This is a genomic window from Listeria immobilis, from assembly GCF_014322845.1.
GTDB classification, from domain to species: Bacteria; Bacillota; Bacilli; order Lactobacillales; family Listeriaceae; genus Listeria; species Listeria immobilis.
Window position 1 is genome coordinate 1 of the sequence record NZ_JAASUA010000007.1, and the last position, 115,343, is coordinate 115,343.

Genomic DNA, 115,343 nt, shown 5'->3' on the forward strand with positions numbered 1-115,343 from the left:
GAACACGGTAGTTAAGCTTCTCTGCGCCAATGGTAGTTGGGGGCTTCCCCCTGCGAGAGTAGGTCGCTGCCGGGCAATAAATTATTCCACAGTAGCTCAGTTGGTAGAGCAATCGGCTGTTAACCGATCGGTCGCAGGTTCGAGTCCTGCCTGTGGAGCCATTTTTTTTATTTAAAAGACTTTTTGCTGCCGCTTTAGCTCAGTTGGTAGAGCACTTCCATGGTAAGGAAGGGGTCGTCGGTTCAAATCCGACAAGTGGCTTAATGTAAAATATTGATACTCTAAGTGTTTCGCTAGTATGCGAAGCTTTTTTATTAGCTTAAAAATAACAAAACACCTTAAATGGATCAATTATTGGTGTTCATACACTAGGTAGCTCTGCTAACTCGGGTGTTAGAATCACACCTGCATTAAAATCGTTTATTGATGGAGTAAAATAATGAAAAAAACTATCAGCGTTATTATATTATTATTATTAATTTTAACTGCTTGTTCTAATAGTGATAGCAATACGAAAAAAGAATCAGCTGTTGAAGCTAGTGGTACAATAGAAAAAGTCGAATCGGCTTCAATATTAATTAAGAACTTTAAAGATAAATTAACGGATATTAATCCAGAAGAAGGAATCGAAATTTATTTTAATGTAGTGGATAAATATTATAATGAAGAAGGAAAAAAAATAAAAATCACTGAAATGAAAAGGAATGACAAAGTAACTATTGAATTAATTGAAGGCTATGAAATACAGGAAACATCACCAGCCGAAATAGATTCAAAGTATGTTAAGAAAATTATTAAGTTAAATGATTGATATTTATTTTCTGATATGTAGCGGATAGTAAGAATAAAAAGCAAGCATAATGATATAAGTCATTTAAAAATGGCTCAATTCATTAAGCTTGTTTTTCTCATAAATTTTAGTACTTTACACTTCTTGATGAAAAGAATGTTTGTTCACAGGAGGTTACCAAGAAATGACGAAAAAGTATAATTTAATGGATGATGATATCTTAGAATATTCGAAAGTGTTAGCAGACGCATTAAAACGCAATTGGACAGTTGAAATAGTGTTTTTAACGAATAATCATCACATGCGCTACAAGTATGTAGTGACTGTTCATATTAATCACGAAAAAACGCAGGTCAACTACAACGATTCGACGAGCGCATATTTGATATTAGTATAGAAGATATTATTTCTTGTGAGGATATGACGTGAGAGTATAATCATTTCTGCGGCATAGTAAATTCTTTTCATGGCATAGTCTCTGGCATAGAGAAATTTAAAACACAGTTAATTCTAGTTAAACAAATAGACCGTAAAACCCGGCATGAAAGAACGTAAAAAATACGGACTTAAAGGCGCTCATCGTGCACCTCAGTTCTCAAGACGTTAATATCAATGCTACTTTCCTCTATATAATAGAAAATGTAGTCGACGAATATAAAAACACCTTGCACAACACCTTAACGATATAATACAATATAAAACGAGGGAACATTGGATACCACTATAAGTAAACGAAAAAGCACGAAAAGAAACAAGGAGAAACTTAGTATTAGGGCCGGGGCGTCAGTTCAAGTCCGACAAATGGCTTAAAATAATCACTGGTATTCGTTGATATACGAAGCCTTTTTTGTTGTTTTGAAAAGGAGGGAAGATGTGTGTTACCGGAAAGTGAAATAATATATTCTATTCTTGTAATGATAAAAGATAAATCAGAGCAGAATCTTAATCTAGCGATAAAAGAAAATATTATTACAACTGGAAAGTATAAAATAACGAAAAATGAGTTCCTCTACACTGTTTATTGGCTTGAAGAAAACGGTTTTTTAAGACGAAAAGACAATACCAATGGAGGAATGAGCATAAACCAAAAATATATTTTGACTACGTTAGGAAAAGAATTTATTACCTATTATCAAGTAGCTTGAATAGGTAGTATAAATAGATTATACTTTATGTATAATATGTTGATAATGAGGTGTTTTTTTGAAGGAAAAGAAGCAACGGATTATTAAGTCGGCTAAAGAAGTGTTTCAAAAGCAAGGCTATTTAAAAACTTCTGTACAAGATATAGTAGATGCTGCGGAAATTTCTAAAGGGACTTTTTATAATTATTTTACTTCTAAAGAAGAGCTAGCAATTGTGATTTTTAAGCAAGAGTATTCTGTTTTACATCAACGGTTAGAGTATACAATGGCGCTTTCGGGGGAAAGAAAAGATAATTTTACTGAATGTTTGAAGATTATTATTCGTTTTTACACGGAAAATGGAGAAATTTTAAATATTACTTTCTCTCAGGCAATGATTGATGATGATTTTAATTCTTTCTTGCAAAGCGTGCGGCTTAAGAATATGGAGTGGGTGAAAAATCAACTATTAGAGGTTTATGGAATTGAAACGGCGCCTTATATTAATGATATAACGATGTTGCTTAGTGGGATGGCGGCAATGTATGTATTTGCGAATGGTAGTAAAAATATTGATTCTGGTTTAATTGATCGTGCAATCCCTTATGTGGTTAGAAGACTAGATGCACTTGTAAAGGATATTCTTTTGAGTGGTGAAATTGTTTTTACTGATGAAGATACTGAAAATTTAGTGCCTGACCATATAATGATGCGAAAAAAACGATTAGCTAAATTAAGAGAAGCATTAGAAGAACTTAGTACGGGGATTGATAATGCGGATATTGCTGATTCTGATAAATGGCAATATAAAGAATCGATGAATGCGTTGGTTGGTGAAATAAATAATAATGAAGCGCCTAGGGATTTCATGATTCAAGGGACTTTACTTTATTTAAAGCAACATGTACCATCTGATTTAACAAAAGAAGTAAATAAATTAGAACTATGTGTGAACGGGCTTCTATAATTTTTGGACTAATAGGTCATTTTTTATTGACTTGTTGGTCTTTTTTTATTATACTTCTATATATTCATCTGGAAATTTCCACATGGGAAGGGGTATTAATTTTGAATAGTACAGCAGTAGAACGTCCTGTTGATGTTAACGGGAAATCGTATAGTAGAAGTTTATTAGTAGTAACAATGATTATTGGGGCATTTGTAGCGATATTAAATCAGACGCTTTTAGCAACTGCGCTACCAATGATTATGGAAGATTTACACATTACAGCAGCAACTGGTCAATGGTTAACAACAGCTTTCTTGCTGACAAATGGGATTATGATTCCTATAACGGCACTTTTGATTGAAAAAATTAGTTCAAAAACACTATTTATTACAGCAATGACTGTATTTACAATAGGAACAATTATTGCTTCAATGGCGGATTCTTTCCCTGTGCTTTTAACAGGCCGGATTGTTCAAGCAGCTGGTGCAGGTATTATGATGCCGCTCTTGCAAACTATTTTCTTGCTAATTTTCCCGCGTGAAAAGCGTGGAGCTGCAATGGGGCTTATGGGGTTAGTAATTGCGTTTGCTCCAGCAATTGGACCAACTTTATCTGGTTGGATTGTTGATTCATATGATTGGAGAGTTTTATTCCTTATTCTAATTCCAATCGCAGTAATTGATATTATTTTAGCCTTTTTTGGAATGAAAAAAGTAGTTAAACTAACTGATACAAAAATTGATTTTCTCTCCATTGTTTTGTCCTCTATTGGTTTTGGAGCACTTCTTTATGGATTTAGTTCAGCTGGGAATGACGGCTGGGGAGATGCAACTGTTATAACTACACTGATTGTTGGTGTTGTAGTGATTGCACTATTTGTTTGGCGCCAACTTGTAATTGAAAATCCTATGTTAGAATTACATGTTTTTAAATATCCTGTGTTCTCGCTTTCTGTTATTTTAGGTTCCATTGTAACTATGGCAATGATTGGTGCAGAAATTGTGTTGCCGCTTTATATTCAAACAATTCGCGGTGAGTCTGCATTACAATCAGGTTTACTATTACTGCCAGGCGCGATAATTATGGGGATTATGAGCCCGATTACAGGGATTATATTTGATAAAATTGGTGCGAAATGGCTGACGATTACTGGGGTTACCATTTTAACAATTGGTACAATTCCATTTATGTTCTTAACAATTGATACGCCACTTTGGTATATTATAGTATTTTATGCGGTGCGGTTCTTTGGGATTTCGATGGCGATGATGCCAGTTTCAACAGCTGGGATGAATGCTCTTCCTAATCACCTAATTAATCATGGATCGGCGGTTAATAATACTATTAGACAAATTGCTGGTTCTATTGGTACAGCAGTCCTAATTACTGTTTTAACGAACGTAACAAAAGATAATATGCCTAGCAAAATGTTAGCGGGAACTGATCCAGCTGCATTTGCACAACAAGCACAAGATGCGAGCTTAGATGGTATGCGGGCTGCCTTTATGGTTGCGGCAATCTTTTCGGCTCTTGGGATGTTCTTGAGTTTCTTCCTTAAAAATAAGAAACAAGAACCAATCGTAAAAGAATATACGAAATAAATAAAACAGGCTTAAAAATCTTCATTAGATTTTTAAGCCTGTTTTTTATACTTTTTTCAAATTTACTTGCCAACTTGTACCAGTTCCTACTGAGTATGCATCAACAAATGATCCTTGATTGATACCTAAGCCAAGATTATCCAATGAATTAACATAGATAAGCGCCTCGCCAATACGTAAATCAGCGAATGAACGGCTATATGTTACGAAATTTTTATAAACTACGCGGTCATGGTGTTTGATTAGCACTTCTATGGAATCTCCGTATTTAGCATTAAGTTGTAAAAAATCAGCACGACGAATATTTGTCCAGAGATTTCCAAAGGGTCGGTCGATAATATCAATTGTTCCAAAAGCTTGCTCATTTTCTAAATAAGAATCGCTTAGACTTAAAGAGACAATCGAATCTATTGTAGCTTCTGGTCCAATATCTTCAAATTGAATGTTTCCAGCAGCAAGTCTGGCGGCAGTATAGGCGAAGATGTCTCGACCGTGAAATGTATGAGATGCTCCTGATTTTGGTAGACGATTCTTATTTTCATCAATCAAGCGAACAGCTTTGATTGTGCCATAATGTGCGATATGAGTTAAAGTTCCATTGTCTGGTGTGATAATATAATGACCTTCTTCTGTTAATACTGCAACACTGCGGCGTTTAGAGCCAACGCCAGGATCGACAATAGAAACGAAAATGGTGTTTTGAGGCCAATAGGTTACAGTTTGTAATAATCGGTAAGAAGCTTCCCAAATATTAAATTGAGGAATTTGATGCGTTAAATCATATATTTGCAAATCAACACTCACACTATTAATCACGCCGTACATTGCGCTAACGGCACCATCGCTTATACCAAAATCCGATTGTAATACAAGTATTTGCTTGGTCATTACACATTCCTCCATTTTCAAAAATTTAGAGCAAAATAAAAACTCACCCCAGTCCAATAGCTAACTTGGATAAGGGCGAGAAAAATTCACGCGGTACCACCTTAATTTATTCTCAGTTTAAACTGAAAACCTCAGATAAGTATGTATTTATACTTAAGGCGTTTGATAACGGACGCTAAACCCGTTGTGGCTTACTTAATTTCAGCGACAAAACTCAGAGGCCATATTCGGGAATTGTTTTTTGTTCCTTTTCAGCAAGGGGAACTCTCTTTTGGAAAAAACAGAATCCGTACTTTTCTCGTCATAGCTTTGTATAAAGAATACAGAAAAGTCAGCTAAGTGTCAATAAATAATGTACTGCTTGTGATGAGAAGTGCATAGTGGCGCTATTTGAGAATGGTTATCAGCTATCGTTTTACTGTGATTTTTAGATAATAACTGTTATAATGTAATCGGATTGTAACCGCTTTCTTTATGAGGAGGTAATTTGATGAGTACAAAAGTATCTGTACGGATTAATGGTGAGCAGCTTGATGTAACAGAAGGAACACGAATTTTAGATTATTTAAATGCAGAAGGAATCGAACATCCACATATTTGTTATAGTGAACAAATAGGACCAATTCAATCTTGTGATACGTGTATGTGTGAAGTGGATGGCGAACTAATGCGAGCTTGCAGTACAAAACTTGAAGAGGGAATGGAAATTAAAACGAATTCGGAAGTGGCAACGGATGCGCAATTAGAAGCAATGGACCGGATTTTAGAGAATCATTTACTCTATTGTACAGTTTGTGATAACAATAATGGTAATTGTAAAGTACATAATACAACAGAACTGCTTGGAGTGGAAAAGCAAGAACGACCTTACCGTGAAAAAGGCTATCTAAATGATTTTTCACATCCATTTTACCGTTATGATCCAGATCAATGTATCCTTTGTGGCAGATGTGTAGAGGCTTGTCAACAAGTACAAGTAAATGAGACGCTTTCGATTGATTGGGAGCGAAAAGAGCCACGAGTAATTTGGGATGATGATAAGCCGGCTAACTTATCTTCATGTGTTTCGTGTGGACTTTGTGCAACTGTTTGTCCGTGTAATGCGCTAATGGAGAAATCGATGCTTGGACAAGCTGGTTTTATGACCGGACTGGATGAAGATATGCTTGAACCAATGATTGACATGGTGAAAAAAGTGGAACCAAATTATCAAACCGTTTTTGCAGTATCAGAAATGGAAGCGGCAATGCGAGAAACGCGGACTAAAAAAACAAAAACAGTGTGCACTTTTTGTGGAGTGGGCTGTACATTTGAAGTTTGGACGAAGGACCGTAAGATTTTAAAAGTGGAGCCAACCGGAGAAGGCCCTGTAAATAAATTTGCTACTTGTGTAAAAGGGAAATTTGGTTGGGATTTTGTTAATAGTGAGAAACGTATTACAACACCGCTAATTCGAGAAGGAAATGAATTTGTTCCAGCGAGTTGGGAGGATGCAATTGATTTAGTTGCGACAAAATTACGTGAAATTCAAGCTAAATATGGAAATGATGCACTTGGTTTTATTAGTTCTTCCAAAACAACCAATGAAGAAAATTATTTAATGCAAAAGTTGGCTAGACAGGTATTTGAAACAAATAATATCGATAATTGTTCAAGATATTGTCAGGCGCCTGCTTCAGACGGTTTGACTAGAACGGTTGGTATTGGAGCAGATTCAGGAACTGTGGAAGATATTGAGACTGCTGGCTTAGTTATAATTGTTGGCGCATCTCCAGCAGATGGACATCCCGTACTAGCAAGCAGAATAAAACGAGCACAAAAAACGCGGGGACAAAAATTAATTGTATCTGACTTACGCAAACATGAAATGGCGGAGCGCTCAGATTTATTTATTCATCCAAAACAAGGAACTGACTTTGTTTGGTTAACTGCGGTAGCTAAATATATTATTGACCAAGATTGGCATGATAAGAAATTTATGGAAAGCCGGATTAGTAATGTGGAAGATTATCTAGAATTTCTTGAACCGTATACACTTGCCTATGCTGAAAAGGAAACTGGGTTATCTATTGAGACTCTGAAGGTAGTAGCAAAAATGATTTATGAAGCTGATGGAACAGCAGTTTGTTGGGGAATGGGTGTAACGCAAAATATTGCTGGTTCGCATACTTCTTCCGCAATTGCGAATTTACTTCTTGTGACGGGGAACTTTGGTAGACACGGAGCAGGAGCATATCCGCTTAGAGGTCATAACAATGTCCAAGGTGCATGTGACATGGGTTCGTTGCCAAATGTATTACCGGGAATTCAACCACTTGGGAATGAGGAAGTTCGCGCTCGTTTTGAAGCTGCGTATGGTGTCTCAATTTCACCTGAACCTGGACTGAAAAATAACGAAATGCTCGATGCGATTGAAGCTGGAACACTCCATTCGATGTATGTTATTGGTGAGGAAATGGCTTGGGTAGATTCAAATTCAAATCATGTACAGGAAATATTAGCCAGTCTTGATTTTTTTGTAGTTCAAGATGTCTTCCTTTCCAAAACGGCACAATTTGCGGATGTTGTTTTTCCAGCCGCACCGTCACTTGAAAAAGAAGGAACTTTTACTAATACAGAGCGTCGGGTACAAAGGCTTTATGAAGTATTAGAGCCGCTTGGTGATTCGAAGCCAGATTGGTGGATTATCCAAGAGGTGGCAAAAGCGTGTGGCAGAACTGATTGGAATTATACTCATCCAAGCGAAATTATGGATGAAATTGCTAGTTTAGCACCATTTTTTGCAGGAGTTCGTTATGACCGGATGCAAGGGTTTGAAAGTCTTGTTTGGCCAGTTAGCGCTGATGGAAAAGATATGCCACTTCTTTACGAAGAACGATTTAATTTTCCAGATGGTAAGGCGCAGTTATCAACACTGCCATATATTCCGCCTATTAATTTCCCAGAAGAGTATGATTTAACACTGAATAATGGTCGTTTGCTAGAACAATTTCATGAAGGCAACTTGACAGATAAATCAAAAGGGCTGGATTATAAATTACCAGAAGTTTTTGTAGAGGTTTCGCTGGAGCTTGCTAAAGAACGTGATATTGAAAGTGGCTCTCTGGTGAGACTAAGCTCTCCGTATGGACGGATTAAGCTTCGTGCGGTCGTAACAGAACGAATGAAAGGTAATGAAGTCTATGTTCCGATGCATTCTGTTAGTAGTGAAACAGCAGTAAACTTATTAACATCGAGTGCAGGAGATGTTAGAACAAAAACCCCAGCTTATAAACAAACAAAGGTGAACTTAACTGTACTTAAGAAAAATGGAAAAAACCCACTTCCAGACCATAATCCCCGCAATCGAAAACGTTTCCCGCAAAATGGGGCAGAAGTGGAGCGTAAATGGTCAAGGGAAGATTATCAGCCAATTTCTAAAGTGAACTGTGCATGTGGTGGGAATTGTGGTTGTGGCGGAAAAGGGAGGAATCATTAATGGCAGAACCAATTTCAACAATTCGGGATACAACGAAATCACCTGAAGAGCTAGAGAAGGAACGTTTAGCACAGATGAAGGCAGATATTGTGGAAGAAAATTCTGGATTTTTAGAGATGGTGGAAACGGTCAAACTTTTGCAAGAATCAGGTGCTCTGGAAGCCTTAAATAGTGCAATTAAAGCACGTGGAGATATAACAAAAACATTTTTAAATGAATGGCGAAAAGAGCCGATGACAAATGCGATTAATAATATGATGATTTCAAGTAAACTCCTAACAGATGCAAAGCCGGAACAGACGGAGCAAATGATTGCTAATTTAAAAAATGCTGCAAAACAAGCAGAAGAAAGCGCGAAAAGGGAAGAAATTATGGGAATGCTCGCGATGATGAAAGCACTCAAAGATCCAGACGTCAACCGAGCATTACGTTATGGCATAACATTTTTAAAAGAAATCGGCCAAACTTTAAAATGAATTAAAATGCAGCGAGACTCTATTCCCAAGAGTCCGCTGTTCCTGTTTAGAAGGGAGAATGCTCATATGGAAAAGGTTTCGCTACAAAAAATTCGCAGGTTTGATTCGGGAAATTTTATGGAAATGGAATCTAGTGTTGCTACCGAATATCCGCTAACAATTTATGTTAATGACATTGAACTTGTGACAATTGTTTGCACGCCAGAATATTTAGAGGACTTAGTGGTCGGCTTTTTGACTTCGGAAGGAATTATTCGTGGTCCAAAAGATATTGCTTCGGTTGATATTATTGAATCAACTGGACATGCCAAAGTGACGGCACATTTTGTAAATGAATTCAATGCGAAGTACCGTGGTAAGCGTTATATTACTTCGTGTTGCGGCAAATCTCGAGAAAATTTTTACTTTCAATCGGATGCTTCGTTAGTTAATGTAAAATCGAATATTCTGCTTCAATTGACAACGGACGATATTTTTCAATTAATGGAAAAATTTGAAGAGAATTCTGCTACTTTTCATCAAACGGGCGGGGTTCATAATGCGGCACTCTGCACTACTTCAGAAATTATTTATAGTCGAATGGATATTGGACGTCATAATGCACTTGATAAAATATACGGACGAGCATTGCAGGATGGCATAAATATGGAGGATAAAGCAATTATTTTTAGTGGGCGCATCTCCTCAGAAATTCTCGTTAAAACTGCTAAACTTGGATGTGGAATTATTTTATCGCGCTCTGCTCCAACTGAGCTTGCAATTCAAATGGCAGAAGAATTGCAAATTACAATGGTTGGTTTTATTAGAGGAAATAGATTGAACGTATATTCTGGATTTGATCGAATCCATTAAAAAAAGCAGCCAATTAGCTTCGTTGGCTGCTTTATTAATTATTTAAAAAAGTTTTTTCGATTATTTTGGATTAGTTCTTCATTGTCTCGTAGCCAACTTTTAATATTATCTAAAATAAATAAACTACTTTTTCCTAATTCAGTTAAACTATAGTAGACTGGGAAACCATTAGATGTTTCACCGTTTTTTTGAACTATACCTGAAGCTTGCAAATTAATTAGGTTTTCATTTAACACTTTTCTAGATACGCCAGTCATTTTTCGCTCCAATTCCGCAAAATGATAAGGCCGTTCAGATAATAATATCAAAATAAAAGGCACCCATTTTCCAAGAAGTGGTAACGCTAATTCTCTAAGTCTTAAGTCATCTGGAACATGCTCATTTTGATGCACCTAAAAGTAACCTCTTTTCTATAAGGAAATAATTGACTATAATCATCATTATAACATAGACAAGGGGAATCCAACTTTATGAAAAGTCATTTTTTTAAAACATTTGAATTTGAATTTGAAACGACCAGATTACTTTGGTATACACCTTCTGGAGGCGCAGATTACGGAGAAGTAGCCGCGGTAACAGAAAAAATAAAAGATGGCAATTATGAATCGTGGTATCGAGAATGGACGAAATTCGCAAAAACGTTAGAAGAGCGAGCTAGTCATTTTCATTCCAATGAAAGTAAAGGGGATGCCTTATTTCGCTCAAGCAGATATTATCAAGCAGCAGAATTTTTTTTACCTCCTAAAGATAGTCGGAAAATAGCCGTCTATACTAAATCGGTGGACTTATTTTATCAAGGATTGGCACTAAAAAATGTTGCATATGCGGAACATAACATTGAATTTGCTACAACTAATTTAAGAACGTTATATTTTAAAACAACAAAACCGTCAAAAGGAACTTTCTATATATGTGGTGGCTTCGATGCGCTTTTGGAGGAGCTTTATTTTACCAATGTCAATGCTACGTTAGCAAATGGTTATGATGTTGTTTTATATGAAGGACCGGGGCAATCAGATGTAATTCGAAAAGCAGGTTTACCGTTTATAGCAGATTGGAATAAAGTGGTAAAAGTGGTAATGAGTTATTATAAGGAAAAAGTAGGGCTAAGTGGTGACCGAATCGGTGTTGGAATATCCCTTGGTGGTTTACTTCTTTCGAGAGCAGCTAGTTTAGATGAGACATTATTTGATAAAATTATTTTGTATAATTATTTTCCTTCTATGCTGGACTCTTTAAAAAAACCATTACCATTTTTCTTACATTCATTTTTAAAAAAGGGATTTCCGACACCTTTAGAAAAAATAGCTTCTTTTTACATTGCACATAGTCCTTTTTTAAATTGGCAAGTAGAACATGCAAAATGGGTTTTTGGTGCAAACTCATTAAATCATTTACTACAAATTTGTAGTGAATTTAATGAGGAAATTGCATATGAAAAACTGCACACGGATACATTGATGTTTGTTGCGGAGAATGAAAATTATTATAATTATCAACTTGGAGAGCATTTTTTTGAACAAATTCCAGCAAAAAATAAAAAACGGATATTATTTAATAAGGAAAACTTTTCATCGGATTTACACTGTCAAAATGGGGCTTCGTATGATGCCAATGATCAAATTTTTTTATGGTTAACATAATGAAAAATGCCTGCTAATTTTTATAAGCAGGCATTTTCTTATTTTTCAACAGGGGCAAGGAGTGCAACATCAATCGTTAAAACGCCTTATTCGGAAACTAGTGTGGTAATGTTTTTATCAGAATGAAAGTTTTCTAAAAACCAATGCACTTGTTTAATGCTTTCTGGTGTCTCATGCAAAGTTTGGTGAACAGCGGTATTTCCAGTTTGTAAATTTTCAATGTAAACTTTAGCGTTGGGCGGTACAAATAATCTAGCGGCAAGCGAACTGTTGGTTGGGACAATGCCATCTGTTGCATCGCCTTTTTCGCTTAGTTTGCCAGCAATGGAAAGCATTTCAAGATTAGAATCTAGTTTTGTTTTATTATCCAAAAAATATGTCATTTGTGTTGAATAATTTGGTAATGATTTAAAATGAAGACTGCCGGCATTATCATTAGAGTTTAAATCGTTAAAAGGAGCGCCGATTGCGATTAGTTTTCGTAAAGTTGGAACGGTTTTGTCAGTACTACTATTCATAGCAAGATAAGTGAGTGCGAGACCGCCGTTTGAATGACCAACGCCGTCCATTTGCACGAAACCATAGCGGGATTTTAAGTCGGCAACAGCGATATGCAACCATTTAGCCCATTTATCTGGAGTAGCTTGATTTTTATCGAAACCAAGCTTAATAATCGGGCGCTTAGCATCAGCCGTTAGTTCGCCTTGATAAGCTATTTGTCCATTTTCGCTAATCGACATTGTTAATTCCCCTTTTGAGCTAACAAAATCATTGGTTAAGTGGTCGGCAATTTCATCTAATGAGTGTGTATCACCACCACTACCATGAATGAGGAGAATAGGTATTTCTGCTTTTAAATCAACTTTCGGGGGCGCGGTGTCTTTGGGATCCTCGCTATTTTGGCAAGCGCTAAGAATTAAAGTGCCAATAAGCAAAATCAAGATGGTAGTAAAATATTTTTTCACTAATTATCTGCCTCCATTCCAGTTAAGTATACCAAATATCAACGTGACAATCATGTGAAACTCGTCTATAATCGAGGTACATAATAATGGATTTTTAGAAAGGTGCGAAAACAATTGACAAAGAGTAGGATAGATACAGTTATTACAGATATGGATGGAACTTTATTAGTAAAAAAAGGAGATCAAATTCATCCGCTAAATAAAGAAGTTTTAATGGATTGGCAACAAAATGGCAATAAACTCTTTTTAGCTACTGGGCGATTAGATTTAGCAATTTTACCATTTATCCATGAACTTAAAATCAAAACACCAGTTATTTCTTGTAATGGTGGGCTAGTAAGAGATTTTTCTACAGGTGAAATTTTATATAAAAGTAATATTGAACTAGACTTAATAAAAACAGTTTTAGAAACGCTTCAACCACTGGGCGTTAATTACCATATTTATACGACTGAACGAATTATTGGACCAACAAACACTGGTAAAATTGCCTTTTTCAATGAGTTAAATAAAACTTTACCAGAAGACGAACAAGTTCCAATTACTTTAACAACCGATCCATTTAGCGTGCTTCGAGATGGAGAATTTCCGCTAAAAGTATTAGTGATTGAATCAGATGAAACAAAACGGATAGCCATTAAAGCCGCTTTACAAGGATTGCCTTTATCTGTTCTTGCTTCTGCTTCCAACCTAATTGATATTATGAATGAAGGGATTGATAAAGCAAAAGGGCTGAAATATCTAGCTGAAAACGGTTATATCAATCTAGACTCTACAATAGCTTTTGGGGATAATGAAAATGATGTTGGTATGATTGAATTAGCCAAAATTGGTGTTGCGATGGAAAATGGTATTCCTCTAGCTTTAGAAAAAGCAGATAAAATCGCTAAACATCACGATATTGGTGGCTTAGGACTCTTTATGCAAGAAGAAATTTTATAAAAATGAGCGCCTTTAGACAGGATAAAATGAGTCTAAAGGTTCTTTTTTTAGAATATGGCTTGATTTAAAAATGTATATATGCTAACATGTGCATATAAAAGAAATTAGTTGTTCATAGAGAGGGAGTAATCATATGGCACATAATCATGATCATGCACATGGACACAACCATAACCATGCGCATAACGCGAATAAAAAAGCACTTTTTACTAGTTTTATTCTAATTGCTACATTTATGGTAGTGGAAGTTATTGGGGGTATTATGACCAATAGTTTAGCGCTACTTTCTGATGCAGGTCATATGCTGAGTGATGCAGTAGCACTTGGTTTAAGCCTTGCAGCATTTAAATTTGGAGAAAAAGCAGCAAATGCAAACAAAACTTATGGTTATAAGCGGTTCGAAATATTAGCTGCCTTTTTGAATGGATTAACACTTGTCGGGATTTCTGTCTTTATTTTTTACGAAGCAATTGGTCGTTTTTTTAACCCTCCACAAGTAGTTGGCCCAGGAATGATGACGATTGCTGTGATTGGTTTACTCGTTAATATTTTAGTTGCATGGATTTTAATGAAAGGTGACACCAGTGGGAATTTGAATATGCGTAGCGCGTTCTTGCACGTACTTGGTGATTTATTAGGTTCTGTTGGAGCGATTGTTGCAGCCTTACTTATAATTTTTCTTGGTTGGAATATTGCTGACCCAATAGCTAGTGTTATCGTTGCGATGCTGATTTTAATAAGTGGTTGGCGTGTGCTCAAAGACGCTGTTCATATTTTGATGGAAGGAAAACCTGCAAATGTGAATATTGAGGAAGTGAAAACCTTTTTTGAAAATCAAGACGGAGTAGAATCGGTCCATGATTTACATGTTTGGGCGATTACTTCTGACTTTAACTCATTGACGGCACATCTAACAGTAAAAGAAGATGCTGATCGGGATAAAATTTTGGCAGAAATTGAAGCGTATTTACGAGAAAATTACTCATTAGAGCATAGTACAATTCAATTAGAAGGAAGTCACACACACCATCATCACTGCAATTAATACAACTTCATGATATGATTGAGATATTAATCAGAGGAGTTGATTTAGATGGAAGAACAAGTTGATTTAGGTCATTTTTTGAAAAAAGCTTTTATCGTTATGATTGCTCTAACTTTAGTATTTATAGGGATTTTAGCAACACTTACTATCATTGGTGTAATTATTGCAATTCCACTACTTAAAAAAGGAAGTAACATGCTCCTTCAGAAAAAAGAAGGCGCAGAACATTCTCATGGTGGAAAATTAAAAATCAAATGTCCAGCTTGCCATGCTAAAATGAAGTTTAAAGATAGTGAGCTTTTAGATGAAAAATAAGTTTTAAAGCCTTCTCTAAAAAATTAGGGAAGGCTTTTTTTGTTAAATATGCATTATTTTAAAAAATTCGGGAAAAGAAAACAAGAGGTGTTGTCTGATGAAAATAGTAGGATTAGAAAAGTCATCAAGTGATTTTATAGATATGGAAGTTGCACAGCCAGTTCCTGAAAAACATGATTTATTAGTAAAGATTACTGCGATTTCTATTAACCCTGTGGATACAAAAATGCGAGCAGCTAATAATACAGATAATTTGAAAATTTTAGGCTGGGATGCAGTTGGAGAAGTGGTGGATATTGGAGCTAACGTCACTTTGTTTGAACGAGGACAAGAGGTATATTTTGCTGGAGATGTCACAAGACCAGGCACATACGCTGAATTTACATTGATTGATGAACGATTAGTTGGAATAAAGCCAAATACCTTAAAACAAGAAGAAGCTGCGGCCATGCCACTTACGACGATTACAGCATGGGAAGCATTATTTGATAGATTGGAAATTACTACAAAAGATAAAGGGAAAACAATTTTAATTATCAATGGTGCTGGCGGTGTGGGGTCAATAGCCACTCAACTAGCTGCAAATGCAGGGCTAAATGTGATAGCAACGGCTTCAAGAACAGAGACTATCAATTGGACAAAGCGTTTTGGCGCAAATGATGTAATTAATCATCGTGAGAATTTAACCAAACAGCTAAAAGAACTTGGCTTTATACAGGGCGTCGATTTTATTTTATGTCTACACAATACAAATGCACATTGGGACGATATGCAAGAAGCTATACGCCCACAAGGAAAAATTTGCTCTATTGTCGAATTAGCAGAACCTGTAAAGATGTCTCTATTAAAAGATAAAAGCGCCACATTTAGTTATGAATTTATGTTCACTCGTTCCAAATATGATACAGAAGACAAAATTAAACAGCATGAAATCTTAACAAATGCAGCACAATTGTTTGATAAGGGCATACTTAAGTCAACATTAAATAAAGTTTTATCACCAATAAATGCAGCAACTATAGAAGAAGCACATGAAATTATCTTATCTGGTCAAATGATTGGAAAATTAGTGGTGAAAGGATTTGAGTAGCAATGAGTGGAAAACAAGTATCATTATATATTGCAGTTAGCTTGGATGGTTATATTGCCGATGAAATGGGAAGTGTAGAATGGCTAGAATCAATTGATAGTGAAGGTGATGCGGGATATGAAGCCTTCTTTGATAACGTAGATACGGTTGTGATGGGACGAACGACATATCAACAAATTTTTTCACTTACAGATACTTTCCCATACAGTAAAAAAGATGTCTATGTTTTTTCTAATACAAAAGCAGGTACCAAAGATGAATATGCTGATTTTGTCACAGGGACAGTGGATACATGGCTAAATAATATTGATGGTGAAAAAATCTGGCTTGTTGGTGGGGCGAAATTAGTTAAGCAATTTTTGAAAGAAAAAGCGATTGATCGTTTTGTAATAACAATTGCTCCGATTATTCTAGGAAAAGGTATCCCTTTATTTGAAGAAGATAAAGAACATGCGCTAGAACTTGAAGGAGTCAGTCATTTTGGTCAATTTGCGCAGTTGACTTATAAAAATTTGGAGGAAAATTAAAATGAAAATTGCAGCTTTTGATATAGATGCACAAAAAGGATTTTCACCACTTTGTCCAGAAGAGCTACCTGTGCCAGAAGGTGATAAAATTGTTCCAGAACTAAACTTTATGGCAAGCCTTGCGTCTGTTCGAATAGGTAGTAAAGACGCACACCCTCAAAATGCAGTATGGGTAGTGGATTCAAAAGAAGAGATGTTAGCCACGCTTGATTATCCTAATGCAGATCTTACTTGGGTTAGGCACTGTGAACCTGGGACAAAAGGCTTTGAACTACTGGATGGTTTGCCGCAAGTGACAGATTATAATTATTTCATTTGGAAAGGGATGGAACGAGATATTCATCCATATGGAGCGTGTTATCACGATATTCTTGAACAGCTTTCAACAGGCGTTTTAGAATATTTGCGAGAAGAAAAAGTAGATTTGGTTCTTGTTGGAGGTTTAGCATTTGATTTTTGCGTGAAAACTACGGTTATACAGTTAAGTAGGGCAGGCTTTTCTGTATTAGTATATTTACCCGCGACACGTGCGTTATCTGAACAAGGTTTTGATGAAACGAGAACACAGCTAGCGAATACCCATAAAGTTCAACTTATCGAAACGAGGGAAGAACTTGTCGCCTACTGCCAATAATTTTATTGGATGAGGTGAGGGGAATGAGGAAAGTCGGATTATTTCCAAGTATGATAATTTTTTTCACAGTAGGTATTTCTGCTGTGTTATATCCGCTACTACCAGCTGAAGTGGCAGTACATTTCGGTACGGATTTCTCCCCAGATATGTTTATGCAGAAATGGTTAGGGCTAATTATGATCCCTTTTTTGATGATTATGTTTACAGGAACAGAATATTATGGCAAAGAAAAAGTGAATCAAGAGAGCTTATTGGAATTTGAATATTGTTTTAGACTCTTATTAGTACTGCTTACAATAATTCAAATGAGTATTATTCTTTACGCTTTAGGTTATGATATACCAACTGGTCGTTTTTCATTAGTTACAGCTGGAGCATTTATGTTAGTACTTGCAGCATACATTCAATACTCTAAAAAACTATTTAAATTTTTAACTATGATAGGTTTTAAGAAAATAGATGCATGGTCAAGAAACTTACTTAGAAAAATTACAACTGTTACACTAAATATAGCTGGTACAATTTGTTTTGCGCTTGCATTATTGATGCGAAATGATCCAAGTTATTTAATGTTAGCAATGTTAATGGCGATGTGTATTATTGTAGTAGGTTCGGGTGTTTATCTGAATAAGAAATGAAAGATATAACAGTTTATATTTACAATTAGTACAGTTTCGGTTTATAATGGTGGCGGAAGTTCTGCATGTAAGTTTGGCAGGGATTCCGTCATTTTTTTGCGTATATCAAAAGCGCTTACAAAAAAAGGAGGAAAAATTTTGCATAAAACAGCCAGAAAAATGTTAGCGGCACTTAGTTTGCTATGTTTACTTGTACTTACAGCTTGTCAGTCTGGCGATAATGGGGAAAAAGAAAGTGTAAAATCAGAACAGAAACCAAAAGTAGTTAATATTATGGAAACGAGTGGAATTCCAAATGCGAGTCCAACACTTGCAGATAATAGTGTGAGTTTCCGTGTAATCAATCAAATATTTGAAGGGTTATATCGCTTAGATAAAGAAGGTAAGCCGGTTCTTGCTCTTGCAGCCAGCGAACCAGAAGAGAAAAATGACGGGAAAACGCTTATTTTTAAAATTCGTAAAGATGCTAATTGGTCAAATGGCGACTCTGTGACGGCAGCTGATTTTGAATATGCGTGGAAAAAAGTAGTAGATCCAAAAACTGCGGCAGCATATGGACCTCAAATGGAAGAAATCGTTAAAAATGCAACACCAATTTTAAAGGGAGAAATGTCTCCAGATGAGCTTGGTATTAAAGCATTAGATCAAAAAACATTACAAATTGAATTAGAAAACCCAGTTCCCATTTTTAAAGAACTACTAACTACTGGAACATTTTTTCCGCAAAATCAAGCATTTGTAGAGAAGCAAGGGGACCGTTATGGAACAAATAGCGACACACTTATTTCGAATGGACCATATAAACTTAAAAACTGGAATGGAACTAATTTAACCTGGGATTATATTAAAAATCCAACTTATTGGGATGAAAAAAATGTTACAACGGAGAAAATTCATGTAAACGTCGTAAAAGATACAAATGCAGCGCTAAATTTATATAATACAGGGAAATTAGACCGTGTGGAGCTTGATGGGGAATTTGTAAAACAATATAAAAATGATAAAAACTTCCATAAAGAAGCAACTGGACGCTCTGTTTATATGAAAATGAATCAAGGGAAAGACGGAGAAAAAACGGATTTAGCAAACTTGAATTTACGTCGTGGTTTAGCAATGGCAATTAATAAAGCGGGAATGGTGGATACGTTATTAGCAAATGGCTCTAAAGCGTTAAATGGCAATGTTCCAAGTGGGATTATGTTTGATCCGGAAACGAAAGAAGATTTCCGAAAGCAAAATGGCGACTTGCTAAAATTTGATCTACAACAAGCCAGAAAAGCATGGAATCAAGGGTTAAAGGAAATTGGTAAAACAGAATTAACACTTACATTAACAAGTGGTGACACTTCCTTACAACGCAAACAAACAGAATTTATTCAAAACCAATTAGAAGAAAATTTACCTGGTTTAACGATTAAATTAAAAAACATTACTAATCAAGCAAGTTTTAAAGCAGATGTCACTCAAGATTTTGATATTTTATTAGGTGGTTGGGGTGGCGATTATCAAGACCCATTAACATATCTAAACCTATTTTTAACCAATAGTCCAGGAAATCATACGGGTTTTTCTAATCCTAAATATGATGAGCTAGTCCTTGGCGCTAAAGGAAATCTATCAACAAATCCAGAAAAAAGGTGGCAAGCATTACTTGAAGCAGAGCAAATCTTACTAAAAGAGAATGCGGTACTTATTCCACTTTATCAAGGCGGACGCGCATATTTACAAAAGAGTGATTTAAAAAATTATACAACTTATCCAATCGGCTCGGAAAACTATAAATGGATAGAGAAACATTAAGAAAAAGTGAGTTTAGGTCAAATCCTAGACTCACTTTTTTTAAGTTGAATTAAAATAAGACTTAGGATGTACCAATTTTCAGCCTGTAGCCGTTCGTTCATTCCAAGGGAGTCTTCTATAATAAACTTATCAACAAAAAAGGAAGGTAAAAGCAATGAAAAAGGGAATTTTTGGTTTATTGGCTGCACTTTTTGTCATAACGATGGTTGTAATCGAATTTTCGGCACCAATTGGCTCAGCAGCAAATACATACTACGTTACAATCAAAAGCGATGGCAAAGAAGTAACTAAGTCAAAATTCAAGGGTTACTCTTTCAACGAATCGTGTCTAGATAATAATGGAAACAGTCAAAAGGTTAACTTTATGTCTACCACACAACTCAAAAAAAACAAACAATATAAAATCGTCGTACAAGACAATGAGTTGCTCGTTCAAGCCAAGGAAATTAATAGCGTTCCACTTGCAAGTAGTAAATAATTTAAGGAAAAGAGGAAATTATCATGAATAAATTTTGGAAAATATTTTTCACAGTTATTTTAGGGATTATTGCACTTAATATTGTATTAAAGGTTATTGGTATTACATTACACTTCCTTTTCCCAATTTTAATTTTAGGTGGAATTGGATACCTGCTTTATCGTATGTGGGGGAATAACACAAAATCTTCTAACCGTAATAAAGAAGATCGTTACGACTGGTAAAATAATTAGCTAAAAAAGCTCCCTAGGCTTTTAGATAGAACCTAATTTCTTTATAGAAGTTAGGTTTTTTTGTATGCTAATTTTGTTATAATAAAGAAAAGGAAATGAGGCGATCGAAATGAAAAAGGATATAATTGCAAAAACCATTGTTATATCAATCATTACAGCGCTAGTTTTCAACATCAAGCGAAAAAAAGTAAAATAGCTACGTAAAAAACATAAATAATGATTAAATGGCTATTTTAAGCCGTTTTCAACTAAAATCATCACTAGTATGCTATAATAACAAAAAGAAAATCGTGGAGGATATAGTGATGGATATCGAACGAACTTTACTAAAACAAGAAAAATGGCGCTTTATTGATAATACAACTATTAACCCAGCTTTTGATGCAATTCAATCGTTTGCTACAGATGATACGTTATGCCGTTCAGTAGGGGCGAGGTTAGCTCCTTCAACTGTTCGTGGCTGGGTTCATGAAAAGACAGTTTCGCTTGGAATACAAGATTCTAAGTTGCCAGATATAGATAAAGGTATTGCTTTTTTACAAGAGCAAGGTTACCGAGTGGTTGTTCGCAATTCAGGTGGTTTAGCGGTAGTGCTTGATTCTGGCGTGTTAAATCTTTCAATCGTGCTTCCAGATGCTGAACGAGGAATTGCAATAGAGCGCGGCTATGAAACAATGTTCACACTTATTAAAGACATGTTTGTTGATTGTAAGGAAGTAATCGAAGCGAAGGAAATTGTCCATTCTTACTGCCCTGGAAGCTATGACCTTAGTATTCAAGGACAAAAATTTGCTGGCATCTCCCAGCGAAGGATGGCTAAAGGTGTGGCTGTTCAGATTTATTTAGCAGTAGATGGCGATCAAACTGCACGCTCCACATTAATTCGAGATTTTTATACAATTAGTGGAAAAGATAAGCAATCGAAATATACTTTTCCAGATGTCGATCCTAAAGTGATGGGAACATTATCAGATTTAATGAAAGAAAATATGGATGTAAATAGCTGTTTAGTTAGGTTATTCAATAGTTTACGGCATTATGCAGGAGAACTTGTGTCGGGAACACTTACAGCAGAAGAGCTTGATCTTTTCCCAGCATACTATGATCGGCTAATCATAAGGAATAACAAAGTACTTACCTAGAAAACACGAAAGGAGAGCGGCACATGAGTTATTTAACAGAGAAACTACTTGAAGAAAAAGTATTTAAAGACCCAGTTCATGGTTATGTCCATGTTTCTGACAGAGTGATTTGGGATTTAATTGCGACAAAAGAATTTCAACGTTTGCGACGAATTCACCAGCTAGGTACGACATCGCTCACTTTTCATGGCGCTGAACATAGCCGTTTTAATCATTCGTTAGGTGTATATGAGATTATACGGCAAATTATTGATGTCACCTTTGCAAAAGAAACTCAGTTAGATGAAGAAGAACGCCTGATTGCTTTATGTGCTGCACTTTTACATGATTTAGGTCATGGTCCATTTTCTCATGCTTTTGAAAAAGTGTTTGGAACAGACCACGAAGAGTTTACACAAGAAATTATTATTGGAAATACAGAGGTTAGCGCTGTTTTAGCACGTGTTGGGGAAGATTTTCCGTTGAAGGTAGCTGCTATCATTAAGAAAAACTATCCAAACCAAACGCTAGTAAAGTTGATTTCAAGCCAAATTGATGCGGATCGTATGGATTACTTATTACGAGATGCTTATTATACGGGTGTTAGTTATGGAAAGTTTGATATAGAGCGGATTTTACGGGTACTGCGGCCAAGTCCAGATGGTAATGGTGTGATAGTGAAATACTCTGGAATGCACGCCGTTGAGGATTATATTATGAGTCGCTATCAAATGTACCAACAAGTGTATTTCCATCCTGTAAGTCGTAGTGGGGAAGTATTGCTATGGAAAATTTTAGAACGTGCTAAAAAACTTTATTGTGCTGGGTACGAGTTTCAAGTTTCACCGATTCAAGTATTACCTTTTTTTGAAGAGGAAGTTGATTTAGAAGAATATCTTATTTTAGATGATATTGTTTTAATGTTCTATTTTTCAATTTGGCAAAAAGAAAATGATCCGATTTTAAGCGATTTATGTCAGCGTTTTTTAAATAGAAGATTGCTTAGATACCTTAACTATAATCCAAAAGAAGATGCGGAACTTTATGCGGAACTTAAGGGGTTGCTTGAAAAAGCAGATATAGATCCATCCTATTACTTAGTCATCGATTCCTCTTCTGACTTACCATATGATTACTATCTTCCAGGAGTTGGTAGTGGTAAAGATCCGATTAAGTTATTGATGGGAAACGGTGAGTTACATGAATTATCGACAGAGTCTCCGGTTGTAGAAGCGATTGGTAGAGAACGTCGAACCGATATTAAATTATATTACCCGCTAGATTTTATTGAAAGCGGTCAAGTAGACTCAGAAACAGCTGAGAGAATGATTTCTTTAATTCATGCGCATTCTCTAAAGGGCAAATAAAAGAAGCACGGTAAAACCCTGCTTCTACTACTTTTAAATATCTGATTTTCTTACGCCGCCAACACCGTAATCTGTTTTTTTCATTTCTTGTAAAATGACATGGATATTTTCTTTAGGAGCTTGTAAATTTTTGGAAACGACTTCCGTTACTTCGCTAACTAAGGCTTTCTTTTGTTCATCATTGCGTCCTTCTAAGAATTGAATAGTAACAAATGGCATGTTCTCACCTCGATAAATGTTTTTCTCATTATACCACATAAAAATTATCCATTAAATGATAAAGGAGGCGCTTATGCCTAGTTTTCTTGCTTATCCGCTTGAACTTATTCCCTATGTTTTAGTTACTTTATTAATTGCCTTTACAATCCATGAGTGGGCACATGCGTTAGTAGCGCTTGCCTTTGGTGATGATACAGCCAAAAATCAAGGGCGTTTATCTTTAAATCCACTTGTGCATATTGATTTATTTGGTTTATTAATGATTTTAATTGCTGGTTTCGGTTGGGCTAAACCAACTCCGGTCAATCGTTTTAAATTAAAGAAAAGACGTCTTGGCAGTATTTTGGTTTCACTTGCAGGTCCAATAAGTAATTTGGTGCTCGCAGTAATTGGTGTCGGTTTTTATGCTCTGTTTCTGAACTTTGATTTTTTCGCATACGGTTCAGTAGTAGAAACATTTTTAATGATTTTTGTGCAATTAAATATCGTTTTATTTGTATTTAACTTAATTCCACTTCCACCTTTGGATGGCTACCAGATACTAGTGGAATTCTTGCCAATGTCTGCTAGGGCTAAACTTGAGCCAGTGGAACGTTATGCAATGCTTATTTTCCTTGTTATTGTGCTAACACCAATTTCGGATTTCACTATTCAACCAATTTTTAACACGGTTATTCCGTTTGTTTTTAACATAATATTAACGATTTTCGGTCTAACCTCATTTTAACCTGTTGCTTTTCATGCTATTTTTAACTATAATATAATGCGTCTATTCTTCTGACCGGAAAGGGGTAAATAAGCGATATGACAGCTAATCAAATGGAACGAAAAAAAGTAACTATTCATATCACCAATGTCATCCGCCAGATGGATGCAGAAGAGAAAACGAATATGTCTGTAGCTGGTGTTTTTTACCGTGATAAAGGCAATCGCTATCTGCATTATGAGGAAAAACAATTAGCTGGCACGATTCGCACAGTTCTCAAAATTGCTGACAACGAGCTACTTTTAATGAGAAGCGGGGCTGTAAATATGCGAATGCACTTTTTCCGAGATAACAGAAGAAGTACTGCGTCTATAGATTCAGGTGCGGGTAAATTACAACTAGAGTCAGAATTAGTATCAATGGAAGAATTATATGAAAACAAGCCAGATGTTTTAAGTGAAGTCGCATTTCAATACGATTTACTAAGCCATGGCGAGTACATCGGTTCATATACTGTTTTAATGAAAATAGAGGAGGACGCAGAATGAATGTCATGCAAGAGAATCAGGTTAAATTAATCCGCCACATTAAACAAGCAGTTGTTCAAGCGGTTGGTTTAGAAGAAGCAGAAGTACCAGAAATTTTATTAGAAGTTCCCAAAGATAAAAAGCATGGAGATTATTCCACTAATATTGCAATGCAACTTGCTCGTGTAGCAAAAAAAGCACCTCGTCAAATTGCGGAAAGTATTGTGCCAGAACTAAAAAAAGATAATAAATTGATTAAAGAAGTAGAAATTGCAGGCCCAGGATTTATCAATTTTTACTTAGATAATGCTTATTTAACGGATTTAGTACCAGTTATTTTAGCTGAAGATACAGCTTACGGAAAGTCTGATTTTGGTAAAGGTGAAAAGTTCCAAATTGAATTTGTGTCTGCTAATCCTACTGGTGACTTGCATTTAGGTCATGCACGTGGAGCTGCGATTGGAGACTCACTAGCGAATATCATGACAATGGCTGGTTATAATGTTTCAAGAGAATATTATATTAATGATGCTGGAAATCAAATTAATAATTTAGTTTTATCAGCTGAAGCTCGCTATTTTGAAGCGTTAGGGTTAGAAGCGGAATTTCCAGAAGATGGTTACCGCGGTGCTGATATAATTTCACTTGGAAAAGATTTAGCAGCAAAATATGGTGATAAATATGTAAATACTAGCGAGGAAGAGCGTCGTTCAGTTTTTCGGGTGGATTCGCTAGCTTTTGAAACTGCAAAATTGCGTGCTGACTTAGAGGAGTTCCGTGTTTCATTTGATGAGTGGTTTTCAGAAACATCGCTTTATGAAGAAAACAAAGTGTTGCCAGCTCTGGAACGACTACGTGAAAATGGCTATATTTATGAGCTAGATGGTGCAACATGGTTACGTACTACTGATTTTGAGGATGACAAAGACCGTGTTTTGATTAAGTCGGACGGAAGCTATACTTATTTCTTACCAGATATTGCCTATCATTTAAACAAATTAGAGCGAGGGTTTGATGTTTTAATTGATATTTGGGGTGCGGATCATCATGGTTATATTCCACGTATGCGTGCAGCCATTGAAGCATTAGGATATTCACCAAAGCAATTAGAAGTAGAAATCATCCAATTAGTACACCTTTTTGAAGATGGCGTACAAGTTAAAATGAGTAAGCGAACTGGGAAATCAGTGACGATGCGGGACTTAATTGAAGAAGTTGGCTTAGACGCAACAAGATATTTCTTTGCAATGCGCAGTTCAGATACACATATGAACTTTGACATGAGCTTGGCAAAATCAACTTCTAATGATAATCCTGTTTATTATGTCCAATATGCGCATGCAAGAATTTCAAGCATTTTACGTTCTGGTAAGGAGCAAAACCTAGATGTGTCAAAAGATGCAGATATGCGTTTACTTCAAACCGAAGCAGAATATGATTTGCTAAAAGTATTAGGCGAATTTGCAGATGTTGTTGCAGAAGCTGCTGTAAAAAGAGCCCCTCATCGAATTGTACGTTATTTAAATGATTTAGCTAGTGCTTTCCATCGTTTTTATAATAGCAATAAAGTGCTTGATATGGACAACTTAGAAGTAACAAAAGCTAGACTAGCGCTTATTAAGACGGCTCAAATTACTCTTAGAAATGGTTTAACGCTTCTTGGTGTATCAGCGCCAGAAAAAATGTAAAACCTTAAAATTATAAGTTACTCGTTGACGTCATAACCAAAATGTACTAAAGTTAATAGAAACATAGGTAATTGAAAAAACGGGGAGAGCATATGATGAAGCGATTAATAATTTTGGCGCTGCTTTTCGTGTTTCTGTGCGTCGCAATCTATATTCTCTACGACTTTCAACTTGGATCCATCCCAATTCTTCTAATGGCCATCCTATTCTTTTACATCGGATATAAAATAGTCAAGAAGAATTGATGTAATTATGTAAATTTAGGTTGTACTTGCCAGAAATAACATGTAAAATAGTGAAGTTGGGCTGAACGAAAAAATAGCTAAATAAATTGGAATTACGATAGAAAGGGCGTGCCAGTTTTGGATTTAAAGAACTTAACGCAAGAAGAACGTAGTGAACTATCTTTAATCGATGTTGCACATTTTATTTTGGAACAGCGGAAGGAAACGATTCTTTTCCCTGAATTAGTGAAAGAGATTCAATCGTTCCTAGGTTTGAAAGATGCAGAAATAAGGGAACGTCTTGTTCAATTTTATACAGATATGAATATTGATGGTAACTTCATTTCACTTGGAAATAACACATGGGGACTTCGTGCTTGGTATCCAATGGATGCAATTGATGAAGAAGTTCAAACACAAACAACACCGAAGAAAAAACGTAAATCAGATGATGATGAAGAAGAGGAAGAAATTCTTGACGATGATGTGGACTATGATGAAGAAATCGTGGAAGAGCTTGGGGAAGAAGAAATTTCCCTTGCAGATGTCTTACTTGATGAAGACGACGATGATCACTTGCCAGACGGAATTGAAGGCGATTTGTCTACTGTAGAAGATGACTATACTGATGGGGATTATACAGAAGACCCAGAAAATAAATAATAATTTTTAGGTCAGGTAAACGCACTTTTTTAGAGTGAATGTTTATCTGATTTTTTTTATTACGTATTAGTGCGGTTGATGACGGTTTCAAAAAATAAACGCTTGACTTCTTTCGCTATCATTAGTAGTATTTTATTTGGGCTCCCTTTTATAGGGACGGATATTTATGAGATTCAGCGCTCCCTTACTTTTATAAAGTAGGCGGAGTGTTTTTTATTTTGGTTTACAAAATACTTGAAATTGTGATAAGTACGTAAAAAATATCGCAATATTGTTTTATCTGGCAATTTCCCACCCCAGCAGGAAAATCGTCAGAACCCTGCAAGTTTTTCATTTCAGGAAGGAGTAGATTTTTTAATATGACAAAGTATATTTTCGTGACAGGTGGAGTAGTTTCATCCATCGGTAAAGGAATCACAGCAGCATCACTTGGACGTTTGCTGAAAAACCGTGGACTAAGTGTAACCATTCAAAAATTTGATCCGTACATCAATGTGGACCCAGGAACAATGAGTCCTTACCAACATGGGGAAGTTTATGTAACAGATGATGGTGCGGAAACTGACTTGGACCTTGGTCATTACGAACGCTTTATTGATATTAACTTAAATAAGTATAGTAATGTAACAACTGGTAAAGTATACTCAGAAGTTATTAAAAAAGAACGCCGCGGGGACTACTTAGGTGGAACAGTACAAGTTATTCCACATATTACGAATGAATTAAAAGATCGTGTTTTTCGTGCAGCTCGCATGACTAATTCGGATATTATTATTACAGAAATTGGTGGAACTGTTGGAGATATTGAATCTTTACCTTTCCTAGAAGCAATTCGCCAAATCAAAGGAGATGTAGGTGCTGAAAACGTACTTTATATCCATACAACTTTAATCCCTTATATCAAAGCAGCTGGCGAAATGAAAACCAAACCAACACAACATAGTGTGAAAGAACTTCGTAGCCTAGGAATCCAACCAAATATTATTGTCGTTCGTACAGAGCAACCGGTTTCCCAAGAAATGAAAGATAAAATTGCGCTATTTTGTGATATTAAGGCTTCAGAGGTTATTGAATCTCGTGATGAAGAAACTCTTTATAACGTACCACTTTCCTTACAAAAACAAAAAATGGATGATATTGTCCTAGAACACTTGCATTTAGAAGCACCTCAAGCAGAAATGACAGATTGGAAAGATTTAGTACATCGTGTGAAAAACTTATCCAAAAAAGTTCGTATTGGCCTTGTTGGGAAGTATGTTTCCTTACAAGATGCCTATCTTTCTGTAGCAGAAGCACTTCGTCATGCAGGATACAATCATGATGCTGAAATCGAAATTGACTGGATTGATTCCGAAAAAGTAACGAAAGAAAATGTTGCTGAAATCTTGAAAGACGTCGATGGTATCTTAGTTCCTGGTGGATTTGGTGATAGAGCAATTGAAGGTAAAATTGCTGCAATTCAATATGCGCGCGAAAATAAAGTGCCATATTTCGGTATTTGTTTAGGAATGCAGCTGGCAACAGTTGAATTTGCTCGTAATGTTCTTGGATTTGAAGACGCACATTCTGCTGAAATCAAACCAGAAACAAAACATAACATTATTGATTTATTACCTGAACAAAAAAACATTGAAAATATGGGTGGCACACTCCGTCTTGGCTTATATCCAGCACGCATTAAGCAAGGAACGAAAACAGAAGCTGCATATGGTACTACACTTGTAGAAGAACGTCACCGCCACCGCTATGAGTTTAATAACGAATATAGAGAACAAATGGAAGAAGCTGGCATGATAGTTTCTGCAACAAGTCCAGATGGTCGTCTAGTAGAAGTTGTCGAATTAAAAGATCATCCTTGGTTTGTCGCTTGCCAATACCACCCAGAATTTATTTCTCGTCCTAATCGTCCACAAAGTTTATTTAAAGACTTTATTGGCGCAGCGCTTAATAGTAAATAAGATAAAAGCGCTTTTGATTGATAAGCTAGCGCATATAGAAAAAAGCATTACTTGCTGAATTCATGTTACTCGAATTCAATAAGTAATGCTTTTTGAATAGGAACGATAATAATTCATCCAATTGAAAAAATGGCTATTCAGATAAAAAATCTTACTGTCAAAGTAATTATGATTAAACTAGGAAGATGCAGAAAGAAACGGTGAAAAATATCATTTCTATAATCCATTTAGAACTAGTATACTTTCGGTGGAAATCTTTATGGGTTGGACAATAAAAGATTGATTAAACAAAAAAGTTTCTAAAATACAAGTAGAGCTATAATAAACTTAAAAATAGAAATGAATAAGAAGTCGCATGTTGAAATAGATGAAACGCTATACATAGAAAAGAGCATCATTCACTTTTGTGAACTTTTCAGAACTTCTCGCTTCATGTATTATCAATGAATAAAATATACTGATTCAGGAGGTTTACTAAATTAGAAATGTTAGAGCAATAGATACAAAATGTATTTATTTTAGAAAGGATAAAAGAAAAATCACCGAACTAATTAAGTTGGGACACAAAATAAGTGAAAATATCATACAATGTAGTATACAAAAAAATAGGCTATAAATCACCGATAGAATATCGATAATCCATAACCTAATAATCATTACTTTTAGTTACTATTTCATTTTAATGAGTCACTTCTATTTCAGCTTGAAACTTTTTTATCTTTAGTTATTCTCACTAAGATTAGCTGCTTTCACCCAACCGAGGTCTTTGACACGATACCAGAGTTGTCCTTCAATAGTAGCTTCACGTTGTAATGTAAGGGCTTTTCCATTGAATTTAGAAAGGGGACCACGATCAATCGCAGAATCAGCAACTGGTAATCCATAATAATGTTCGTTTTGTTTACTTGGAAGAACATAGCGTGTTCCAGTTAAAACTTTTTCCATACTAGGTGTGTAGAAAGTATCCAAAGCTTTGGAATCTACCCAACCAATTGTTTTTCCATCTACACTAAATTGATACCAAATACCACTCGCTGTTTTTGCCTCACGAAGGATACGCATATTTTTTTCTGAATAGGTAGAAAGTGGATTAACAAGCGCATAACCTGAAGTTCGATAAGGCTTTGTCCATACAGAATTATTAACTGCGGTATCCACTCGACTATAGGCAGTGATTGCTTTGTCATATTCAATACTATCATATTGATTAGCAGTTAAAGTAGAAGCTTTAGTCCAGCCCAAGTCTTTGACGCGATACCATAACTCACCTTCAATAGTGGCTTTCCGTTGGACGGTAAGAGTTTTCCCCATAAATTTAGAAAGAGGACCGCGATCAATTGCGGAGTCAGCGACAGGTAATCCGTAATAATGTTGTGTTTCTTTACCGGGAGCCACATAACGAGTCGCAGTAAAGTTGATTTCCATACTAGGAGTATAGAAAGTATCCAAAGCTTTAGAATCTACCCAACCAATTGTTTTTCCGTCTACGCTAAATTGGTACCAAATGGCGCTTGGAGTTTTTGCTTCACGAACAATTCGTAGATTTTTCCCAGAATAAGCGGAAAGGGCGCTTATTTGTGTAGCACCTTCGGTTTTCCCAGGATTATTCCAAATATAATTGTCAGATGCAGTATTTACCCGACTATAAGCAGTAATTGCTTTGTTATATTCAATTTGTTCATATTGTGTATCAGATAGATTAGCTGCTTTCACCCAACCGAGGTCTTTGACACGATACCAGAGTTGTCCTTCAATAGTAGCTTCACGTTGTAATGTAAGGGCTTTTCCATTGAATTTAGAAAGGGGACCACGATCAATCGCAGAATCAGCAACTGGTAATCCATAATAATGTTCGTTTTGTTTACTTGGAAGAACATAGCGTGTTCCAGTTAAAACTTTTTCCATACTAGGTGTGTAGAAAGTATCCAAAGCTTTGGAATCTACCCAACCAATTGTTTTTCCATCTACACTAAATTGATACCAGATACCACTCGCTGTTTTTGCCTCACGAAGGATACGCATATTTTTTTCTGAATAGGTAGAAAGTGGATTAACAAGCGCATAACCTGAAGTTCGATAAGGCTTTGTCCATACAGAATTATTAACTGCGGTATCCACTCGGCTATAGGCAGTGATTGCTTTGTCATATTCAATACTATCATATTGATTAGCAGTTAAAGTAGAAGCTTTAGTCCAGCCCAAGTCTTTGACGCGATACCATAACTCACCTTCAATAGTGGCTTTCCGTTGGACGGTAAGAGTTTTCCCCATAAATTTAGAAAGAGGACCGCGATCAATTGCGGAGTCAGCGACAGGTAATCCGTAATAATGTTGTGTTTCTTTACCGGGAGCCACATAACGAGTCGCAGTAAAGTTGATTTCCATACTAGGAGTATAGAAAGTATCCAAAGCTTTAGAATCTACCCAACCAATTGTTTTTCCGTCTACGCTAAATTGGTACCAAATGGCGCTTGGAGTTTTTGCTTCACGAACAATTCGTAGATTTTTCCCAGAATAAGTGGAAAGGGCGCTTATTTGTGTAGCACCTTCGGTTTTATTGGGCTTTGTCCAGACATAATATCCAGTTGCTGTTTCTACTCGACTATAAGCGGTAATCGGTTTCTCATACTCAATTAAGTCGTATTTTGTGGTAGTTAAGTTTGCTGCTTTCACCCAACCGAGGTCTTTGACACGATACCAGAGTTGTCCTTCAATAGTAGCTTCACGTTGTAATGTAAGGGCTTTTCCATTGAATTTAGAAAGAGGACCACGATCAATTGCAGAATCAGCAACTGGTAATCCATAATAATGTTCGTTTTGTTTACTTGGAAGAACATAGCGTGTTCCAGTTAAGACTTTTTCCATACTGGGTGTATAGAAGGTATTAAGCGCTTTGGAGTCTACCCAACCAATTGTTTTTCCATCTACACTAAATTGATACCAAAGTGCGCTAGGGGTCTTAGCTTCACGGATAATGCGTAAATTTTTACCGGTATAGGAAGAAAGTGGGTTTACTAGTCTAGCGCCTTCTGTTTTGTTTGGTCGTGTCCAGACAGAATTTCCAGTGGTGGTTTTTACGCGGCTGTAGGCAGTGATTGCTTTTTCATATTCAATTTGTTCATATGTTACTTGCATCGCTTTATACTTTTGATTTACTAAAGAAACAAAATCAGTGAAATTGTAGCCCCATTGATTGAAATAGCCGACAGGGTCTGTATGTGTCGTTCCACCAAGATAGCGAGTGACTGCATCATGTGACCAAACAGTACCTTTGCCATCTCCGTGAGCGTTATCCACAGGTAATTTATATTGATTTAAGAGATAGGCAGTATAGTATGCATAGTTATTTATAGAGCGAGCAAATTCATCAAATGTTTTCGAACGGACCAGTTCTACTTGAATAAAGCGAGCATTAGCATATTGACCGGCACCCCATACCCCATTTTGAGTGGGATGAATTTGAATGATACGGGATTTGTCCACAAATGCATGGACGAAAGCGTTGTTATAATTACTACTCATATAACTAATTTCACCTGTAATCGTGGATGAATTATTGGCAGTTTCATGTATAACAATTCCCTCTGGTTTTCCATACCCATTACGATAGTTGAATTTAGGGAATTGGCTTTTTAGTTGCTTTTCTATTGATGCAGTAGAGAACTTATTTGTTGTAATATAGGAATTAACGTTAGGATAACCTGATGTAGCACGAAGCAAAGGGACTTCCTTTAATACGGTAATAGTCTCATCTTCAAAGCCATCATGTTCCTCTGTAGCAGTTCCGTCTCTAACTCCTTTTGGAATATAAACGGATTGATCATCCGCTTTTTGTACCGTGTCAATGGAAGAAGCACTTGCTTTTTCTGCAATTGTGGTTGCGGAAACACCCACAATAGCAAGACTTGCAAATACGACCGCTGACTTTACTAATTTTTTCAAAGTTCTAATCCTCTCCTAACTACATTACTTTTTAAAAAATAATCTATACTAATTATGACAATAGGTTAAGATGGAGTCAATGGAAATTGGCAACAATGAACCTATTTGCATATAATTTGTCACAGAATAGTAATAAAATTTCTATTTCACATTGAAAAAGGAAATTCGAAAACAATAAATATGTGTTTGGTAGTGGGTAAAAAGGCCTCATTTTACTGATAAGGTTTGTTATAGTCAAACAAGTTGACATCCCTAAAGCAAAATAGGAAACTTAACTCTATAAATAGGAAAGAGGGAGCGGCAATTTGCAAAAGAGAGCGATGATAATATATAATCCGGCAGCTGGAAAGAATAAGTTTAGAAAATTACTTCCGGATGCAGAACAAATTTTAACAAATGCAGATTTTGATGTAACATTAGTTCCGTCTACAAAAGCGCCAAAGAGTACTAAAAAAATTGCTAAACAAGCGGCAGAAGAAGAGTATGATGTAGTGATAGCAGCAGGTGGAGATGGGACAGTAAATGAAGTGGTTAATGGATTAATGCAAGTGACTAATCCACCAAAACTAGGTATTTTACCAGTAGGAACGACAAATGATTACGCAAGAGCACTTAATTTTGCGAAGGATCCACTAGAAGCACTTCATATTATCGCAAAACAAGAGACTATTCGAGTAGATATTGGAAAAGCAAATGAAACCGAATTTTTTATTAATAATGCAGCAGGTGGGAAAATTACAGAAATAACTTATGCAGTGAAAGAATCAATGAAATCAAAATGGGGTAGGCTTGCATATCTTTTTAGTGGTCTTAGGATATTACCTAAACTATCGCCAGTAAATGTAGAAATTAGTTATAATGATCAATTATTTCAGGGCGAAATTTTACTGTTTTTTGTTAATAAATCAAATTCAGTTGGCGGGATGGAAACGCTTTGTCCACCAGCCCAACTAAATAGTGGTATGTTTGAACTTTTAATCCTAAAAAAAGTGTCGCCGCAGAAGTTATTTCAATTATTTACTTCAATAAAAAAAGGTACTCATTTGGAAAGCGAACATGTAATTCATGTACGTACCAATAAAGTGGAAATTAGAAGTATGGCAGACTTAAACATTAGTTATGATGGAGTCTATGGTGGAAAAGCCCCGTATACATTAGAGGTTATTCCAGAAGCCTTAGAAATATTTGCAGATAAATCAAGAATAATAAATCGTCTTAGAGGCTAAAGCGTTTTCACGATATTTTTTTCTTGTTTATATGGTAAATTCATCACAAATCTGTTATCATATACTTTGTTAGGGGAAAATAGCTGCCACTATTTTTCACGGCGGAAATTCAAATCTAGGGGAAATCAAAAATGGTTTTCCTAAATTCCTGAGGGAGGAAATTGTATTATGCCTATCGTTAACATGACAGACATGCTGAAAAAAGCATTAGCTGGGAAATATGCTGTTGGCCAATTCAACATCAACAACCTTGAATGGACACAAGCTATTTTGAAAGCTGCAGAAGCAGAAAAAGCACCAGTAATTTTAGGAGTTTCTGAAGGAGCTGCTAAATACATGGGAGGATTCAAAACAGTTGTAAAAATGACTGAAGGACTTGTAGAAGACCTGAAAATCACTGTACCTGTTGCAATTCACCTTGATCATGGTTCAAGCTTTGATTCTTGTAAAGCGGCTATCGATGCAGGATTTTCTTCTGTAATGATCGACGGCTCTCACCACCCAATCGACGAAAATATTGCAATGACTAAACAAGTTGTTGATTATGCGCATGCAAAAGGCGTATCTGTAGAAGCTGAAATTGGTACTGTTGGTGGGGATGAAGACGGAGTAACTGGTGGAATCAACTATGCTGATCCACAAGAATGCTTACGTGTTGTTAAAGAAGCTAACATTGATGCACTTGCTGCAGCATTAGGTTCTGTTCACGGTCCTTATCACGGCGAACCTGTACTTGGTTTTGACGAAATGAAAGAAATCTCTGAACTTACAGGTGCTCCACTTGTACTTCACGGTGGTTCTGGAATTCCGGAACACCAAATTAAAAAAGCAATTGAACTAGGTCACAGCAAAATCAACGTTAACACTGAATGCCAAATCGTTTGGACTGCAGCTGTTCGCGAAAAATTAGCTACTGACGATAAAGTTTATGATCCACGTAAAGTAATCGGTCCTGGTGTGGATGCGATTATCAAAACAGTTACAGAAAAAATTCAAGAGTTTGGTTCTAACGGTAAAGCGTAAAACTAAATTTATGATGATATAAAAATAACTGGCAAAATTCACTTGTTGATTTTGCCAGTTATTTTTATATGGTGATAAAGCATTTATATAGAAGGAAATTAATTATCGTTATTTTAATGAATATGTTATGATAGCAATAGCTTTTATATAGAACGGACTCAAAGTCTAAAATTCCCGATTAAAAATCATGCTACAGGCGCATGTTTTATCATACAAAATGAGTCATAATGTAATTAGCCATGTAATACGAAAGAATAGAATTATGTTATAATAATATACTAAATAATAAATGAACAAACGAGGAAGAGAGTAGGCGATAGTAATGAATATAGGGATTTTCACGGATACCTACAGTCCGCAGATTAGCGGTGTAGCTACGTCAATCATGATTATGGAAAACGAACTAAGAAAACAAGGGCACACTGTATATATTTTTACAACAACTGATCCTAACGCCGATCGAGAAAGTGAAGAGGGACGTGTTTTTCGTTTGCCTAGTATTCCTTTTGTCTTTTTTCCGGAACGTCGTGTAGCTGTAGCTGGGATGAATAAATTTATTAAATTAGTGGGACGCTTAAATTTAGATATTATTCATACGCACACTGAATTTTCTCTAGGACTTTTAGGTAAGCGCATTGCTAAAAAATATCATATTCCTTCCGTCCACACCTATCACACTATGTATGTAGATTACCTGCACTATATTGCAAAAGGGAAAATAATTACACCTTCTATGGTTGGCAAAATGACTAAATCTTTTTGTGATAGTTATGACGCAATAATCACCCCAACAGCGAAAGTAAAACACCATCTTGAAGAACAAGGGATTCATAAATTAATGTATACCATTCCAACTGGCACAGATATTTCTTCTTTTGCACCAGCAGAAAAGCAACAAATAACAGATTTAAAAAAATCACTTGGAATTGGTGTAGACGATGCGGTTATCCTTTCTTTAGGGCGAATTGCTCAGGAGAAAAATATTGATGCAATCATTAATGCGATGCCAGAAGTACTTTTGGAAGAACCGAATGCTAAATTGGTTATTATTGGTGACGGTCCTGTTCGCAAAGAGCTAGAAAAAATAGTAGAATATAAGAATTTAGAACCACATGTTATTTTTACTGGTGCAGTAGAATGGGAAAATATTAGTTTATACTATCAGTTAGGCGACCTGTTTGTAAGTGCTTCAACAACTGAAACACAAGGACTAACTTATGCGGAGGCAATGGCGGCTTCATTACCAGTAGTTGCAAAACGTGATGAAAGCATTGAGGGATTCTTAACAGACGGGGAAACTGCCTTTTTATTTGATGAAGATTATGAATTAGCAGGCTTATTAGTCCAAATTTTATCAGATAAAAATACTGCAACTCATGTAGCTACAAATGGACGAGTGAAGGTAGAATCGATTTCTGCGGATCAATTCGGTCTTAACGTGGAAGCTACATACAATGAAGTTCGTGAAATCTACCGTGCAAAGCGAAAAAATGGCTCCATTAAAGTAAAACCAACATTAATCAAAAGTAAAATAGCTTCCCAAGTATTTTCGCTTTCATCTTCTACACAAGTTCACAGAAAAGAGAGGTCTTCGCGACGTGATTAAGTTGACAATGCTATCTTCAGCGGAAAAAGTCAAGGGTCAAGGTGTAGCGTCAGCATACCGCGAACTTGTGAATTTGCTAGAAGAAAGATATACAAATGAAATTGATATGCAGATTAATAGTTTTAGAGAATCGGATATCACACATTACCATACTGTTGATTTCCGTTTTTTTCTTTCTACTTTTTTTAAGAAAAAACGCGGTGTTTGTGTTGGTTATGTCCACTTTTTACCTGAAACAATGGAAGGTAGTTTAAAATTACCTTGGATTGCACGAGTGGTTTTTTATAAATATTTAATTAGCTTTTATAAGCGGATGGATGAAATTGTTGTAGTAAATCCATCATTTATTCCTAAATTAACTGCATATAACATTCCAGAAGAAAAAATCCACTACATTCCAAATTTTGTTTCTAAAAAAACTTTTTTTCCAATTTCTCAAGCGGAAAAAAATGTTGCTCGAGAAAAATATGGAATTACAGAAGATAAATTCACGGTTATCGGAATTGGTCAGGTGCAGCATCGAAAAGGAGTGCTTGATTTTATTGAAGTAGCTAAACAACTTCCAGAAGTGCAATTTGTCTGGGCAGGTGGCTTTTCATTTGGGAAAATCACTTCTGGTTATGAAGAGCTAAAGAGAATTTATGATAATCCGCCTGACAATGTGAAATTTATTGGAATTGTGGACCGTTCAGAGATGAATGCTTGTATTAATATGGCAGATATTTTCTTTATGCCATCTTATAATGAGCTTTTTCCTATGGCGATTTTAGAAGCAATGAGTTCTAATGTCCCCATTTTACTCCGGAATTTAGATTTATATGAGGAGATTTTAGATGGTTATTATGTAAAAGAAGCCGATAATCAGGGTTTTATTCAGGCAATTCAGCGTTTAAAAACAGACGAAAATTATTATAATGAAATGCTAGAAAAGGCGAAAAAAGGTGCCGCATATTATTCAGAAGATCGACTAGCTGAGATATGGTACTCGTTTTATCAAGGGTTATACACAAAGGAGTGATGAGTAATGAGTGGAGGCATTAAAAAAAATCTTTTTAATATTGCTATTGTACTTACAATTAGTATTGGATTTATTATTTGGCAATTCAAAGATGTAGATGTCTCTACATTCTTCGCTTCTATGTTAAAAGTAAATCCTTGGTGGCTTGTTGCTGCATTTGGTGCAATGTTTTTATATTGGTTTTTGGAAGCCGTTGTTTTACAAACAGCATCGAAACCAGCGAATAAGGATCAGCGCTTTTTTTCCTCTTTTCGGATTACAATGATTGGTCAGTTTTTTAATACAATTACTCCAATGGCTACTGGTGGGCAACCAGCGCAACTTGTTATGCTAACAAAGCAAGGTATGGATGCTGGGCGTGGCAGTTCCGTCTTATTAGTAAAATTTATTATTTATCAGGCAATGGTGGTACTTAATTTTTTAGTTATTTTATTGTTTGGGATACATTATTTAATGACTGGTGTAACACAATTAAAATTTTTAGTGCTACTTGGCTTTTCTGTACATGTATTTGTTATTGCTTGTTTAATATTAGTTGGTAGAAGTCAAAAATTCACAACAAAACTAGTGCATATTTTGCTTACACCAGCCAAATTATTTATGAAAAAAGAAAAAATAACTAATTTGAGGAATATGTTAGATCAAAAAATTATTACTTTCCATGAAGAAAGTAGTCGAATTGGCAAAGACTGGAAATTAATTATCCGTTGTTGTTTATATACCACTTTACAACTGTGGATTTATTTCTCTATTCCGTTTTTTATTTTACATGCAATTGGAGTAACTGGTGTTGGATTATATATGGCTATTACTTATCACGCCTTTATTATTATGTTTGCGACTGTAATGCCAACTCCTGGTGGTGCGGGTGGTGCCGAATATACTTTTACGTTATTATTTGGAATGCTACTAGGTCCGGCCAAATTACTCATGGCACTCGTGCTGTGGCGGATAATTACTTACTATAGTTGTATCATATTTGGTGCAGGAGCTTTGTTAATTAAAGATACGACCTCTAAAAAAATCAAACCGCGAATGGAAGCACTTGCTAAAGCGCCGGCAAAAAATATTACACAATAATAGAAGCTCGGAACGATTTTGTTCCTAGCTTTTTTTAAAGAAAGAATCTTGCAAAGTAAAACAAATTAATGGATAATGATAAAGTATTATAGGCTTCAAGAAAGAAGGGTACATTTGTGACGGAAAAATTAGTTATTCGAGGTGGCAAAAAATTAGCTGGCACCTTACAAGTAGATGGGGCGAAAAATAGTGCCGTTGCGTTGATTCCAGCTGCAATTTTAGCGGAATCTGAAGTGGTTTTAGAAGGTTTACCAGATATTTCTGATGTATATACACTTTATGATATTTTAGAAGAACTTGGTGGTAAGGTTCAATTTGATGAAAAAACAGCTGTTATAGATCCAACAGATATGATTTCGATGCCATTACCAACAGGAAATGTAAAAAAATTGCGTGCTTCATATTATTTGATGGGAGCAATGCTAGGACGATTTAAAAAAGCTGTTATTGGCCTTCCGGGAGGCTGCTATCTTGGTCCGCGTCCAATTGATCAACATATTAAAGGTTTTGAAGCACTTGGCGCGAAAGTAACCAATGAACAAGGCGCTATTTATTTGCGTGCTGATGAACTTATTGGGGCACGGATATATTTAGACGTAGTGAGCGTTGGAGCTACCATTAATATTATGCTTGCAGCTGTTCGAGCAAAAGGGAAAACAGTGATTGAAAATGCGGCAAAAGAACCTGAGATTATTGATGTTGCTACGCTTTTAACTAATATGGGTGCTATTATTAAAGGGGCAGGAACGGATACAATTCGAATTACAGGTGTAGAACATCTTCATGGTTGCCATCATACAATTATCCCAGACAGAATCGAGGCGGGAACTTTTATGGTACTTGCAGCGGCTTCTGGAAAAGGAATACGAATCGAAAATGTTATCCCGGCACATTTAGAGGGTATCATTGCGAAACTGTCAGAAATGGGCATTTCAATGGATATTGAGGAAGATGCTATTTTTGTTGGTGAGGTAGAAAAAGTAAAAAAAATAGATATTAAAACATATGCTTATCCTGGTTTTCCAACGGATCTACAGCAACCGCTAACTGCACTTTTAACAAGAGCAGAAGGTAGTAGTGTAGTAACTGATACGATTTATCCAAGTCGTTTTAAACATATAGCTGAACTTGAACGTATGGGCGGGAAATTCAAACTAGAGGGTAGATCAGCTGTTGTTAGTGGCCCGGCGAAACTACAGGGCTCTAAAGTTACGGCAACAGATTTACGTGCTGGTGCGGCGCTTGTTATTGCAGGACTTTTAGCAGAAGGTCAAACGGAAATTCATGGTGTAGAACATATTGAACGTGGTTATAGTAAAATCATCGAAAAACTTACTGCAATTGGCGCTGATATTACTCGTAGCACTACTGCAGAAACAAATATTTAAAAATTAGAGACTGAACGAAACATTTCGTTTCAGTCTTCCCCCTGTTTGCCTCTCCATTACTTATTTCCAAAAAATTATTAACTTAAAAAGGTGGTACATATATGGCCAAACTGTCCATTGCTTATTTAGAAAGTTTAACAATTAAAGATATTTACTCCCTCGCAAAAGAACACAAAATTGCCTATTATAGTAAGCTTACAAAAAGAGAACTTATTTTTGCATTATTAAAATCCAATGCTGAAAAAGAAGGCTTCTTCTTTATGGAAGGTGTTTTAGAAATCATTCCAAATGAGGGTTTTGGATTTTTACGACCAATTAATTACTCTTCAAGCACAGAAGACATCTATATTTCGGCTTCTCAAATTAGACGTTTTGAACTTAGAACGGGGGATAAAGTTTCTGGGAAAGTCCGCCCACCAAAAGAAAATGAACGTTATTTTGGATTATTGCATGTTGAAGCAGTCAATGGAGAAAACCCGGAAGTTGCCAAAGAAAGAGTGCATTTTCCAGGATTAACACCACTTTATCCAGATCGACAAATTCACTTAGAAACGGGTAAAACACCTATTTCAACAAGAACAATTGATTTAATAGCGCCAATTGGTTTTGGTCAACGGGGCTTAATTGTTGCTCCACCAAAAGCAGGTAAAACGGTATTATTAAAAGAAATTGCTAATGCTATAACGACCAATCATCCGGATTCAGAGCTGATTGTACTACTGATAGATGAGCGGCCAGAAGAAGTTACAGATATAGAGCGTTCGGTAAAAGCAGATGTGGCAAGTTCAACTTTTGATGAAGTACCAGAAAATCATATTAAAGTTGCTGAACTAGTATTAGAACGTGCGATGCGTCTAGTAGAACAAAAACGTGATGTTATTATTTTAATGGATAGTATTACGAGATTAGCAAGAGCTTATAATTTAGTTATTCCTCCAAGTGGACGGACGCTTTCAGGTGGGATTGATCCAGCAGCTTTCCATCGACCAAAACGATTCTTCGGTTCAGCGCGTAATATTGAAGAAGGTGGCAGTTTGACAATCCTTGCTACAGCACTTGTTGATACAGGCTCGCGAATGGACGATGTAATTTATGAGGAATTTAAAGGGACAGGAAATATGGAATTACATTTAGATCGCCAACTTGCAGAACGTCGCGTCTTTCCGGCGATTGATATGCGTCGCTCGGGAACAAGAAAAGAAGAATTGTTACTTTCCAAAGAGCGTCTAGAACAACTTTGGAAAATTAGAAAAACAATGCCAAAACAAAGCGATGGACTTGATATTTCCGAGCGTTTCGTCCGCTATCTGAAAAAAACAGCAAATAATGAAGCGTTTTATGAATTATTGCAAGAAGAGATGTTTAAAAAATAAAATCTAACTATACTTTTTTTACTAATTTTGATACTATCATTTTTAGAGTAATGTGAGAAATATGAAAGGAGAAAGATAATGAAATTAATTACGATATCTGTCCCAGCATATAACGAGCAAGAATCAATTGTAACTTTATATGAAACTGTTGTGAGTGTTATGGACACTGTTAAAGATAAATATACCTTTGAATTGTTGTTTATTAATGATGGTAGCAAGGATAAAACACTCGAAATTGTAAAACAAATGCATGTACAAGATAAAAGAGTGGGATTTGTTGATCTGTCAAGAAATTATGGCAAGGAAATAGCTATGGCGGCAGGGTTTGATTATGCCAAGGGTGATGCAGTAATTACAATGGATGCAGATTTACAACATCCACCGGAATTAATTACTGAAATGATAGAGCTTTGGGAATTAGGTTATGAAGATGTATATGCAAGACGAAACAAACGCCCAGGAGAAAGCTGGTTAAAAAAGGCTACCTCAAAATGGTATTATAAATCTTTACAAAAAGTGACTAAAACACCTGTGCTTCCAGATACTGGAGATTTTAGATTGTTAGATAGACGATGTGTAGATGCATTAAAAAAGTTAAGAGAAACTCAGAGATACACAAAAGGGCTTTATAATTGGATTGGATTCAAAAAAGTAGAGGTAACCTTTGATGCAGCGCCAAGACATGCTGGAGAAACAAAATGGAGCTACCGTTCATTAATTAATTTGGCGTTAGAAGGAATTACTTCTTATACAACCTTACCACTCAGATTGTCCACTATTGCAGGGTTTGCAATATCATTAGGTACATTTGTTTACTTGATATATATTCTAGTTAAAACCCTAATAGTTGGGTCTGATGGAAGTGGATTCCCAACTTTAATGATAACTATTCTTTTCTTAGGCGGAATTCAGCTTATTAGTATAGGGATTATCGGAGAATACTTAGGGCGAATCTTTAATGAGGTTAAAAAGCGACCACTTTATTTTGTCGAAGAATACAACGGTAAGAAAGAAGATATTGTATGAACGAGCTAAGGAAATTACTTGATAAGATACCATGGTATACTGATGAAATTCATAGTATTTTAATGTATTTAATCATGGGAGGATTTACTACACTTATTAATATTGTAGCATTTTGGTTTTGTGAAGAGGTATTAGGTTGGGATTATCGTGTCGCAAATACAATTGCATGGATTGCGTCTGTTCTTTTTGCATATTTTTCTAATAAAAAATATGTTTTTGAGAGCTATACCCCATCATGGAAAGATAAATTAAGAGAAGCTTCTTCTTTTTTTGGTTTTCGTTTTTTAACATACATAGTAGATATTTTAGTGATGATACTTTTAATAAGCGTATTATCAGTAGATGAATTATGGGCGAAAATCTGGACAAATATCATTGTACTTGTACTTAACTATGTATTTAGTAAGTGGATAATTTTTAAAGTGAGAAATTAATCTTGCTTGTTTGTGTTAACATTGTTATAATATTTATACTGTGTGTAAAAGCACTTATTACTCTGTTTCAGATGATTCAGGGCGAAGGAGTTGAAAAGAAATGAAAACTGGAATTCATCCTGAGTACCGTCAAGTGGTATTTGTTGATACTAGTACTGATTTCAAATTTTTGTCAGGTTCTACTAAGAGCTCAAGCGAAACAATTAAATGGGAAGATGGCAACGAGTATCCGTTACTACGTGTCGAAATCTCTTCTGATTCGCATCCGTTCTATACTGGTAAACAAAAACATGCTACAGCAGACGGACGTGTGGACCGCTTCAACAAAAAATACGGTCTCAAATAAGCGAAAATGTTTTAGAGGATATCCTTCTTGGGTATCCTCTTTTTCCATTTAATTATGAATTTTTCAAGCAAAAAAACAGAATTTGTGTATAATAGAATTAAAATTATGAAGGGAGTTAGAGTAATTGGAAATCAGAATGCTAAAATATTTTCTTACTGTGGCAGAAGAACAAAACATTACTCAAGCGGCCAAAAAACTTCATATCACGCAACCAACACTTAGCAGACAAATTAGAGATTTTGAAGCCAGTTTGCAAACCGATTTATTTATAAGGAAAAATAAAAAACTGTACTTAACTGAACCAGGGTTATTTTTGAAAAAAAGAGCAGAGGAAATTATTGAGCTAGGTGAAAAGACGGAACAAGAATTTGCTAAATACCAAAATGCCCTTTTAAAAGGACAAATTTCCATTGGATGTGTAGAAGCAAATAGTTCTCATTTTTTAGCGAGAATGCTGAAAGAAATAATTGCCGATCATCCGCAAGTAACATTCAACATATATAGTGGAACAAGTAATGATATTACAGAAAGGCTGGACAAAGGGTTACTAGATGTAGCAGTTTTAATTGATCCTGTTGCAACCAATAATTATAATAAATTGGTTTTACCTGAAAAAGAACTATGGGGACTGCTAGTATCGGCGGAGGATTTATTGGCCAAGCAAGAAGATATTTCACCAAAAGAAATTATAGATTTGCCTTTAATTTGGTCTGGTCGAAAAGAAGTTCAAAAGATGCTTTGTATTTGGGGTGGTTTTGAAGAATCAGAGTTGAATATCGTTGGTAAATATAATTTGATTTTTAATGTCATTTCGTTGGTCGAGAATAAAGTTGGTGCGGCTTTTGCGATAAAAGGGGCAACTGATAACCGAAAAAACAATACAAAATTTCTCCCGCTTGCACCAAAGCATGAAACCAATTGCGTGCTTGTATGGAAGAAAGAAACCATTCTTAGTGACACGGTACTCACTTTTATTAAAAAAATAGAAAATGCTTTAAAGGCATGAAACTAAGCTTAAGAAGTATTGGACGATAGTTAAAGTAAGCTGTAACATAAACTTGTAAGGGAATCCTTTTAGTTTATGTTACAGCTTTTTTTGAGGTTGAATGGAGGAGAAAGAAAATGGCAAAATTTGAAGAAGTGAGAAATGGTGTGATTTTTCCAAGTGGAGAAAAGAATGAGGCTTTCGCGCAATTTTTTGTTGGGCAAAGCTATTTAAAAACGCTTGTAGCTGATTCTGCTATAAATGTCGGTGTCGGAAATGTCACCTTTGAGCCCGGATGCCGAAATAATTGGCATATTCACCATGATGGTTTCCAAATTTTATTAGTGACTGGTGGAGAAGGTTGGTATCAAGAAGAAGGAAAATCAGTACAATTCTTACAGGCTGGGGATGTTGTTGTGACTCACGATGGCATAAAACATTGGCACGGAGCAACTAAAGATAGCTGGTTTGAACATATTGCGATTACTGCGGGGACACCTGAGTGGTTAGAGGCCGTTTCTGATGCAGACTATTTATCATTAAAAAAATAAAGAAAGTAGGGTGTGGAAAATGAAAAAACAAACAGCGGGTAGAAATAATTTAGGTGAATTCGCTCCTCAATTTGCTGCGTTAAACGATGATGTGTTATTTGGCGAAGTATGGGCACGTGAAGTAGAATTATCGCCGAGAGATCGTAGTTTAATTACTGTTTCAAGTTTACTCACACAAGGAGTACCACAACTAGAAGCCCACTTGAAAATCGCAAAAGAAAATGGGGTAACGAAAGAAGAAATCGTAGCGTTAATTACACATCTTGCTTTCTATACTGGGTGGCCAAAAGCGTGGTCAGCTTTTAATTTAGCAAAAGAAATTTTTGATGAAGATGAGCGCTAAACAGAATTTCTTTACGATGAAGTTGCTGACGTTATTATCAGTTGCCTTAATCATTAACTCGGCACCAGCTATTTCTGCCAATATCCCTGCCATTACTCAAAGTTTTAATAATGTGAATACAGTATATATAGGGCTTTTAACAACAGTACCATCGTTATTTTTAATAGTCGGGGTCTTTTTAACTAGTATGGTTGAGAAAATGATAGGAAGGAAATACACTATTATTTTAGGGTTAGTTATAGTTGGTTTTTTTGGGACATTGCCTGCTTGGGATCAAGGTAGTTTTCTCGTACTATTTCTTTCAAGGTGTTTACTAGGTTTAGGGATTGGGTTGTTTAACCGACTGCTTATTCAAATGATTAGTAGTTTATATCAAAGTGACACCAGAAAAAAAGCCAAAGCACTGGGGTTAGAAAGTGCTTGTGAAGGCCTTGGCGGTATCATTATGACAATTGGGGTCGGACAATTAATCAAAATAAGTTGGACAAGTTCTTTTTGGGTGTATAGCTTTGCAATTGTAAGTTTGATTTTTGTTGCGATTTTCATTCCAAATCAACGAGTACAAATAACGAGCAAAGAAGAAAAAAATCAATCAAGTACAATTTCAAAGGAACGGAAAACAAGGTCAATTATTTTAGGATTTGTTTTATTTTGCATTGTGCTGCTATTTATAAATTATAATTTGCAAATTACACCACTATTAATTGAACAAGGCATAGGGGATGCTACAAATGGAAGTAATATGATTGCTGCTATTGGGGCAGGAGCATTTATTGCAGGAAATTTATTCGGTAGAACATATGCATATTTAAAAAACTGGTTACTCCCAATCGCTACTTTCACTGCTGGCCTGAGTATTTTCTTAACTAGTATTTCCACTTCTCTTGTATTCACGTTGGTTTGTTCGTTAGTTTTAGGATTTTCATTTCGTAATATTATGCCTTATTTTATGCACATACTTACTACTGGAGGCGAAAAAGTGGCTAAGTTTGGCGCAACAATAGTTTTAGTAGCATATAATCTAGGCGCAACACTTTCCCCGTATGCTTCACTGTTCATTTCTAGTTTTAGTGATAGCTCAAGTGCGGGAAGCCAAATAGTAATTATGGGAATATCATTGGGGTTTATTAGCGTTACAGCACTAATTTTCCATAAATATATGACTGTGTAAAAAAGTGTGGAGGAGGAATTTAAAATGAATATTTCAGAAGTAGCGAGTCGTCAAAATATTACCCCAACGACGTTAAGATATTATGAGCAGCGCAGGATTATCAATCAAGTCGTTAGCCTAATATACCGAGTTATTTCAATTAGGGGATGTTACTCCTTGAGAAACGGAAAAAAATTCTTGATCTTGAATATGAAAAACTCTTAGAAAACAAGCACAAATAAATGAAATAGTCTCAAAATTAGGGTTTAAAATAAAAAATTATGAAGCAAAAATAAAACAATTTAGCTAATAGATGATTGATAGACACACCTAATAGAAGTAGGGTGTCTTTTTTTGGAAGGAGCCAAAAATAAAAACTTTTCATACAAGGGTTTACTTTTCCCTGTGAAGTTGCGTATAATATCACTAATTACTTTTTTATGAGTAGGTAATAAAAAAGTTAAATTTTCTGTTTTGTTAAACAATAATAAGGAGGTTTTCAAGTGGAAGCAAAGTTACAAGTAGGTGTGTTAGGTTTTGGAACGGTAGGAAGTGGCGTTATTCATATTTTAGAAGAACATCAAGAAAAAATTAGTCAAGTAACTGGTTATCGAATTTCTGTAAAGAAAGTGCTAGTTCGCGACTTAGAGAAAAATCGCCGTTACGAAACAAAAGGTTTTGAACTAACCACCAATCCGTCTGATGTACTGGATGATCCAGAAATTGCTGTTGTTGTCGAGGTTATGGGCAGCATCACAACTGCGCGGGAATACATTTTGCAGGCCTTGAAAGCCGGAAAACATGTAGTAACTGCGAACAAAGATTTAATTGCGCTACATGGTGACGAATTAGTTGCAGTTGCACAAGCTAATAATTGTGATTTATTTTATGAAGCAAGTGTTGCTGGCGGGATTCCAATTTTACGTACTATTGTAAACAGTTTAGCAGCAGATAAAATTCAAAAAGTAATGGGCATTGTCAACGGGACAACGAATTTTATGCTAACAAAAATGACGACAGAGAAAAAGTCATATGAAGAAGTTTTAGCAGAAGCTCAAGCATTAGGTTTTGCAGAATCTGATCCGACGAATGATGTGGATGGCATTGATGCAGCGAGGAAAATGGTTATTATGACTCGTTTAGCATTTGGAATGAATGTAGATTTAGATAATGTGGAAACAAACGGCATCCGTGGAATTTCCCCTGAAGATATTGAAGTAGCTTATCAATTAGGCTACAAAATCAAGCTAGTTGGTACAGCTGAAGAAACAAATGGTATGGTCAATGTGAATGTTGGTCCAGTATTATTACCAAAAGCGCATCCTCTTGCAGGCGTAAACTATGAAAACAATGCAGTATTCGTTACAGGAGCTGCTGTTGGAGAAACTATGTTTTATGGTCCTGGAGCTGGCGAATTACCAACTGCAACGAGTGTAGTCAGTGACTTAATCACTGTTGCTAAAAATAGTCGTCTGGGTACGAATGGAAATGCCTTCAATAGTTACAAACACGAAACAAAACATACACCAAAAGAACAAGTTTTCTCTAAATATTATCTTCGTCTAACAATGGATGATAAGACAGGGACATTCTTGAAATTAACACAAATTTTTGCGGAAGCTGGCGTTGGCTTCGATAAAATTTTACAGCAACCATATAATGATTTTACAGCAACGGTTGTTATCGTTACGCATTCAACTAGCCAAGCGCAATTAGAACAAGCAATTGCTAGGGTGAAAAACGAGCCAGAAATGCAAATGCTCGCAAAATATTCCGTCGTGGAGGGGTAAAAATGTATAAAGGTTTACTTGAAAAATATAAAGAATATCTACCGGTAACTGAAAATACACCGATGATTTCACTTGCAGAAGGAAACACACCACTTATTCCGTTGCCGAATTTGTCCAAAGAGCTTGGAATCACTTTATATGGAAAATATGAAGGGTTAAATCCAACTGGTTCTTTTAAAGATCGTGGTATGGTGATGGCAGTGGCTAAGGCAAAAGAAGAAGGCGCGGAAGCAGTTATTTGTGCTTCAACAGGAAATACTTCAGCCGCGGCCGCAGCATACGCAACACGTGCTGGTTTGAAAGCATACATCGTTATCCCAGAAGGTAAAGTTGCGCTTGGTAAATTAGCGCAGGCGGTCATGTATGGTGCGGATATTATCTCTATTCAAGGTAATTTTGATGAAGCTTTAAAGTCTGTGCGTGAACTTGCTGAAACAGAAGCAGTAACACTTGTAAACTCAGTGAATCCTTATCGTTTAGAAGGTCAAAAAACAGCAGCTTTTGAAATTTGTGAACAATTAGGCTCCGCTCCGGACGTTCTTGCTATTCCAGTTGGTAATGCAGGAAATATTTCGGCATACTGGAAAGGTTTTAAAGAATGGAACGAAGCGCATAGTTCAGGTCTTCCTCGAATGCACGGTTTTGAAGCAGAGGGTGCAGCTGCAATTGTTCAAGGGAAGCCAATTGCTAATCCAGAAACGATTGCAACAGCGATTCGTATTGGAAACCCTGCTAGTTGGGAACTTGCTGAGGCAGCCCGTGATGAGTCTCATGGCTACATTCATTCGGTTACTGATGATGAAATAGTCAATGCTTATAAAAAAATCGCCGCGCAAGATGGTGTCTTTATCGAACCAGGTTCAGCCGCTTCTTTAGCTGGTGTAATTCAACATATAGCTAACGGGACAATCAAAAAAGGTGAGACAGTTGTTTGTGTGTTCACTGGAAACGGATTAAAAGATCCAGATACTGCAATGAGTGTGCATGAAATCCCTGTTTCTCATGTAGATGACATCGAAGCAATGCGTGCCCATCTTCGTTCAGGAGTGAAAGCTTAATGCGTATACGTGTCCCGGCAACTACGGCCAATCTTGGTCCCGGCTTTGATTCATGTGGTTTAGCTTTGACGCTCTATTTAACGCTAGATATTGGTGCAGCTAGGGATGATTGGTATATTGAACATAATATTGGCGGAGATATTCCTCATGATAAAACAAATGTTATTATCGAAACTGCATTAAATCTTGCTCCTGATTTGGCACCGCATTATTTAACAATGACCAGTGATATTCCACCTGCACGTGGCCTTGGTAGTAGTTCTGCCGCAGTTGTAGCAGGAATTGAATTAGCGAATACTCTAGGTGAATTGAACCTGACTAAAGAAGAGAAAGTGCGGATTGCTGCTGAAATAGAAGGACATCCAGATAATGTTGCCCCAGCAGTTTTAGGCAATTGGGTAGTCGGAGCGAAATTAGATGGAGAAGACTTTTATGTACGCCATCTATTTCCGGATTGCGCATTAATTGCATTTATTCCAAAAGCAGAACTATTAACATCTGAAAGTAGAGGCGTATTACCTGATGCCCTCCCTTTTAAAGAGGCAGTGAAAGCAAGCAGTATCGCGAATGTCATGATTGCCGCAATTTTACACAATGATATGAAATTAGCTGGTGAAATGATGGAACGAGATTTATGGCATGAAAAATACCGTAGTAAATTGGTTCCGCATTTACCACAAATTCGAGAAATTGCGAGCAAACAAGGCGCTTATGCTACTTGTTTAAGTGGAGCTGGACCAACTGTATTAGTTTTTGCTCCTAGATCTCAAGCTAATACGCTCCAAACCTCCTTACAAAATTTAAAGATGGATGCGGATGTCCTATTGCTTGAGGTAGAAGGTAGCGGCGCAGAAATTTTCCAATAAAATTAAGCTATGTCGGACTCTGGCATAGCTTTTTTATATGGCGGAAAACTATATGTCCCAATTTGCACAGCTCTATGATAAAATAGGAAAAGAGTTTAAAAAGTAAAAGGGAGCGGTCCTATGGCACAGTTATTTTTCCGTTATGGTTCCATGAATAGTGGAAAAACCATTGAAATTCTAAAAGTCGCACATAATTATGAAGAGCAAAATAAATCAGTTGTCATCTTTACTTCTGGAATTGATGACAGGGACCAAGTTGGCTTTATTTCTAGTCGAATTGGATTAAAACGTGAAGCAACACCTATTTTTAGTGATACTAATATTTATGAAATTGTTGCCGACATCACACCTAAACCAAGCTGTGTTTTGCTAGATGAATCACAGTTTTTAGAAAAAGAGCATGTATTTCAGCTAGCAAAAATTGTAGATGATTTAAATATTCCTGTCATTGCTTACGGCTTGAAAAATGATTTTCGAAATGAACTTTTTGAAGGCTCGAAGTATTTGTTGTTATATGCAGATAAATTAGAAGAAATGAAAACGATTTGCTGGTTTTGTGCCAAAAAAGCAACAATGGTACTTCGTGTTGATGATAAAGGCAAACCAGTTTATACAGGCGAACAAATTATGATTGGCGGAAATGATCATTATTATCCAGTGTGTCGTAAATGCCACGCACATCCACCAATAAAATAACTTAAAGAGGTGTTTTAAAAAAATGTATGATCGATTACAAGCGGTGGAAGACCGTTACGATGAATTAAACGAACTATTAAGCGATCCTGATGTAGTATCAGATCCGAAGCGACTACGCGATTTATCCAAAGAACAATCCGGAATTACAGCAACTGTGGAAACATATCGTGAGTATAAAAGTGTAACAGAGCAAATTGAAGAAACAAAAGAACTATTAAGTGAAAAATTAGATGATGAAATGCGAGAAATGGCAAAAGAAGAATTTGCTGAACTTCAAAAAGAGAAAGTGGATTTGGAAGAACGACTGAAACTACTTCTTGTTCCAAAAGATCCTAATGATGACAAAAATGTTATTCTAGAAATTCGCGGAGCAGCTGGTGGTGATGAAGCAGCATTATTTGCGGGTGATTTATTCCGAATGTACAGCAAATATGCTGAATCGCGCGGTTGGAAAGTAGAAATAATGGATGCTAACCCAACAGGTATTGGTGGTTACAAAGAAATTATCGCCATGATGAATGGGAATGATGCTTTTTCTCGTATGAAGTATGAAAATGGAGCTCACCGTGTGCAACGTGTGCCAGAAACCGAATCAGGCGGACGAATCCACACATCTACAGCTACTGTAGCTATTTTACCAGAAGCGGAAGAAGTAGAAATTGAATTACATGATAAAGACATTCGAACGGATACATTTGCTTCCACTGGTGCGGGGGGACAAAGCGTTAATACAACCATGTCGGCGGTGCGTTTAACCCATATTCCAACCGGGATTGTTGTTTCTATGCAAGATGAACGTTCACAGCTGAAAAATAAAGATAAAGCAATGAAAGTCTTACGCGCGCGTGTTTATGATAAATTCGAACGAGAAGCAAGAGAAGAATATGATGCTAACCGTAAATCAGCAGTTGGAACAGGAGATCGCTCGGAACGTATTCGCACATATAATTACCCACAAAATCGTGTAACAGACCACCGCATTGGTTTAACTATTCAAAAACTGGACCAAATTATGGAAGGCAAACTCGATGAAATTATAGATGCGCTTATCATGGAAGATCAAACAAGTAAGCTGGAACATTTAAATGACGCAAATTAGTCAGTTATTAAAAAATGCAGAAACAATTCTTCTCGAAAAAGGATTAGACCAAAACGCAGCTGAAATTTTACTCGAAACAAGAATGGGGCTTTCTCGCTCGGAGCTTTGGCAGGAATTTAACCGAGAGCTTGAGGCAAATCATGAAAAACAATTTCAAGAGGATTTTCAACGATATTTAGATGGAGAGCCAGTGCAATATATCTTAAAAACAGCGCCCTTCTATGGCTACGATTTTTTAGTGACAGAAGATGTACTAATTCCTCGCCCGGAAACAGAGGAATTAGTTGCTTGTGCAGAAGCCTTTTTAAAAAAGAAGCCTTTGCCAGCAGTATTAGATGTTTGTACAGGTAGTGGAATCATTGCGATTGCGTTAAAAAAAGCATTTCCTAGTATAGCGATAACTGCTGCGGATATTTCAGCTTCAGCACTTGCCATAGCGAAAAAGAATGCCCTACTATTGAATGCAGATGTATGTTTTGTGGAAACAGATTTATTAGAAGCGTTCATACAAAATGGCGAGCAATTCGACATGATTTTAGCCAATCCACCATATATTTCGGAAGCCGAAAAAGAAACAATGTCAGATTATGTGTTAAAAAACGAACCAGCACTTGCTCTTTTTGCAGAAAATGAGGGACTTGCAATCTATGAACGTTTTGTAGAGGAGCTAAAGTTTGTCTTAAAACCTTCTTTTTGGGTGGGGGTAGAAATAGGTTATACACAAGGCGAAAAAGTAAAACAGCTATTCCAAAAAAGTTATCCACAATCCACTGTTGTTATCCACAAAGATATTAATTCTAAAGATCGTTATGTAACTTGCTCAAATATACTGGTATAAAGGCGTTTCTAAAAATAGAGCGTCTTTTTTATTTTAAGTTATCCACAAAACTGTGGACAAAATGTTGTGCAAAAAATTTTTTTAATCAAATCTTAATAAAAAAAATGGCTTTTTTACTTATCTGAACGAATTATCCACAATTCACAATAAGTTATCCCCATTGACAAAGTTATTATCCACAGTTTGGGGATAACTCTTGTTTAAAATCAACCAAATACAAAAAATAAAAAACAATGCTGTAAAAATAAACAAGAAAACGTTAAAATATAGTAGAAGTTATGTAAAGGGGACTGGAATTTAATGCAAACTATCCATTGGAAAATAAACAAGCAACAATCAAATAAACCAGTTTATGAAAAAGCGGCTAAACTGCTACAAAATGGTGAGTGTGTAGCCTTTCCAACTGAAACGGTATATGGTTTAGGAGCAGATGCGACGAATCAGGCAGCGATAAAAAAAATATATATGGCAAAGGGACGTCCTTCTGATAACCCACTTATTGTCCACATTGCTAGTCGCGAGCAGATGGATATTTTTGTAGCAAGTTATCCACAAAAAGCCATGCAACTAATGGAAAATTTCTGGCCAGGCCCGTTAACAGTTATTCTCCCTTTAAAAAAAGATACCTTAGCGAGCAATGTTTCGGCCGGTTTATCCACAGTAGGAGTGCGGATGCCTGAACATCCTGTAAGTTTGGCATTAATTAAAGAAGCTGGCATCCCAGTTGCTGCCCCAAGCGCTAATCGTTCAGGTAAACCAAGTCCAACCACTGCAAGTCATGTTATAGAAGATTTAGATGGAGAAATTGCCGGAATTATTGATGGGGGCGAAACAGGAGTAGGTGTAGAATCTACTGTAATTGATTGTTCGGCAGAAATTCCTGTAATACTTCGACCAGGCGGTATTACTAAAGAGCAAATTGAGCAAATTATTGGTCCAGTCGAATTAGCGACCAATGATACAAAAGAAACAGAAAAACCAAAAGCACCAGGCATGAAATACACACATTACGCCCCTAAAGCACCAGTTTATTTAATTGAAGGTTCAAAAGAATTTTGGCAAAAGGAAATAAATAAAGCAGAAGCTGCCCATAAAAAAATAGGAATATTAGCGACCGAAGAACTTATCGAAGGATTAACTACAAATGCAATTATCCAATCAACGGGAAGTATTAGTTCAATGGCAGAAATTGCTAACCAACTTTACAAAGGACTACGAGCGTTTGATCACGTGGAAGTTGATATGATTTTTGCAGAAGTCTATCCTGAAACAGAATTAGGAGCTGCAGTAATGAATCGTTTAGAAAAAGCAGCTGGAAATCGGAGGATTAGCGAATGAATATTTTATTTGTATGCACTGGAAACACATGCAGAAGCCCTCTAGCTGAAAAAATTTTAAAGGAAATAAGACCAGATTTAGAAGTTCGTTCAGCGGGAACTCATGCAATAACTGGAGCTGCGATTTCTGAAAACTCACGAGAAATTCTTGAACAAATGAGTTTAGATACAAGCCACCAAGCTAAAAATATTGATCAAACAGATATTAACTGGGCGGATGAAATTTATGTTATGACAACAACTCATTTGCAAGAACTAAAAAATCACTTTCCAAAAGCAAAAGATAAAATCAAACTTATCTCACTGGATGAAACAGATATTCCTGATCCATATGGCGGATCTATCGAGCAGTATGAAATAACCTATTATGAGCTAAAAAGTGCAATTTCCGAACGTTTTTTATAAGTGAAGCGCTTCACTATCGGATTTTGCGTTTTTTTATTCCAAAATGCTTGCTTTTCTAGGGATTTTAAGTAATTATTAGAGTTAATACATAACAGTTCACTTAAAAAATTTATCAGAAAAGGATGGGGTCCACAGATGGTCTATTTACAAAGGCAAGATAAGGAAGTTTTTGATGCAATTAAGTTAGAACTTGGTAGACAACGTGAAAATATCGAATTAATCGCATCTGAGAATTTTGTTAGTGAGCAAGTAATGGAAGCAATGGGTTCTGTATTAACGAATAAATATGCAGAAGGCTATCCAGGAAAACGTTATTACGGCGGATGTGAATTTGTTGATATTGTGGAGGATCTAGCACGAGACCGGGCGAAAAAAATATTTGGTGCTGAATACGCTAATGTTCAACCTCACTCAGGTGCTCAAGCGAATATGGCAGTTTACCATGCTGTGCTCGAACCAGGCGATACGGTTCTTGGTATGAACCTTTCACATGGTGGTCATTTAACTCATGGTAGCCCTGTGAATTTTAGTGGTGTTTTATACAATTTTGTTGAATATGGCGTTCGTGAAGATACGAAACAAATTGATTATGACATTGTTCGTGAAGCAGCTCTAAAACATCAACCGAAAATGATTGTTGCTGGGGCAAGTGCATATCCGCGTAGCATTGATTTTGCGAAATTCCGTGAAATTGCTGATGAAGTAGGCGCGTATTTAATGGTTGATATGGCGCATATTGCTGGTCTTGTTGCAGCAGGCCTACATCAAAATCCAGTTCCTTATGCAGATTTTACAACGACCACCACACATAAAACGCTTCGTGGACCTCGTGGCGGAATGATTTTAGCCAAAGCAGAATGGGAAACAAAATTAAATAAATCCATTTTCCCAGGAATTCAAGGTGGCCCGCTAATGCACGTTATTGCAGCAAAAGCAGTTGCATTTGGCGAAGCGCTACAACCTGAATTTACGACTTATTGTGAACAAATTATTCGCAACTCGAAAAAATTAGCTGAAACTTTAGAAGCGAACAATGTTCCTGTTTTAACTGGTGGATCGGACAATCATTTATTACTAATTGATTTAAAACCACTTGGTATAACAGGAAAAGCAGCTGAAAAAGTGCTAGATGAAGTTGGTATTACTGTTAATAAAAATACAATTCCATTTGAAACAGAAAGTCCATTTGTGACTAGTGGTATTCGTGTAGGTGTTGCCGCTGTTACTACGCGAGGCTTTGATGAAGTTGCTATTGAAAAAGTTGGCGTGTTGATTTCAGAAGTGCTTCATAATTTAGAAGACGAAGAAGTTTTAGCTAGCGTAAAAGCACGTGTAATCACTTTAACAAATGAATATCCGCTTTATCCAAGTTTATAAAATAAGTAATCCGGTTTTTTCTATAAATACTAGAGAAAACCGGTTTTTTTCGTGTGGGACAAATTAATCCTTGCACTTGTGTCCTGTTCTGATACAATAAGAGAAGGAAATTTTCAATATCAAAGGAGCGAACGAATCGATGGCAAATGTACATGTTATAAATCATCCGTTAGTACAGCACAAACTAACAATTATTCGAGATAAAAATACTGGAACAAAAGCATTCCGCGAACTTGTAGATGAAGTCGCAACACTGATGGCTTATGAAATCACACGTGATATGGAATTAGAAGATACTCAAGTAGAAACACCACTACAAACAACGACAGCAAAAACACTTACGGGTAAAAAACTTGGTGTTGTGCCAATTCTTAGAGCGGGACTTGGAATGCAAGATGGTATTTTAAAACTAATCCCAGCTGCAAAAGTAGGGCATGTTGGTCTTTATCGTGATCATGATACACTTGAACCAGTAGAATATTTTGTGAAATTACCTTCTGACGTAGAAGAACGCCTTTTCATCGTTGTAGACCCAATGCTTGCAACAGGCGGATCTGCAATCATGGCAATTGACTGCTTGAAAAAACGTGGTGCTCGCAATATGAAATTTATGTGTCTAGTAGCTGCTCCTGAAGGTGTTAAAGCTCTTCAAGAAGCACACCCAGACGTAGAAATTTATGTAGCTGGCTTAGATGAGAAGCTAGACGAGAATGGTTATATCCGTCCAGGCTTAGGAGATGCTGGCGATAGATTATTTGGAACTAAATAATTAACAATCTCCTCGATTTAGCGAGATAAGGAATTTGCGAACAGTATTACTTTTAAATAAGTAGGCTGAAAAATTTTTTGTCATGCTATTTCAGAGGAGTTTTTTTATGAGGAGGATGACGTTTGGCTAAGATTAAAGTGATGAGTATTTTTGGAACAAGACCTGAAGCAATTAAGATGGCGCCGCTTGTTTTAGCATTAGAAAAAGAGCCAGAAACATTTGAATCTACAGTAGTCATTACAGCGCAGCATCGAGAAATGTTAGACCAAGTGCTTAAAATTTTCCAAATAACACCGGATATTGATTTAGACATTATGAAAAAAGGCCAGACACTTGCAGAAATTACTTCCCGTGTAATGAATGGAATTAATGAAGTCATTATTGCTGAAAACCCGGATATCGTTTTAGTTCATGGTGATACAACCACTAGTTTTGCTGCGGGTCTTGCTGCATTTTATCAACAAAAAACACTGGGACATGTGGAAGCAGGACTTAGAACATGGAATAAATATTCGCCATTTCCAGAAGAGATGAATCGAGAGCTAACAGGAGTTCTGGCGGATTTACATTTTTCCCCGACAATTCAGGCGAAAGAAAATTTGATAGCAGAAGGGAAAAATGCAGATAATATTTTTGTCACTGGAAATACAGCGATTGATGCGCTAAAAACAACAGTTCAAAAAGATTATCACCATCCAATTTTAGAAAAGTTAGGAACTAATCGTTTAATTCTAATGACTGCCCATCGCAGGGAAAATCTTGGCGAACCAATGCAAGGGATGTTTGAAGCAGTGCGAGAGATTGTAGAGAGCCGTGAAGATGTAGAGCTTGTCTACCCAATGCATTTAAACCCAGCAGTGCGAGAGAAAGCAATCAAAATTCTAGGCGGCCATGAGCGGATTCATCTAATTGAGCCGTTAGATGCGATTGATTTTCATAATTTCTTACGGAAGGCTTATCTTGTATTTACTGATTCAGGTGGGGTACAGGAAGAGGCTCCAGGGATGGGCGTGCCAGTATTAGTGTTACGTGATACGACGGAGCGGCCAGAAGGAATTGAAGCTGGAACGCTTAAACTAGTTGGGACACAAAAAGAAACACTAATAAAAGAAGCATTAGACTTACTTGATAATAAGGAACATCATGACGAAATGGCAAAAGCAGCCAATCCATATGGCGATGGAAATGCAGCTAAGCGGATTCTTGAAGCTATCAAAAGTCAATTTAACGAAACAGAAAGACCTGCCGATTTTATTAGAAAATAATCAAAGAAAACTAGGCTTAAAAAGTCTAGTTTTTCCTTTCACTAGAATGAAAGCGCCTTATTGTTACAGATATGTTACACGCTCGATTTTCGCTAGTTCTTTTATATTACATGTGATAAGATGGACAATGTTATTAATATAAGAGCCCAAAAAATAGCTTTTTGGAAGCATAGGGATAGAAAACTGCTCTCAGTATTCATTACAATCCCGCCGGCGCGAGGTTTACGCTGACTGAATTGGAATCTATACGGGCGGTAGATATCAAAATGCATCTCGCTTCTTGTGAGATTCAGCTGTTTTTTCCGTTCTTTTTCTTGGGAAAAGAACTTTCGGTCGCGAAATTTGCGAATAATCGTATCGAATTCTTTTACCAATAATGGTAGAAGTTTTTTTATTTGTGCGAGAAAGAAAGGCTTGGTTGTTTTTGTGAATTATCACACGAACAATCCGTTCATTTCCTCAATGATTACGGAGGTGTTGATTGCTGTTAAATGGACAAAAAAATTTCTGGTGGAGCAATCTAAGAAACGAATAAAATCTGAAATTAAAAAAACGCAGAAAAAGGGTGCTATTCTTTTATGAATTAGCCGTGTTGTGGTACTATTAGTATTAGATATACGCACTATTTGTGAAAGTGTATTGACTTTTCTCTTTTGGCTGTTGTATGCTAAGAACTGACACGCTGATAAGGCTTTCATGTGTGTTTGGGATTGGAGTAGATTAGGGGGAATGTGTCTAATTTCACAAACCGAACTTACTCCTTTGAGATTTCAGATTGGTTACTTGGATTAAAAATCTTTTTAAAAGAAAGGATTGCGCCCCGAATGTTAGAATCGCTAATTGGCATGTATCATCGTCATCAAAAGTATATGGTTCTTTTTATTGGAGTTTGTCTTTGCGGATGGTTTTTAACCCCTTATATACATATTTTTCTTGGACTTAAGCTGGGATTAATCGTCGGCTGGTTTAATTACTGGCTATTAATGCGAAGAACACAATCAATGACTAGAGCTTTGGCTGAAAACCGTTCATTTTATGGTATGGGAATGACAGTCAGAATGGGAAGTGTGCTATTTGCTACAATTATAGCGACGCAACTGCCGGAATATTTTCATGTTTATAGCATGGTAATCGGACTCGGGCTTGCATATGCCATTATTTTTCTAGATTTTTTTGTGTATTCCATGTACCGCAGAAAAAAGTTTTTACAAAGAGAGGGGTGAACCTAATTGGAAGAGGAATTTCCAACGATAAGCCTATTAGGAATCGACTTTAATCTATCAAATATATTGATGATTACTGTGACTTGTATCATTGTTCTCCTAATAGCCATTATCTGTACCAGGAATCTGCAACGGCGTCCTACCGGAAAGCAGAACTTCATTGAATGGGTTATGGATTTTGTCAGAGGTATTATCAATAGTAATATGGATTGGAAAACCGGTGGGAGATTCCATGTGCTAGGTATTACGCTATTGATGTTTGTCTTTGTAGCTAATATGCTAGGACTACCATTCCAAATCGCAATAAACGATGAAGTATGGTGGCGTTCACCTACAGCAGATCCAATTGTCACATTAACACTTGCGATAATGGTTCTTGGCTTGACGCATTACTATGGTATAAAAATGCGTGGCTTTAAGCATTACTTTGTTGGTACTTATTTGAGTCCAATGAAATTTTTATTCCCACTTAAATTAGTAGAGGAATTTGCTAATACATTAACGCTTGGTTTACGTCTTTACGGTAACATTTTTGCTGGTGAAGTTTTGTTAACCATTATTGCTACTCAACTTGCACATATTAATATATTTGTAGGCGTGCTTGCGATAATTCCAGCGATTGTATGGCAAGGCTTCTCGCTCTTTATTGGGGCAATTCAAGCGTACATTTTCACTATGCTGACAATGGTTTACATGTCACATAAGGTAAGTGACGAACATTAAACTAACTTTCAATTAAGTCATTTATAAAAAGTATTAAAAAAATAATTTGGGAAAAATTAGGAGGATAATTATATGTCTTTAGGTGTTATTGCAGCTGCTATTGCTGTTGGATTAGGTGCATTAGGTGCGGGTATTGGTAATGGTCTTATCGTATCAAAAACTGTCGAGGGTGTTGCGCGTCAACCAGAAGCGCGTTCTATGCTTCAATCAATCATGTTCGTTGGTGTTGCATTAGTTGAGGCCCTTCCTATCATCGCTGTTGTTATTGCGTTCATGGTTCTTAATAAATAATTAGAGAAGTTGGGGAAGTATTACCCCATTTCTTTCTGTTGAACGAATAATTTAAGCGAATGGATAGAAAGGAGTGAAACTGGCGTGTTACAACCACATTTAGTAATTGGTTCCGCATTTACGTTTGGTGATGCATTCTTTACACTTTTTGCTTTCGCGATTTTGCTAGTTTTAATCCGAATTTATGCTTGGAAACCGCTTATGGGAATTATGAAAGAGCGTGAAGAGCATATTGGTTCTGAAATTGATGCGGCTGAAGAAAACCGTGCTCAAGCAGAAAAATTACTTGCTGAACAAAAAAGTGTTTTACAACAAGCTCGTGTTGAATCTCAAACTATGATTGAGAACGCAAAACAGCTTGGTGAAAAAGAACGTGAAGAAATTGTAAAAACTGCTAGACGTGAATCAGAACGTATAAAAGAAGAAGCAAAAACTGATATTGCACGTGAAAAAGAAGATGCTATTTCTGCGCTTCGTGAACAAGTCGGTTCATTATCTGTTCTTATTGCATCGAAAGTCATCGAAAAAAATCTGGATGAAAAAGAACAATCTAACCTTATCCAAGATTATATCGAAAGGCTAGGGGATGACAAATGAGTAAAGATTTGGAAGTTGCAGGTCGCTATGCCAATGCGCTTTTTCAAGTAGCACAAGATAAAGATTTAGTAGATGTTTTTTCCGATGAATTAAAGGAATTAAAATCGGCACTAAACGAAAACAAAGATTTTGTGAAATTACTTGAAAATCCTACTTTCACGACCGAGCAAAAGAAAAATCTTGCCAGCGTTGTTTTTGACACAATAAATCCAACTTTAAAAGATTTTATTTTTCTTTTAATTGACCGTAGCAGAGAAGATTATCTTTCTGTTATTGCGGATGTATATCAAAAACGCGTAAATGACTTGCGAGGAATTGCGGATGCAGATGTTTATTCTGTTGTTCCACTTTCTGAACAAGAACTTACGGCGCTCTCGAGAGTATTTGCTGCGAAAATGAACAAAACAAAATTAAACATTCAAAATCATATTGATAAATCCTTACTTGGAGGAGTCAAAGTGGTTATTGGAACCCGTATATATGATGACAGTCTAAAAACGAAATTAAAAGACATGGAACGGCAAATTAAAGCTTAGTTCCCGTTTAACGAGGGGTGAAATTAATGAGCATTAAGGCTGAAGAGATCAGCTCAATCATAAAACAGCAGATTGAAAATTATCATTCAGAACTAAAAGTGAGTGATGTTGGTACTGTAACCTATATTGGTGATGGTATTGCGCGTGCTCATGGACTCGATAATGCAATGGCTGGTGAATTGTTAGAGTTCTCAAATGGTGTTATGGGGATGGCCCAAAACTTAGAGACTAATGATGTTGGTATCATTATTTTAGGCCCTTACACTGAAATCCGTGAAGGCGATGAAGTTCGTCGTACCGGTAAAATCATGGAAGTTCCAGTTGGTGAAGCGCTTATTGGGCGTGTAGTTAACTCATTAGGTCAACCAGTTGATGGTTTAGGTCCAATTGAAACAACTGGAACTCGTCCGATTGAAGCAGTTGCGCCAGGAGTTATGCAACGTCAATCAGTTAACGAACCATTACAAACAGGTATTAAAGCAATTGATGCGCTTGTTCCAATTGGTCGTGGTCAACGTGAATTAATTATTGGTGACCGTCAAACTGGTAAAACTTCTGTTGCGATTGATACAATTTTAAACCAAGCTGACCAAGATATGATTTGTATCTATGTCGCAATTGGTCAAAAAGAATCTACCGTTCGTAATGCTGTAGAAACTTTACGTCAGCACGGTGCACTTGATTATACAATCGTTGTTACTGCTGCTGCGTCACAACCAGCGCCACTTTTATATTTGGCTCCTTATGCTGGTGTTGCTATGGCAGAAGAATTCATGTATAACGGCAAACATGTATTAGTTGTATATGATGATTTATCTAAACAAGCAGCAGCTTATCGTGAGCTGTCTCTATTACTTCGTCGTCCTCCAGGTCGTGAAGCATATCCAGGAGATGTTTTCTACTTGCATTCTCGTTTACTTGAACGTGCAGCTAAATTAAATGATAGTTTAGGTGGCGGATCCATCACAGCTCTTCCATTTGTAGAAACACAGGCTGGAGATATTTCAGCATATATTCCTACGAATGTTATTTCTATCACTGATGGTCAAATCTTCTTGCAATCTGATTTATTCTTCTCAGGTGTACGACCAGCTATCAACGCCGGTCTTTCAGTATCTCGTGTTGGTGGATCAGCGCAAATTAAAGCAATGAAAACTGTTGCCGGAACACTTCGTCTAGATCTTGCAGCGTTTCGTGAATTAGAATCATTTTCACAATTCGGTTCTGATTTAGATGCTGCTACTCGCGCGAAATTAGAACGTGGTAAACGTACAGTAGAAGTCTTAAAACAAGATTTACACAAACCTTTGAAAGTTGAAAAACAAGTATTAATCCTTTATGCGCTTGTTCATAAGTATCTGGATGATGTGCCAGTTCATGATGTACTGCGTTTTGAGTCTGAAATGAATACATGGTTTGATCATAATCACCCAGAGCTTTTGGAAGAAATTCGTACTACGAAAAAACTTCCGGATGAAGCAAAACTTGATGAAGCATTAAAAGAATTTAAAAATACATTTGTTCCTTCTGAAGAAATATAATTTAGATGCGGAATAAATTCAAAGGTGGTGAAAATCTTTGGCATCTTTAATCGATATTAAACAACGAATAACCTCTACTCGTAAAACAAGTCAAATTACAAAAGCTATGCAGATGGTTTCAGCAGCGAAACTGGGTCGTGCAGAATCAAACGCTCGTTCCTATGGGCCGTATGTTTCTAAAATTAAAGACGTAGTGACACATGTTGCTAGCACTGGTAACAGTAGTGATCATCCGATGCTTGTATCAAGACCGGTTCATCGCACGGGGTATATCGTTCTTACTTCTGATACAGGCCTTGCAGGTTCCTATAATAGTTCTGTAATTAAAGAGGTATTTCAAGAAATTAATGAAAAACATACTTCTAGTGATGAATATGCAATAATCACTGTAGGAAGATCCGCTCGTGATTTCTTTAAAGCGCGTCAAATGAATGTCGTTTTAGAAGTCCAAGGTGTAACGGATCATCCGGTATTTGCGGAAATTAAAGATATTGCTAGCAACACAGTTCAAATGTTTGAAGATGGTGTTTATGATGAGGTTTTCATTTATTATAATCACCATATCAATTCCATTTCTAGTGAACTGAGAAAAGAGCAATTATTACCACTAACAGAATTTCATGAAAAAGGTACAGAAGCGGATGTTGATTTAACTACATACGAATTTGAACCCTCTGAACAAGAAATCCTGGAAGTGTTATTGCCGCAATATGTGGAAAGCCTAATTTTCGGAGCACTTCTGGATGCCAAAGCCGCTGAACATGCCGCTCGTATGACTGCCATGAGAAGCGCGACAGATAATGCATCCGATTTAATCAGTGACTTATCACTACAATATAATCGTGCTCGCCAAGCAGCGATCACGCAAGAAATTACCGAAATCGTCGGAGGAGCAGCCGCGCTAGAATAAAAGTCGGCGTTTCTTCATACGTCCCTATAGATGGGAAGGTAAGTGAGGAGGAATAATTGCATGTCTAAAGGACAAGTAATCCAAGTTATGGGTCCAGTTGTAGACGTTAAATTCGAAGGTGGCAACTTACCTGAAATCTACAATGCCCTAGTTATTGAATATAAATCTGATGCAGAAGAAGCACCAACTAGCCAACTTACTTTAGAAGTAGCCATTCAATTAGGTGATGATGTTGTTCGTACAATTGCAATGGCATCAACAGATGGTGTTCAAAGAGGTATGGAAGTTATTGATACTGGAAGTCCAATTACGGTTCCAGTTGGTACAGTAACGCTTGGTCGTGTATTTAATGTATTAGGAAACACTATCGATTTGGATGAGCCACTTCCAAACGATATCAAACGTAATAAAATTCACCGTGAAGCGCCAACTTTCGACCAATTAGCAACAACTACTGAAATTCTTGAAACGGGAATTAAAGTAGTAGACTTGCTTGCCCCATATTTAAAAGGTGGTAAAATTGGTTTGTTCGGTGGAGCGGGTGTTGGTAAAACCGTTTTAATCCAAGAACTTATTCATAATATCGCACAAGAACATGGTGGTATCTCTGTGTTTGCTGGTGTTGGAGAACGTACTCGTGAAGGGAACGATCTTTACTTTGAAATGAAAGACTCTGGCGTAATTGAAAAAACTGCCATGGTATTTGGTCAAATGAATGAACCACCGGGCGCTCGTATGCGTGTAGCGTTAACAGGTCTAACAATTGCTGAATATTTTCGTGATGAAGAACACCAAGACGTACTTCTATTCATTGATAATATTTTCCGCTTTACTCAAGCTGGTTCAGAGGTATCGGCGTTACTTGGTCGTATGCCATCTGCGGTAGGTTATCAACCAACTCTGGCTACCGAAATGGGGCAATTGCAAGAACGTATTACTTCTACTAATGTTGGTTCTGTTACTTCTATCCAAGCGATTTATGTGCCAGCCGATGACTATACTGACCCGGCTCCGGCTACAACATTCGCCCATTTAGATGCAACAACTAACTTAGAACGTAAATTAACTGAGCAAGGTATTTATCCTGCGGTAGATCCGCTTGCTTCTACATCACGTGCTCTTTCTCCAGATATTGTTGGTGAAGAACACTATGCAGTAGCAACCGAAGTACAACGGTTATTACAACGTTATAAAGAACTACAAGATATCATTGCAATCCTAGGTATGGATGAATTATCTGATGAAGATAAGCAATCTGTTTCTCGTGCGCGTCGTGTGCAGTTCTTCTTATCGCAGAATTTCCACGTTGCAGAACAATTTACAGGACAAAAAGGTTCTTATGTTCCTGTTAAAGAAACGGTTAAAGGCTTTAAAGACTTACTAGCCGGAAAATACGACCATATTCCAGAAGATGCTTTCCGTTCAGTTGGACGCATTGAGGATGTTCTAGAAAAAGCAAAAGACATGGGCATTGAAGTCTGATAAAAACAGGAGGAAATACGTATGGGTTCATTAAAAGTTAGTATTGTTACTCCAGACGGCCCTGTTTATGAAGGCGTTGCTCAAATGGTTATAGCTCGAACAAAAGCAGGTGAACTCGGTATTTTACCTGGCCATGTTCCACTAGTTGCTCCACTTAAAATTGACGTAGTTCGTTTAAAAGTAGAGTCTGGTGAAGAATGGGTCGCTGTTGGTGGTGGCTTTATGGAAGTAAACGGTGAAGAAGTAAATATTCTAGCGGATACTGCTGAGCGTGAGCAAGATATTGATATCAATCGTGCTGAAAAAGCCAAAGAACGCGCAGAAGCAGAACTTAGCCGAGCAAAAGAACAAAAAGTGGATGAAGTAATGGCTCGTCTTGCATTACAAAGAGCTATCAATAGAATCCATGCAAAAGAACATAATTAAATATAAAGTTACTTCCTGGTATTTAATATCAGGGAGTTTTTTTTATAAACTTATAAGTGCATTAGCTGTTTTTTCTAACCAGTATTTGTTAAAATGAGTAATAGCAAAATATGAGGAGCGAACAGAAGTGTATAATATTATTATGGAATCACCGTATATCATTATCATCTCACATTTACTATTTATAGTGATTACTTTTTGGGCATTACAAGCAATTAATTATGAAAAATTCATAAAGAAAAACCATGTAACACAAGCAAGACTACTGTTTGTTATTATCTCGATAGTACTTGGTTATACATTAAGCAGTTTCTTCTTAGATTATTTAGGAGCTTCTAAACAATTGCTTAATTTTATTGGGTAAAAAGTGGATATAGTAGCAAAAAATTAATAGAACTTTAAAACAACTTTAATATTAGGTTAAAATCAGTTGATATTTTGGGGTAATAAGTGGTAGAATTACTAAGATATGTTTAAATTAAAATTTTTATTAATAAAATTCGATAAATGATTTAGTTATTAGTAACGCGGAGGGGTTCTTTTTGGAAAAAATTATTGTACGCGGTGGAAAACAGTTAAATGGTTCTGTAAAAATGGAAGGTGCCAAAAATGCTGTCTTACCGGTAATAGCTGCTACATTACTTGCGAGTAAAGGTACTAGCGTATTAAAAAATGTACCAAATTTGTCTGATGTTTTCACGATTAATGAGGTTCTTAAATACTTAAATGCGGATGTTTCTTTTGTAAATGATGAGGTTACTGTAGATGCAACTGGAGATATCACTTCGGATGCACCTTTTGAGTATGTGCGTAAAATGCGTGCTTCTATTGTTGTAATGGGACCATTATTAGCTCGTACAGGTTCAGCTCGTGTTGCTCTACCTGGAGGATGTGCTATTGGTTCAAGACCAGTTGACTTACATTTAAAGGGCTTCGAAGCAATGGGAGCAATTGTTAAAATAGAAAATGGTTATATTGAAGCAACTGCTGAAAAATTAGTTGGTGCTAAGGTTTACTTAGATTTTCCAAGTGTAGGTGCAACACAAAATATCATGATGGCTGCTACTTTAGCAGAAGGTACAACAGTGATTGAAAATGTTGCTCGTGAACCAGAAATTGTTGACTTAGCAAACTTCCTTAATCAAATGGGAGCAAGAGTTATTGGTGCAGGAACAGAAGTAATCAGAATTGAAGGCGTGAAAGAACTAACAGCTACAGAACATTCCATTATTCCAGATCGTATTGAAGCGGGTACTTTTATGATTGCTGCTGCGATTACTGGTGGAAATGTTTTAATTGAAGATGCAGTTCCTGAACATATTAGTTCGTTGATTGCTAAATTAGAAGAAATGGGCGTTCAAATTATTGAAGAAGATAATGGTATTCGTGTTATCGGACCAGATAAGTTGAAAGCTGTGGATGTTAAAACAATGCCACACCCAGGCTTCCCGACTGACATGCAATCTCAAATGATGGTTATTCAAATGCTAAGTGAAGGCACAAGTATTATGACCGAAACTGTTTTTGAAAATCGTTTTATGCATGTTGAAGAAATGCGTAGAATGAATGCTGACATGAAAATTGAAGGACATTCTGTTATTATCTCTGGGCCAGCAAAACTACAAGGAGCAGAAGTTGCAGCAACAGATTTACGAGCAGCAGCAGCGCTTATCCTTGCAGGTCTTGTGGCAGAAGGATATACACAAGTTACAGAATTAAAATATTTGGATAGAGGCTACAATAATTTCCATGGTAAACTGCAATCTCTTGGTGCCGATGTGGAACGTGTAGATGATTCTAAAATTGATACAAAAAACTTAGCATCGTTATTTTAATAAATGAATTTTGGAAACCGTATCTTCTGGATGCGGTTTTTTTTCGTAAAAAAACCATAATGTCATAAAATATACATTCCGACATATCATAAATTATGCTATAATTCAGAATGAGATGTAAAAATAGGGATACACCACGAAAGGAGTTAAGTTATTAATGGCAAAGGATGTTGGTATCGACTTAGGTACAGCGAACGTATTAATTCATGTAAAAGGAAGAGGAATCGTTGTTAATGAACCCGCTGTCGTCGCTATAAATAATAAAACTGGTGAAGTTTTGGCTGTTGGAGCAGAGGCTCGAGATATGGTTGGTAGAACTCCAGGAGATATTACAGCAATCAAACCAATGAAAGATGGAGTTATTGCTGATTTTGATATTGTACAAGAAATGCTACGTTTCTTTATACAAAAACTCAATTTAAAAACATTTTTTTCTCGACCACGTATTTTAATTTGTTGTCCAACGAATATCACTTCTGTCGAACAAAAAGCAATTAGAGAGGTTGCTGAAAAAAGTGGTGGTAAACAAGTATTCCTAGAAGAAGAGCCTAAAGTTGCTGCTATTGGTGCAGGAATGGAAATTTTTGAGCCTTCAGGTAATATGATTATTGATATTGGTGGCGGGACAGCAGATGTAGCAGTGTTGTCTATGGGCGACATTGTAACAAGTCAATCTGTAAAAGTTGCTGGTAATAAATGGGATTCTGATATACTAAATTACATAAAGCGCAAATATAACTTATTAATTGGTGAGCGTACTGCAGAAAATATCAAGATAACAATTGGTACTGCGAGTCCAGGATCTAAGGAAGAAACTATGGATATTCGCGGTAGAGATTTAGTAAGCGGTTTGCCTAAAACAATAACAATCACTAGCTCTGAAGTAGAATCAGCTATTCATGACTCATTGCATTTAATGGTGCTTGCTGCTAAACAAGTCCTTGAACAAACTCCACCAGAACTTTCTGCGGATATAATTGATCGAGGAATTATTATGACTGGTGGTGGTTCATTGTTGCATGGGTTAGATGAATTAATGACGGAACAATTGAAAGTACCAGTTTTAATCACAGAAAATCCGTTAGATGTTGTAGCGCTTGGTACTGGTGTTCTGCTTGATTCGCTTACAGCTAAAAAGCGTAGTTGGTTCTAATACTAAATTTGGAGGATTCTTATGTTAGATATTAAAAAAATTAAAGAAATATTACCTCATCGCTATCCTTTCCTACTTGTGGATAGAGTTATCTCTGTTGAAGAAGGAAAGAAAGTTACAGCTATAAAAAATGTTACTGCAAATGAAGAGTTTTTCAATGGACATTTTCCTGAATATCCAGTAATGCCAGGAGTGCTTATTGTGGAAGCACTGGCTCAGACAAGTGGTATTGCAATGATGCAAAGTGAAGCAAATAAAGGTAAAATTGGTTTGTTTGCTGGAATTGATGGATGTCGTTTTAAACGCCAAGTTGTTCCGGGAGATCAGCTATTACTTGAAGCTGAAATTACACGGATGCGTGGTGCTATTGCAAAAGCTCAAGTGAAAGCCACTGTTGAAGGTGAATTGGTTTGTGAAGCAGAAATTATGTTTGCACTAACAGATATACCAAAATAATAAATTGGCACTAAAACTCTATGAGGGTTTTGGTGCTTTTTCATGTTTTCAGAATAGCATGCGTTAAAAAAAGTTGCAATTTGCTAAAATGCTATTTTAATAGGTATTTTGATAGGGAAAATAGCTATTTTTTCTAGTGAAAATTACTATTTTAAGCTACTCAAATCAATTTAAAAAGCCATTTTAGCTATTTTACAAAAAAATAATTATCTAATATAATCGCTTTACATCAAAAGAAAGAGGCGATTTCATGATTAATCAAGTGACTTTAGTAGGACGTTTAACGAAAGATCCAGAATTAAAATGGACCACAGAAGATAGAGCCGTTTTGAATTTGACAATTGCTTTAAATCGTTTTGGGAAAAATAAACGTGTTGATAATGATGCAGATTTTATTCAATGTGTTATTTGGGGGAAAAGAGCAGAAGCAACGGCAGAATTTTGTAGTAAGGGGCAACTGGTTGGTATTGTTGGTGAATTGCAATCAAGAAATTATTTAAATAAAGAAGAGCAAAAAATATATATTACGGAGGTTTTAGTTCATCAAATTAGGTATTTATCTAATAGAAATAAGGAAGAACATGTTATTAATATTTCTCAAGATGACGACGAATCGTGTAATACTTTGTTATAAAGCATAAGTTTTTACAAGTAATAACTATAAAATAATAGGAAAAATAGCAAAATCTTTATTATTTTAGGTTGTATTTGTAATGGAAAAATTTTCCAATTATATTCAAGAAAAAATTTCAGTTCAATAAATGAAGTATTTTTAGACCTGTTATTTAATTTGCAAACCACAACCGGGCGTAATGATAGCAAAATAAAAGCTACATGTATAGCCATCTACAAGAAAAGTCAGATAATAACGCCAATTTACAAATATTGCAGAGAAACCAGTCGTTTATTAACTGCTGTCATACACGCTTAATTTTTTAGTAACCAAGTCGCTAGTTTCGTATGGTACGATTATTCTCGAAAGTTATCAAGGAGGGAAAATAATTACATGAAAAAAACAGTAGTAGCCATTGCGGCTGGTTTAATTATTGCAGGATCAGGTTCAACTCAAGCTTTTGCAGCTGAGTATAAAGTGCAAGATGGTGATTCACTTTGGAAAATATCGAATGAAAATAATGTTTCTATAAATCAATTGAAACAAGATAATAATTTGAGTTCTAACATTATCTTTCCAAATCAAACCTTGCAAGTAAATAATGGAGAACAAAAATCAACAACAAGCAATACTGAATATACAGTAGTTGCGGGAGACACTTTGGGACATATTGCATCAGATAAAGGTGTAACTGTGAACCAAATAAAATCTTGGAACAATCTTTCATCTGATTTAATTGTTGTAGGTCAAAAATTATCTATTGGAAGTAATGCTGTAAGTGTAACACCAACTAAGCAAAATAATACAAATTCAAACACTGTAGAACAACCAAAACAAGCTGCACCTCAAACAACACAAAAATCAACATCATCTAATGCAGCGTCGTCTAACAGTTCTTCATCATCTCAAGGAAATGTATCAAAAGAGGTAACTGTAACAGCAACTGCTTACAGTAAAGAAGAACCTGGTATGGGACATGTTACTGCTAGTGGTATTGATTTAAATGATAATCCGCGTGTTATTGCAGTTGACCCATCTGTTATTCCTTTAGGATCTAAAGTTTATGTAGAAGGATACGGAGAAGCGATTGCAGCTGATACAGGTGGCGCTATCAATGGAAACAAAATTGATGTACATTTTAACTCAGTCCAAGAGTGTTACAATTGGGGCGTAAAACAAGTTAAAGTACAAATTTTAGACTAATTTATTTTAATTAATAAGGCTGTAAATAGCATAGTGCTACTTACAGTCTTTTTTTGTAGATTAAAAATAGGAAAGCAACCCTAATTTATGATAAACTTATATTTAATAAAGTATTTTAGGAGATACATATGAAAAAGAAAGTAGTTTCAATTTTAAATATACCTTTTTATAATATAACTCAGGCTGGATTTGTGGAAAAACTCTATGAAGATGTGCAAAGTGGAGAGAGGAAGTTTGTTGTAACAGCTAATCCTGAAATTGTGATGCATGCTAGCACAGACAAAGAGTTTGAAGCTGTTTTAAAGCAAGCTAATTATATTGTTCCTGATGGAATTGGTATTATAATGGCGTCTGAAAAACTAGGTAATCCTTTAGAAGAACGAGTTACTGGATATGATACCATGATTGGACTGCTTGAGAAACCGCTCCGATGCTATTTTTTAGGTGCTAAACCAGAAGTCAGTCAAATGGTGGAAAAGAAAGTGAATGAAAAATATCCGAATGTGGAAGTTTGTGGTGTCCATCACGGATATTTTGATGCTTTAGAAAGTGAAAAAATTGGTCGAAAAATCGTTGAAACGAAACCGGATATCGTTTTTGTTGCTTTAGGTTCACCCGCGCAAGAAAAATGGATTTTATCGCAAATAACCAATTTTGAAAAAGGGGTTTTTATTGGCGTTGGCGGGAGTTTTGACGTACTGACGGATAATGTGAAAAGGGCTCCGCAAATTTGGATAAAATTGAAATTGGAGTGGGTATATCGATTGCTTTCAAATCCATCAAGATGGAGACGTTTTTTTGCGATTCCTCAATTTATGTTTGCTATTAGAAAAGAAAGTAAACGCTTGAAGAAGGGGGAGTAGAATGCGATTCCAAAAAGCGAGATTAATTCATGCAGAAATTCCACTTTTGAAGACATTTAAAACAAGTTATGGAGAATTGAAAACTAAGGATTTTTATATTATTGAATTGATGAATGATGCTGGAATATGCGGATATGGGGAATTAGAAGCTTTTCCATTACCTGATTATACAGAAGAAACCCTGGAAACAGCTATTTTGATTGTTAAACAGCATTTATTACCTAACCTTGTGCAAAAAGATTTTGCTGCTCCGGAAGAAGTGCATCAAATTTTTAGCTGGGTTCAAGGTAATGAAATGGCGAAAGCGGCAGTTGAATTGGCGGTATGGGATGTTTTTGCAAAAGCAGAAAAGAAATCTTTAGCCAAAATGATTGGTGCGACAAAAAAATCTATAGCTGTAGGTGTAAGCATAGGAATACAAGATAGTGTAGATTCTTTAGTTCAGTTGGCGGAAGAATACCAAAATGAAGGTTACGAACGAGTGAAAATAAAAATCGAGCCAAACAAGGATATTGCATTTATTAAGGCGGTTCGAGAAAAATTTCCAAAACTAAGCTTGATGGCAGATGCGAACTCAGCGTATAATAGAGAAGATTTCACTTTGCTAAAAGAGTTAGATCAATTTGGCTTAGAGATGATTGAACAGCCATTTGGAGTGAAAGACTTTGTTAATCATGCTTGGCTTCAGCGACAATTGAATACACGGATTTGTTTAGACGAGAATATTCGTTCCTTAGAGGATGTTCAACAAGCGCATCTCCTTGGAAGTTGTCGGGCAATAAATTTAAAATTAGCACGTGTTGGTGGGATGGTTGAAGCACTCAAAATAACGAGGTATTGCGCTGAAAATGATATACTTGTTTGGTGTGGCGGAATGCTTGAAGCTGGTATTGGTAGAGCTCATAATGTAGCACTTGCAGCAAGAGCGGAATTTAATTTCCCAGGAGATATTTCTGCTTCAAATCGTTATTTTCATGAAGATATTATTTTCCCGGAGTTTACATTAGAACAAGGTAGATTAAATGTACCTGATGGATACGGGATAGGTGTTGGCTTGAACCATAATGTACTACAAAAATACACAAAAACAACAGAAGAAATTTTGTTAAATAAAGGACGGAGCTGAAAAAATATTGCTGTTATGGAGTATACTAATTAGCTTTGCAGTTGGTATTATTATGGTACCAATAATAAGAAAGTTTGCTTTTCGTATTAATGCTGTTGATGTTCCACGTGAAAGGCATCAACATACGAAAACGACAGCTAGTTTAGGTGGGCTAGTCATATTTATAAGTTTTACTGTAGGAATGCTTTTGGCTCCTATTGATAAATCTGGATTTGCTCCGATTTATTTTGGTGCGTTAATTGTTATTGCTACTGGATTTATAGATGATTTATTTGATTTATCACCCAAATGGAAGATGTTCGGGCAAATTCTGGCAGCGCTTTGTGTGACTGTTTGGGGAGATATTACGATTAATTTTATTAACGTGCCTTTTTATGGAGAGTTGGACTTTGGGTATTTTGCAATTCCATTATCTATTATTTGGGTCGTGGCAATTGTTAATGCGTTAAACTTAATAGATGGTTTGGATGGATTAGCTGGCGGGATTTCTATTATTGCTTTAATGACAATTGCGGGTATGGCTATTCTACTTAAAGATGCCTTTGTAGCTCCTGTTGCTTTAATTCTTGTTGCTGCGGTTGCCGCTTTTTTAATTTACAACTTTCCGCCTGCAAGTATTTTTATGGGAGATACTGGCTCTTTGTTTCTTGGCTATATGATTGCTGTTTTATCACTGATGGGCTTCAAAAACGTAACCTTTATTTCACTTTTAGTACCACTAATTATTCTAGGTGTACCTTTATCCGATACATTTTTTGCAATTATACGTAGGTTAAAAAAACGGATGCCAATATCATCGGCTGATAGATCGCATATTCATCATAGGTTAATGGCTTTAGGTTTTACAGAGAAACAAACAGTACTGTTAATTTATTGTATGGCCTTACTATTTTCAATGGTAGGATTTGTATTTTCCTTCTCAACCGCTTGGGGAGCAGTACTTTTACTTATATTACTAATATTTAGTATTGAAATTATTGTAGAATTTATTGGACTGATAGGAGAAGATTATCGACCGATTCTTAATTTGCTTCAAAAAATCCACAGGAAAAGAAAATAGCAAAAAACATCCAAAACCGGAATTCCGATTTTGGATGTTTTTTTTAGTTGGAAGTTTCTGTTGTAGTGGACTCTTCATCCGAATACGGTGTGGCGTTTGAAAATGGTTGTGTAATGCCAAGTTCATCAGCGAATTCGTTGGCGACACTTTGAACAGAATCGTCATTTAATTGATAATAATAAGTGCCATTCATTGGAGCATCAGTACCTTCAAGATTAAGAGACTTAATATCAATGCTATTAGTTGTTCCGAATTTTGCAATCGAAAGCATTTGATTAAAAGTTAAGTTGGTTTTCATATTATCACCAACAACTTTGATAATATCGGAATACTTACTAATAGAAGAAAGGGACGTTGCTTCACTTACAATAGCTTTTATAATTAATTGTTGTCGTTTACCACGCTCAATATCACTATCAATATGTCTTGTGCGGGCAAGTGCTAAAGCTTGTTCACCATTTAGATGTTGCTGACCTTTTTCAAGTGTGATGGCTCCTGCTTTATCATTAGAATCTTGTTCAGTGAAACTTACTGGAACGTCAACATCAATTCCACCTAATGCATCAACAATTTTAAGGAAGGCATCAAAGTCAAAACGAACATAATAATCGATTGGAATTTGGAATTCTTCTTCTACTGTTTGCATTGTGAGTTCAGGTCCGCCGTAAGCGTGTGCTGCATTGATTTTAGTATACTTATCAATATCTTTTTTGGAATCTTGAATATGAACGTAAGAATCGCGAGGGATACTTGTCATTTCGACACGAGAGTCTTTTACATTGAATGTTGCTAAGATAAGTGAATCACTTCGAGGATTTCCGTCTGATTCGCGTTTAGCGCTTGTATCAACTCCAATAATTAAAATAGAAAAACTATCTTTTATAGGCTCAATATCACTTGAGCGAAGTGTAGAAGCTTGTCCATTTCTTACATTATCAAAAGAGTTGTCAGCGGCTAGTTTTGTTTTACTAAAAAGGTAAGTACCATATCCAACTCCTGCTAAAACTACACACATAATAGGTATTAAAATCCAGAATAGTATTTTTCGTCTGCGTTTGTATTTCTTGCTGCTTCTTCGGCTGTCATCCGTGCCTGTATTCATATATTAATTCTCCTTATAGTCACTTTTCTATGTTTCATTGTATCATTTGTTAGAATAAAGAATGTTACGCTTGATTTACGTTTTCTTTATTTTTTAACTTTTATTTATTATACAGAATTTAATAGGAAAAAAATACAAAAAAGTTACTATCTTTCAAAAATGTAATATTTGTCCTATCCCAGTGTTAAGCGATAATTACTAATTTCACATATTTTTCCAGAGTGCAAATCCAATTCTTTGTCCGTAGAAATAAGCTGGAAGTTCAATTTTTTGAGTAATTTTATGGACGCGACATTTTCGGGAAGTACTTTGGCAGTAATATTCTTATAGGGTAAAAAAGGTTGAGTAATTTTTAAAAATGCAGTTAAAATTTCGAACATTAACCCTTGCCTCCAGTAATTTTGAGCAAGTTCGTAGCCGATTTCAATCATTTTTGTAGTATTATTAACATCGTTTATTCCTAATGACCCGATTGCATGGAGTGGATTTTTAGTATCGAAAATGGTGTATCTACATGCATTTGGTTCATTCTCAATGGCCTGAATCATTTCTTCAGCTTGTAAAATGGTAGAAAATTTTTCGATATTCATAAATTTAGCTACTTCGCTATCCGACCAAATATCAAATAAACTTGTAGCATCTGCTAAAGTTGTTTTTCTTAGAATAGTTCTTTCTGTGGAAATGGTTACGGGTAATTGGAAAAATATGTTTGTGGACATGCTAAGTGACATCCTTTTCTCTATATTTTTGTGGACCTTCTTGAGTCTCAATTTGACCATTAGAAATTTCTGTTATCCAATAAATGAAATTAATTAAATCATCATTATTGACAAAAATGTGAAGAACTACTTTTTCTGTGAATTCTTTTTGGTCAATTTGATAATTTTTTTGTTCTAGGGCATTCTCCATTTTCCCAAGAAGAGGATAAGCAAATGTGCATTTTACGATTGTAGCAAGTTTGCATTCGACGATACCAATAGCTTGAACAGCATCACTAACAGCGCTACCGTATGCACGAACGAGGCCGCCAGCACCTAATTTAGTACCACCAAAATAACGGGTAACAACTGCCACAATATTTTTTAAGCCCTTCTTTTTTAAAACTTCTAACATTGGAACACCTGCAGTTCCGCTGGGTTCGCCATCATCATGTGCTTTTTGATATTGGTCGTTTTCTCCTATAATATATGCAGAACAATTATGTGAGGCATCTCGATGTTCTTTTTTTACTTGTTGAATAAACGCTTGTGCATCAGATTCGTTTGTAACTCGCATAAGGTGACAGATGAAACGAGATTTTTCAATGATTATTTCATGTGACCCATTATGATGAATGGTTAAATATTGATCTAACATAGGAAACCTCCAAAAGTTGATGCGTTTAGCTAGCTTTTATTTTATCTGAAAGTAAAGCAATTGTATAGATATTTTTCTGAGTACAGCGGGTGAAGTAGTGGCAAATTCGTGTTATAATAAAAACTACTATTACTTTAGACTAGTTTTCAGTTTCTCTTTATAGGCATATAGAAGTAATTTTCTCGTATTATGCAGTATAATGGAGATAAAGTTTTTCTGAAAATAACGTAGTCAGAGTAAAAAGTACTTAAAAGAGAAAAGTTTATTGCCAAATTGTGGCAGGGATTATAAGGTTAAGTGGTTTCGCTACTAAAAAGGTTGATGTTTTCGATTGCAATTAGCTTGATGAAAATAGATAAATGAAGGAGGAGTAGTCATTATGGCACTCAAAATCATGATTGTAGACGATCATCAGTTGTTTCGCGAAGGTATCAAACGAATTTTAGAATTGGAAGATTCTTTTGAGGTTGTAGCGGAGGCTGAAAATGGTAAAAATATTGTAGCAAAGGTCCGAGAATATAAACCAGATATTGTTTTAATGGATATTAATATGCCAACAGTTAATGGATTAGATGCAACTGAAATGTTAGTTCGTCAATTTCCGAGTATTAAAGTAATCGTTTTAACTATTCACGATACAGATGAATATGTGACGGAAGCACTTAGAGCCGGTGCTGTAGGTTATTTATTGAAAGAAATGGACGCACACGAACTTGTAGAAGCTGTCAAAATAGTGGAAAATGGTGGAGCGTATATTCATCCTCGTGTAGCAATTAAATTAATTCGTGAATATCGACATTTAGCAAGTACGAATACAGCACAAGGTGTGTATGGGTATCAACAGCCCGAAGTGAAAATGCCGTTACACATTTTGACACATAGAGAATGCGAAGTGTTACAACTTCTTACGGATGGGAAAAGTAATCGTGGAATTGGCGAAACTCTTTTCATCAGTGAAAAAACAGTTAAAAATCATGTCAGCAGCATTTTACAAAAAATGAAAGTAAACGATAGAACGCAAGCGGTAGTAACAGCAATTAAACATGGCTGGGTATACATCCGCTAAAGAAAATGGCAGGGGGAAAATATGAACGGAAAAATAGCAGTGGTGACGGATAGCACAACTTATTTGCCAGATGAAGTGAAAAAACAACTAAGAATTAATGTCGTACCACTTTCTGTAATAATTGACGGCAAAGCTTATCGAGAAGGAGAGGATTTATCTACAGCAGACTTTTATGAAATGGTAAAAGTATCTAAGGATCTTCCTTCTTCTTCTCAACCAGCCCCGGGAGAATTTATTCAATTGTTTGAATCGCTGAAATCACAAGGGTTTGACACAATAATTACGATTCATTTATCCAGTGGTATTAGTGGTACCTTCCAAAATGCTGCTACAGCTGGAGAAGGAATTGAGGACTTAAATGTTATTGCCTATGATTCGGAACTTTCTTGTATGGCACAAGGAATGCTTGTTATTAAAGCGGCTAAAATGGCTGCTGAAAATGAATCTGTAGAGAATATTCTTAAGGAATTGGATAAAATAAAACAGGCGCAAGATGCTTATTTTATGGTAGATGATTTAAACAATTTACAACGTGGTGGTCGCCTTAATGGAGCTCAAGCGCTTGTAGGGAGTCTACTTCAAATCAAACCAATTCTTCATTTTAGTGATAAGCAAATTGTTTTGTTTGAAAAAGTGCGGACCCAAAAGAAGGCACTTAAACGAATTGAGGATATACTCCAAGCTGCTATTCAAAATAAAACAGCAGAAAAAGCCTACGTTATTCATGGAAATGATCCAGAAAAAGGTGAAGCATGGCGAAAACATTTAGAAGAGAAGTTTCCAGAAATGGTATTTGAATTAAGTTATTTTGGACCAGTTATCGGAACACACCTTGGTGAAGGCGCGCTCGGACTAACTTGGTCAATTAAATAAGGATTCCCCAGTCAAAAAGCTGGGGAATTTTTTTGTGAAGGGCAAAATTGTTTTTTAATCATTTTAAATGGAGGGAAAGTCTAATTTTCTTCTAGGAAAAAATCTGTTTTCCCCATGAGAAAACAGATTGAAAATAAGATAATCACTTCTGCAAGAATAAGCTAAATATTGTATAACTAAATAGAGGTGAATCACAATGAACGTTTTTCCAGGAAGACTGTATCAAGAAAGTGAACTTGAAAATACCAAGGGGCTGGAGGAAGTAGCAGCTATATCTGAAAATAAGTGTTTTCGATGTGGTAATACAAATCAAAAATTATTTGGAAAGATGGATTGTGTATATTGTGGTCAAGAGGCCTGCACTTATTGCCGGAATTGTATTGTTATGGGGCGTGTAAATAGCTGTCAAAAATTGTATTTCCAAAAAACAATACTTCTACCAAAAAGAAAAGAATCTTTTTTGAAATGGGATGGAACACTTTCAGATGGACAGAAAAAAGCTTCCGATGCGGTGGTTGCCAGCTTAGAAAAAAAGCAAGATATGCTCTTATGGGCTGTTGCAGGTTCGGGAAAGACAGAAATGCTGTTTGAAGGAATGAATAGGGCGTTAAAACAAGGCTATAAAATATGTTTAGCTTCTCCCAGAGTAGATGTATGCTTAGAATTACATCCACGTTTAAAAGCAGTTTTTCCAAATATGGAAATAGTTTGTCTCTATGGTGATTCGAAAGAGAAATATCAAAATGAACAGTTTGTGCTTGCAACAACGCATCAGTTAGTTCGTTTTTACGATGCATTCCAAGTGATATTTATTGATGAAGTAGATGCTTTTCCTTTTGCAAAAGACCCATTTTTAGAATACGCAGTAAGTAAAGCCCGTTCAAAAGAAGGTACCACCATTGTTATTACAGCAACTCCAGAAGAAAAGTGGCAACAAGAATGTATCCAAGGAAAAAGGCGTTTTGTGAAAATTCCAGCACGTTATCACCGGAAAAAACTCCCAGTACCAAGACTTTGCTGGATTGGCCCATGGAAGAAAAAACTAACAGAAGGTAAAATATCTCCAAAACTTATCAATTGGATGAAGGAAACTAACACATATGAACAACCAGCACTCATTTTCTTTCCAGAGATTAAAGTTATGGAAAAATTTGCAGAAGTATTGGTGACATATGGCTTTGAAAAACCAGTAACAGTTCATTCAGCAGATGAAGCGAGAAAAGAAAAAGTAGCTTGGTTGCGAGAAGGGAAAATCAAATTATTATTAACTACAACTATTTTAGAGCGAGGTGTAACATTCACTAATATTCAAGTTGCCGTTTTTGGAAGCGAAGAAAGGATTTTTACAGAAGCAGCTTTAGTTCAAATTTCCGGACGCGCTGGACGGAAAAAGACACACCCCACTGGTGATGTTTGCTTTTTCCACTATGGAAAAACAATTCAAATGAAGCGGGCGATTAAACATATTCAAAGCATGAATGAACTAGGTTTTGCAGAGGGATTGTTAGATGACTAGCTGTTTGTTATGTTTCCAAGCTTTAAAATCAGAAGTAAGTTGGGATTGGAAATGGTTGTTTGGAGAAAAACGATTATGTTGTAGAACATGTTTCTCTAGTTTTGAAGCTCTGGGAAAGCACTTGTGTGAAAGATGTAGTAAAGAATCAGCGGTTTCAGTATGTAATGACTGTCAAAAGAAGCAGTTTTATTTAGATAGCAATAAATCTATATTCCGGTATAACGATTTTGCAAAAAATTATATGAAAAAATATAAGTTTCAAGGAGACTATATAGTAGGTGCAATTTTTCAACAAGAACTTAAACAGATATTCATCAAAAGTAACGCTATAATTGTACCGATTCCAATAAGTAAAGAACGGAAACTAGAACGTGGTTTTAATCAAACGACAGGAATGTTAAAACAAGCTGGGATTAAATACGAGGAACTATTAGCTAGAAAGCATTCTGAAAAGCAATCTAAGAAAACTAAAAAAGAACGCTTGGAAAGTGAGCAGGTTTTTTATCTCCAGAGAGAAATATGTCATCAACAGGAGATTGTTCTTTTTGATGATATATACACTACAGGTAGTACGCTTAACTTAGCAGCTCAGCAATTAAAAAAAGCGGGAGTCAAAAGAGTATCCGCAGTAACAATATTTAGATAGTTAATATTTATCTGCTAAAAAAGGTTTGCGAGCGTATATTTAGTGGAATAAAATAGTAAATAAAGATAAGTAGAATAATGCTTCTAAACTCTTTGTGCAAATGTTTGCAAAACGCGTTGTTTTCACGTAGACTAAGAGTAAGAAGAATACTCTTCTTTATCGTTATTTGTTTTATTTCAAAGGAGGAATTACTATGCTGAAGTACAACATTCGTGGTGAAAATATTGAAGTGACGGAACCTATTAGAGATTACGTTGAAAAGAAAATTGATAAACTAGAACGTTATTTTACGGAAACACCAGACGCTAACGTACATGTTAATTTAAAAGTATATTCCGATAAAAATGCGAAAGTTGAAGTGACTATTCCTCTCCCAAATCTTGTTTTACGTGCAGAAGAAACAAGTGGAGATTTATATGCAAGTATCGACTTAATTGTAGATAAATTAGAGAGACAAATTCGTAAACATAAAACAAAAGTAAATCGTAAATTCCGTGATAAAGGGGCAGAAAGAGACTATTTTGCCTACTCAGATGTAAACGGCAGTACACCACCGGAAGAACATGAAGGTGATTCTGATCTTGAAATCGTAAGAACAAAACAATTTTCATTAAAACCAATGGATAGTGAAGAAGCTGTTTTACAAATGAATTTGCTTGGACACAGTTTTTACGTATATACAGATGCTGAAACTAATGGCACTAATATTGTTTATTCACGTAAAGATGGAAAGTATGGTTTAATTGAAACGAATTAATTTTTTGAAATAAAGGGTGGGGGCCAGATTCTGGTCCTCACTTTTTTGTTAAGAGTGAAGAATATATGAACATATTTAATTTTTTATTCATTAAAAAGAGATAAGCAGTTGTATATTTTATCTAATAAGTGATAGAATTGGTTTGTGTATTTAAAATAAGATAATTCCTGAAAGTTATCATAGATGAAACTGCATGAAGACAGCGAAAACAGTAGAGGAGAATTTAAATGGCAGGACTATTGAAAAAGATTTTTGAATCAGGAAAAAAAGATGTTAAATATTTGGAAAGAAAAGCAGATGAAATCATTGCATTGGCGGATGAAACAGCTGCCCTTTCTGATGAAGCTCTACGTGAAAAAACAGTAGAGTTCAAAGAGCGTGTTCAAAAAGGGGAAACACTGGATGATTTGTTAGTAGAAGCATTTGCTGTAGCTAGAGAAGGAGCAAAACGTGCTCTTGGTCTATATCCATTTAAAGTGCAATTAATGGGTGGGATTGTTCTACATGAAGGTAATATCGCCGAGATGAAAACTGGTGAAGGTAAAACGTTAACAGCAACACTACCAGTTTATTTAAATGCGCTTTCTGGCGAGGGTGTACATGTTGTTACAGTCAATGAGTACTTGGCACATCGTGATGCGGAAGAAATGGGAGTTTTATATAATTTCTTAGGTCTTTCTGTAGGATTAAACTTAAATGCATTATCAAGTGCAGAAAAACGAGAAGCCTATGCATGTGACATTACGTATAGTACAAATAATGAATTAGGGTTTGACTATCTACGTGATAATATGGTCGTTTACAAAGAAGAAATGGTGCAACGTCCGTTAGCTTTTTCAGTTATTGATGAGGTCGATTCCATTTTAATCGATGAAGCAAGAACCCCATTGATTATTTCAGGAGAAGCCGAGAAATCGACTATTCTCTATGTTCGAGCAAATACTTTTGTTCGTACTTTGACAGAAGAGAAAGATTATACAGTTGATGTAAAAACAAAATCTGTACAATTAACTGAAGATGGTATGACGAAAGGCGAAAATTATTTTGATGTAGATAACTTGTTTGATTTAGAGAATACAGTTATTTTGCATCATATTGCTCAAGCACTTAAAGCAAACTATACAATGAGTTTAGATGTTGATTATGTAGCGCAAGATGACGAGGTGCTAATTGTTGATCAATTTACTGGTCGTATTATGAAAGGTCGCCGTTTTAGCGAGGGATTACATCAAGCTTTAGAAGCAAAAGAAGGCGTGACTATCCAAAATGAATCTAAAACAATGGCAACTATCACATTCCAGAACTATTTCCGAATGTACAAAAAACTTGCTGGGATGACTGGTACTGCGAAAACGGAAGAAGAAGAATTTCGTGATATTTATAACATGCGCGTTATTGAGATTCCAACTAATAAAGTTATTATTCGTGACGACCGTCCGGATTTGATTTTTACAACAATTGAAGCGAAATTTAATGCGGTTGTAGAAGATATTGCAGAGCGAAATGCCAAAGGACAACCAGTTCTTGTTGGTACTGTTGCAATCGAAACATCGGAACTTATTTCTAGCAAATTAAAACGTAAAGGTATTAAACACGAAGTACTGAATGCCAAACAACATGAACGTGAAGCAGATATTATTAAAAATGCCGGTGAAAAAGGCGCAGTAGTAATAGCAACAAACATGGCCGGTCGTGGTACAGACATTAAACTTGGTGAAGGTACCATTGAAGCTGGTGGTTTAGCTGTTATTGGTACAGAACGCCATGAATCTCGTCGTATTGATAACCAGTTGCGTGGTCGTGCTGGACGTCAAGGTGATCCAGGTGTGACTCAATTTTATCTGTCTATGGAAGATGAACTTATGCGTCGCTTTGGTTCTGATAATATGAAGAGTATGATGGAACGCTTTGGTATGGCAGAAGATGCAATCCAAAGTAAGATGGTTAGTCGTGCAGTAGAATCAGCACAAAGACGTGTCGAAGGAAATAACTTTGATTCACGTAAACAAGTACTACAATATGATGATGTACTTCGCCAACAACGGGAAGTTATTTATAAGCAACGTTATGAAGTAATTAATGCTGAAAATAGTTTGCGTGAAATTATTGATCAAATGATTCAACGTACAGTGAATTACATTGTTTCAAGTAATGCTTCCAGCCGTGAGCCAGAAGAAGACTGGAACTTGCAAGGAATCATTGATTATGTAGATGCCAATTTACTTCCAGAAGGCACGATTACACTGGATGATTTACAAAATCGTACAAGTGAAGATATTCAAAATCTAATTTTAGATAAAATAAAATCCGCTTATGACGAAAAAGAAACAATGTTACCACCAGAAGAGTTTAACGAATTTGAAAAAGTAGTATTGCTTCGTGTGGTTGATACGAAATGGGTAGATCATATTGATGCGATGGATCATCTTCGTGATGGAATTCATCTTCGCGCATATGGTCAAATCGATCCGCTTCGTGAATACCAATCAGAAGGTTTCGAGATGTTTGAAACAATGGTATCCTCTATTGATGAAGATGTCGCTCGTTACATTATGAAAGCAGAAATTCGTCAAAACCTTGAACGTGAGCAGGTTGCTAAAGGTGAGGCTGTTAATCCAGATGAAGGCAAGCCAGAAGCTAAACGCCAACCAATTCGTAAAGATCAACATATTGGACGTAATGATCCATGTCCTTGTGGTAGCGGAAAGAAATATAAAAATTGTCATGGAAAAGAAGCATAGTTTGAGAAAACTAAAAAAGCGCCTGCAAGACGGCGCTTTTTGCTATGAAAGTTTCTAAGTAAATTCAAAAAAAGGTGGAATTAAGAATGGAATTAGCAGAGATTCGGAATGAATTAGAAAAAACAGCACAGCAAATCAAAGACTTTAGGGGGTCTCTTTGACTTAGATAGCATGGAAGTTCGGATTGCTGAGTTAGAAGACCAAATGTTAGATCCAAATTTTTGGAACGATCAACAAGCAGCACAAAAAGTTATCAATGAGTCCAATGGTTACAAAGAAACTTATCAAGCTTTTCATGCATTAGAAGAAGAGCAAGAAAGCATGGAAATAAGTTTAGAATTATTGAAAGAAGAAGCTGATGAAGATTTACAAAAAGAACTAGAAAAAGATATTACTGCTTATATGGGAACGATTAATGCGTTTGAGTTGAAATTAATGTTAAGCGATCCCTATGATAAAAATAATGCGATTTTAGAGTTGCATCCAGGTGCTGGTGGTACGGAATCACAAGACTGGGGTTCGATGTTACTTCGCATGTACCAACGCTGGTCAGAGAAAAAAGGCTTTAAGGTAGAAATGCTTGATTATCAAGCTGGAGATGAAGCGGGAATTAAAAGCGTAACGTTACTAATCAAAGGGCACAATGCATACGGCTATTTAAAAGCGGAAAAGGGCGTTCATCGTCTTGTCCGTATTTCGCCATTTGATTCGTCAGGTCGCCGTCATACTTCTTTTGTTTCGGTGGATGTTATGCCAGAACTTGATGACGATATTGAAATTGAAGTGCGCCCAGAAGACTTGAAAATTGATACGTACCGAGCAACTGGTGCTGGTGGGCAACATATTAATACCACCGATTCTGCAGTTCGGATGACACACATTCCATCAGGTATTGTTGTAACTTGTCAATCTGAGCGGTCGCAGCTTAAAAACCGTGATCAAGCAATGAAAATGTTGAAAACAAAACTTTACCAAAAAGAACAAGAAGAAAAAGAACGCGAGCTAGCAGAAATTCGTGGAGAACAAAAGGAAATTGGTTGGGGAAGCCAAATTCGCTCTTATGTTTTCCATCCTTACTCCATGGTGAAAGATCATCGCACAAATTATGAAACTGGTAATATTCAAGCAGTGATGGATGGAGATTTAGACGACTTTATTAATGCATATTTGCGTTCGAGGATTGGATAAAATATGATAAATAAACGAAAAAGACAACCTTTATCCCCAAAAACAGCTAAATTAATGGAATATTTATATGTTATTATTGGTGCGGCTTTAATTGCACTAGCTTTCAATGTTTTACTGTTACCCAATCATATTGCTTCTGGTGGTGTGAGCGGGATAAGTACAATTATTAACTATTTAACCGGTTGGAATCCGGCATTTATTCAATGGGCATTTAATATTCCGCTGTTTCTTGCTGGGTTGTTCTTTTTAGGATATCAATTTGGTTTGAAAACATTCGTTGGCACCATGTTGTTGCCACTCTTTGTCTACTTAACGCAGAATTTAGCACCATGGACCAACGAACCATTAGTTGCCGCTTTATTTGGTGGCGCATTAGTAGGGATGGGCCTTGGGGTAGTATTTCGAGGTAAGGCTTCAACTGGTGGAACTGATGTAGCTGCACAAATCTTGCATAAGTATTCTCATTTAACATTGGGAATTTGTGTAGCATTAATTGACGGTTTTGTTGTTATCTCAGCTATGTTCGTATTTGATGTAGAATCAGGGCTTTATGCACTTATCGGTCTTTTTGCTACAAGTAAAACTATCGATTTAGTACAAGTTGGTTTAAATCAATCCAAAACAGTTTTTATAATTTCGGAAAATCAAGAAGCTATTAGACAAGCGATTCTTTTTAAAATTGATCGTGGAATCACACGACTTTCTGCAAAGGGCGGTTATACAGAAGATGAAAAACAAATATTGTTATGTGTCATTGCTCAAAGTGAATTTTCAAGATTAAAAGAGGTAATTAAAGAAATCGATCCAGAAGCTTTTGTTGTCGTAATGAGTGCCAGCGAGGTCATGGGAGAAGGTTTTACATCCTAAAAAAACTACCACATTGAGTGTTTTCGTCTTAGTGTGGTAGTTTTTTAAAATTGTTTTTGACAGTTTTATGACAAAAACAATTTACTGTATTAGTGGAATTGAAGCTGTTTTAATACAATTGGTCTATTTCGATAGCTAGAACTGTAATGATTTTTAATGTACCTGTAATGTTAATTAGGGTAAAAACAAGTTACAATGTTAGCAGTGGAAAAGACCGATGTCGGTGCTTTTTTATTTTGTCAATATCTAATACAACAAAAAAAGTGGAAAACGTGAATATAATCGCCTTTCCTATTACAATAATGGAAATATTGTCATACCTTGAAATATAATTGTAATGCAATTAACCTATAGATGAAAAACTGTCATGGTATAATTAAACTTATGTTGTGAGTTTAGATTTGTGTCCACAAACAGTACATCTTCATGGTTAACATGCATTACCTAAAATGTAACTTAGTAGAAAGGCATAGTAAGGTGATAAAATGATATTAATGGAAGATGTGTATAAGAAATACCCCAATGGTATAACCGCTGCTAATGGATTGAATATTAGCATTGGTGAAGGGGAATTTGTTTATGTTGTAGGACCAAGTGGTGCTGGTAAATCAACCTTTATTAAAATGATTTACAGAGAAGAGCGAGCGACAAAAGGCAAAATCACCGTAGATAAATTTGATTTGATCAATATGAAAAATCGTGAAGTTCCGTATTTGCGTCGTAACGTAGGTGTGGTTTTCCAAGATTACAAATTGCTTCAAAGCAAAACAGTCTATGAAAACATTGCTTATGCGATGGAAGTGGTTGAAACTGAGCCAGCCGTAATTAAAGAACGTGTTATGGAAGTGCTTGATTTAGTCAACCTTAAGCATAAAGTAAGAATGTTGCCGGATGAACTTTCCGGTGGTGAGCAACAGCGGATATCCATTGCCCGCTCCATTGCCAATATGCCAAAAGTATTAATAGCAGATGAGCCGACCGGTAATCTAGATCCTGATACTTCATGGGAAATCATGAATATCCTTGAGGAAATAAGCAATCGCGGAACAACCATAGTAATGGCTACCCATAATAAAGAAATTGTAAACACATTAAAACATCGGGTAATAGCTATTGAAAATGGTCGAATCGTTCGTGATGAGCAGCAAGGAGAATATGGTTATGAAATTTAGGACAATAGGAAGACATATAAGAGAAAGTTTTAAAAGCCTTTACCGGAATGGTTGGATGACCTTTGCAGCAGCAAGTGCAGTAACAGTAACACTTATCTTAGTCAGCGTGTTTTTTGCAATATTGATTAACATGAACAAGCTTGCAAGTGATGTAGAAAATAATGTGCAAATTAACGTACATATTTCTCTAAGCGCGGACGAGAAACAGCAGCAAGAACTTGAGAAAAACATTGAGAAGATTGATGGAGTTGATAGTGTCACTTTTTCTTCTAAGGATGATGAATTGAAGAAATTAGTTGGCGCGTATGGCAAAAACTTCGAATTGTTTAAACAAGATAATCCACTATACGATGTTTTCGTTGTTGAGGCAAAAGAGCCAACACAGACGAAAGCAATTGCTCAGAAAATCGAAAAATTACAGTACGTAGATAATGTAGAATATGGTGAGAAAACAGTTGATAAGTTGTTTGATACCTTGAAATGGGGACGATATGCTGGTATTATACTAAGCGTTGGGTTATTATTAACAGCAATGTTCTTAATATCAAACACCATTAAAATTGCGATTTTCTCCCGTAGAAGAGAAATTGAAATTATGAAATTGGTAGGAGCAACCAATTGGTTCATACGATGGCCTTTCGTTTTAGAAGGAGCTTGGCTAGGTTTAATTGGTTCGATTGTTCCTGTTGTGTTAACATTCGTAGGCTATGTTAATGTTTACAACTTGATAAATCCAAAGTTAGTGACCAGCTCACTTTCGTTGTTACCACCAACACCATTTGCCTATCAAATTAGTGGCTTGATTATAGCAATCGGCGTACTAATCGGGATTTGGGGTAGCGCAATATCTATCCGTAGATTCTTGAAAGTCTAACAATTAAATTCACTTGAAATAAAAATAATTTAAAAAGAAAAGCTAGGGAGCTTTTTAGGAGGTAAACTTTTTGAAAAAGAATACGTTTATTGCGGTTTCACTCGCAGCAGTTATCAGTTTGACGCCAGCCTTTACTACTAATGTTTTTGCGGACGTGAATACAGACATTCAAAATCAAGATAAAAAAATCAACGACATTAAGTCTAAAAAGACAGATTTACAATCAGACCTTTCTGGTTTGGTAGCTGATCTTGAAAAAGCGCAAGAAGAAGCAAAATCTTTACAAGCAGATTTTGATAAAACAGGCGAAGAGCTAAAACAACTTAACCAAGATATTAAAGATATTAATGCACGTATTAAAGAACGTGAATCAGTTTTAAAAGATCGCGCTCGTGCAATGCAAAAAACATCTAATTCTAATGCATACCTTGAAGTAGTTTTAGATGCAGAAAATCTTTCTGACTTAGTTGGTCGTGTTTCCGCAGTAAATCAATTAGTTGAATCTGATAAATCTATTTTAGATGATCAACAAAATGACGAAAAAGAATTAAAATCAAAACAAACTTCTGTGAAGACAAAACAAGAAGAACAAGCAACAGCTATCCATGAATATGAAGCACAACAAAATAAAATTGAAGCGCAAAAAGCTGAAAAAGAAGCAATTGTTGCTCAACTAGCTTCTGATCAAGCAAATGCTGAAAATGCAAAAGCTAGCTTAGTAAGCGAACGCGATAAAGCAGCAAAAGAAGCAGAAGCACGTGCAACTGCTCTACGTGAAGCTACATCTTCAAATGTTGGTCAAGAAGAAAAACAAGCTACAACTAATACTAATACAAGTTCGGCAGCTAAAGAGTCTAACTCTTCAAGCGCAACAAAAAATACTTCTTCCAATAGCAACAGTAACAGCAGTGGTAGTAGCAGTAGCGAAACTTCAAGTGCTCCAGCTCCATCTGGTAGTGGATACTCAGCAATGATTTCTGCAGCACAAGCACAACTTGGAAAACCTTATAGTCTTGGAGCTACTGGACCAAGCGCATTTGATTGCTCTGGATTTACTTCTTATGCTTTCCGCGCAGCTGGTATTTCTCTTCCAAGAACTTCTGGTGGACAATATGCAGCAGCAAGCAAAGTGAGTGCTAGTCAAGCAAAACCAGGTGACTTAGTATTCTTCAATTATGGCGGCGGAATTGCTCACGTTGGAATTTATGTTGGTGGCGGTCAAATGATCAATGCTCAAAACAATGGCGTTAAATATGACAATATCACTAGTGGTTACTGGGCTAAATATCTTGTAGGATATGGTCGTGTAGCTAACTTCTAATAATGATTGAAAAGTTCAAAAGCACCTTTGTCGATTTTAAAAACAAAGGTGCTTTTTTATATGGTAAAGGAATAACATATTAATTAAAAACAAACTATGAAGTTCCTAAGAATATTGAAAACGGAAAAGGAGCTTATTATGTTAAAGAAATATGGGGTATTAGCAACACTTGGCATATTAATTGTTTCGGCACCACTAAGTGTAGAAGCAGATACCATTAATGATATGCAAAAACGTCAAAATGAAATAGAACAAAAAAAATCAGAGTTAGATAAAAATATTGATACAAAAAATTCGGAAATAGCCGATCTAGAAACCAAGGAAAAAGATGCATCTAAACAATTGGAGTCACTTATAAATAGTATTGATGAGACAAATAAAAAACTAAGAGCGCAAGAAGATAAAGTCGACTCTGAAAATCAGAAATTAAAGCAATTAAAAAAAGATATTGAGAAATTAAGAAAAGATATTAAAGAGCGCCAAGAAGTACTTGATAAAAGAGCTAGAGCAATTCAAAAGAGCGGAACAGCGACAGCCTATTTGGATATGATATTTGAAGCAAATGATTTTAAAGAGTTAGTTGATCGTGTAACAGTAGTATCAACCATGGTAAATGCCGATCAAAACATAATGCAAGACCAAAAAGATGATCAAGATAAATTAAAAGTTGCGGAATCAAGTTCAGAGAAAAAACTAGAAAATTTAAGAGTGCTAGCTGTCGATTTAGCAGTTTCCAGAAATAACATGGAGAGTCAAAAAGCAGAAAAAAACGACTTAGTTATGGCGCTTGCGAATAAAAAAGATTTAACAAAAAATGAAAAATCGTTATTAGCAAATGAACAAGGATCTCTTTCCGCAGAACAGAAACAATTAGCTTCTAATATTGCAGGCGAAAAAGCTAAACAAGAAGCAGCATTAAAAGCAGCAGAACAAAAACGAATTCAAGAAGCAGCAGCTAAAGCTAATGCTGAAAAAGCGAGTAAAAGTCAAACAACTGTTGCCCAAGCACCTAGTCCTGAAGTGGCTAGTGCACCAAGCAATGTGAGTTCTGGTGGTGGTCAATTTATTAAACCTGCATCTGGAATTTTAACTTCTGGATTTAGTGATCGTACCAATCCAGTTACAGGAGAGCATGAGTCACATAAAGGGCAAGATATTGCTGCTGGAGGCGCGGTAACAGTATCAGCTGCAGCTTCAGGAACTGTTGTCTTTTCCGGTTTTGGTGCATCAGGTAGTGGTTATGGCGGCTATGGTTATGTAGTTGAAATTGATCATGGTAATGGCTTCCAAACACTTTATGGGCACATGCGAGCAGGTAGTTTAAAAGTAGTTGCTGGTCAACAAGTTTCACAAGGACAACCAATTGGAATAATGGGTTCCACCGGGCAATCTACTGGTCAACATCTACATTTCGAGATTCATCAAAATGGAGTACCAATTGATCCAGCTCCTTATCTTTAACTAGTAAACCACTGATAATAAGTCAGTGGTTTTTTCTTGCCAAAAGTCGGACGGCAATAGGCTAAATGAGGATTTTATGATATGATACTACTATCAGTTTGTGTAAGAAAAGGGGGAACATCATGGGGCTGTTGACTTATTTATTAGTGATTCTGCTAATTCTAAATGTATTATTTGCAGCAACAACAGTATTTTTAGAAAGACGAGATACTTCTGCCACTTGGGCATGGTTACTAGTCTTAACTTTTGTTCCAATATTTGGTTTCATTATTTATTTGATTTTTGGAAGAAAATTATCAGGGAAAAAGATTTTTGATTGGAAAGGGCAAGAAAAAATAGGGATTAAAGAATCAACGGCGAACCAAATTGAATTAATTCGCCAAAAAGAATTTCCATTTAGTGATCCTAATGTGAAGAAGCACCGTGATTTAATTTATTTACTACTTGTAAATGATGGTGCAATATTAACACAAGATAATGAAGTGGATCTTTATGTGGATGGTTATGAAAAGTTCGAGGCACTTATTGCTGATCTTGAAAAAGCGAAAGACCATATACATATTATTTATTATATTTTTCATTCGGATGAACTTGGAAATCGCTTAATGCGAGTACTTGAAAGAAAAGCGGCAGAAGGCTTAAATGTAAAAATAATTTATGATGCTATGGGATCAAGGACTACAAAAAAATCATTTTTCCGTACTTTTCAGGAAAACGGCGGATTGGTTAGACCGTTTTTCCCATCAAAATTGCCTCTGATTAATTTTCGGCTTAATTATCGAAATCACCGAAAATTAGCAATTATAGATGGAGACATTGGTTATATAGGTGGTTTTAATATTGGTGATGAATATTTAGGTTTATCTAAAAAATTCGGTTACTGGCGTGATACGCATCTTCGTGTGCATGGTAAAGCTGTTTATGCAATGCAAACGCGTTTTATTATGGACTGGAATTCTGCATCTGCTTCTAAGAAAATGGACTACAAGGCAAGATATTTCCCAACATTTCATGGAAAAGGTCATACGAGTATGCAAATTGTATCTAGTGGTCCAGATTCTGAGTGGCAACAAATTAAAAATGGATACATTAAAATGATTAATGCTGCCAAAAAAACGATTTACTTACAATCACCATATTTTATCCCAGATGCCAGCTTATTAGAAGCTATTAAAATTGCAGCACTTTCTGGTGTTGATGTACGTGTGATGATTCCTAATAAACCAGACCATGCTTTCGTTTACCGAGCAACAACGAATTATGCTGGGGAGTTAATGGAAACGGGAGCTAAAATTTTCATTTATGATAATGGATTTATTCATGCTAAAACCTTAGTAGTCGATGGAGAAATCGCTTCTGTCGGGACGGCTAATATGGATTTCCGAAGTTTTCGACTTAATTTTGAAGTAAATGCATTTATTTATGAAAAGGAAATGGTACAAAAATTAGAAGATACTTTTTTAGAAGATATATTAAAATCGTATCAACTAACACCTGAACTATATGCAAAAAGGTCCATATGGATTAAATTTAAAGAAGCGGTAAGCCGACTCTTATCGCCTATACTATAAAATGTGTTGGAAGGCTGGTGTAGATCATGGACATTTTTTTGGAAATACTTAAAGGAATAGGAAGACTACTTCTACAGCCAGCTATTTATGTAGGAATTATTTTAGTTATAATTGCTGGTTTTAATAGAGTAAAATGGGAGCGGAAATCTTTTAGCGTTCGAGTATATTCGCCTTGGTTAGAATTAAAGAACTTCTTTGGTATTGGATTGCTATTTGGTTTAGGTCTGTCGGTAGTAACTACAGTGATTGGCTTTAGCGTAACGTTAGAATGGGTTGCGATTTTTAATACGGTTGTTTGTTTCTTGTTGATTGCTGGGATGTTTCGTCTTAGTTCTACAGCTTTTACGATTGGAATCACAAGTTTAGTATTTTATTTCTGCTATTATTTTGATATTAATCTATCACCATTTACAAACGGAGCATTTGGTTATGATGCAGTGTTTATTGATAATTTCATGATTTCAATGACTTTTTTATTAGCATTACTACTCTTTGTAGAAGCATTTCTTATTCAGTATACAAGTGCGAAAAATCCGGCACCATCACTTCGAAAGAGTAAACGAGGAAAACTAATTGGCTCATTTCAATTAAGAAAATTATGGTTTGTGCCATTAGTTGTTTTTATACCTGGGGATGTTTTTACGAAAATTTTTGAATGGTGGCCGGTGTTTACTATTGGTGCTAAGTCATATTCATTAATTGTTTTACCATTATTTATTGGTTTCCAACAACGAGTTCAATCACAATTACCAGAGGAAGCTAGTCGTAAAATCGCTGTACAAGTTACTACACTAGCGACAATAATTGCGATAGCTGGTTTGTTAGGAATTATGATGCCCGTATTAACTTTATTTGCTTTTATGCTTGCTGTGATTGGCAGATTTTGGATTTCTTATCAACATTATCGTTTGGAAAAGCAATTACCGAAAAAATTCGGACCAAAATCAGATGGAATTATCGTTTTAGGTGCGCGTGAGGCAACTCCTTCAGCCCGTTTAAATTTAAAAGCTGGCGAGAAAATTACGGAAGTTAACGGACAGGCAATTCATACAAGAGAAAACCTTTATGATGCGCTTAATTTAAATCGTGCCTTTTGTAAAATTAAAGTCATTGATAACAACGGAGAACCTCGATTTGAGCAAACAGCACTTTATGAGAATGAATCATTTGAGCTGGGATTACTTTTAGTCGAACCAAGATAACTATTAGACACCAGTGTTGTTTTTTGAAAGCAGCATTGGTGTTTTAAGTTTTTGTAAAGATAAGATTAATATAAAAGCATTTCTACCCGAAAAAGGTTAATTCATGCTATATTTTAAATAAATAGGAATAGATAAAGAAGGGATGGGAAGTAAGTTGGTAAAAATTCTTGTAGTGGATGATGAGGCTTCTATTGTTACCTTATTGCAATTTAATATTGAAAAAGCTGGATTTGATGTGGTTACAGCTGAAAATGGTCAAGCTGGCTATGAACTAGCTTTATCAGAAGAACCAGATTTAATAGTACTCGACTTAATGCTTCCTGAAATGGACGGAATCGAAGTGACAAAAAAACTTCGCCAAAATAAAGTGGATGTCCCAATATTAATGCTTACAGCGAAAGATGAAGAACTCGACAAGATTATTGGTTTAGAACTTGGTGCAGATGATTATATGACAAAACCATTTAGCCCACGAGAAGTGGTTGCGAGAATTAAAGCTATTTTAAGACGTACAGAAGGTAAATCAGAAGTTGTAGAAGAAAATACAGATGAAGTAGAAGCAACTCTTTTAATAGGTGATTTAAAAATTTTACCAGAGAGTTATGAAGTGTATTTACAGGATGATTTGCTAGATTTAACTCCAAAAGAATTCGAGCTATTATTATTTCTTGCTAATCATCGTGGAAAAGTCTTTTCGAGAGATCAGTTATTGGATACAGTATGGAATTATGATTATGTTGGAGAAACGCGAATTGTTGATGTTCATGTAAGTCATTTGCGCGATAAAATCGAATTAGATACGAAACAACCAAAGTATATTAAAACGATACGTGGCTTTGGTTATAAAATGGAGAATGTAAAAAAATGAAGAAATTATGGCTGAAAATTGGTTTGTCGTTTTTTATTCTATTTTTTGTAGTAATGGTAATTGTTGGGATTTTTTCAGGAGAATTAATGAAATCTACTTATTTAAATATGAAAGAAAACCAATTAGAAGATGATGCCAAAATTTTATTGCAAACGACCAATATCGAGAATTTGGATTTGGACAAGGATGCTGTGACAATTCAGAAGACACTTAATCCGCTAAGTGATGAAATTGATGCACGAATTACCGTGATTGATAGTCAAGGGGATGTAGTGGCGGATACGAAAAAAAATCCTGCAAACCTCGATAATCATATGAACCGTCCAGAAGTAGCAGATATTTTAGAAAAAGGGAAAGAAGTAGGCATTTCAATTCGTGAAAGTAATTCTCTTGGATATAGTATGCTTTATGTGGCCGTCCCGGTCCAGCATCAAAATAAAACAGATGGCGTTTTAAGGATTTCCATTTCCCTTGAGTCGGTTGATACTGCTGTCGCAAAACTTTGGGGTAATTTAGCGCTTATTTTCGGTATTGCTTTAGTTATTATAGCGGCAATCAGTGTATTTATTGCTAGAAAAATAACTAAACCTGTCAAAGAAATTATTGATGTTTCCACAGATCTCGCTAACCACAAATATGATAGTCGAATACATGGAAAAAACAGCGGCGAACTACAAGACTTATCAATCAGTGTAAATACGCTTGCGGAAAGTCTCGAAACGCAAATGTTTGAAATTAAGCAAAATGAACAACGGCTTAATGCAATTGTCCAAAATTTAGTGAGTGGTGTAATGCTAATCAATGCCGACAAACAAGTAATTATGACAAACAGGGCAATGTATCAAATTTTAGGTGAAACAGAAATCACTGGAAAACCTTTCTATGAAGTTATTAAAAGTTTTGCACTTAGCCAATTAATTGAAGCAACATTTGAAACAAAAACAATGCAACAAAAAGAAATTATTTTGTATTTCCCACGCGAAATGATTCTAGATGCAAGTGTTTCGCCAATTTTAGCAGAAAATGGAGAAATTACTGGTATTATCTTGCTACTCCACGATATTACGCAAATTAGACATCTGGAAAATGTTCGTTCAGAGTTTGTCACTAATGTTTCGCACGAATTAAAAACCCCTGTAACGGCTCTAAAAGGCTTTGCTGAAACATTATTAGATGGTGCAATGTATGATGAAATGTTACTTAAAAAGTTTTTAACAATTATCAAAGAAGAAAGTGATCGTCTGCACCGTTTGATTATGGACATCTTAGCACTTTCTAGAATTGAGCAAAATCCAGTATCGGAAAATAGGGAAACAATAGATGTAGATGATGTTATTGAACAATCAGCACGCACCATTTATGAGCTGGCGACGGAAAAAAATATTAGCGTGTCTATCCCAGATAAAACTATTCCACCTGTGATGATTGAAAGTGACCGTGACAAACTGCAACAAATTTTAATTAACTTGCTTTCGAACGCCATTAATTACACGCCAGTAGATGGAAAAGTAGAAGTGAATTTAATGGAACGTGAATCAGAAATTATTATCGAAGTCACTGACAATGGTATTGGAATTCCGGCCAAAGATATAGACCGCGTATTTGAACGTTTCTACCGAGTGGATAAAGCTCGTAGTAGACACTCTGGTGGAACGGGACTTGGACTCTCAATTGTTAAGCATCTTATTGAAAACTGTGGTGGCCGAATTGAAGTAGAAAGTCAAGAAGAAGTTGGCTCCACCTTCCGAGTTACTTTACCAAAAAAACCTTAATAAATATCCTGTTTAAAAGAAAGTAATCTTTTAGACAGGATATTTTTATTATATTTACGAAACAAAAAGAATCTCAGCGATAATTTACTCATTTGCCTTCTATTTGAAAGGGAATCATAAAAAAATTTACAAATTCGATAAAAAATCTAGTTATTTACAATTACTTAACATTAGCTACACACCACCTTAAATCTGTGAGGTTATAGTGATACTTGTAAGGAATAACAATTAAAAAAACAAGGTGGGAATAAAATAATGAAAAAGAAGTATTTGGGAATAGTAGCAGTTTTAGCAGCTTTAATGCTTGTTGTTGCAGCTTGTGGGAGTGGCAGCAGTACAGCGGATAAAGCAAACGGTTCATCAAACAAAGAAGAAGTTTCAGGATCGATTACAGCAGTTGGCTCTACAGCACTTCAACCATTAGTTGAAGCAGCATCTAAAGAATTCGCAAATACAAATCCACAAGCGCAAATTAATGTTCAAGGTGGCGGTTCTGGAACAGGCTTAACACAAGTACAACAAGGCGCAGTAGAAATTGGAAACTCTGACGTATTTGCAGAAGAAAAAGACGGAGTGGATGCTTCAAAACTTGTTGATCATCGTGTAGCGGTTGTCGGAATGGCTCCTGTAGTAAATAAAGATGTTGGCGTAAAAAATATCACAAAACAACAATTAATTGATATATTCACAGGTAAAACTACTAACTGGAAAGATGTTGGTGGTAAAGATGAAAAAATTACTGTTATTAACCGTGCAGAAGGTAGTGGAACACGAGCTACTTTTGAAAAATGGGGACTTGATGGTGCAACACCAATAAAAGCACAAGAGCAAGATTCATCAGGTACAGTTCGTAAAATCGTTAGTGAAACTCCAGGAGCAATTAGTTATCTAGCATTTTCTTATATTGATGATTCTGTAGTCGGACTTTCGATAGATGATATAGAAGCAACGGAAGATAATGTAGCAACGAATGACTGGAAAATTTGGTCTTATGAACACATGTATACAAATGGTGAACCTAAAGACCTTACAAAAACTTTCTTAGAATATATGACTTCAGATGACGTACAAAACAATATCGTACCACAATTAGGATACCAATCAATTAAATCCATGAAAGTGGAACGCGATTCAGATGGTAAACTAACTGACGTAAAATAAAAAGAATGAAATGGGCGTCTATCCTAGTAAAATCAGGATAGACGTGTACCCATGTTAGGAGTAAAACATGGGAGGAGAAAGGAGCTTATGTGATTTGGAAGCGATAAAAGAAAAGAAGCTTACACAAACTTCCAAAAAGGCGCATCTAGAAACAAGAGGCAAGATTATTACATTTATTTGTATCTCAATTATGGTTATTGCCGCTGCGTCTATTTTGTTTTTTGTTATTTCTAAAGGGATAGCAACATTTACAGTTAATAATGTATCTTTCGTAGATTTTATTACTGGTACTGACTGGAACCCCTCTCAAAAAGATGCAAGTGGAAACCCATTAGTTGGTGCACTGCCAATGATAATCGGATCATTTGCTGTTACTCTTTTGGCTGCTTGTATTGCCGGACCACTTGCAATTGGTGCAGCAATATTTATGGTAGAAATTTCGCCTAAGTTTGGGAAAAAAGTTTTACAACCAGTAATGGAATTATTAGTTGGTATTCCATCTGTTGTTTATGGATTCATTGGCTTGAGCGTTGTCGTTCCCTTTATCCGAGATCATATTTCTGGAAGCGGATTTGGTATTGCTGCTGCAACGATTGTTTTAACAGTTATGATACTTCCAACTGTTACTTCGCTAAGTGTAGATGCAATTAATTCCGTTCCACGCCATTACCGAGAAGCTTCTTTAGCACTTGGAGCAACCCGTTTCCAGACGATTTGGAAAGTAGTACTTCGTAGTTCGCGCTCTGGAATTTTAACGGCTATCGTTTTTGGGATGGCTCGTGCTTTCGGGGAAGCTCTAGCAGTACAAATGGTTATCGGGAATTCAGCTGTCATACCAACCTCTCTCTTTGAACCTGCGTCTACATTAACGAGTATTTTGACGATGGGTATGGGAAATACGGTTATGGGGACACTTGATAATAATATTCTATGGTCACTCGCAATGGTGTTACTCGCGATGTCACTATTTTTCATCATCGTGATTCGCTTCATCGGACGTAGGAGGAAAGTCAAATGAATGTAAAAACAAAAGATAAAATTGCGACAGGTGTTTTTTATGCCATTGCTGTCTTAATTGTTGTTATTTTAGCAAGCCTATTAGGTTATATTCTAGTAAAAGGTGTTCCGGAGTTAAGCTGGAAATTTTTGACAACCCCACCACAATCATTTCAAGCTGGCGGAGGAATTGGTCCTGAAATCTGGAATTCATTTTATATGCTCATAATTACTATGCTAATTTCTGTACCTATTTCACTAGGAGCAGGGATATATATGGCAGAATATGCGCGTAAAAACTGGATTACAGATTTAATCAGAACTACGATTGAAGTGCTTTCCTCACTTCCATCTATTGTTGTAGGATTATTTGGTTTCCTTGTTTTTGTTATTCAAATGGGGTGGAGTTTCTCGGTTATTTCCGGGGCACTTACACTAACGATTTTTAATTTACCATTACTAATTCGTGTTGTGGAAGAAGCGCTTAATGCTATTCCAAACACACAAAGAGAAGCTGGTTTAGCACTTGGCCTATCAAGATGGGAAACAATAACTCGAGTACTTGTACCAGCTGCATTACCAGCAATTATTACTGGCGTTATTTTGGGAGCGGGAAGAGTATTCGGTGAAGCAGCTGCACTTATTTTTACTGCCGGACAAAGTACACCAGTGCTTGATTTCACTGATTGGAATCCAGCAAGTCCAGTCTCTCCCCTTAATATTTTCCGTCCTGCAGAAACATTAGCAGTACACATTTGGAAGATTAATGGAGAAGGAATTATGCCGGATGCTCAAGCTGTTTCGGATGGTGCGTCAGCGGTATTAATTATTTCTGTATTGCTATTCAATATCTTAGCTCGTTTACTAGGAAAATTTGTTTATAAACGCATGACCTCTTCGTAAAATGTCAGGAAAAGGAGTTTTAATATGATGTTAACAAAAAAACCTGAAATTAATTCTATTTTGCAAACAACACCAGACCCTCATTCACTTCCTGCTGCGATGGCGACAGAGGATTTGCATGTTTATTATGGTGATAACCACGCGATTAAGGGAGTCGACCTAACTTTCCCAGAGAATAAAGTTACCGCTTTAATTGGTCCGTCTGGTTGCGGGAAATCCACTTATTTACGAGCGTTAAATCGAATGAATGACGAAATAGAAGGTTGCCGAATGGAAGGGCAAATTCTGTATGATGGCATTAATATTAATCGCAAAGAAGTGGACCTATATAATGTTCGAAAAGAAATTGGAATGGTGTTTCAAAAACCAAATCCATTTACCAAATCTATTTATGAAAATGTCGCATTTGGTCTTAAGCGACACGGAATGAAAAATAAAAAAGACATCATGGAGCGTGTAGAAAAAAGTTTACGCCGTGCTGCACTTTGGGATGAAGTAAAAGATGATCTTGGCAAAAGCGCATTATCGCTATCAGGAGGTCAGCAACAACGGCTTTGTATCGCTAGAGCAGTTGCTATGCAGCCTAAAGTGTTGCTACTTGATGAACCTGCATCCGCCCTTGATCCAATTTCAACAAGTAAAATTGAAGACTTAATTAATGAACTTAAAAATAAATATACAATTATTATCGTAACACATAATATGCAACAAGCTGCTCGTGTTTCTGACTATACTTCTTTCTTCTATCTTGGGGAAGTTGTGGAATTCTCTGGAACGTCAGAACTATTCACTAACCCGCAAGAAAAACAAACCGAAGACTATATTTCTGGAAACTTTGGCTAGAAAGGAGCTTTTTCATGACAACTGAAACTGTAAAGAAAACCGAATATATCATTGAAACTAAAGATGTCGATTTATTTTATGGATCAAAGCAAGCGCTGGAAAAAATCGGTTTAAATATTAAAAAGAACCAAGTAACAGCGCTAATTGGTCCTTCTGGATGTGGTAAATCAACGTTTCTAAGAACATTAAATCGAATGAATGACTTAATTCCTGGTGTAAAAACATCTGGTGAAATTCATATTAGCGGGGAAAATGTGCAAGATGCTAAAATCGATATGGTTAACCTTCGAAAAAAAGTCGGAATGGTTTTCCAACAAGCGAATCCATTCCCTTTTTCCATTTATGACAATGTTGCTTATGGTCCACGAATGCACGGAATTAAAGATAAAAAAGAGTTAGATGCTATCGTGGAAAGAAGTTTGCGACAAGCAGCATTATGGGATGAAGTGCATGACAGACTTGATCGTTCAGCAATCGGCATGTCAGGAGGGCAGCAACAACGACTTTGTATCGCTCGAGTACTTGCTGTAAAACCCGAAGTTATCTTGATGGATGAGCCAACCTCAGCCCTTGATCCAATTTCAACAGCGAAAGTAGAAGATTTGATTTTAGAATTAAAGAAAGATTATACGATTGTTATTGTGACACATAATATGCAACAAGCTTCTCGCATCTCAGATGAAACAGCCTTCTTTCTTAACGGACGTATTGTTGAATTCTCAGATACAACGAGCATTTTTACCAACCCAGCAGAAAAAGAAACCGAAGACTACATTTCGGGAAGATTTGGATAAAGGAGTGTTATTATGGTAGTCAGAAAAATTTTTACCGAACAACTTAATGACTTGCATCAACATTTAATGGAAATGGGTATGCTTGCAAATGAAGCGATTTTTAAAGCAGTAAAGTCACTTGTACACCGTGATACAGAACTTGCAAAACAAGTAGTAGTAGAAGATAAGGCAATTAATAATATGGAGCTATCATTAGAACAACGCTCCTTTGAATTAATTGCTCTGCAGCAACCTGTTGGTATGGACTTACGAAAAATAGTGACTGTTTTAAAAACAAGTTCAGATTTAGAGCGGATTGGCGACCACGCAGTCAGTATAGCTAAAACAGCTATTTTGATTGGTGAAAGTAAAGTATTAAAACCAATTCCTGAAATTCCAGAGATGGGCGAAATCGTAAAATCAATGTTGCAAGATGTTTTAAAAGCCTATCTTTCTGAAGACGATGAAGCCGCACGGGAGATTGCTATTCGTGATAATGAAGTAGATAAACTTCACAAAATTGTTTATCAAAAATGTATTACTTTTATGCAAGAAGAGCCAGAGCATATTGAAGATGTTTCCCAATTATTACTCGTTTCCCAATATATTGAACGAATTGGTGATTATGTAACAAACGTATGTGAGTGGATTGTTTATCTTAAAAGCGGTGAAATTGAAGACCTAAATCGATAAAGCATAACCCGATTTCCTTTAGTAGAGGTAAATCGGGTTGTATTTTTGTGTTAGATCAATTAAATAACGATAGCTACTTTGAGTTGAAAAACTAAGCTAACCATTCTTCTGCTCCAATATAATCATTTTTAGTTGAAAGTAGTTCTTAAACTTGCGGAATCATTCCTATTTAAGTATCATATGAGTATATGAACATATAGAGAAAATGGAGTGATATTCAATGGGAAACGCAAAGCAATCATTAGATGAAGAAACGCTTTTTAGTGTAACACAGATTTTTAAGGCGCTCTCTGATCCAACTCGTGTCCAAATTTTAAATTTATTACAAGATAGAGAGTACTCCGTAAATGATATTGCTCGAACGCTTGAATTTAACCAAACAACAGTTTCACATCAGCTTCGGTTTTTGAAAAATTTAAGGCTAGTGAAATCAAGACGAGCTGGAACAACGATTTATTATATGCAAGATGATAATCACGTATTAGAGCTATTAACTCAAGCAGTTCGTCACGTGCATCATCGTTAATGCAAAACACTCAGGTGCGTTATGGGTGTTTTTTATGCCAAATAAAGAGCAATTATGGTAAAGTAAGTAACAAATAAGAACATGGAGGAAATATTTTGAAGAAATTAACACCAATGCAAAAATTTATTGTTATTTCAGGGATTATCGTGATGATTATTATTTCCATTTTAGCAATTGTCTGGAATAGTAATCTTACTGTTGTTATTGTTTTGTCAGTAGTTCAATTTATTATTATTCAATTTGTTTGTTACGTAGGAATTTATGCACAAATGAAAGTTGGAACTGCACGCGGAACAAAACTTTTTAGTTGGGGGATTTTAACAACATTGTTATTTTCAGCCATCATTTTTATTTTTGCTACAGATAATTTTAGAACCTATTCAGCAGCAATGATTGCTTTAATTGGTTATTGTGCAGCGCTTATGATGCGTGAAATAGAAAATACGAATCCTGCAAATAAAAAGCAAAAGCGGGAGGAATAGAACGAAGAATGGAGGGATTATATGGGAATTCACCAATATTTCCAAAGTTTATCTGATTTAGAAAACATTTATCGTTGTCCGGGGAAATTTAAATATCAAGAACACTCAGTTGCTGAACATTCATATAAAGTGACTTCTATCGCCCAGTTTTTTGGAGCAGTGGAAGAGAGCGCTGGTAACGAAGTGAACTGGCGCGCATTATACGAAAAAGCATTAAATCATGATTATTCCGAATTATTCATTGGTGATATTAAAACTCCAGTAAAATATGCAACAACAGAATTACGTGAAATGCTTTCAGAAGTAGAAGAAAGTATGACAAAAAACTTTATTGAGCGGGAAATTCCTGAAACCTTTCAACCGATTTATCGGCATTTATTAAAAGAAGGAAAAGACAGCACGTTAGAAGGAAAAATCTTAGCAATCTCTGATAAAGTCGATTTATTATATGAATCTTTTGGCGAAATTCAAAAAGGAAATCCAGAAAATATTTTTGTGGAAATTTATAGTGAAGCATTAGCAACCATTTATGAGTATCGCGAAATGGAGAGCGTTAAATACTTTTTACGAGAAATTTTACCAGATATGCTTGCAGAAAAAGGAATTGAAAAAACAGAATTACCGCAGTTAACGACTGAAATAACAACAAAAGCATTGCGTGATGCATAAAATAAGAAAGAGGGGGGATTTAAGATGGATCAAATTATATCTGCGCTTATTTTCCCTTGTTTGCTCGTTATTCTTTTTGCTATAATTACTTATAATCGCTATGTAGCACTATTGCTTATGATAATTTTAATTGCTGCATCTGCAAAATTAGGTTATACGAGTTCCTATTGGTTAATTGTGATTGATGCTTTCTCGATGACAATTGGCTTTATACTTGCTACCTATATGCTAAACCGTTTAAAGAAGCGAGGCAGCGATTTTTAAAAAGCAAATAGATAGGTAGAAAAGCAAAAAAATGATAAAATAAAGAAAAGCGTAATCAACAGGTTGCGTTTTTTCTTTTAAAATAAATACGAAAATACGTTCGGTTTTTGCTAGGCTTATTAAAATATTTATGATAAAATAGATACATTAACGGATCTGAAAAAATCCGCTTTTTGCTTTGCGGGACTTTTCGTAAATGCAGTTTTTCAGAAGTCAAGATCGGACCAATATAAGATGGGGGGATTCCGAAGTGAAGGATAAATTTGAGTTAGTTTCTAAGTACAGTCCACAAGGAGATCAACCTAGGGCAATCGAACAATTAGTAACAGGCTTAAGAAAGGGCTTGAAACATCAAACTTTACTTGGGGCTACCGGTACAGGGAAAACATTTACTGTATCAAATGTGATTCAAGAAGTAAATAAGCCAACTCTTGTTATGGCTCACAATAAAACTTTAGCAGGGCAATTATACAGCGAATTTAAAGAGTTTTTTCCAAATAATGCAGTAGAATATTTTGTTAGTTATTATGATTATTACCAACCAGAAGCATACGTTCCACAGAGTGACACATATATCGAAAAAGATGCGAGTATCAATGACGAAATAGATAAGCTTCGTCACTCAGCAACTGCTGCGCTTTTTGAAAGACGAGATGTTATTATTATCGCCAGTGTATCTTGTATTTATGGTTTAGGTTCACCTATTGAGTATGGAGAAATGCTTGTTTCACTGCGAGTAGGTATGGAAATTAGTCGTGATCAACTACTTCGAAAACTAGTAGATATTCAGTATGATCGAAATGACATAGATTTTCAGCGCGGGCGTTTCCGTGTGCGCGGGGATGTGGTGGAAATCTTCCCAGCATCACGAGATGAACATTGTATGAGAGTAGAATTTTTTGGCGACGAAATTGAACGCATTAGAGAAGTAGATGCATTAACAGGCGAAATTATTGGAGAAAGAGAACATGTTTCCATTTTCCCTGCGTCTCACTTTGTTACACGACCAGATATTATGAAAAAAGCGATTGTAAATATAAAAGCAGAATTAGAAGAACGCTTAAAAGTTTTGCGAGCAGACAACAAACTACTCGAAGCGCAACGACTGGAACAGCGCACTAATTATGATTTAGAGATGATGGAAGAAATGGGCTATTGCTCAGGAATTGAAAATTATTCTCGCCATTTATCACTTCGACCTGCCGGAGTTACACCATATACGTTACTTGATTATTTCCCAGATGATTTCCAAATGGTAATTGATGAATCGCATGTAACAATGCCACAAATTCGCGGGATGTTTAATGGTGACCAAGCGAGAAAACAAATGTTAGTAGATCACGGTTTTAGACTTCCGAGTGCGCTAGATAACCGTCCCCTTCGATTAGAAGAATTTGAAAAGCATATTAATCAAATTATGTTTATCTCTGCCACACCAGGTCCATACGAACTAGAAAAAAATCCAGATGTTATTGAGCAAATCATTCGACCAACAGGATTGCTAGACCCAATAGTTGAAATTCGTCCAATTCAAGGACAAATTGATGATTTATTGGATGAAATTAATGATCGAGTAGAAAAAAATGAACGCGTGCTGATTACCACTTTAACAAAGAAAATGTCCGAGGATTTAACCAACTACCTAAAAGAAGCAGGAGTTAAAGTCCAATATCTTCATTCAGAAGTAAAAACATTAGAACGAATTGAAATTATTCGTGATTTACGACTAGGTGTTTACGATGTTATAGTCGGAATTAATTTGCTTCGTGAAGGAATTGATTTACCAGAAGTATCTCTGGTTGCCATTTTAGATGCTGACAAGGAAGGCTTTCTCCGTTCAGAACGTTCACTAATTCAAACTATGGGGCGTGCTGCACGTAACGAAAATGGTCGTGTAATCATGTATGCAGACAAAATGACAGATTCCATGCGAAATTCTATTAGCGAAACAGAACGACGCCGTGGAATCCAAATAGAATACAATGAAAAACATGGTATTACCCCAATGACCATCAAAAAAGAAATCCGTGGTATTATAGCAGCAACATCTGCCGCAGATGAAAGAGAAGCAATAAAACAACATGATTTAAGTAAAATGTCTAAGAAAGAACGCGATGTCTTCATTGAAGGTATGGAACATGAAATGAAAGAAGCAGCCAAAGCACTTGATTTTGAACGCGCTGCTGAATTGCGTGATGCTTTACTGGAAATAAAAGCGGAAGGATGAAGCAAAATTGAATAAAGATAAAATAGTAATTCAGGGTGCGAGAGCCCACAACTTAAAAAACATTGATATAGAAATCCCAAGAGATAAGTTAGTTGTTATGACTGGCTTATCTGGATCAGGAAAATCTTCGCTAGCTTTTGATACCATTTACGCGGAGGGACAAAGACGTTATGTGGAATCATTATCTGCTTATGCACGACAATTTTTAGGGCAGATGGATAAACCAGATGTGGATTTAATTGAAGGTCTTAGTCCGGCAATTTCTATTGATCAAAAAACAACAAGTCGTAATCCACGTTCTACAGTTGGGACAGTGACAGAAATTCATGACTATTTACGACTATTATTTGCACGCGTGGGACATCCAATTTGTCCTAATCATGGTATTGAAATCACATCGCAGACAATTGAACAAATGGTGGATCGTGTGCTGGAATATCCTGAAAAAACACGCATTCAAATTATGGCACCAATCGTTTCCGGAAAAAAAGGAACACATAAAAAAACAATAGAAGAAATAAAAAAAGAAGGCTATGTAAGAATTCGCGTTGATGGTGAAATATACGATATCAATGATGAAATCGAAATAGAGAAAAATAAAAAGCATTCTATCGAAATTATTATTGACCGAATTGTTATTAAAGAAGGAATTAACACTCGCTTATATGATTCCATTGAAGCGGCTCTTCGCTTAGCAGATGGTTATGCGGTTGTAGATATTATGGGCGAAAAAGAACTACTATTTAGTGAGCATTATGCCTGCCCATATTGTGGTTTTTCAGTAGGTGAATTAGAGCCAAGAATGTTCTCTTTTAACAGTCCTTTTGGTGCTTGTCCGACTTGTGATGGGTTAGGAACAAAGTTAGAAGTAGATGTGGATACCGTGATTCCTGATAGAAGCTTATCACTTAACGAAGGAGCAATTATTCCTTGGCGTCCAATCAGTTCTCAATATTATCCACAAATGCTAGCTTCAGCATGTAAAGAATTTGGTATTGATATGGATAAACCATTTGAGCAACTATCTAAAGAAGATATGGACATCATTTTGAATGGCTCTAAAGATAAAGAATTTTATTTTGAATACAAAAATGATTTTGGAATGACACGTGAAACATGGATTCCTTTTGAAGGCATATTACCGAATATTGAACGACGCTACCGAGAAACAAACTCCGACTTCACCCGGGATCAAATGGCGCAATATATGACAGATTTACCTTGCCCAACTTGTAAAGGCTACCGCTTAAAAGAAGAAACACTTTCTGTAAAAGTAAATAATCATCATATTGGTCAAATTAGCGAGTTTTCCATTAACGAAGCATTAGCATTTTTTGATAGTCTAGCGCTTTCTGAAAAAGAAACACAAATTGCTGCACCAATCTTTAAAGAAGTCCGTGCACGATTAGGTTTCTTAAAAAATGTTGGGCTTGACTATTTGACGATGAGTCGTGCAGCGGGTACTTTATCTGGAGGAGAAGCACAGCGGATTCGTCTCGCAACACAAATTGGTTCAAGGTTAACAGGTGTACTTTATATCCTTGATGAACCATCTATTGGGCTTCATCAACGGGATAATGACCGTTTAATCAGCACATTACAAAGTATGCGTGATATTGGTAATACACTTATTGTTGTAGAACATGATGAAGACACGATGATGGCAGCTGATTATCTTATTGATATTGGCCCGGGTGCAGGTGAGCATGGCGGACGAATTGTTGCAGCAGGTACGCCAGAAGAAGTTTCCAATAATAAAAATTCCATTACTGGTGACTATTTGTCCGGCAAGAAATTCATCCCAGTTCCAGCAACACGTAGAAAAGGAAACGGACTTGAATTAGAAATAATTGGTGCAAAAGCCAACAACTTAAAAAATGTTAACACTAAAATTCCATTAGCAACTTTTTCATGTGTAACTGGGGTTTCGGGTTCAGGTAAAAGTTCTCTTGTAAATGAAGTACTTAGAAAAGCATTAGCAAGAAAACTAAATAGAAATCATGCAAAACCTGGGGAACACAAAGAAATCAAAGGAATTGAAAACTTGGAAAAAATCATTAATATTGATCAGTCACCTATTGGAAGAACTCCACGTTCCAATCCTGCGACTTATACAGGGGCATTTGATGATATTCGTGACCTATTTGCTAGTACTAATGAAGCCAAAGTTCGTGGCTACAAAAAAGGTCGATTCAGTTTTAACGTAAAAGGTGGAAGATGTGAAGCTTGCAAAGGTGATGGCATCATTAAAATCGAAATGCACTTTTTACCTGATGTCTATGTTCCTTGTGAAGTCTGTCATGGGAAACGATACAATGGTGAAACATTAGATATTCGTTATAAAGGAAAAAACATTGCAGAAGTTTTAGAAATGACAGTAGAAGAGGGCTTGGAATATTTTACTAACCAACCAAGAATAGCAAGGAAGTTACAAACAATAGTTGATGTGGGGCTTGGATATATTCGTCTAGGGCAACCGGCAACCACACTGTCAGGAGGAGAAGCACAACGCGTTAAGCTTGCCTCTGAACTGCACAAACGCAGCAATGGGAAATCATTCTATATTCTGGATGAACCAACAACTGGTTTGCATGCAGATGATATTGGTCGCCTTCTAAAAGTACTTCAAAGACTGGTAGAAGAAAATGGCGATACAGTTCTCGTTATCGAACATAATCTCGATGTTATTAAACAAGCAGATTACTTGATTGATTTAGGACCAGAAGGCGGGGACGGCGGCGGCCAAATTATTGCAACGGGGACTCCTGAAAAAATTGCTCGCTCGAAAAAGTCCTATACAGGTAAATATTTAAAACCCATTTTAGAACGCGATAAAGAAAGAACAGCAACAAAAATTTCTTCTGTTCAAAAATAATATTGAATCTCGCTTATTATTTAATAAGCGGGATTTTTATGTATAATAACCGTAAGAAAAAGATGATTACCAAACCACCCAAAGTCTAAACAAATAATCATCCTCTGGTTGTATGACAGAAATTATCTTTTCCTTCATAATAGAGACATAGATAAAACAGATAGCTCACTTGCCAATAAAAGCAAGACTAAAATAGTTTATCCGAAAGTATAGGAGGAAATGAAAATGGAAAACGAACGCAAACGTATTCTAGAATTAGTAAAACAAGGTATTATTTCGACAGAAGAAGCACTTACTTTACTTGAAAACATTTCTAAAAAAGAAGGTAAATCTGCTGCCACAGAAAATATCCGTCGTTCCACAGCACCAGCAGAAGAAGTGGAAGAAGAGCTAGAAGAAGAACCAACATTTGATTATAGTAAAGGATGGAATAATCAAGGTAATCCATATACCGCTCCAAAAAGACGCCAAAGACGCCCGGAACCAAGCGAAGATAATAAACAACAAGAAAAACAAAATGAAAATAATTCGAAAAATCAAGATGATTCCATGCGCAATATGGTGAACGACCTATCCCAAGCAGGTGAAAAAATCGGTTCATTCTTAAATAGCGCTTTTAAACAAGTGAAAGATATGCCGTTCCCGTTCTTAACATCTACAAAAATCGAACGAGATTTCGTTTATCATGATACAACACTTTCCATTCTAGAGTTTGAAATTGCCAATGGGAATGTAGAATTTAAACCTTCAGATACAGATGATATTAAAGTTCATGCGATGATTAAACTTTTCAAAGAGTACCCTGAAGATGAAGCTCTTAAAATATTCTTTGATAAAACCACTTTACGCGTAGACGAAGAAACATTACGCTTCGAATCTACCTCTAAACAAATCGTTACAAACTTAACTGTGTATTTACCACGTAGAGAATATGATTATGTTTCTGTTAAAATGCTAAATGGAAACTTCCATATGGATGAGTTATCAGGACGAGACTTATTTGTTAAAACAACAAATGGAAATATAAGTATTGGAACATTAAATGCAACATTAGCCGAAATTGAATCTATCAATGGCAATGTACGCATCCAAAATGGTGAAATTCGTGATGTTGCACTTAAAACTTTTAATGGTAATGTAGCAGTAAAAGGTAATTACTACTCCACTAATTTACAAACTAAGAATGGGAATGTTAACTATCAATTAACTGGTAACGAAGCAACCTTCTTAAAAGCGAAGACTGGTGCTGGTAATATTGAAGTACTTGTTCCTACTACAATTGGTGTAGATGGTCGTTTCCATACTAATCTAGGGAAATTACTTTTAGACTTAAAAGGTGCAGAAATACTTGAATCAAAAACAGAATCTGTAAGTAAATCGATTGTGTTCACTAAATTACCAGATGCAGCTGATTCTTCCCTTAAAATCGAAGCAGAAGCAACAACTGGTTCCGTGAAAATTCGTGAAGCAAAATAATTTGAAATCTAGCGCAAGGAAAGCGCGCTAGATTTTACATAGAAATTAGAAAGGAAGAACTAGCATGGATAAAAAACTAAGAAGATCAAGGGTAGACCGGAAAGTCGGTGGTGTTTTAGGTGGCTTGGCAGAGTTTTTAGGTATTGATGCCACACTACTACGACTTATATATATTGTAATTGCTATTATTACGATGAAGACTGGTATTGCAATTATCGCTTATATCATTGCCTTGTTTGTGATTCCTTCTGCTGATACAAGTAACGAAGAAGTTATAGAACGGCACCGTCGCCGCGTGGAGGAGAAAAGAAGACGCCATGCAGGACGTAATGAGGCAAGACAGGAAGTGCGAGAAGCAATGAGAGAAAGACACAACCATATGCATAAAAATAACCATTCCCATAATCAGCCAAGAAGAAAAGAAGAGCGGCCACGACCAGTGCGTGAATTTAATTTTGACAATGTGACATTCCGTTCTTTTACAATTAGAATAGCGACAGGCGATGTGATTATCCGTTCTTGGGATAAAGATCAAATAAAAGTTCGTGCTGTATTAGCCGTACATGAAAAAGCACGCTCCATCCGTCAATTAAGTGAAGAAAAATTATGGGATTATTTCTTTAGCCAAACAATGCTAGATATTTCTTCAGATAGTTTCATTTTTGAATCTAAAAATGAATTATTAAAAACAGATTTAGTTATTACTATTCCAAAACGTTTATATGAACAAGTGAAGATTCAGTTACTCAATGGGAACTTAAAATATGATGATACAGCGGCAGAAGATGCTATCATCAAAACACGTCATGGAGACATTCGTTCTTCGGGAGCTAGCGGTAAATTCCTTAGTACAGAATCAGCAGACGGAGAAATTTTCTTTAAACGTAGTACTGTTGAAAACGTTGATATGTCAACAGCTAAAGGAGATATTGCACTCCAAGGTAATTTCCTTACGACAATCGCCAAAGCTGCTCAAGGTGATGTGGAATATATTCTAGAAAATGAAACATCTTCAGCTGCAGATCTTGAGGCATTAAATGGAGATATTCGCATTCAAATTCCACCAACTTGGAATGTTGATGGCACACTTGGCACTAAAAAAGAAAAAATTTATTTCGATTTAAAAAATGCAAAAATTTGGGATGATGCTGAAAGAACCTTTGTATTCACCCAGAATGCGGAAGAAATAAGTATGGCAACACTACAAGCAAAAGTTGGAAATGGAATAATCAAAGTTTCTGAACTCGAAAATAAAAGTGTTTAATAACACGAAAGGAAGGGAAAACAATGAGAAAGTTATATAAATCTTCATCACAAAAAATGATTAGTGGTGTCTGTGGTGGACTTGCAGAGTATTTTGGAATTGAAGTAACGATTATTCGTTTAATCTGGGCAGGCCTAGCATTATTTGCTGGCGGTGGAATTCTTCTTTACATTATCGCTGCAATCATAATTCCGAAAGCAACCCCTGAATCTGAATGGGAGTGAACTAAATTATGCGTTGGATTATTGGCGTAATCATCAACTCGGTACTTTTTGTAGCATTATCAGGATTCTTTACAAGCTTTCACGTAGATGGATTCAAAACAGCGCTACTAGCGAGTTTTATATTAGCAATTCTTAATATGCTAATTCGCCCTATCTTACTACTTTTGACTTTACCAATCAATATTTTCACATTAGGGCTATTTACATTTGTTATTAATGCACTGATGCTTGAACTAACAACTTTCTTTATTGGAGATTCCTTCCAATTTGATAGTTTTGGGACAGCACTTATTATCGCTGCGATTATGGCATTTGCAAATATGATTATCAATTCCGTTTTATGGAGTAAAAATGAACATTAAACATTCCAGCTACATCTTGAAGTCAAATTGGCTTTGAAGTGTAGCTGGTTTTGCTATGTAGAGCCATTTAGAAAGAAAGAACTAGCTTGATTCCCTCGAAAGTGCTAAAATGAGAAAGAGCTTTGTAAATAATATTTTATAGAAAATAGTGACGGACTTTTATAATTCATTTGGAGGTACTTGCATGACAAAATCGGTTACAGTAAAGGATTTAGTAGAACGACTTAATTTAGAATTAATTTGTTCAGAAAAGGGACTTGAACGGCCAATTTTAACAAGTGATTTATCTAGGCCAGGTTTGGAACTCACAGGATTTTTCTCCTATTATCCAGAAGATCGAGTGCAACTTTTTGGAATGACAGAAATTTCTTTTTCAGAGGGCATGGAACCAGAAGAACGACTTAAAAGATATCGACAAATGTGTACAAAGCGAACTCCAGCTTTTGTGATTTCCAGAAATTTAGAAGTACCAAAAGAGTTAGTGGAGGCGGCAAAAGAAGCTGGTATTCCTGTGCTTCGTTCGCGCCTTAAGACGACACGTTTATCCGTTTATATTACAAATTACTTGGAAAGTAGATTGGCACCAGTAATTTCTATGCATGGCGTTTTAGTGGATATATATGGTTTGGGTGTTTTAATTACAGGTAGTAGTGGCGTTGGTAAAAGTGAAACGGCATTAGAACTTGTAAAACGCGGCCATAGACTGGTAGCCGATGATAATGTTGAAATCCGCCAAGAAGATGAAATGACATTAATTGGCTCTTCACCAGCAATTATTGAACATTTACTAGAGATACGTGGACTTGGAATTATAAATGTAATGACATTGTTTGGAGCGGGTGCAGTTCGCTCGAGTAAGAAAATAACAATTGTTGTGCACCTTGAAAATTGGGATCCAGATAAGCATTATGATCGTGTTGGATTAGATCAAGAGAAAACAAAAATCTTTGACATGGATATTCCAAAAATTACTGTCCCAGTTCGTCCAGGGCGAAATTTATCTGTTATCATTGAGGTAGCGGCAATGAACTTCCGCTTGAAAAATATGGGTTATAATGCGGCGGAACAATTTACACAAGACCTTAACAATTTAATAGGTCATAATAGTAGTATGAATGATTAAATAAATATAGAGAATATCTCCGCAGCCTAACAGAAATTAAAATAACTTTGTTTGGTTGCGGAGTTGTCTTTTGAAAGTAGGGGAACTATGGAAAATGGTATACAGCCACTTGATCCGGTGGCAATTCAACTGGGAAATATTTCTGTTAAATGGTATGGGGTAATTATTGCTTCGGCTGTTGTGATTGCACTTATTCTTGCCTTAAGCGAGGCAAGTAAACGTAAAATGGATAAAGAAATCATTGTTGATTTACTTATATGGGCGATTCCAATTTCCATTATTAGTGCACGGATATATTATGTTGTTTTTGAATGGGATTTTTACAAGAATAATTTAAGTGAAATTGTGAAGATTTGGCATGGAGGTATTGCGATTTATGGAGCTTTAATTGGAGCAGTACTAACAGCAGTTATTTTCTCTAGGATAAAGAAAATTTCGTTTTGGCAATTAGCAGATGTGGTCGCTCCAAGTTTAATAATTGCACAAGCGATTGGTCGTTGGGGAAACTTTATGAATCAAGAAGCTCATGGGGCAGAGACAACTAGGACTTTTCTTGAAAACTTACATTTACCAGAGTTTATTATCAACCAGATGTACATAGATGGCGCTTATTATCAACCCACATTCTTATATGAAAGTCTATGGAATGTACTAGGATTTATTATATTATTAATTATTCGCCGCACGAAAATACGGCGCGGGGAGCTTTTCCTTAGTTATGTAATTTGGTATTCATTTGGGAGATTCTTTATTGAAGGAATGCGGACAGATAGTTTGATGTGGGGCGATTTCCGAGTTTCACAAGTGTTGTCTGTATTATTAATTATTTTATCAATTGGAATAATTGTATATCGTCGTCTAAAAATGAATCCACCTTATTATATGGAAGATAAGTACGGAAAAATAACGAAGAAAAAATAAAGTTTTAAGTTTGTTCTAGAAAGGAAGAAATTATGACTGAGAAAATTACTACCTTGTTGTTTGACTTAGATGGCACGCTGATAAATACAAATGAGTTGATTATTAAAACTTTTCAAGCGACGTTTCAAGAATTTTTACCTGATCGTGTTTTTACAAGAGAGGATATTTTACCATTTATTGGCCCTTCATTGATGGAAACATTTCGTGAAATAAATCCAACACATGCAGAAGAAATGCGCGTTTTTTATCGTGAATACAATTTAAAGCATCACGATGATTTGATTTTGGAATATGATGGAGTTTATGAAGCAATTCGAACTTTATATGAAGAGGATTATAAATTAGGAATTGTTTCAACAAAAATGTACGATACAATTATGCGTGGTCTAAAAGTGACAGGATTAGATAAATTTTTCCAAGTGGTGATTGGATTAGATCAAGTATCTAATGCTAAACCAGATCCAGAAGGTATTGAGATGGCTCTGTCTTTACTTAATGCAACAAAAGAAGAGGCAATTATGATTGGTGATAATTATCATGATATTGAAGCGGGGAAAAATGCAGAAACATTAACTGCTGGCGTAGCATGGGCAATCAAAGGACCAGAACACTTAGCACAATTTCAACCAGACTTTATGTTAACAAAAATGGGTGACTTGCTTGCGATTGTTAGGGACGAGGAATAAATTTTGAGACGGCTAGAGAAACTAAAAGCTCCTGATAAAAAAGTCAATACGCTATTTCAAGTATACAAAACGGTTTCCTTTTTTAGAGCGGTAAAAAACACAATGGTTATTGAGTTTGGTCGTTTTTTTCCGTGGATGGGAGGCAAACGACGAATTTATCGCGCGTGCTTAGGAATGAAAATTGGTGAAAAGACAGCAATTGCATATAAAGTAATGCCAGATTTATTTTTTCCTGAGAAGATTTCTATTGGTGCGAATTCGATTATTGGCTATCAAACAACTATTTTAACGCATGAATATTTGATTGCTGAATATTGTATTGGTGAAGTAGTTATTGGGGACAATGTGATGATTGGCGCGAATGTAACTATTCTGCCAGGTGTTACAATTGGAGACGGAGCAGTTGTTGGTGCAGGAGCTGTCGTTTCAAAAGATATACCAGCAGAAAGTTTTGCATATGGGAATCCTTTAATAATCAAAGAACAAACTATCCCAAAATAAAGGTGATAGTAAATTAGCCTCTTAATATGTCTAATGAAAGCTTATCCATGA

113 protein-coding genes, 2 tRNA genes, 1 rRNA gene, 3 pseudogenes and 1 other annotated feature are annotated in these 115,343 nt (G+C 36.0%); of the genes and pseudogenes, 111 read left to right on the forward strand and 8 right to left on the reverse strand.

Features of this window, described 5'->3' with window-relative positions; all coding sequences use genetic code 11:
- From rrf to mdrT, 10 genes and pseudogenes are all read left to right on the forward strand, one after another.
- Positions 1-75 (forward strand): 5S ribosomal RNA (rrf, locus tag HCJ45_RS15165); the annotation flags it as partial.
- 10 nt (positions 76-85) lie between these two features.
- Positions 86-161, forward strand: a tRNA-Asn gene (locus HCJ45_RS09915).
- Positions 162-188: 27 nt separating this feature from the next.
- A tRNA-Thr gene (locus HCJ45_RS09920) sits at positions 189-261 on the forward strand.
- An 80-nt stretch (positions 262-341) separates the two neighbouring features.
- Positions 342-440: pseudogene (locus HCJ45_RS15095) on the forward strand (peptidase); the annotation flags it as partial.
- Complete coding sequence (locus HCJ45_RS09925) at positions 440-811, forward strand: DUF3221 domain-containing protein (RefSeq protein ID WP_187124697.1); 372 nt, start codon at positions 440-442, stop codon at positions 809-811. The pseudogene HCJ45_RS15095 and the gene HCJ45_RS09925, both read left to right, overlap by 1 nt.
- A gap of 163 nt (positions 812-974) precedes the next feature.
- Positions 975-1,219 (forward strand): annotated as a pseudogene (locus HCJ45_RS09930) (hypothetical protein).
- A gap of 97 nt (positions 1,220-1,316) precedes the next feature.
- A pseudogene (rpsI, locus tag HCJ45_RS09935) lies at positions 1,317-1,397 on the forward strand (30S ribosomal protein S9); the annotation flags it as partial.
- A 268-nt stretch (positions 1,398-1,665) separates the two neighbouring features.
- Positions 1,666-1,935: a DUF3116 family protein gene (locus HCJ45_RS09940; protein ID WP_185349132.1), complete on the forward strand. Its 270-nt coding sequence runs from the start codon at positions 1,666-1,668 to the stop codon at positions 1,933-1,935.
- A 58-nt stretch (positions 1,936-1,993) separates the two neighbouring features.
- Positions 1,994-2,881: a bile-regulated transcriptional regulator BrtA gene (gene brtA, locus HCJ45_RS09945; protein WP_187124698.1), complete on the forward strand. Its 888-nt coding sequence runs from the start codon at positions 1,994-1,996 to the stop codon at positions 2,879-2,881.
- 101 nt (positions 2,882-2,982) lie between these two features.
- Positions 2,983-4,464 (forward strand): cholic acid efflux MFS transporter MdrT, encoded by a 1,482-nt coding sequence (mdrT, locus tag HCJ45_RS09950; RefSeq protein WP_187124699.1) that lies wholly within the window; start codon positions 2,983-2,985, stop codon positions 4,462-4,464.
- Between the two features lie 45 nt (positions 4,465-4,509).
- Here the strand turns inward: mdrT and HCJ45_RS09955 are convergent, their stop codons facing one another.
- Positions 4,510-5,352, reverse strand: coding sequence for an SAM hydrolase/SAM-dependent halogenase family protein (locus HCJ45_RS09955; RefSeq protein ID WP_187124700.1), 843 nt, complete (start codon positions 5,350-5,352; stop codon positions 4,510-4,512).
- 68 nt (positions 5,353-5,420) lie between these two features.
- Positions 5,421-5,666, reverse strand: a binding site (T-box leader).
- A 176-nt stretch (positions 5,667-5,842) separates the two neighbouring features.
- Between HCJ45_RS09955 and fdhF the strand changes: the two genes are divergently transcribed.
- The 3 genes from fdhF to fdhD all read left to right on the forward strand — a co-directional run bounded on the left by fdhF (position 5,843) and on the right by fdhD (position 10,158).
- Positions 5,843-8,830, forward strand: a complete 2,988-nt coding sequence (gene fdhF / locus HCJ45_RS09960) for a formate dehydrogenase subunit alpha (protein ID WP_187124701.1) — start codon at positions 5,843-5,845, stop codon at positions 8,828-8,830.
- Positions 8,830-9,306: a helical membrane plugin domain-containing protein gene (locus HCJ45_RS09965; protein ID WP_187124702.1), complete on the forward strand. Its 477-nt coding sequence runs from the start codon at positions 8,830-8,832 to the stop codon at positions 9,304-9,306. The genes fdhF and HCJ45_RS09965 overlap by 1 nt, the downstream gene beginning before the upstream one ends.
- Before the next feature lie 66 nt (positions 9,307-9,372).
- Positions 9,373-10,158: a formate dehydrogenase accessory sulfurtransferase FdhD gene (gene fdhD, locus HCJ45_RS09970; RefSeq protein ID WP_185349126.1), complete on the forward strand. Its 786-nt coding sequence runs from the start codon at positions 9,373-9,375 to the stop codon at positions 10,156-10,158.
- A gap of 38 nt (positions 10,159-10,196) precedes the next feature.
- Here the strand turns inward: fdhD and HCJ45_RS09975 are convergent, their stop codons facing one another.
- Positions 10,197-10,550, reverse strand: coding sequence for a winged helix-turn-helix transcriptional regulator (locus HCJ45_RS09975; protein ID WP_185381550.1), 354 nt, complete (start codon positions 10,548-10,550; stop codon positions 10,197-10,199).
- A 78-nt stretch (positions 10,551-10,628) separates the two neighbouring features.
- Here HCJ45_RS09975 and HCJ45_RS09980 point away from each other — a divergent pair, with 78 nt between their 5' ends.
- The gene (locus HCJ45_RS09980) at positions 10,629-11,801 is read left to right on the forward strand and encodes an alpha/beta hydrolase family protein (RefSeq protein WP_187124703.1); all 1,173 of its coding nucleotides are present in this window, start codon (positions 10,629-10,631) and stop codon (positions 11,799-11,801) included.
- A gap of 86 nt (positions 11,802-11,887) precedes the next feature.
- Here the strand turns inward: HCJ45_RS09980 and HCJ45_RS09985 are convergent, their stop codons facing one another.
- On the reverse strand, positions 11,888-12,766 hold the full coding sequence (locus HCJ45_RS09985; RefSeq protein ID WP_187124704.1) for an alpha/beta hydrolase: 879 nt from the start codon (positions 12,764-12,766) through the stop codon (positions 11,888-11,890).
- 150 nt (positions 12,767-12,916) lie between these two features.
- Between HCJ45_RS09985 and HCJ45_RS09990 the strand changes: the two genes are divergently transcribed.
- The 12 genes from HCJ45_RS09990 to HCJ45_RS10045 all read left to right on the forward strand — a co-directional run bounded on the left by HCJ45_RS09990 (position 12,917) and on the right by HCJ45_RS10045 (position 22,956).
- Positions 12,917-13,708 carry a Cof-type HAD-IIB family hydrolase gene (locus HCJ45_RS09990; protein WP_185398255.1) on the forward strand — a complete coding sequence of 264 codons (792 nt, stop codon included), beginning with the start codon at positions 12,917-12,919 and terminating at the stop codon, positions 13,706-13,708.
- 133 nt (positions 13,709-13,841) lie between these two features.
- Positions 13,842-14,753 (forward strand): cation diffusion facilitator family transporter, encoded by a 912-nt coding sequence (locus HCJ45_RS09995; RefSeq protein WP_187124705.1) that lies wholly within the window; start codon positions 13,842-13,844, stop codon positions 14,751-14,753.
- Between the two features lie 48 nt (positions 14,754-14,801).
- Complete coding sequence (locus HCJ45_RS10000) at positions 14,802-15,068, forward strand: hypothetical protein (RefSeq protein WP_185349118.1); 267 nt, start codon at positions 14,802-14,804, stop codon at positions 15,066-15,068.
- 97 nt (positions 15,069-15,165) lie between these two features.
- The gene (locus HCJ45_RS10005) at positions 15,166-16,158 is read left to right on the forward strand and encodes a zinc-binding alcohol dehydrogenase family protein (RefSeq protein WP_187124706.1); all 993 of its coding nucleotides are present in this window, start codon (positions 15,166-15,168) and stop codon (positions 16,156-16,158) included.
- A 2-nt stretch (positions 16,159-16,160) separates the two neighbouring features.
- Positions 16,161-16,685, forward strand: a complete 525-nt coding sequence (locus tag HCJ45_RS10010) for a dihydrofolate reductase family protein (RefSeq protein WP_187124707.1) — start codon at positions 16,161-16,163, stop codon at positions 16,683-16,685.
- A 1-nt stretch (position 16,686) separates the two neighbouring features.
- Positions 16,687-17,319 (forward strand): nicotinamidase, encoded by a 633-nt coding sequence (locus tag HCJ45_RS10015; RefSeq protein ID WP_185349112.1) that lies wholly within the window; start codon positions 16,687-16,689, stop codon positions 17,317-17,319.
- A gap of 23 nt (positions 17,320-17,342) precedes the next feature.
- Positions 17,343-17,957: a DUF1648 domain-containing protein gene (locus HCJ45_RS10020; protein ID WP_185349110.1), complete on the forward strand. Its 615-nt coding sequence runs from the start codon at positions 17,343-17,345 to the stop codon at positions 17,955-17,957.
- A 138-nt stretch (positions 17,958-18,095) separates the two neighbouring features.
- The gene (locus HCJ45_RS10025) at positions 18,096-19,757 is read left to right on the forward strand and encodes a peptide ABC transporter substrate-binding protein (RefSeq protein ID WP_187124708.1); all 1,662 of its coding nucleotides are present in this window, start codon (positions 18,096-18,098) and stop codon (positions 19,755-19,757) included.
- Positions 19,758-19,911: 154 nt separating this feature from the next.
- Entirely contained in the window at positions 19,912-20,235 is a 324-nt protein-coding gene (locus tag HCJ45_RS10030; RefSeq protein WP_185349107.1) for a YxeA family protein, read from the forward strand.
- A 23-nt stretch (positions 20,236-20,258) separates the two neighbouring features.
- Positions 20,259-20,459: a hypothetical protein gene (locus HCJ45_RS10035; protein ID WP_187124709.1), complete on the forward strand. Its 201-nt coding sequence runs from the start codon at positions 20,259-20,261 to the stop codon at positions 20,457-20,459.
- A 314-nt stretch (positions 20,460-20,773) separates the two neighbouring features.
- Entirely contained in the window at positions 20,774-21,610 is an 837-nt protein-coding gene (gene lipL / locus HCJ45_RS10040) for a lipoyl-[GcvH]:protein N-lipoyltransferase (RefSeq protein ID WP_187124710.1), read from the forward strand.
- Positions 21,611-21,633: 23 nt separating this feature from the next.
- Positions 21,634-22,956, forward strand: a complete 1,323-nt coding sequence (locus HCJ45_RS10045) for an HD domain-containing protein (RefSeq protein WP_187124711.1) — start codon at positions 21,634-21,636, stop codon at positions 22,954-22,956.
- Positions 22,957-22,989: 33 nt separating this feature from the next.
- Here HCJ45_RS10045 and HCJ45_RS10050 read toward each other — a convergent pair whose 3' ends face one another.
- Positions 22,990-23,175: a 2-hydroxymuconate tautomerase gene (locus tag HCJ45_RS10050; RefSeq protein ID WP_221636609.1), complete on the reverse strand. Its 186-nt coding sequence runs from the start codon at positions 23,173-23,175 to the stop codon at positions 22,990-22,992.
- Between the two features lie 73 nt (positions 23,176-23,248).
- Here HCJ45_RS10050 and HCJ45_RS10055 point away from each other — a divergent pair, with 73 nt between their 5' ends.
- The 5 genes from HCJ45_RS10055 (at position 23,249) to pyrG (ending at position 28,941) form a co-directional block, all read left to right on the forward strand.
- Positions 23,249-23,902: a site-2 protease family protein gene (locus HCJ45_RS10055; protein ID WP_187124712.1), complete on the forward strand. Its 654-nt coding sequence runs from the start codon at positions 23,249-23,251 to the stop codon at positions 23,900-23,902.
- Positions 23,903-23,979: 77 nt separating this feature from the next.
- Positions 23,980-24,429: a YwiB family protein gene (locus HCJ45_RS10060; RefSeq protein WP_185349098.1), complete on the forward strand. Its 450-nt coding sequence runs from the start codon at positions 23,980-23,982 to the stop codon at positions 24,427-24,429.
- Positions 24,426-26,096: an arginine--tRNA ligase gene (gene argS / locus HCJ45_RS10065; RefSeq protein WP_187124713.1), complete on the forward strand. Its 1,671-nt coding sequence runs from the start codon at positions 24,426-24,428 to the stop codon at positions 26,094-26,096. The genes HCJ45_RS10060 and argS overlap by 4 nt, the downstream gene beginning before the upstream one ends.
- Positions 26,097-26,458: 362 nt before the next feature.
- The gene (gene rpoE / locus HCJ45_RS10070) at positions 26,459-26,983 is read left to right on the forward strand and encodes a DNA-directed RNA polymerase subunit delta (protein ID WP_187124714.1); all 525 of its coding nucleotides are present in this window, start codon (positions 26,459-26,461) and stop codon (positions 26,981-26,983) included.
- Between the two features lie 359 nt (positions 26,984-27,342).
- Positions 27,343-28,941, forward strand: a complete 1,599-nt coding sequence (gene pyrG / locus HCJ45_RS10075) for a CTP synthase (RefSeq protein WP_187124715.1) — start codon at positions 27,343-27,345, stop codon at positions 28,939-28,941.
- A 720-nt stretch (positions 28,942-29,661) separates the two neighbouring features.
- Here the strand turns inward: pyrG and HCJ45_RS10080 are convergent.
- Positions 29,662-32,883, reverse strand: coding sequence for a GW domain-containing glycosaminoglycan-binding protein (locus tag HCJ45_RS10080; RefSeq protein ID WP_187124716.1), 3,222 nt, complete (start codon positions 32,881-32,883; stop codon positions 29,662-29,664).
- Between the two features lie 305 nt (positions 32,884-33,188).
- Here HCJ45_RS10080 and HCJ45_RS10085 point away from each other — a divergent pair, with 305 nt between their 5' ends.
- From HCJ45_RS10085 to HCJ45_RS10300, 44 genes are all read left to right on the forward strand, one after another.
- Entirely contained in the window at positions 33,189-34,109 is a 921-nt protein-coding gene (locus HCJ45_RS10085) for a diacylglycerol kinase (RefSeq protein WP_187124717.1), read from the forward strand.
- Between the two features lie 168 nt (positions 34,110-34,277).
- Positions 34,278-35,132 (forward strand): class II fructose-1,6-bisphosphate aldolase, encoded by an 855-nt coding sequence (gene fba, locus HCJ45_RS10090; protein ID WP_003724024.1) that lies wholly within the window; start codon positions 34,278-34,280, stop codon positions 35,130-35,132.
- 322 nt (positions 35,133-35,454) lie between these two features.
- Positions 35,455-36,738, forward strand: a complete 1,284-nt coding sequence (locus HCJ45_RS10095) for a glycosyltransferase family 4 protein (protein ID WP_187124718.1) — start codon at positions 35,455-35,457, stop codon at positions 36,736-36,738.
- Positions 36,731-37,756 (forward strand): glycosyltransferase, encoded by a 1,026-nt coding sequence (locus HCJ45_RS10100; RefSeq protein ID WP_187124719.1) that lies wholly within the window; start codon positions 36,731-36,733, stop codon positions 37,754-37,756. The genes HCJ45_RS10095 and HCJ45_RS10100 overlap by 8 nt, the downstream gene beginning before the upstream one ends.
- 6 nt (positions 37,757-37,762) lie before the next feature.
- A complete protein-coding gene (locus HCJ45_RS10105; protein WP_185345802.1) occupies positions 37,763-38,836 on the forward strand; it encodes a lysylphosphatidylglycerol synthase transmembrane domain-containing protein in 1,074 nt (357 codons plus the stop codon).
- Between the two features lie 116 nt (positions 38,837-38,952).
- Positions 38,953-40,224: a UDP-N-acetylglucosamine 1-carboxyvinyltransferase gene (locus HCJ45_RS10110; RefSeq protein WP_187124720.1), complete on the forward strand. Its 1,272-nt coding sequence runs from the start codon at positions 38,953-38,955 to the stop codon at positions 40,222-40,224.
- A 101-nt stretch (positions 40,225-40,325) separates the two neighbouring features.
- Positions 40,326-41,597, forward strand: a complete 1,272-nt coding sequence (rho, locus tag HCJ45_RS10115) for a transcription termination factor Rho (protein ID WP_187124721.1) — start codon at positions 40,326-40,328, stop codon at positions 41,595-41,597.
- 78 nt (positions 41,598-41,675) lie between these two features.
- Positions 41,676-42,623 (forward strand): glycosyltransferase family 2 protein, encoded by a 948-nt coding sequence (locus HCJ45_RS10120; protein ID WP_187124722.1) that lies wholly within the window; start codon positions 41,676-41,678, stop codon positions 42,621-42,623.
- The gene (gene gtcA / locus HCJ45_RS10125) at positions 42,620-43,057 is read left to right on the forward strand and encodes a cell wall teichoic acid glycosylation protein GtcA (RefSeq protein WP_187124723.1); all 438 of its coding nucleotides are present in this window, start codon (positions 42,620-42,622) and stop codon (positions 43,055-43,057) included. Before HCJ45_RS10120 ends, gtcA begins: the two co-directional genes overlap by 4 nt.
- Positions 43,058-43,157: 100 nt before the next feature.
- Positions 43,158-43,403, forward strand: coding sequence for a type B 50S ribosomal protein L31 (locus HCJ45_RS10130; RefSeq protein ID WP_003720869.1), 246 nt, complete (start codon positions 43,158-43,160; stop codon positions 43,401-43,403).
- 124 nt (positions 43,404-43,527) lie between these two features.
- Positions 43,528-44,409, forward strand: a complete 882-nt coding sequence (locus HCJ45_RS10135) for a LysR family transcriptional regulator (protein ID WP_187124724.1) — start codon at positions 43,528-43,530, stop codon at positions 44,407-44,409.
- 116 nt (positions 44,410-44,525) lie between these two features.
- A complete protein-coding gene (locus HCJ45_RS10140) occupies positions 44,526-44,939 on the forward strand; it encodes a cupin domain-containing protein (protein WP_187124725.1) in 414 nt (137 codons plus the stop codon).
- A gap of 19 nt (positions 44,940-44,958) precedes the next feature.
- A complete protein-coding gene (locus tag HCJ45_RS10145; RefSeq protein WP_187124726.1) occupies positions 44,959-45,282 on the forward strand; it encodes a carboxymuconolactone decarboxylase family protein in 324 nt (107 codons plus the stop codon).
- Positions 45,266-46,453 carry an MFS transporter gene (locus HCJ45_RS10150; protein WP_246456552.1) on the forward strand — a complete coding sequence of 396 codons (1,188 nt, stop codon included), beginning with the start codon at positions 45,266-45,268 and terminating at the stop codon, positions 46,451-46,453. Before HCJ45_RS10145 ends, HCJ45_RS10150 begins: the two co-directional genes overlap by 17 nt.
- Before the next feature lie 24 nt (positions 46,454-46,477).
- On the forward strand, positions 46,478-46,657 hold the full coding sequence (locus HCJ45_RS15105) for a MerR family transcriptional regulator (protein ID WP_343068888.1): 180 nt from the start codon (positions 46,478-46,480) through the stop codon (positions 46,655-46,657).
- Between the two features lie 278 nt (positions 46,658-46,935).
- Positions 46,936-48,222, forward strand: a complete 1,287-nt coding sequence (locus tag HCJ45_RS10160; protein WP_187124727.1) for a homoserine dehydrogenase — start codon at positions 46,936-46,938, stop codon at positions 48,220-48,222.
- A gap of 2 nt (positions 48,223-48,224) precedes the next feature.
- Entirely contained in the window at positions 48,225-49,280 is a 1,056-nt protein-coding gene (gene thrC / locus HCJ45_RS10165) for a threonine synthase (RefSeq protein WP_185380742.1), read from the forward strand.
- Positions 49,280-50,146, forward strand: a complete 867-nt coding sequence (gene thrB / locus HCJ45_RS10170) for a homoserine kinase (RefSeq protein ID WP_185345766.1) — start codon at positions 49,280-49,282, stop codon at positions 50,144-50,146. The genes thrC and thrB overlap by 1 nt, the downstream gene beginning before the upstream one ends.
- Before the next feature lie 120 nt (positions 50,147-50,266).
- Complete coding sequence (locus HCJ45_RS10175; RefSeq protein ID WP_185345764.1) at positions 50,267-50,842, forward strand: thymidine kinase; 576 nt, start codon at positions 50,267-50,269, stop codon at positions 50,840-50,842.
- 22 nt (positions 50,843-50,864) lie between these two features.
- On the forward strand, positions 50,865-51,941 hold the full coding sequence (gene prfA / locus HCJ45_RS10180) for a peptide chain release factor 1 (RefSeq protein WP_187124728.1): 1,077 nt from the start codon (positions 50,865-50,867) through the stop codon (positions 51,939-51,941).
- The gene (gene prmC, locus HCJ45_RS10185) at positions 51,928-52,779 is read left to right on the forward strand and encodes a peptide chain release factor N(5)-glutamine methyltransferase (protein WP_187124729.1); all 852 of its coding nucleotides are present in this window, start codon (positions 51,928-51,930) and stop codon (positions 52,777-52,779) included. Before prfA ends, prmC begins: the two co-directional genes overlap by 14 nt.
- A 300-nt stretch (positions 52,780-53,079) precedes the next feature.
- Positions 53,080-54,117, forward strand: a complete 1,038-nt coding sequence (locus HCJ45_RS10190) for an L-threonylcarbamoyladenylate synthase (RefSeq protein ID WP_185345758.1) — start codon at positions 53,080-53,082, stop codon at positions 54,115-54,117.
- Positions 54,114-54,521, forward strand: coding sequence for a low molecular weight protein arginine phosphatase (locus tag HCJ45_RS10195; RefSeq protein WP_187124730.1), 408 nt, complete (start codon positions 54,114-54,116; stop codon positions 54,519-54,521). Before HCJ45_RS10190 ends, HCJ45_RS10195 begins: the two co-directional genes overlap by 4 nt.
- 135 nt (positions 54,522-54,656) lie before the next feature.
- The gene (gene glyA, locus HCJ45_RS10200; RefSeq protein WP_185345755.1) at positions 54,657-55,898 is read left to right on the forward strand and encodes a serine hydroxymethyltransferase; all 1,242 of its coding nucleotides are present in this window, start codon (positions 54,657-54,659) and stop codon (positions 55,896-55,898) included.
- A 139-nt stretch (positions 55,899-56,037) separates the two neighbouring features.
- Positions 56,038-56,667: a uracil phosphoribosyltransferase gene (gene upp, locus HCJ45_RS10205; RefSeq protein ID WP_003720854.1), complete on the forward strand. Its 630-nt coding sequence runs from the start codon at positions 56,038-56,040 to the stop codon at positions 56,665-56,667.
- Positions 56,668-56,789: 122 nt separating this feature from the next.
- A complete protein-coding gene (gene wecB, locus HCJ45_RS10210) occupies positions 56,790-57,932 on the forward strand; it encodes a non-hydrolyzing UDP-N-acetylglucosamine 2-epimerase (RefSeq protein ID WP_185398063.1) in 1,143 nt (380 codons plus the stop codon).
- Positions 57,933-58,756: 824 nt separating this feature from the next.
- The gene (locus HCJ45_RS10215) at positions 58,757-59,155 is read left to right on the forward strand and encodes an ATP synthase subunit I (RefSeq protein ID WP_185345827.1); all 399 of its coding nucleotides are present in this window, start codon (positions 58,757-58,759) and stop codon (positions 59,153-59,155) included.
- Between the two features lie 6 nt (positions 59,156-59,161).
- Entirely contained in the window at positions 59,162-59,878 is a 717-nt protein-coding gene (atpB, locus tag HCJ45_RS10220) for a F0F1 ATP synthase subunit A (RefSeq protein ID WP_187124731.1), read from the forward strand.
- 72 nt (positions 59,879-59,950) lie between these two features.
- Complete coding sequence (atpE, locus tag HCJ45_RS10225; RefSeq protein ID WP_003732517.1) at positions 59,951-60,169, forward strand: F0F1 ATP synthase subunit C; 219 nt, start codon at positions 59,951-59,953, stop codon at positions 60,167-60,169.
- 84 nt (positions 60,170-60,253) lie between these two features.
- Positions 60,254-60,766, forward strand: coding sequence for a F0F1 ATP synthase subunit B (atpF, locus tag HCJ45_RS10230; protein ID WP_185345748.1), 513 nt, complete (start codon positions 60,254-60,256; stop codon positions 60,764-60,766).
- Positions 60,763-61,302 carry a F0F1 ATP synthase subunit delta gene (locus tag HCJ45_RS10235; protein ID WP_185345746.1) on the forward strand — a complete coding sequence of 180 codons (540 nt, stop codon included), beginning with the start codon at positions 60,763-60,765 and terminating at the stop codon, positions 61,300-61,302. Before atpF ends, HCJ45_RS10235 begins: the two co-directional genes overlap by 4 nt.
- Before the next feature lie 26 nt (positions 61,303-61,328).
- Positions 61,329-62,843 carry a F0F1 ATP synthase subunit alpha gene (atpA, locus tag HCJ45_RS10240; protein WP_185345744.1) on the forward strand — a complete coding sequence of 505 codons (1,515 nt, stop codon included), beginning with the start codon at positions 61,329-61,331 and terminating at the stop codon, positions 62,841-62,843.
- Between the two features lie 37 nt (positions 62,844-62,880).
- Positions 62,881-63,753 (forward strand): F0F1 ATP synthase subunit gamma, encoded by an 873-nt coding sequence (locus tag HCJ45_RS10245; protein WP_185345742.1) that lies wholly within the window; start codon positions 62,881-62,883, stop codon positions 63,751-63,753.
- Positions 63,754-63,813: 60 nt separating this feature from the next.
- Positions 63,814-65,235, forward strand: a complete 1,422-nt coding sequence (gene atpD / locus HCJ45_RS10250) for a F0F1 ATP synthase subunit beta (RefSeq protein ID WP_185380738.1) — start codon at positions 63,814-63,816, stop codon at positions 65,233-65,235.
- A 21-nt stretch (positions 65,236-65,256) separates the two neighbouring features.
- Positions 65,257-65,661, forward strand: coding sequence for a F0F1 ATP synthase subunit epsilon (locus tag HCJ45_RS10255; protein ID WP_185345738.1), 405 nt, complete (start codon positions 65,257-65,259; stop codon positions 65,659-65,661).
- Between the two features lie 127 nt (positions 65,662-65,788).
- Positions 65,789-66,025: a DUF1146 family protein gene (locus HCJ45_RS10260; protein WP_185345736.1), complete on the forward strand. Its 237-nt coding sequence runs from the start codon at positions 65,789-65,791 to the stop codon at positions 66,023-66,025.
- 178 nt (positions 66,026-66,203) lie between these two features.
- Positions 66,204-67,496 (forward strand): UDP-N-acetylglucosamine 1-carboxyvinyltransferase, encoded by a 1,293-nt coding sequence (gene murA / locus HCJ45_RS10265; RefSeq protein WP_185345734.1) that lies wholly within the window; start codon positions 66,204-66,206, stop codon positions 67,494-67,496.
- A 157-nt stretch (positions 67,497-67,653) separates the two neighbouring features.
- Positions 67,654-68,649 carry a rod shape-determining protein MreB gene (gene mreB / locus HCJ45_RS10270; protein WP_185345732.1) on the forward strand — a complete coding sequence of 332 codons (996 nt, stop codon included), beginning with the start codon at positions 67,654-67,656 and terminating at the stop codon, positions 68,647-68,649.
- A 21-nt stretch (positions 68,650-68,670) separates the two neighbouring features.
- Entirely contained in the window at positions 68,671-69,105 is a 435-nt protein-coding gene (gene fabZ, locus HCJ45_RS10275; protein WP_187124732.1) for a 3-hydroxyacyl-ACP dehydratase FabZ, read from the forward strand.
- Positions 69,106-69,355: 250 nt separating this feature from the next.
- Positions 69,356-69,739, forward strand: a complete 384-nt coding sequence (locus tag HCJ45_RS10280; RefSeq protein WP_185345728.1) for a single-stranded DNA-binding protein — start codon at positions 69,356-69,358, stop codon at positions 69,737-69,739.
- A 372-nt stretch (positions 69,740-70,111) separates the two neighbouring features.
- Positions 70,112-70,921, forward strand: a complete 810-nt coding sequence (locus HCJ45_RS10285) for a LysM peptidoglycan-binding and 3D domain-containing protein (RefSeq protein ID WP_185380735.1) — start codon at positions 70,112-70,114, stop codon at positions 70,919-70,921.
- A 128-nt stretch (positions 70,922-71,049) separates the two neighbouring features.
- The gene (locus tag HCJ45_RS10290) at positions 71,050-71,784 is read left to right on the forward strand and encodes a WecB/TagA/CpsF family glycosyltransferase (RefSeq protein ID WP_187124733.1); all 735 of its coding nucleotides are present in this window, start codon (positions 71,050-71,052) and stop codon (positions 71,782-71,784) included.
- A 1-nt stretch (position 71,785) separates the two neighbouring features.
- Positions 71,786-72,910, forward strand: coding sequence for an o-succinylbenzoate synthase (gene menC, locus HCJ45_RS10295; protein ID WP_187124734.1), 1,125 nt, complete (start codon positions 71,786-71,788; stop codon positions 72,908-72,910).
- A 7-nt stretch (positions 72,911-72,917) separates the two neighbouring features.
- Entirely contained in the window at positions 72,918-73,970 is a 1,053-nt protein-coding gene (locus tag HCJ45_RS10300; RefSeq protein ID WP_187124735.1) for a glycosyltransferase family 4 protein, read from the forward strand.
- A 43-nt stretch (positions 73,971-74,013) separates the two neighbouring features.
- Here HCJ45_RS10300 and HCJ45_RS10305 read toward each other — a convergent pair whose 3' ends face one another.
- From HCJ45_RS10305 to HCJ45_RS10315, 3 genes are all read right to left on the reverse strand, one after another.
- Positions 74,014-75,072: an LCP family protein gene (locus HCJ45_RS10305; RefSeq protein WP_187124736.1), complete on the reverse strand. Its 1,059-nt coding sequence runs from the start codon at positions 75,070-75,072 to the stop codon at positions 74,014-74,016.
- 173 nt (positions 75,073-75,245) lie between these two features.
- On the reverse strand, positions 75,246-75,791 hold the full coding sequence (locus HCJ45_RS10310; protein ID WP_187124737.1) for a GNAT family N-acetyltransferase: 546 nt from the start codon (positions 75,789-75,791) through the stop codon (positions 75,246-75,248).
- 1 nt (position 75,792) lies between these two features.
- The gene (locus HCJ45_RS10315) at positions 75,793-76,428 is read right to left on the reverse strand and encodes a YigZ family protein (RefSeq protein ID WP_187124738.1); all 636 of its coding nucleotides are present in this window, start codon (positions 76,426-76,428) and stop codon (positions 75,793-75,795) included.
- A 379-nt stretch (positions 76,429-76,807) separates the two neighbouring features.
- Here HCJ45_RS10315 and degU point away from each other — a divergent pair, with 379 nt between their 5' ends.
- The 36 genes from degU (at position 76,808) to HCJ45_RS10495 (ending at position 115,292) form a co-directional block, all read left to right on the forward strand.
- A complete protein-coding gene (gene degU / locus HCJ45_RS10320; protein ID WP_185345711.1) occupies positions 76,808-77,494 on the forward strand; it encodes a two-component system response regulator DegU in 687 nt (228 codons plus the stop codon).
- Between the two features lie 21 nt (positions 77,495-77,515).
- On the forward strand, positions 77,516-78,367 hold the full coding sequence (locus HCJ45_RS10325) for a DegV family protein (RefSeq protein ID WP_187124739.1): 852 nt from the start codon (positions 77,516-77,518) through the stop codon (positions 78,365-78,367).
- A gap of 196 nt (positions 78,368-78,563) precedes the next feature.
- A complete protein-coding gene (locus HCJ45_RS10330; RefSeq protein ID WP_187124740.1) occupies positions 78,564-79,883 on the forward strand; it encodes an ATP-dependent helicase ComFA in 1,320 nt (439 codons plus the stop codon).
- Positions 79,876-80,529, forward strand: a complete 654-nt coding sequence (locus HCJ45_RS10335) for a ComF family protein (protein WP_187124741.1) — start codon at positions 79,876-79,878, stop codon at positions 80,527-80,529. The genes HCJ45_RS10330 and HCJ45_RS10335 overlap by 8 nt, the downstream gene beginning before the upstream one ends.
- A 193-nt stretch (positions 80,530-80,722) precedes the next feature.
- Positions 80,723-81,286 (forward strand): ribosome hibernation-promoting factor, HPF/YfiA family, encoded by a 564-nt coding sequence (gene hpf, locus HCJ45_RS10340; protein WP_187124742.1) that lies wholly within the window; start codon positions 80,723-80,725, stop codon positions 81,284-81,286.
- Positions 81,287-81,513: 227 nt separating this feature from the next.
- Entirely contained in the window at positions 81,514-84,027 is a 2,514-nt protein-coding gene (gene secA, locus HCJ45_RS10345) for a preprotein translocase subunit SecA (protein WP_187124743.1), read from the forward strand.
- An 86-nt stretch (positions 84,028-84,113) separates the two neighbouring features.
- Positions 84,114-85,215, forward strand: a protein-coding gene (prfB, locus tag HCJ45_RS10350) for a peptide chain release factor 2 (protein ID WP_187124744.1) whose coding sequence is annotated in 2 segments (ribosomal slippage) — positions 84,114-84,185 and positions 84,187-85,215 — 1,101 coding nt in all. Because the reading frame shifts where the segments join, the coding sequence is not laid out codon by codon here.
- A gap of 3 nt (positions 85,216-85,218) precedes the next feature.
- Entirely contained in the window at positions 85,219-86,082 is an 864-nt protein-coding gene (locus tag HCJ45_RS10355; protein WP_185345691.1) for a YitT family protein, read from the forward strand.
- 485 nt (positions 86,083-86,567) lie between these two features.
- The gene (gene ftsE / locus HCJ45_RS10360) at positions 86,568-87,254 is read left to right on the forward strand and encodes a cell division ATP-binding protein FtsE (protein ID WP_185345689.1); all 687 of its coding nucleotides are present in this window, start codon (positions 86,568-86,570) and stop codon (positions 87,252-87,254) included.
- Positions 87,244-88,128: a permease-like cell division protein FtsX gene (gene ftsX, locus HCJ45_RS10365; protein WP_185345687.1), complete on the forward strand. Its 885-nt coding sequence runs from the start codon at positions 87,244-87,246 to the stop codon at positions 88,126-88,128. Before ftsE ends, ftsX begins: the two co-directional genes overlap by 11 nt.
- A gap of 70 nt (positions 88,129-88,198) precedes the next feature.
- Entirely contained in the window at positions 88,199-89,449 is a 1,251-nt protein-coding gene (locus HCJ45_RS10370) for an NlpC/P60 family protein (RefSeq protein WP_187124745.1), read from the forward strand.
- Positions 89,450-89,587: 138 nt separating this feature from the next.
- Positions 89,588-90,910, forward strand: a complete 1,323-nt coding sequence (locus HCJ45_RS10375; RefSeq protein WP_187124746.1) for a murein hydrolase activator EnvC family protein — start codon at positions 89,588-89,590, stop codon at positions 90,908-90,910.
- Positions 90,911-91,032: 122 nt separating this feature from the next.
- Positions 91,033-92,481 (forward strand): cardiolipin synthase, encoded by a 1,449-nt coding sequence (cls, locus tag HCJ45_RS10380; protein ID WP_187124747.1) that lies wholly within the window; start codon positions 91,033-91,035, stop codon positions 92,479-92,481.
- 26 nt (positions 92,482-92,507) lie between these two features.
- Positions 92,508-93,683 (forward strand): PDZ domain-containing protein, encoded by a 1,176-nt coding sequence (locus HCJ45_RS10385; protein ID WP_187124748.1) that lies wholly within the window; start codon positions 92,508-92,510, stop codon positions 93,681-93,683.
- Positions 93,684-93,837: 154 nt separating this feature from the next.
- Complete coding sequence (locus HCJ45_RS10390; protein WP_185345677.1) at positions 93,838-94,551, forward strand: response regulator transcription factor; 714 nt, start codon at positions 93,838-93,840, stop codon at positions 94,549-94,551.
- On the forward strand, positions 94,548-96,323 hold the full coding sequence (pnpS, locus tag HCJ45_RS10395) for a two-component system histidine kinase PnpS (protein ID WP_187124749.1): 1,776 nt from the start codon (positions 94,548-94,550) through the stop codon (positions 96,321-96,323). The genes HCJ45_RS10390 and pnpS overlap by 4 nt, the downstream gene beginning before the upstream one ends.
- Positions 96,324-96,578: 255 nt before the next feature.
- The gene (locus HCJ45_RS10400; RefSeq protein WP_187124750.1) at positions 96,579-97,484 is read left to right on the forward strand and encodes a phosphate ABC transporter substrate-binding protein; all 906 of its coding nucleotides are present in this window, start codon (positions 96,579-96,581) and stop codon (positions 97,482-97,484) included.
- Between the two features lie 94 nt (positions 97,485-97,578).
- Positions 97,579-98,502 (forward strand): phosphate ABC transporter permease subunit PstC, encoded by a 924-nt coding sequence (pstC, locus tag HCJ45_RS10405; RefSeq protein ID WP_187124784.1) that lies wholly within the window; start codon positions 97,579-97,581, stop codon positions 98,500-98,502.
- Positions 98,499-99,383 (forward strand): phosphate ABC transporter permease PstA, encoded by an 885-nt coding sequence (gene pstA, locus HCJ45_RS10410; RefSeq protein ID WP_185345671.1) that lies wholly within the window; start codon positions 98,499-98,501, stop codon positions 99,381-99,383. The genes pstC and pstA overlap by 4 nt, the downstream gene beginning before the upstream one ends.
- A 27-nt stretch (positions 99,384-99,410) precedes the next feature.
- On the forward strand, positions 99,411-100,226 hold the full coding sequence (gene pstB, locus HCJ45_RS10415; protein ID WP_185345822.1) for a phosphate ABC transporter ATP-binding protein PstB: 816 nt from the start codon (positions 99,411-99,413) through the stop codon (positions 100,224-100,226).
- Between the two features lie 14 nt (positions 100,227-100,240).
- The gene (gene pstB / locus HCJ45_RS10420) at positions 100,241-101,020 is read left to right on the forward strand and encodes a phosphate ABC transporter ATP-binding protein PstB (RefSeq protein ID WP_185345669.1); all 780 of its coding nucleotides are present in this window, start codon (positions 100,241-100,243) and stop codon (positions 101,018-101,020) included.
- 12 nt (positions 101,021-101,032) lie between these two features.
- The gene (gene phoU, locus HCJ45_RS10425) at positions 101,033-101,692 is read left to right on the forward strand and encodes a phosphate signaling complex protein PhoU (RefSeq protein WP_187124751.1); all 660 of its coding nucleotides are present in this window, start codon (positions 101,033-101,035) and stop codon (positions 101,690-101,692) included.
- A 220-nt stretch (positions 101,693-101,912) separates the two neighbouring features.
- Complete coding sequence (locus HCJ45_RS10430; protein WP_187124752.1) at positions 101,913-102,218, forward strand: ArsR/SmtB family transcription factor; 306 nt, start codon at positions 101,913-101,915, stop codon at positions 102,216-102,218.
- Between the two features lie 95 nt (positions 102,219-102,313).
- A complete protein-coding gene (locus HCJ45_RS10435) occupies positions 102,314-102,700 on the forward strand; it encodes a hypothetical protein (RefSeq protein ID WP_185395644.1) in 387 nt (128 codons plus the stop codon).
- Positions 102,701-102,721: 21 nt separating this feature from the next.
- Positions 102,722-103,369 (forward strand): HD domain-containing protein, encoded by a 648-nt coding sequence (locus HCJ45_RS10440; protein ID WP_185345661.1) that lies wholly within the window; start codon positions 102,722-102,724, stop codon positions 103,367-103,369.
- A gap of 24 nt (positions 103,370-103,393) precedes the next feature.
- Positions 103,394-103,633, forward strand: a complete 240-nt coding sequence (locus HCJ45_RS10445) for a CsbA family protein (RefSeq protein WP_187124753.1) — start codon at positions 103,394-103,396, stop codon at positions 103,631-103,633.
- Between the two features lie 250 nt (positions 103,634-103,883).
- Positions 103,884-105,860 carry an excinuclease ABC subunit UvrB gene (gene uvrB, locus HCJ45_RS10450; RefSeq protein WP_185345657.1) on the forward strand — a complete coding sequence of 659 codons (1,977 nt, stop codon included), beginning with the start codon at positions 103,884-103,886 and terminating at the stop codon, positions 105,858-105,860.
- 7 nt (positions 105,861-105,867) lie between these two features.
- Positions 105,868-108,735 (forward strand): excinuclease ABC subunit UvrA, encoded by a 2,868-nt coding sequence (gene uvrA / locus HCJ45_RS10455; RefSeq protein ID WP_187124754.1) that lies wholly within the window; start codon positions 105,868-105,870, stop codon positions 108,733-108,735.
- Positions 108,736-108,960: 225 nt separating this feature from the next.
- Positions 108,961-110,211, forward strand: coding sequence for a DUF4097 family beta strand repeat-containing protein (locus HCJ45_RS10460; protein ID WP_187124755.1), 1,251 nt, complete (start codon positions 108,961-108,963; stop codon positions 110,209-110,211).
- Positions 110,212-110,275: 64 nt separating this feature from the next.
- On the forward strand, positions 110,276-111,475 hold the full coding sequence (locus HCJ45_RS10465; RefSeq protein WP_187124756.1) for a DUF4097 family beta strand repeat-containing protein: 1,200 nt from the start codon (positions 110,276-110,278) through the stop codon (positions 111,473-111,475).
- A gap of 23 nt (positions 111,476-111,498) precedes the next feature.
- Positions 111,499-111,699, forward strand: a complete 201-nt coding sequence (locus tag HCJ45_RS10470; RefSeq protein ID WP_185345649.1) for a PspC domain-containing protein — start codon at positions 111,499-111,501, stop codon at positions 111,697-111,699.
- 8 nt (positions 111,700-111,707) lie between these two features.
- Complete coding sequence (locus tag HCJ45_RS10475) at positions 111,708-112,061, forward strand: phage holin family protein (protein WP_187124757.1); 354 nt, start codon at positions 111,708-111,710, stop codon at positions 112,059-112,061.
- Between the two features lie 184 nt (positions 112,062-112,245).
- Positions 112,246-113,184: an HPr(Ser) kinase/phosphatase gene (hprK, locus tag HCJ45_RS10480; protein ID WP_003720795.1), complete on the forward strand. Its 939-nt coding sequence runs from the start codon at positions 112,246-112,248 to the stop codon at positions 113,182-113,184.
- A gap of 87 nt (positions 113,185-113,271) precedes the next feature.
- On the forward strand, positions 113,272-114,105 hold the full coding sequence (lgt, locus tag HCJ45_RS10485) for a prolipoprotein diacylglyceryl transferase (RefSeq protein WP_187124758.1): 834 nt from the start codon (positions 113,272-113,274) through the stop codon (positions 114,103-114,105).
- Between the two features lie 32 nt (positions 114,106-114,137).
- A complete protein-coding gene (gene ppaX, locus HCJ45_RS10490) occupies positions 114,138-114,791 on the forward strand; it encodes a pyrophosphatase PpaX (protein ID WP_187124759.1) in 654 nt (217 codons plus the stop codon).
- A 3-nt stretch (positions 114,792-114,794) separates the two neighbouring features.
- Positions 114,795-115,292, forward strand: coding sequence for an acyltransferase (locus tag HCJ45_RS10495; RefSeq protein ID WP_185398070.1), 498 nt, complete (start codon positions 114,795-114,797; stop codon positions 115,290-115,292).
- Positions 115,293-115,343: the final 51 nt, after the last annotated feature.

Excerpts from the sequence above, each read along its gene's own strand:
- HCJ45_RS10190 (WP_185345758.1), top strand. The coding sequence starts at position 53,080 with ATGCAAACTATCCATTGGAAAATAAACAAGCAACAATCAAATAAACCA.
- HCJ45_RS10440 (WP_185345661.1), top strand. The coding sequence starts at position 102,722 with ATGGGAATTCACCAATATTTCCAAAGTTTATCTGATTTAGAAAACATT.
- argS (WP_187124713.1), top strand. The coding sequence starts at position 24,426 with ATGAATGTCATGCAAGAGAATCAGGTTAAATTAATCCGCCACATTAAA.
- menC (WP_187124734.1), top strand. The coding sequence starts at position 71,786 with ATGCGATTCCAAAAAGCGAGATTAATTCATGCAGAAATTCCACTTTTG.
- HCJ45_RS10285 (WP_185380735.1), top strand. The coding sequence starts at position 70,112 with ATGAAAAAAACAGTAGTAGCCATTGCGGCTGGTTTAATTATTGCAGGA.
- fba (WP_003724024.1), top strand. The coding sequence starts at position 34,278 with ATGCCTATCGTTAACATGACAGACATGCTGAAAAAAGCATTAGCTGGG.
- upp (WP_003720854.1), top strand. The coding sequence starts at position 56,038 with ATGGCAAATGTACATGTTATAAATCATCCGTTAGTACAGCACAAACTA.
- HCJ45_RS09980 (WP_187124703.1), top strand. The coding sequence starts at position 10,629 with ATGAAAAGTCATTTTTTTAAAACATTTGAATTTGAATTTGAAACGACC.
- lgt (WP_187124758.1), top strand. The coding sequence starts at position 113,272 with ATGGAAAATGGTATACAGCCACTTGATCCGGTGGCAATTCAACTGGGA.
- HCJ45_RS10305 (WP_187124736.1), bottom strand. The coding sequence starts at position 75,072 with ATGAATACAGGCACGGATGACAGCCGAAGAAGCAGCAAGAAATACAAA.
- HCJ45_RS10430 (WP_187124752.1), top strand. The coding sequence starts at position 101,913 with ATGGGAAACGCAAAGCAATCATTAGATGAAGAAACGCTTTTTAGTGTA.
- HCJ45_RS10195 (WP_187124730.1), top strand. The coding sequence starts at position 54,114 with ATGAATATTTTATTTGTATGCACTGGAAACACATGCAGAAGCCCTCTA.
- HCJ45_RS10290 (WP_187124733.1), top strand. The coding sequence starts at position 71,050 with ATGAAAAAGAAAGTAGTTTCAATTTTAAATATACCTTTTTATAATATA.
- HCJ45_RS10445 (WP_187124753.1), top strand. The coding sequence starts at position 103,394 with ATGGATCAAATTATATCTGCGCTTATTTTCCCTTGTTTGCTCGTTATT.
- fdhF (WP_187124701.1), top strand. The coding sequence starts at position 5,843 with ATGAGTACAAAAGTATCTGTACGGATTAATGGTGAGCAGCTTGATGTA.
- HCJ45_RS10030 (WP_185349107.1), top strand. The coding sequence starts at position 19,912 with ATGAAAAAGGGAATTTTTGGTTTATTGGCTGCACTTTTTGTCATAACG.
- HCJ45_RS10255 (WP_185345738.1), top strand. The coding sequence starts at position 65,257 with ATGGGTTCATTAAAAGTTAGTATTGTTACTCCAGACGGCCCTGTTTAT.
- pyrG (WP_187124715.1), top strand. The coding sequence starts at position 27,343 with ATGACAAAGTATATTTTCGTGACAGGTGGAGTAGTTTCATCCATCGGT.
- HCJ45_RS10015 (WP_185349112.1), top strand. The coding sequence starts at position 16,687 with ATGAAAATTGCAGCTTTTGATATAGATGCACAAAAAGGATTTTCACCA.
- HCJ45_RS10105 (WP_185345802.1), top strand. The coding sequence starts at position 37,763 with ATGAGTGGAGGCATTAAAAAAAATCTTTTTAATATTGCTATTGTACTT.
- degU (WP_185345711.1), top strand. The coding sequence starts at position 76,808 with ATGGCACTCAAAATCATGATTGTAGACGATCATCAGTTGTTTCGCGAA.
- mreB (WP_185345732.1), top strand. The coding sequence starts at position 67,654 with ATGGCAAAGGATGTTGGTATCGACTTAGGTACAGCGAACGTATTAATT.
- pstB (WP_185345669.1), top strand. The coding sequence starts at position 100,241 with ATGACAACTGAAACTGTAAAGAAAACCGAATATATCATTGAAACTAAA.
- HCJ45_RS09965 (WP_187124702.1), top strand. The coding sequence starts at position 8,830 with ATGGCAGAACCAATTTCAACAATTCGGGATACAACGAAATCACCTGAA.
- rho (WP_187124721.1), top strand. The coding sequence starts at position 40,326 with ATGGCCAAACTGTCCATTGCTTATTTAGAAAGTTTAACAATTAAAGAT.
- HCJ45_RS10045 (WP_187124711.1), top strand. The coding sequence starts at position 21,634 with ATGAGTTATTTAACAGAGAAACTACTTGAAGAAAAAGTATTTAAAGAC.
- fdhD (WP_185349126.1), top strand. The coding sequence starts at position 9,373 with ATGGAAAAGGTTTCGCTACAAAAAATTCGCAGGTTTGATTCGGGAAAT.
- HCJ45_RS09955 (WP_187124700.1), bottom strand. The coding sequence starts at position 5,352 with ATGACCAAGCAAATACTTGTATTACAATCGGATTTTGGTATAAGCGAT.
- cls (WP_187124747.1), top strand. The coding sequence starts at position 91,033 with ATGGGGCTGTTGACTTATTTATTAGTGATTCTGCTAATTCTAAATGTA.
- HCJ45_RS10020 (WP_185349110.1), top strand. The coding sequence starts at position 17,343 with ATGAGGAAAGTCGGATTATTTCCAAGTATGATAATTTTTTTCACAGTA.
- prmC (WP_187124729.1), top strand. The coding sequence starts at position 51,928 with ATGACGCAAATTAGTCAGTTATTAAAAAATGCAGAAACAATTCTTCTC.
- HCJ45_RS10120 (WP_187124722.1), top strand. The coding sequence starts at position 41,676 with ATGAAATTAATTACGATATCTGTCCCAGCATATAACGAGCAAGAATCA.
- HCJ45_RS10145 (WP_187124726.1), top strand. The coding sequence starts at position 44,959 with ATGAAAAAACAAACAGCGGGTAGAAATAATTTAGGTGAATTCGCTCCT.
- HCJ45_RS09990 (WP_185398255.1), top strand. The coding sequence starts at position 12,917 with ATGGATGGAACTTTATTAGTAAAAAAAGGAGATCAAATTCATCCGCTA.
- HCJ45_RS10355 (WP_185345691.1), top strand. The coding sequence starts at position 85,219 with ATGATAAATAAACGAAAAAGACAACCTTTATCCCCAAAAACAGCTAAA.
- HCJ45_RS10310 (WP_187124737.1), bottom strand. The coding sequence starts at position 75,791 with ATGTCCACAAACATATTTTTCCAATTACCCGTAACCATTTCCACAGAA.
- HCJ45_RS10095 (WP_187124718.1), top strand. The coding sequence starts at position 35,455 with ATGAATATAGGGATTTTCACGGATACCTACAGTCCGCAGATTAGCGGT.
- HCJ45_RS10035 (WP_187124709.1), top strand. The coding sequence starts at position 20,259 with ATGAATAAATTTTGGAAAATATTTTTCACAGTTATTTTAGGGATTATT.
- HCJ45_RS10050 (WP_221636609.1), bottom strand. The coding sequence starts at position 23,175 with ATGCCATTTGTTACTATTCAATTCTTAGAAGGACGCAATGATGAACAA.
- HCJ45_RS09995 (WP_187124705.1), top strand. The coding sequence starts at position 13,842 with ATGGCACATAATCATGATCATGCACATGGACACAACCATAACCATGCG.
- pnpS (WP_187124749.1), top strand. The coding sequence starts at position 94,548 with ATGAAGAAATTATGGCTGAAAATTGGTTTGTCGTTTTTTATTCTATTT.
- ftsX (WP_185345687.1), top strand. The coding sequence starts at position 87,244 with ATGAAATTTAGGACAATAGGAAGACATATAAGAGAAAGTTTTAAAAGC.
- HCJ45_RS10330 (WP_187124740.1), top strand. The coding sequence starts at position 78,564 with ATGAACGTTTTTCCAGGAAGACTGTATCAAGAAAGTGAACTTGAAAAT.
- pstB (WP_185345822.1), top strand. The coding sequence starts at position 99,411 with ATGTTAACAAAAAAACCTGAAATTAATTCTATTTTGCAAACAACACCA.
- HCJ45_RS10235 (WP_185345746.1), top strand. The coding sequence starts at position 60,763 with ATGAGTAAAGATTTGGAAGTTGCAGGTCGCTATGCCAATGCGCTTTTT.
- HCJ45_RS10470 (WP_185345649.1), top strand. The coding sequence starts at position 111,499 with ATGAGAAAGTTATATAAATCTTCATCACAAAAAATGATTAGTGGTGTC.
- HCJ45_RS10385 (WP_187124748.1), top strand. The coding sequence starts at position 92,508 with ATGGACATTTTTTTGGAAATACTTAAAGGAATAGGAAGACTACTTCTA.
- HCJ45_RS10060 (WP_185349098.1), top strand. The coding sequence starts at position 23,980 with ATGACAGCTAATCAAATGGAACGAAAAAAAGTAACTATTCATATCACC.
- HCJ45_RS10465 (WP_187124756.1), top strand. The coding sequence starts at position 110,276 with ATGGATAAAAAACTAAGAAGATCAAGGGTAGACCGGAAAGTCGGTGGT.
- HCJ45_RS10130 (WP_003720869.1), top strand. The coding sequence starts at position 43,158 with ATGAAAACTGGAATTCATCCTGAGTACCGTCAAGTGGTATTTGTTGAT.
- HCJ45_RS10315 (WP_187124738.1), bottom strand. The coding sequence starts at position 76,428 with ATGTTAGATCAATATTTAACCATTCATCATAATGGGTCACATGAAATA.
- ftsE (WP_185345689.1), top strand. The coding sequence starts at position 86,568 with ATGATATTAATGGAAGATGTGTATAAGAAATACCCCAATGGTATAACC.
- HCJ45_RS10335 (WP_187124741.1), top strand. The coding sequence starts at position 79,876 with ATGACTAGCTGTTTGTTATGTTTCCAAGCTTTAAAATCAGAAGTAAGT.
- HCJ45_RS10400 (WP_187124750.1), top strand. The coding sequence starts at position 96,579 with ATGAAAAAGAAGTATTTGGGAATAGTAGCAGTTTTAGCAGCTTTAATG.
- atpD (WP_185380738.1), top strand. The coding sequence starts at position 63,814 with ATGTCTAAAGGACAAGTAATCCAAGTTATGGGTCCAGTTGTAGACGTT.
- HCJ45_RS10475 (WP_187124757.1), top strand. The coding sequence starts at position 111,708 with ATGCGTTGGATTATTGGCGTAATCATCAACTCGGTACTTTTTGTAGCA.
- HCJ45_RS15105 (WP_343068888.1), top strand. The coding sequence starts at position 46,478 with ATGAATATTTCAGAAGTAGCGAGTCGTCAAAATATTACCCCAACGACG.
- thrB (WP_185345766.1), top strand. The coding sequence starts at position 49,280 with ATGCGTATACGTGTCCCGGCAACTACGGCCAATCTTGGTCCCGGCTTT.
- secA (WP_187124743.1), top strand. The coding sequence starts at position 81,514 with ATGGCAGGACTATTGAAAAAGATTTTTGAATCAGGAAAAAAAGATGTT.
- HCJ45_RS10460 (WP_187124755.1), top strand. The coding sequence starts at position 108,961 with ATGGAAAACGAACGCAAACGTATTCTAGAATTAGTAAAACAAGGTATT.
- HCJ45_RS10215 (WP_185345827.1), top strand. The coding sequence starts at position 58,757 with ATGTTAGAATCGCTAATTGGCATGTATCATCGTCATCAAAAGTATATG.
- glyA (WP_185345755.1), top strand. The coding sequence starts at position 54,657 with ATGGTCTATTTACAAAGGCAAGATAAGGAAGTTTTTGATGCAATTAAG.
- gtcA (WP_187124723.1), top strand. The coding sequence starts at position 42,620 with ATGAACGAGCTAAGGAAATTACTTGATAAGATACCATGGTATACTGAT.
- HCJ45_RS10140 (WP_187124725.1), top strand. The coding sequence starts at position 44,526 with ATGGCAAAATTTGAAGAAGTGAGAAATGGTGTGATTTTTCCAAGTGGA.
- HCJ45_RS10010 (WP_187124707.1), top strand. The coding sequence starts at position 16,161 with ATGAGTGGAAAACAAGTATCATTATATATTGCAGTTAGCTTGGATGGT.
- HCJ45_RS10325 (WP_187124739.1), top strand. The coding sequence starts at position 77,516 with ATGAACGGAAAAATAGCAGTGGTGACGGATAGCACAACTTATTTGCCA.
- lipL (WP_187124710.1), top strand. The coding sequence starts at position 20,774 with ATGGATATCGAACGAACTTTACTAAAACAAGAAAAATGGCGCTTTATT.
- HCJ45_RS10280 (WP_185345728.1), top strand. The coding sequence starts at position 69,356 with ATGATTAATCAAGTGACTTTAGTAGGACGTTTAACGAAAGATCCAGAA.
- HCJ45_RS09925 (WP_187124697.1), top strand. The coding sequence starts at position 440 with ATGAAAAAAACTATCAGCGTTATTATATTATTATTATTAATTTTAACT.
- HCJ45_RS10175 (WP_185345764.1), top strand. The coding sequence starts at position 50,267 with ATGGCACAGTTATTTTTCCGTTATGGTTCCATGAATAGTGGAAAAACC.
- HCJ45_RS10005 (WP_187124706.1), top strand. The coding sequence starts at position 15,166 with ATGAAAATAGTAGGATTAGAAAAGTCATCAAGTGATTTTATAGATATG.
- hprK (WP_003720795.1), top strand. The coding sequence starts at position 112,246 with ATGACAAAATCGGTTACAGTAAAGGATTTAGTAGAACGACTTAATTTA.
- HCJ45_RS10000 (WP_185349118.1), top strand. The coding sequence starts at position 14,802 with ATGGAAGAACAAGTTGATTTAGGTCATTTTTTGAAAAAAGCTTTTATC.
- atpE (WP_003732517.1), top strand. The coding sequence starts at position 59,951 with ATGTCTTTAGGTGTTATTGCAGCTGCTATTGCTGTTGGATTAGGTGCA.
- ppaX (WP_187124759.1), top strand. The coding sequence starts at position 114,138 with ATGACTGAGAAAATTACTACCTTGTTGTTTGACTTAGATGGCACGCTG.
- fabZ (WP_187124732.1), top strand. The coding sequence starts at position 68,671 with ATGTTAGATATTAAAAAAATTAAAGAAATATTACCTCATCGCTATCCT.
- hpf (WP_187124742.1), top strand. The coding sequence starts at position 80,723 with ATGCTGAAGTACAACATTCGTGGTGAAAATATTGAAGTGACGGAACCT.
- pstA (WP_185345671.1), top strand. The coding sequence starts at position 98,499 with ATGAATGTAAAAACAAAAGATAAAATTGCGACAGGTGTTTTTTATGCC.
- phoU (WP_187124751.1), top strand. The coding sequence starts at position 101,033 with ATGGTAGTCAGAAAAATTTTTACCGAACAACTTAATGACTTGCATCAA.
- HCJ45_RS10150 (WP_246456552.1), top strand. The coding sequence starts at position 45,266 with ATGAAGATGAGCGCTAAACAGAATTTCTTTACGATGAAGTTGCTGACG.
- HCJ45_RS10375 (WP_187124746.1), top strand. The coding sequence starts at position 89,588 with ATGTTAAAGAAATATGGGGTATTAGCAACACTTGGCATATTAATTGTT.
- atpA (WP_185345744.1), top strand. The coding sequence starts at position 61,329 with ATGAGCATTAAGGCTGAAGAGATCAGCTCAATCATAAAACAGCAGATT.
- prfA (WP_187124728.1), top strand. The coding sequence starts at position 50,865 with ATGTATGATCGATTACAAGCGGTGGAAGACCGTTACGATGAATTAAAC.
- HCJ45_RS10055 (WP_187124712.1), top strand. The coding sequence starts at position 23,249 with ATGCCTAGTTTTCTTGCTTATCCGCTTGAACTTATTCCCTATGTTTTA.
- thrC (WP_185380742.1), top strand. The coding sequence starts at position 48,225 with ATGTATAAAGGTTTACTTGAAAAATATAAAGAATATCTACCGGTAACT.